We start from the raw sequence: 114087 nt of genomic DNA on the forward strand, positions 1-114087 counted from the left end.
TCGATACACGCGAGTTCCAGCGGCTGGACATCGATTTTCACGGCATGCTCGCCGAGGGCTGCGCCAACCGCTTCATCGCCGACGCGCTGGCCGATCACCTCAGGCTGCGCCGGCTACCGGGCATCTATACCGGCGTCAACGTCTTCCGCTTGCGGCAATCGCTGCGCGAACACCTTGTTATACTCGACCATCTTGAAAGCCTGCAGTATGAGGTGGCGGCCGATCTGCTTCGCATTCATCTGCGGCTCTCCCGCAACCAGCGACCGCAAGCGGCCAGTCGCGGGGCGCCCGCCCTGTTCGGCATGATCAGCCGGCCGGAATGACGAGGATTAATTGACGCGTAAAGCCAGCCCGACCATCGCGCTGTTCCCCGAAGCCAGTTTCGGCGCGGCGTTGAATTGCGTCGGCATCGCGCAGGCATTGCGTGCCAAGGGCGCCCGGCCCGTCTTCATTTGCCATGCCGGCTTCTCCGGCGTCTTTGCCGACTATGGTTTCCAGGAATACCAGCTGCCGACCGACGAGCCGCTGAGCGACAGCGAACGCCAGAGCTACTGGCAAGCCTTCGTGCGCAGGCACCTGCCGCATTTCAGGCTGAGCCCGATCGACCAGCTGGAAACCTATGTCGCGCCGACCTGGCAGGCGATCGTCGACACCGCGGTCAATGCCGAGGCGCCGCTGCGCCAATTGCTGGCGCGGCTGAAGCCGGATGCGGTGGTGCTCGACAATGTCATCATGTTCCCGGCGATCGCTGCCGCCGGCTGTCCATGGGTGCGCGTCGTCTCCTGCGCAGAGACCGAGCTGCCGGATGCTGAGGTGCCGCCCTATCTGTCGGGGCTTGGCGCGGATGACCCGCAGCGCGCGGCGTTCGAGGCCCGCTATCTCAGTGCCTCAGCACCGGCGCATGACCGCTTCAACCGCTTTCGGGCGGATGCCGGCCTGACGCCGCTGCCGAAGGGCCTGTTCCTCGAGACGTCGCCCGACCTCAATCTGTTGCTGACGCCATCGATCGTGCGCCGCGAGCGCGCCGAGCCGCTCGACCCGGACCGCTTCGTCTATCTAGAAGGCTGCGTGCGTTCGGAAGGGCCATTCGAGGTGCCGGTGTTTCCGCGCAATGGCGGGCCGCTTGTCTATGTCAGCTTCGGCAGCCTGGGCGCCATGGATGTGGGCCTGATCGAGCGCATGTTGGGGGTGTTCGACAGACTGCCGGCGCGCTTCATCGTCAATGTCGGCGGCCTGCGCGACGCCTATCGCGCGGTGCCGGACAATGTCTATCTCGACGCCTGGTTTCCACAGCCCTCGGTGGTGGCGAAATCGGACCTGTTCATCCATCACGGCGGCAACAACAGCTTTTGCGAAGCGCTGCGCTTCGGCGTGCCGTCACTGATCATGCCCTATTGCTGGGACGGACACGACAATGCGCGCCGCGCCGGAGAAACCGGCGTCGGTGACCATATCGGCCGCGACGCCTGGACCGAAGGAGTGTTGGAGAAAGCGATTCTCGGCCTGCTGGCCGACGATGCCATGCGCGCCCGCCTCAAGGACAATGCAGCCCAAATGGCGCTGAAACCTGGAACGGATGTGGCCGCCCAAGCCATACTCTCTTTGATACGGACATGAACGAAATGCCTGACAACAACACGAATGTCTCGCTCTCCAGCGGCAACGACGCCAAGGCCTGGCTGGCCCGGCACGGGATCAACGAAGTCGAGTGCCTGGTGCCCGACATGAACGGCGTCCTGCGCGGCAAGGCCTTGCCGACGGCCAAATTCCTCCAGGCGCTGGAAGATCGCGCGCTCTATCTGCCGAGCAGCGCTTTCCTGGTCAGCATCGACGGCCGCTACTCCGGCTCGATCGACGAGGGTTTTGCCTATTCGGACCCGGACATGCGCATGGTGCCCGATGTCTCGACGCTGTGCCTGGCGCCGGGTGCCGCTCCCGGCAAGGCCTATGTCTTCGCCGATGCCTTCCATATGGACGACCGGCCCTGGATGGCCTCGCCGCGCCATGTGCTGCGCGCCGTGCTCGACCTCTACGCCAGGCGCGGCTGGCGGGCGGTGGTGGCGCCGGAGCTCGAATTCTATCTGACCGCGCCCAATCCCGATCCGGACCAGCCGCTGACCGCTCCGATCGGCGCCAATGGCCGTGCCGAGGGTGTGCAGCATCCCTATGACATGGCCGCGCTCGAGGAGTTCGAGCCGGTGATCCGCCGCGTCTATGACTATGCGGCGGCGGCCGGCCTGCCGCTCGACACGCTGATCCATGAATCGGGTACGGCGCAGCTTGAGATCAACTTCCTGCATGGCGATGCGCTGCCGCTGGCCGACAAGGTGCTGCTGTTCAAGCGGCTGACGCGCCAGGCCGCGCAGCAAAGCGGAATGCACGCCACCTTCATGGCCAAGCCGATCGCCGCACAGGCCGGAAGTTCGATGCATCTGCACATGTCGGTCATCGACGAGGCCGGCAGGACCCTGTTTGCCGGCAGCGACGATGCCGACACCGCAATGTTCGGCCATTTCATCGGCGGCCTGCAGAAATATGTCCCGGAAATCATGCCGCTGTTTGCGCCCAACGTGAACTCGTTCCGCCGCATAAGGCCGAACCACAGCGCGCCGGCCAACATCGAATGGTCGCATGACAACCGTTCCTGCGGCCTGCGCGTGCCGGCCGGGGGCCGCGCGGCGCGGCGGGTGGAGAACCGGCTTCCGGGTGCGGATTCCAATCCTTACCTGGCGATCGCCGGCTCGCTGCTTGCCGGCTATCTTGGCGTCGAACAGAAACTGGCGCGCTCGGCCGAAGCGTCGGGCAATGCCTACAAGATCAAGAGCACGCTGCCGAAAACGATGGAGGAGGCGCTCGACCGTTTCGAGGCTTGCGGCCCGGTGCGAGAGTTGCTCGGCGAGGATTTCTTCCAGACCTATCTGCGCGTCAAGAGCGTGGAGCTCGATCTGTTCCAGGGCGTGGTGACGAGCTGGGAACGCGACCACCTTCTGCTGAAGGTGTGATCATGGCTTCCAGTTCAACGGGTTTCAATTCGGGCCTCGACATCGCCAAATCCTATTATGTCGCCACCGCCAAACCGGCGCCGGACCATCAGGCGCTTGTCGGCGATGTCGAAGCCGACCTGGTGGTCGTCGGTGGCGGCTGCACCGGCCTGTCAGCCGCCCTTCACGCCGCCGAGCGCGGCGTGAAAGTGGTGCTGCTCGAAGGCGGCAAGATCGGCTGGGGCGCGTCGGGCCGCAATGGCGGCCAGATGATCCCCGGCCTGCGCAAGGGCGCCAAGGGCCTGGTCAAACTCTACGGGCCGGAGCGGGCAAAGGTGCTGTTCGATCTTGCCTTCGAGGCACGCGGGCTGGTGCTCGATATTATTGAGCGCCACGCCATCGATTGCGATCTCAGGCTGACCGGCCATCTGGTCGGCGCGGTCAACGGCTCCGACCTCAGGGATCTCGAGGAAGAGGCCGAGTGTCTGGCCACGGTGATGAAATTTCCGCATGCCGAGATCCTGTCGGCGGCGGAAGCCCGCGCCAAGGTCGACACGTCATATCATGGCGCGATGTACGAGCCGCTCGGCGGCCACATGCACCCGCTCAATTACACGCTCGGCCTTGCCCGTGCGGCAGTTGCGGCCGGCGTCATCATCCATGAGAATTCGGTGGCGGTGAAACTGGAGCGCGAGCCTTCGATCCGGGTCTCGACGGCAAAGGGATCGGTTCGGGCCAGACATGTCGTGCTGGCGGGGGACGCGCTGTTCAATGGGCTGGAGCCGCGCGTCAACAGCCGCATCATGCCGGTCGGCAACTACATCGTCGCCACCGAGCCGCTGGAGGGCAAGCGCTATGTCATCCCGGCCAATGTCGCGGTGTCCGACACCCGCTTCGTCGTCAACTACTACCGCATGTCGGCGGATGGACGCCTGCTGTTCGGCGGCGGCGAGCGTTACACGCCGTCACCGCCGGCCGATATCGCCGGCTTCGTGCGGCCGCACATGGAAGCCACCTTTCCGCAGCTCAAGGGCTGCCGCATCGATCACGCCTGGGGTGGGCTGGTGTCGGTGACGACGTCGCGGCTGCCGCATGTCGGGCACTATGGCGAGGTCTATTTCGCGCATGGCTATTCCGGCAAGGGCGTCATCCTGTCGACGCTGTCCGGCAAACTGCTTGCCGAAGCGATCACCGGCGATGCCTCGCGGCTCGATCTGTTCTCGACGCTGACCCCGATGCCGTTCCCGGGCGGCACGGCGCTGCGCGGTCCGCTCTACGTGCTGGGCATGCTTTGGTACGCGATGAGGGATCGCATCAAGCATTGAGAGAATCGTCTTTGTCACCCATCGCTCAAGGAATGATGGACCTGATCTAGTAGACGCCAACTCCCGACGTTGGCGCTGCCCCTCACCTGCCTGCCGGCATCCTCTCCCCGTAAACGGGGCGAGGGACGCTGCCATCGCTGCTTTCGCCAATTGTCTGCGGTGCAGAAAAGATGCCAGCGTTGCGGCCAGCGTCTTTCGCCCCGTTTACGGGGAGAAATGCCCGGCAGGGCAATGAGGGGCGGCGCTGGCGGTTGAAGAGTTTTCGGGCGATTTGATTAGACGACGAAGAAATCCTCGATGCGCTGCTTTGCCTCCAGCAGCACCGGCAGGATTTCTCGCTCCATCTCCGCGACCGAAAATCGCGCCGACTGGGTCGAGACGTTGATGGCCGCGACGGTGCGCTCTGCCCGGTCGCGGATTGGCACGGCGATGGAGCGCAGGCCGAGCTCCAGCTCCTCATCGACGATAGCAAAGCCGTCGGCCTTCGCCTTGGCGATGGCGTTGGCTAACAAACGCCTGTCGGTGATCGTCTTCGGCGTCCGTCTCTCGATCGTCGCTTGGCCGAGGAATGCGTCCAACTCCTGGGGCGCCAGGCCGGCAAGCAGGATGCGTCCCATCGAGGTGCAGTAGGCCGGCAGCCTGGTGCCGACGTCGAGCGACACGCTGAGGATGCGGCGGCCGGGAATGCGGGCGACATAGACGACATCCTCACCCGACAGGATGGCCGCCGAGCAGGCCTCGTTCAGTTGTGCTGCCACAGAGCGCATGATGGGCGCGGCGAAGGCCCATAGCGAGGCGCCGCCGAGCCAGGTGCGGGCAACCGTCAGCAGGCGCGGCGACAGCGAGAACACGCGGCCGGCCTGTGTTGCATAGCCGGTGGCGGTGAGTGTCAGCAGGAAGCGGCGGGCGCCGGCGCGGGTGAGGCCCGCTTCCTCCGCCATTTCTGTCAGCGTCATGCCCGAGGGATGGCGGGCCAGGATCTCCATGACGGCGAGGCCGCGCTCGAGCGAGCCGACATGATCACGGGAAACAGCCGCTTCGTCCATCTTGTCTCCGCGGAACGGCATCGGCGTCAGGATTGACTCCTCGCCCTCGCTCAGCGTAGAAAGTATCGCATACAAAACATATGTTCGCAATACGAACTTTCTGAAAACCCGGAGCCGATGCGATGGTCAAGTTCCTGCCGCTCAAACAGGCCGTGGCCGAGAATTTGAAAGATGGCGACTCCGTCGCCTTCGAGGGCTTCACCCATCTGATCCCGACGGCGGCGGCGCATGAGGCGATCCGCCAGGGTTTTCGCGACCTGACCCTGATCCGCATGACGCCGGACCTGATCTACGACCAGATGATCGGCATGGGCATGGCAAAGAAAATCGTCTTCTCCTATGTCGGCAATCCCGGCGTCGGCCTGCTGCGGCGCGCCCGCGATGCCATCGAGAACGGCTTGCCGCGCTCACTTGAAATCGAGGAGCACAGCCATGCCGGCATGGCCAACGCCTATGAAGCGGGTGCTGCCGGCCTGCCCTGCGCGGTGTTTCGCGGCTATCGCGGTGCTGGCCTCGCGGCGGTCAACCCGAACATCAAGTCGGTGACCTGTCCGTTCACCGGCGAGGTGCTGGCCGCTGTCCCTTCGATCCGGCCTGACGTCACCTTCATCCATGCCCAGAAGGCCGACAGGAAAGGCAATGTGCTGGTCGAGGGCATCATCGGCATTCAGAAGGAAGCGGTGCTGGCGGCCAAACGCGCTGTGGTGACCGTCGAGGAAGTCGTCGACAATTTCGACGATCTGCACCCCAATCTGACCGTGCTGCCGCGCTGGACGATCGCGGCGATATCGGTCGTGCCCGGCGGCTCGCATCCGTCCTACGCGCACGGCTACTATGCGCGCGACAATGCGGCCTATCTCGAATGGGACGAGATCGCCGCCGACCGCGAGAAATTCCAGGCGTGGATGCAGGCCTACGTGATCGAGAAGAGCGCCGACGATTTCGCGGCCCGGGTCGAGCATTTGAGGAAAGCGGCATGAGCGACAATCCGGGATTCACCCCTAACGAGATGATGACCATCGCCGCCAGCCGCGCGCTGCGCAACGACGATGTCTGCTTCGTCGGCATCGGCGCGCCATCGGCCGCCTGCAATGTGGCGCGGCTGACGCATGCGCCTGACATCACCCTGATTTACGAGAGCGGCACGATCGGCACCGCGCCTGACGTGCTGCCGCTGTCGATCGGCGACGGCGAATTGTGCGAGACCGCTATCATCACCGTCGCGGTGCCTGAGATGTTCCGCTACTGGCTGCAGGGCGGCCGCATCTCGATCGGCTTCCTCGGTGCGGCGCAGCTCGACAAATTCGGCAACATCAACACCACGGTTATCGGCGACTATTTCCATCCCAAGACCCGGCTGCCGGGCGGCGGCGGCGCGCCGGAGATCGCGACGTCGTCGAAGGAGATCTACATCACCATGGCGCAGACCAAGCGCGGCATGGTCGAGAAGATCGACTTCTTCACCTCCTTCGGCCATGGCGAGGGTGGTGACCATCGAAAACGGCTTGGCATCGACACCGCCGGCCCGACGCTGCTGATCACCGATCTCGCCATCTGGAAGCCGGATCCGGTGAGCAAGGAATTCACGGTCGTGTCGCTGCATCCCGGCGTCACGCGCCAGCAGGTGAAGGACACCTGTGGCTGGGCGGTTAAGTTCGCGGAGGCGCTTGACGAAACACCGGCGCCAAGCGAACTCGAACTCAAGACATTGCGCGACCTGCAGGCCCGCACCAAGGCGGCGCATGAGGGAACCGGAAAAGCAAAGGCTGCGTAACATGGCCGAGGCCTATATCTGCGACTACATCCGCACACCGATCGGCCGCTTCGGCGGTTCGCTGTCTTCGGTACGATCAGACGATCTTGGCGCGATACCGCTGAGGGCGCTGGCCGAGCGTAATCCCGGCATCGACTGGCAGGCTGTCGACGACGTCGTCTATGGCTGTGCCAACCAGGCCGGCGAGGACAACCGCAACGTGGCGCGCATGGCGCTGCTGCTGGCAGGCTTGCCGAAAGAGATTCCCGGCTCGACGGTCAATCGCCTTTGCGGCTCCGGCATGGATGCGCTGACCATCGCAGCCAGAGCCATCAAGGCCGGCGAGGCGGAGCTGATGGTCGCGGGAGGCGTCGAATCGATGAGCCGGGCGCCCTTCGTCATGCCCAAGGCCGACACGGCGTTCTCGCGCAATGCCGAGATTTACGACACCACCATCGGCTGGCGCTTCGTCAACCCGCTGATGAAGAAGCAGTACGGTGTCGATTCGATGCCGGAGACCGGCGAGAACGTAGCGGAGGAGTTCGCCATCTCTCGCGCGGACCAGGACGCCTTTGCCGTGCGCAGCCAGGAGAAGGCGGTCGCGGCCCAAGCCAATGGAAGGCTGGCGAAGGAGATCACCTCAGTGACCATCCCGCAGCGCAAGGGCGATGCGATCATTGTCAGCAAGGATGAACACCCCCGCGCTGGCTCAACGGTCGAGGCGCTGGCCAAGCTGCCGACGCCGTTCCGCCAGGGCGGCACAGTCACGGCCGGCAATGCCTCCGGCGTCAATGACGGGGCGGCGGCGCTGATCGTCGCTTCCGAGGCGGCGGTGAAGACATATGGCCTGACCCCGATCGCCCGCATTCTCGGCGGGGCCGCCGTAGGTGTGGCGCCGCGCATCATGGGCATCGGCCCGGCGCCGGCGACGCAAAAACTCTGCGCGCGGCTTGGGCTGACCCCGCAACAGTTCGATGTCATCGAGCTCAACGAAGCCTTTGCCTCGCAAGGCATAGCCGTGCTGCGCCAGCTTGGCATTGCCGAGGATGCGGAACACGTCAACCCGAATGGCGGCGCCATCGCGCTTGGCCATCCCCTGGGCATGTCGGGTGCCCGCATCTCCGGCACGGCGGCGCTGGAGCTGCGCGAACGTGGCGGCCGTTATGCGCTTGCCACGATGTGCATCGGTGTAGGCCAGGGCATCGCGATCGCGCTGGAACGGGTTTGATCGGCGGCCCTTGCTTGGCCGGCTAAGATCAAGAATCCGGTGCGCGGTTCAAATTTGACCACGTGGACAAAAGTCTGGCGTCGTTCCATACTTCCCCGTCTGACATTTCTAGGAACAGCCGGCTCGACACGGCTGTCGAACAGAGGGGAATGCAATGGAAAACCGGAACAATAAATCGCAGATAAAACGCGAAGGGCTTTCGCGACGCAATGTGCTGGAGCTGGGCGCGCTTGGTTTGGCGGCTGCGATGCTGCCGGGCGCCGCCTTCGCGGCGGACAAGAAGCTGAAGGTGGCGGCGATCTTCGCCACGCCGATCGAGGAGCCATGGGACAACCAGATACATGTCGCCTTGCAGAGGGCCGAGAAGGAACTCGGCATCGAATACAAATGGTCCGAGAAGGTGCAGACCGCCGATTTCAGCCGCGTCATGCGCGAATATGCGCAAGGCGGTTATGAGCTGGTGCTGGGCGATGCCTTTGCCGCCGAGCGTGAATCGCGCCGCACAGCCAAGCAATTCCCGAAGACCGCCTGGCTGTTCGGCTCCGGCGCCGGCCCGGCGGAACCCAATTTCGGCGTCTTCGACAACTGGATCCACGAGCCGGCCTATCTCTCCGGATTGATCGCCGGCAAGATGTCGAAGTCGGGCACGATCGGCGCCGTCGCGGCGATGGGCATTCCGGAAGTCAACCGGCTGGTCAACGCCTTCTTCGCCGGCGCCAGGGAGGTCAATCCCAACATCAAGAAGAAGGTCGCCTTCATCGGTTCCTTCTTCGATCCGCCCAAGGCCAAGGAAGCGGCTGTCGCGCAGATCGACGCCGGTGTCGACGTCATCTATGCCGAGCGCTTCGGCGTCATCGAAGCGGCGGTGGACAAGAAGATACTTGCGATCTCCAACATGTCCGACCAGTCGAGCCTCGGCCCCGACACGGTCATCACCGGCCCGGTCTGGGACATGTATCCGACGGTCGAGCAGGCGATCAAACTGGTCAGGGCCGGCGTCTTCACCGCGCAGGACTATGGCGACTTCTCGCGCATGGCCAAGGGTGGCTCGCATCTGGCGCCCTACCACAAGTTCGACAAGACGCTGCCGGCTGATGTGAAGGAGCTGGTCGAAAAGAAGAAGGCCGAGATCCTCGAAGGCAATTTCCGGGTGGATGTGGACGAGAATACGCCGGTTTCGGATTGACGCTCTGGCTTTTGGGGGTTGGTGCTAAGCGCCCCCCTCTGTCCTGCCGGACATCTCCCCCTCAAGGGGGGAGATTGGCGACTTTGTCGGCGGCACTCCTGCTTCGGCATAGAAAATTGGCGAAAGCCGAAGTGACATCCGATCTCCCCCCTTGAGGGGGAGATGGCCGGCAGGCCAGAGGGGGGGCGGCGCATCCCTCTCAATCAAAGCTGAATCGTAAAGCCAATCCCGATCAGGAGCATCCTTGCCGACGCCCGCCCCCCTCATCGAAATGCGCGGCATCACCAAGAGCTTCGGCGCCGTCAAGGCGAACGAGGCTGTCGATCTCAGCGTCGCACCCGGCGAAATCCTCGGGTTGCTGGGTGAGAACGGCGCCGGCAAGACGACGCTGATGAATGTGCTGTTCGGCGCCTATGCGCCCGACGCCGGTGAAATCCTTATCCAGGGCAAGGCGGTGCGGATCACCAGTTCGGCCGATGCGCTGGCCGCCGGCATCGGCATGGTGCACCAGCACTTTCACCTCGCGCCGCGGCTGACTGTGCTGGAAAACCTTTTGATCGGCATCCCCGGCAAGACAGGACGGATCGACCGCGCCGGCGGGCTGGCGCGGCTGGCCGAGATCGGCCGCCAGCATGGGCTGATGCTTGACCCGAACCTGCCGGTCTCGGCGCTGTCGGTGGGCGAGCAGCAGCGGCTCGAAATCGTCAAGGCGCTGTTTCGTGGCGCCAGGCTGCTGATCCTCGACGAGCCGACGGCGGTGCTGGCGCCAAGCGAGGTCGACGGGCTGTTTTCGGCGTTGCGTTCTATGGCGGCGCAAGGTCTCGGCATCATCTTCATCTCGCACAAGCTCAACGAGGTGCGGGCGCTGACGCATCGCTGCACGGTGCTGCGGCATGGCCGCGTTGCCGGCCGCGTCGATGACCCCGCCAACACGACATCCTCGGAGATGGCAACACTGATGTGCGGCCATGAGATCGTGCCGCCGGCGCGGGGGCCATCGACGCCAGGTGCTGATGTGCTGACACTCGACGGCATTTCCACCTCGCATCATTCCGGCACGCCGCTGCGCGACATATCGCTTGCCGTTCGTGCCGGCGAAATCCTCGGCATTGCCGGAGTGTCGGGCAATGGCCAGCGGGCGCTGGCGGAGGTGATCTCCGGCGTGCGGGCGCCCGATGCCGGCCGGATGACGATTGCCGGCCAAAAGGTCTCGCGGTTTTCGCCGCGCGAGGTGCAGGCGCTCGGGCTCGGACGTATCCCGGAAGACCGCATGACCACAGGGCTGGTGACCAATCTGCCGCTCGCCGATTCGATGGTGCTGCCTCGCATCGGCACCGCGGCGTTCAGCAGCAAGGGCCTGCTCAAGCCGGATGCGATCCGCGCCTTTGCCGAGGCGCAGATCAAGGCCTACGATATCAGGTGCCCTGGGCCGATGACCCGGGCCGGCGCATTGTCCGGCGGCAATCTGCAGAAGGCATTGTTGGCACGCGAGCTTGCCTTCGATCCGAAGGTGCTTGTTGTCTCGCAGCCGACGCGCGGGCTTGACATCGGTGCCGCCCGCTTCATCCATGAAAAGTTCCTCGACATGCGGGCCAAGGGCTGCGGCATCATCGTCATTGGCGAGGATCTCGAAGAGCTGCTGGTGCTCTGCGACCGCATCGCGGTGATGTATGAAGGCCGCATCGTCGGCACGCTCGACAGCGCCGATGCGACGATCGCGCGGCTCGGCCTGATGATGACCGGGGCGGAGGGGAGAGCCTAGATGGACCTTCTGGCGGCGCTGACCCCCACCCCTAACCCCTCCCCACAAGGGGGAGGGGGATGCTGCCGCGCGCCGCTCACACAGCTTCCGAGCCCAGACTTCTGCTGTTTTGTCGTGGTCAACGCCTGCGAAAGTTCCCCTCCCCCTTGTGGGGAGGGGCTAGGGGTGGGGGTCCCTCTTCGTCAGAATTCTTGTTCGACAGACAGAACAGAGGGTGCCGCCTAATGTTCCGCCTGGAAGCCCGCACAAGCACACCTGCCTGGTTCAACCTCGCTCTGCCATTGCTGGCGATCGGCGGGACGCTCATCCTATGCAGCGGCCTCATCGCGCTGGCCGGCGCCGGCGTGCTCGAAGCTTATGGCGTGATGTTCACGGCGTCGCTGGGCGACAGCTATGCGATCACCGAAACGATGGTCCGTGCAACACCGATGATCTTCACCGGACTGGCGGTCGCGGTCGCCTTCCGGGCCAAATTCTGGAACATCGGCGCCGAGGGCCAATTGCTGGCCGGCGCGGTGGCCGGCTGCTTCGTCGGTGCCATTCCAATGCCGGGACCACTCGCCATGGTCTTGATGGCGGTCGCCGGTGCCGCGGCGGGAGCCGCAGTCGCGCTGGTGCCGGCGACGCTCAGAGTAAAATTCAAGGTCGACGATGTCGTCAGTTCGCTGCTGCTCAACTCGGTCATCTATTATGCGCTGATGGCGCTGATCGAAGGCCCGTGGAAGGACTCCTTCAGCGGCTATCCGATCTCGCCGCCGATCGAGGATTCGGCCAATTTCCCGGTGCTGCTCGAAGGCACAAGACTGCATCTCGGCGTCGTCGCGGCGCTGATCGCGGCGCCGCTGATCTGGTTCCTGATCGTGCGCACGACGCTCGGCTTCAGGATCAGGGTCACCGGCGAAAACCCGGAAGCCGCCAGATATGGCGGCATCCATGTCGAGCGGGTGCTGATCTCGACGGCGCTGCTGTCCGGCGCGCTGGCCGGGTTGGCCGGCGTCGGCGAGGTCGGCGGCGTGCATTTCCAGGTGATGAGCGACATCTCGCCGGGCTACGGCTATTCCGGCATCGTCGTTGCCATGCTGGCGCGGCTCAACCCGCTCGGCGTGGTGCCGGCGGCGATCTTCCTTGCCGCCGTGATGACCGGCGCCGAGGCGATGTCGCGGGCGACCGGCGTTCCGGCCTTCCTCAGTGACGTCATCCAGGGCACCGCATTGCTTGCCATGCTGGTGGCGCTGCTGTTCACCGCCTATCGCATCCGTCGCGTCGGAGTTGCCCGATGAGCGCGGTATTCGAACAGATATTCCAGGTCGGCTTCCTGGCCGCGATCATCCGCATTGCCACGCCGCTGGCTTTCGCGACGCTCGGCGAAATGTTCTCGGAGCGGGCTGGCGTGCTCAATCTCGGCATCGAAGGCATCATGCTGTTGTCGGCGATGACCGGCTTTACCGCCGCCAGCCTCAGCGGCAGCCTGTGGCTCGGCGTGCTGGCTGCGGTGCTGACCGGCATGCTGATGAGTGCGCTGCATGCGCTGTTCACCGTGGCGCTCGGCCTCAGCCAGCATGTCTGCGGCATCGGCGTGACGCTGTTCTCGTCGGGCCTCGCCTATTTCCTCTACCGGCTGATCTTCGGCCAGCAGTCGGTGCCGCCCAACATCAAGGGGTTTCAGACGCTGCCGATCCCGCTTCTGTCGGACATCCCGGTGCTCGGGACGGCGGTGTTCAACCAGTTCGCGCTGGTCTACATGGCGATCCTGGCCATTCCGCTCGCCGCCTTCGTGCTCTATCGCACGCCATGGGGTCTGTCGGTGCGCATGGTCGGCGAAAATCCGCGGGCCGCCGATTCGGCGGGGATCAGTGTCATCGCCACGCGCTTCCAGGCAGTCATCCTCGGCGGGGCGCTGATGGGGCTGGCCGGCGCCTTTCTGTCGATGGCGCAGTTCAACGCCTTTACCTTCGGCGTGGTGTCGGGTCGCGGCTGGGTGGCGATCGCGCTGGTCGTATTCGGCCGCTGGGATCCGTGGCGCTCGGCGGGCGCGGCGCTGCTGTTCGCCTTCGTCGATGCGCTGCAACTGCGCATGCAGGCCAGCGGGCTCGGGCACATTCCCTACGAGGCGTTCCTGATGCTGCCGTTCATCTTCACCATCGTCGCCATGGCTGTGATGTCGCGCAACGCGGTGGCACCGTCGGCGCTGCTCAAGCCGTTTCGTAGGGAAGAGCGGTAGCAAAGCTTGGGTTCCTCTCCCCCCACCTTCGTGGGGGCGGGAACCCGCATCCTGCCAAGTTCGCGCCTCCTTTGAGCGTTTCACATCGCCGTAAAACCATTGTCAACGAACAGATGCGTGCCGTTGACGAAGCTCGACTCGTCGCTGGCCAGGTAGAGCGCTGCCCTCGCCACCTCTTCCGGCTCGCCGATGCGGCCCTGCTGCGCGGCCAGTGCCGCGTCGGAGACGTCGACGCCGAGCCTGCCGAGGTCGGCGACCTCGCGCAGGCCGTGCGGTGTACGGATGAAGCCGGGGCAGACGGCGTTGCAGCGGATGTTGCGGTCGCGGAACTCGACGGCGATGGCGCGGGCGAACATGTGGCAGGCGCCCTTGGTGGTGTCGTAGAGCACTTCGTTGGGAGTCGCCGCCACCGCCGAGATCGACGAAGTACAGACGATCGAGCCGCCGCCGGCCGCAATCATGCCCGGCAAAACGGCGCGCGTCATCAGGAACATCGAGCGCACATTGACGGCATGCAGCCAATCCCATTCCTGCACCGTGGTCTCCAGGAAGGGCTTTATCACGATGGTGCCGGCGTGGTTGAACAGCACGGTGACCGGTCCGAGTTTTTCGATAGCACCCTTCACGGCCGCTTCGACCTGTGCCTCGTCGGAGACGTCGGCGACAAAATGCTCGGCGAGATGGCCGCGCGCCCTGATTGTCGCTGCGGTTGCGGCGGCCGCCTCGCCGTTGCGGTCGATGATCGCCACCTTGGCGCCTTCGGCGGCGAACAGCTCCGAAGTCGCTCCACCCATTCCCGTCGCGCCCCCCGAAATGATGGCGACCTTGCCGGCCAGTCTTGTGCCCATTTTTCTGCCCCTATGTGAGGTTTTCGCTTTGCGGGTTGGGCGATGCTACCGCGCCGGCGCCGGGCGGCCAATCCACGAGTTGCGTGCAGCGAAAGCAAGGCCATAGGTCCATTCGGACGCAGAAGCGAAAACGGACGCTCCATATGGATCGGCCGTTGGAGTGCTCCCTCTAAGCAAGTGCCTACCAACTTCCAGCACGACAGGAGAAAATTATTCCATCTTTGGCCAAAAAATAGCAATCGACAAAGTCTACAAATTTTATAGATTAACCGCCGAGACGGAGGTCGATATGTCCTATATCCAGAACGCCCAGACGGATCGCAGTGATCAGCGGTCGGCCAGTGCCCAGGCCTTTCGCCCGGCCTATGCCGGGGCTTTCGCCTATCTCGTCTTTGCCCTTGCGTTCGTGTTCACCGGGGCAGTCGTACTGGGCCTTATTCCCTGAGTCGTCAGATCGACCGGGCTTAGCTGCCCACCGCTTTCAGGCAATCGGAGTTGAATGAACCGAATCCTCGGCGTGCTTTCGCGCGCCCGACACCACGGAGGACATGGCAATGCCGATCGAGTTCACGCATATTCCCGGTAAGACCGCCGATGCCGCGGTTCCCTTTTTCTACGACTTTGCCGAGACCGCGACCAAGCTCGGGCTGATCGAGGATGGCGGCTTCCGCAAGATCGTCATCGACGATTCGGCCGGACTGCTGACCAACATGGATCTTGCGGCCCAGGTGCTCGATCGCACCTCGTCGCTGGAAGTCGTGCTCACCCATTGGGCGGGCGTGGTCGAACCGACCGTGGCGGCCCGCCAACTGGCGTCGATCGACAGGAAAAGCGGCGGGCGCCTGGCGCTGAGAATGATCAGCGAGCCGCTGAGCGACGCCGACGCCGAAACACGGCCGGTCGGGCACACCGTCATCTGGCAGCGCATCGACGAATATCTGGTGCTGCTGAAGCGGCTGTGGTCGAACGACCGGCCCTTCGACCACGAAGGAACGTTCTACAGCATCAAGGGCGGCTATGTGCCGCGCAAGGGACCGCACGGCGCCGACCTGGTCATCCGCATGGGCGGGCAGTCCGGAACGGCACTCAAAGTTGCCGGCCGGCATGCCGATGTCTTTGAATTGGCGCCCGGCTCGATCGACGAGATCCGGCAATTGATGGAGCGGGTGCGCCGCTCCGCCGCCGAACATGGCCGGGCCGGCAAGCTGCGCTTCGCGCTTCCGGTCGGGATTCACCAAGGTGCTTCCGCCTCCGGCCACAAGGCGGTCGATGTTGCCGGGCCGCCAGCCCAGGCCGCCCTGTCGCTGCTTGCGTATGCAGCCCTTGGGATCGATGAATTCATGATTGTCGGCGTCGACACGCCACGCGAGATCGCAACGCTCGGCCGGGAAACGATCGCTCTGCTGCGCAATTCGCTGGCGCGTCGCGAACACGAGGCATTCCAGCCTGGGGCATATGCGTCTCGTGCAGGATTGGAGACGCGGGCAACGGGCTGAAGTTCTTCAGCCTTTTGTTGCCTCGGGCCTGTCGCCAAGCCGCGACAGGCCTTCAATGACGGCGGCTGCATCCGCCAGCACTCCGAAGACGCCGTCTTCAACCGTCACCATGTGAAGGGCTGCTTCGTGCGCTTGTCTGTCGCCGCTGGCGCAGGCGTCCGAAATCGTCAGGCATTGGAAATTGCGGTCGCAGGCCTCACGCAGCGTGGTGTGGACGCAGACATCCGTGGTGCATCCGGAAAACAGCAGATGCGTGATGCCTTGCGCGCGCAGCACAAGTTCGAAATCCGTATAGGTGAAAGCACTGTTGCAGGTCTTGTCGACGATGATGTCCTGCGGGGCGACGTCGATCTCCGGAACGATCTGGAATCCTGGACCAGAGCGCAGCAGGATTTCGGTGCCTTCGAGCCCAGCGCGCTTGCGGCGCCATGTCTCGTAGGGCGTCATGTCGGCCATGTCAGCCCGGTAGCCCTGCCTGGTGTGGATGACCCTGACACCGGCCTTGCGGGCGGCTGATATCAGCCGGCTCACGGTCGGCAGGATCACCCTGAGCGGCGAGGGATCATATCCCTGCCTGGCGAAGTAGCCCGTCGTCGACAGGAAATCCTGCTGCAGGTCGATGACGATCAGCGCGGTGGTTTCGGCCATCAGCCTGCCGTCATAGGGAAAGTCGAAGGGCGTCGCCTTGATCATTTTTGGCTCCCGTTTTTCGATCGGCACTTGTTTGCTTGACGCAATTCCGAACGGAAAACCGTTTCACACTTTCCCTGGAATTGCTCCAGCGGTTTCGTATCAGCGCGACGACACCAGATGCTGGGCGTCATGCAGGCGCCGGTAGATGCCGCCGGCGCGGAGCAGTTCGCCGTGCGAACCCTGTTCGACGACGCCCGACTCCGAGACGACGACGATGCGGTCGGCGCCGCGGATCGTTGCCAGCCGGTGTGCGATGACCAGCGTGGTTCGGCCCTCGGCAAGTTCGGCCAACGACTTCTGGATTTCGCGCTCGGTCTCGGTGTCGAGCGCCGACGTCGCCTCGTCGAGGATAAGGATCGGCGGGTTCTTCAGGAACATGCGGGCGATCGCCAGCCGCTGCTTCTGGCCGCCGGACAATTTTACGCCGCGCTCGCCGATGATCGTGTCATAGCCGGCCGGCAGGCCCGATATCATGTCGTCGAGTTGCGCGCGCCGTGCGGCGTCGGTGATGGCCTCGTCGGAAGCGCCGAGGCGGCCATAGGCGATGTTTTCGCGGATCGAGCCCCCGAACAGGAACACATCCTGCTGGACGATGCCGATCTGGCCGCGCAGCGAAGCGAGCGTCATGTTCCTGATATCGATGCCGTCGATGCTGATCGCGCCGGCGCTGACCTCGTAGAAACGCGGCAGCAGCGAGCAGATGGTGGTCTTGCCGGCGCCGGACGGGCCGACGAAGGCGATGGTTTCGCCGGCGTGGATGGTGAGATCGATACCCCTGAGCACCGGCTTGCCGTCGCCATAGCCAAAGCTCACGCCGCGATATTCGATATCGCCCTTGAGGCCGCTTACGGTCACGGCACCTGGCCGGTCGGCGATGTCGGGTTCGGTGTCGAGCAATTCGGTGTAGCGGCGGAAGCCGGCAATACCCTTGGGATAGGTCTCGATCACCGAGTTGATCTTCTCGATCGGCCGTACGAAGACGCCGACCAGAAGCAGGAAGCCGACGAAGCCGCCATTGCTGAGGCCTCCCGTGATGACGAGATAGCTGCCGGCGATCATGACCACGAGCTGGATCAACCTGATGCCCATATAGTTCAGGGAATTGCTGGCCGACATGATGCGGTAGGCGTCGAGCTTGGTCTGGCGGTAGCGCTGGTTGTCATGCGCGAACAGCGTGCGCTCATGCTCCTCATTGGCAAAGGCCTGGACGACGCGCATGCCGCCGACATTCTCCTCGATGCGGACGTTGAAATCGCCAACACGCCGGTAGAGCGCCTGCCAGTTGCGCTCCATGCGGTCGCCGTAGCGCATCGTCACCCAGGCGATCAGAGGCACGATCACCGCCGTGATCAGCGCCAGATGCATGTTGACCGTGAACATCAGCACGAAGGCGCCAGCGAAGGTCATGATGGCGATGAACAGGTCCTCGGGGCCGTGATGGGCGATCTCGCCGATCTCCTCGAGGTCCTTGGTGACACGGCCGACGAGATGGCCGGTCTTGTGGTTGTCGTAGAAGCGGAACGAGAGTTTCTGCAGATGATCGAAGCTCTTGCGCCGCATCTCGGTCTCGATGTTGATGCCGAGCATGTGGCCCCAATAGGTGACGACCGCCATCAGCACCGTGTTGAGCAGATAGATCACCAGCAGCCCGGCAGACGCGATGATGATCAAGGTCCAGTCCTGCTGCGGCAGCAGCTGGTCGACGAAGGTGCGGACCGCCATGGGAAAGCCGAGTTCAAGCAGGCCGGCCAGCACCGCGCAGGAGAAGTCGAGCGCGAACAGCCCCTTCCAGGGCGCGTAGTAGGAGAGGAAACGTCTGATCATCGAGGTGAACCGCAAGCTGTCTTGACGGGCGCGGTGAGCGCGCCGGCCGTCATCGGTGGGCGCTGCTTACAATCGGCAGCGCAAGGGCGGCAATATGCCAGGACGGACTTCATTGCCTGCCTTTCCACATCAGCGCCATGAAATAGGGGCCGCCGACGAAGGCGGCGATGAGGCCGGCCGGCACTTGCCAGGGAAAGATCAGCGTCCGCCCTGCCCAGTCGGCGGCAACGAGGATCAGCCCGCCTGTCATGGCCGAGGCCAGAAGCTGCGGCACGGCGCGGCGGAAGCCGAGCATGCGTGCGAGGTGCGGCGCCATCAGGCCGACGAAGCTCAGCGGGCCGATGACCAATGTCGCGGTTGCGGTGGCCAATGCGGTGAGCGCAAGCAATGTGGCGCGAACGCGTCCCAGTCGCAGGCCAAGGCCACGCGCGGCGGTTTCGCCGAGCGGCAGTATATCGAGCCAGCGCGCGGTCAGCGGCGCCAGCGCGAGGACGGTGACCGCGACCGTTGCGGCGGTGAAGGCATCCGTTGGCGTTGCGCGATAGGTCGATCCCGACAGCCAGGCGAGCAGGAAGTCCATGCGCGGATCGCCGCTGGCCAGAAGCAGCGCGGCGAAGGCGGACGCGACCGTCGCAACGGCGACGCCGGCAAGCAGCAGCCGTTCCGGCGACAGGGCATTGCGTCGCCCGACCAGCACGACGATCGTCAGCGCCAGCAAGGCGCCCGCCAAGGCCGCGCCGAGCATTGTTGAGCGGTCGAAGCTGTCGCTGAGCAGCAGCAGCGCCAGCACGCCGAAAGAGGCGCCGCCGGAAATGCCCAGGACCTCGGGTGCGGCCATCGGGTTGCCGGTCATGCGCTGCATCAGCGTGCCGGCGACGGCGAGCAGGACGCCCGCCGACAGGGCGACGACGACGCGAGGCGCGCGCAGGGCAAGCAGCTCGGTCAAATCCGCGGATGCGATCCAGTGCCAACCGCCTGCGCCACGGCCAAAGCCGATGGCGAGGACAACCGCGAGGATGAGCGCCAGCAGGCCCGCGATCAACGGCAGGCCGTTTGTCGGCAGGCGTATCGACGACACCATGTCGGCCTGCCTTTCGGGGGTGGTTCGCATTCGCGGCAACAGGAACAGCAGCAGCGGCGCGCCGAGCAAAGCGGTCGCGGTGCCGGCGGGGATTTCGCCGGTGAACGGCAGATGCTGCACCAGGCGGTCGGTGAGCCAGAGCAGGGCACCGCCGACCAGCGGCGACCAGACCAGACGGCGGCCAAGCGTGCGCGCTCCGGCCAGCCGCGCCAGCGCCGGGGCGGCGAGTGCCACGAAACCGATGACGCCGACCTCGGCGACGACCAGCGCGCTGAGCGGGACGGCGACTGTCATGCCGGCAAGGCGGATGACGGCCGGCCGGGTGCCGAGCGATGCCGCGCCGTCGTCGCTGAGGTCGAGCAGGCGTAGCGGTCGCCAGAGCAGGAGCGCGGCGCAGATGCCGGCCAGCAGCCATGGCGCCAGAACAAGGACCGCCGCGTCGCCATTCTGCACCAGCGAGCCGCTCTGCCAGATGAACAGCTCCTCGGTGTATTCGCGGTTGAGCGCCATCAGCAGCGCGCCGGCCGAGCCGAAAGTGAGGCTGACGACGAGGCCGGCGATGATGATCGACACTGGCGAAAAGCTGCGCCCGCGCGCCAGTGCGAAAACGGCTGATGTGGCGAGCGCGCCGCCAGCCAGCGCCACGCCTTCGCGGCCGCCTTCCAGCAGCCATGGTGCGTAGAGGGTGGCGGCCGCCAAAGCGAGGCTCGCTCCGGCATTGGTGCCGATCGTGGTCGGCTCGGCCAGCGGGTTGCGCAGCACATGCTGCATGATGACACCGGCGAGACCAAGTGCCGCGCCGGCCAGCATGCTGACGGCGACACGCGGGAGGAAGGCATAGCGATACAGCAACTGCGCTGGATCGGATGTGTCGGGAGCGGTGAGCGCCTGCCACCACAGGTGCGTCGGGAAAAGGTTGATGAGATCGAAGATGGTCAGCATCAGTGCCAGGCCCGCGGGCACGGCCACCAGCAGGATGAGCGCGCCGATGCCGTCGCGCTGTCGCGGCAGGGACATTGCCTGAGCGATCATGCCGCTGCCACGAATTCGGCGAAACGCGCGGCAGCAGTGAGACCGCCGAACGGCCAGACTGGCGGAATGGTCCGCACCTGGCCGTTCCGGACGCAGGGCAGATTGGCCCAGAGCGAGCTGCGGGCAATCCTGATCCTGACGTGCGGCGGGATCGGATCGAGCGAGATCAGTTGCGCCCCGCCGACGGCGACCAGTTCCTCGATGCCGACCGTCGAAAAACCCCATTCATTGGTGGCGCCGGTCCAGGCGTTGACGAGGCCGAGCCGGTCGAGGACATCCTGCAGCAGGCTGCCGGCGCCGTAGACGCGGACATGGCGATCGTCGAACATGCTGACGACGCAGACCGGTTTTTGCACCGCCCGCTCCAGCCTGGCACGCGCTTGGGCGATCGAGGCTTCGGTGCGCCCGACAAGGTTTTCTGCTTCCGTCCTGCGGCCGAGCATGTCGCCAAGCTGCAGCGTCACCTGTTGCGCCTGCGCGTAAGGTGGAGCCTTGCCGCTGTAGAACGGCACGTTGAAGGTCGGCGCCAATCTGGTGAAGCTGTTCTCGTCCAAGCCATAGCCATAGGCGCCGACGATCAGGTCGGGCCGCAGTTCCCGAAGCAGTTCGAGATTGGGCTCGCTGCGCGATCCCAGGTCGATGGTGGCCTGCGGCAGCGCCGGGCCCTGCACCCAGTCGCCATAACCCCTGGTGTCGCCGACGGCGAGCGGCGACAGGCCGAGCGAGACCACCAGTTCGGCCGATGTCCATTCCAGGCAGACGACGCGGGCAGGTGCCGCGCGTGCCATGCCGCCCGGCAAAGCGAGGCCGGTCGCGGCGAGGCCGGCAAGATACTGGCGCCGTGTCAGCGCCGCCATTTTGGGCCGGCCCGCCACATTGCTTCTACCATGTGTATTTCACCGAACCGTTGATCCTGCGGCCTTCGCCGTAGAAGCAGCCGAAGCCCGAGGAGAAACAGGAGGCGACATAGCGTTTGTCGAACAGATTACTGGCATTGAGGCTGAGCGTGGCGTTCTGCCAGGCGTAATGCACCGCCGCGTCGGCGAGCACGACCGACGGAACCTTGAAGCTGTTGGCGTCGTCGCCATAGGTCGAGCCGACATAGCGGACGCCGGCACCCAGGCCGAGACCTTCGAGCTTGCCGCTCATGAAGGTGTAATTGGCCCAAAGCGATGCGGAATGGGCCGGCACGCCGAAGGGCATGTTGCCCTCGTTGCTGACCCAGACGCCGTTGACGTCTTCGACAGCGGTCGCCTTGGTGATCCTGGTGTCGAGGTAGGTGTAGGCCGCTCTCAGATCGAGGCCCGCATCCAGGCTCGCCACGGCTTCCAGTTCCACGCCGCGCGAACGGATCTCACCGGTCTGGAACAGATCGTTGGGTGAGCCCTCATTACCGGAACGCACGACATTCTGCCGGGTCAGGTCGAAAACCGATGCCGTAATGAAGGAGTTCCAGCCGGTCGGCTGGTATTTCAGCCCGATCTCGTACTGCCTGCCGGTCTCGGGCACGAACAGATTGCCGTCGCTGTCGGCGCCGGCCACGGGCTGGAACGATTCGGAGTAGCTGACATAGGGCGCAAGCCCGTTGTCGGCGAGATAGACGAGCCCCGCCCGGCTGGTGAAGGCGTTGTCCTTCTGCTCGGGAATGTAGCCGCCGGCCAGATTGTCGTAGACCTTGGCGTCCGACCAATCCTGGCGGCCGCCAAGGGTCAGCCGCCAGTTGCCGAGCTTTACCTGGTCCTGCGCATAGAGACCGACCTGCTGCTGGGTGGTGTCGGTATCGGTGTAGGGCGTCAGATCGGTGATCGGGTACCCGTAAATCGGATCGAAGACGTTGAAACCGTCCTCGACGGTCCCTTCCGAGGCATAGTCGCGGTAAGTATAGCGTTTGTAGTCGAGGCCGACGAGCAGCGTGTGGGCGAGCGGCCCGGTGTCGAAATCGGCTTGTGCCTGGTTGTCGATGGTGACGCCGCTGAGTTTGGTGCCGCCGGCATCTGCATAACGGTAGTAGTCGCCGCTTGAAGGTTCCAGGCCGTCCGAGTCCGTCAGCCCGCCACCAAAGACGCCCTCCTCGGTGTGGGTGAGGTGGACGTAGCGGGCATGCTGCCGAACCTGCCAGGTTTCGTTGAAACGGTGGTCGAATTCGTAGCCGATCGAAGCCTGGTCGTTGTTGTAGGAGTCGAAGCCGGGTTCGCCGACGAACATGCTGTTCGGCAGGTACTTGCCGTCCTTGCCCGGTATGACCGTGCCGTAGGCAGGCAGATACTGCATCGCCCAGCCCGAGCGATCGCGCTGATAGTTGGCGAGGATGGTCAGGCTGGTGTCGGCATCGGGCTGCCAGGTGATCGCCGGCGCGATGAAGATGCGGTCGTCCTTGACGAAATCGGTCTGCGTGTCGCCCATGTGAGCGGCACCGGTGAGACGAAACAGCAGCGACTTGTCGGCGTTCACCGCGCCGCTGAAATCGAACTTGCCTTCATACCGGTTGAAGCTGCCACCACCGAATTCGACCTCGCGCAGGTTTTCCTCGGTTGGCCGCTTGCTGACATAGTTGATGATGCCGCCGGGGCTTGCCTGGCCATAAAGTACCGACGCCGGTCCGCGCAGCACCTCGTAGCGTTCCGCGCCATAGGAATCGAGTGCGGTGAACAGGGTGAAATTGCTCTCCTTGAGCTGCAGCCCGTCCCTGTAGAAGACGCCGCTGGCGTTCGAAATGCCGCGCAACTGCAGGCCGAGGCCGCGATTGTCGGTGCCGTAGAGATTGCCGGTGGCGCCGGGTGTGTAGCGCAACGCGCTGTTCAGGCTGTCGACGGCCTGCGCTTCCATCTGGTCCCTGGTGATGACCGATATCGATTGCGGCGTCTCGATCAGCGGCGTGTCGGTCTTGGTGCCGGTGGAGCCCTTTGTGGCAACGTAGCCCTTGACCGGCCCGAAAGCGCTTTCGACACGTTCCTGGACTTTGATCGGGTCTAGGGTGGTGGTGACCGTCTCCTGGGCCAGTGCATGGCCGCAGCCAAGCAGGGCCGGCAGCGACACCGTTGCGATCAGCAGGCGCTTGCGCGCTATCCGGTTCCGCCAAATCGGTCCATGTCCTGAAATCATCTGGTGCGCCCCTGTTTCCAAATTTCGTGCCGATATTGCCGGTCGCGCCGATTTGTTGATCGTTGCAGTCATCTTCAATGTTGACTAGTAAGGTCATGTTTCATAGTCAACCGGGCACGACCCGTCGAAATGCCGGAATCTGGAAATGCGGGCGGCCGCACTGGAGAAAAGCCATGAGCATGGCTGGAATTGATGCCCAGACTGCCTTCCATATCGACGCGGTGCGCTTTGCCGTCGGCGAGCGGACGCTGCTCGGTCCGGTCTCGCTCGAATTGGAGCGCTCGCGCGTCTATGGGCTGATCGGCCACAATGGTTCGGGCAAGTCGACGCTTATCAAGCTCATGGCGCGCCAGCAGCCGGCGAGTTCAGGCGCCATCACTTTCGCCAGACGTCCGTTGCCGCAATGGGGCGCCCGCGAATTTGCCCGCGCGCTTGCCTATCTGCCGCAGACGACGCCTGCGGCGACCGGCCTGACCGTGCGCGAACTGGCGACGCTCGGGCGCTATCCCTGGCATGGCGCGCTTGGCCGTTTCCGCGCCGAGGACAGGCAGCATGTCGAGGAGGCGCTGGCCCTGACCGATATGGAGGGTTTTGCCGACCGGCTGGTGGACGAATTGTCGGGCGGCGAGCGCCAACGCGCCTGGCTCGCCATGCTGGTGGCGCAGAACGCCGGCGTCATGCTGCTCGACGAGCCGATTTCGGCACTCGACATCGCCCATCAGGTCGAGGTGCTCGGGCTGGTCAAGGAGCTCAGCCGCAAACGCGACCTATGTGTCGTCGTCGTGCTGCACGATCCCAACATGGCGGCGCGCTACTGCGACGAACTGATCGCGCTCAAGGACGGCAAGCTGCTGACGCGCGGCACGCCAGGCGAAATCATGCGCAGCGATGTGCTGAAAGGCATTTTCGGTGTGGAGATGGGCGTGTTCGCGCACCCCGTCACCGGCCAGCCTGTCGGCTATGTGCAGTGACAATATCTGATGCGGCGGCGGGAAATAGAAGGCGGCAGGCCGCTGTGAGAACAAGGAAGAAGCTGTTGTCGAGAACTGGTTTGTTGGCGGCGTTGGTCGCATCCGTCATCCTGTCGGCCGGCGATCGCAGCGGCACAGGCCCCTCCAAAAGCGAAGGCGCACAGACCGGGGTCAAAAGCAGCGGGATCAGCNGGGCGCTCCGCCGGCCACGATGGCGCCTTCGCAGCCAGGCACCCAGCCGAACACGGCCGCGCCGTCCGAGGCCGGACCTTCGACGGCGATGGAGTTGACCTTGCCGCATGATCTGTCGCCATGGGGCATGTTCATGGCGGCCGACATTGTCGTCAAGGCGGTGATGATCGGGCTGGCCTTTGCCTCCCTCGTCACCTGGACGATATGGTTGGCCAAGTCGCTGGAGCTTTTCGGCGGCAAGCTGCGCATTCGTCGCGCCGTGCGGGCGATCGGCGAGGCCGCCACGCTGAAGCAGGCCAGCCGTACCCTTGACCGCAGCGGCGGTCCCGGCGCGCTGCTGGTGCGGGCGGCCGAGGAGGAGACCGCACTCTCGGCCGGCGCGCTCGATCATGTCTCGGGCGACGGCCTCAAGGAACGGGTCACGTCGCGCCTGTCGCGCATCGAGGCGGCGGCGGCGCGGCGCATGTCGCGCGGCACCGGCGTGCTGGCGACGATCGGCTCGACCGCGCCCTTCGTCGGCCTGTTCGGCACTGTCTGGGGCATCATGAACGCCTTCATCGGCATCTCGCAGGCGCAGACCACCAATCTCGCTGTGGTCGCGCCGGGCATCGCCGAAGCGCTGCTGGCCACCGCGATGGGCCTGGTCGCGGCCATACCGGCCGTCGTCATCTACAACGTCTTTGCCCGCTCGATAGCCGGCTATCGGCAGATCCTCGCCGATGCTGCCGCCGGGGTCGAACGGCTGGTCAGCCGCGACCTCGACTTCCGCACCGTCGCGCCGGCAACGCCACTGGCGGCGGAGTAGCGCCATGGGAAGCAGAATCCGACAGACCATTGATGACGATCTCGAGGAAAGCCACGAGATCAACGTCACCCCGTTCATCGATGTCATCCTGGTGCTGTTGATCATCTTCATGGTCGCGGCACCGCTGGCCACGGTGGATGTCAATGTCGACCTGCCTGGTTCGACCGCAACGCCCGCGCCGAGGCCCGAGACACCGCTGTTCCTGACGCTGAAGGACGATCTGACGCTGGCGATCGGCAATGACAGCGTGCCGCGCCCGGCTTTCGCCACGACGCTGGACGCCAAGACCAAGGGCGACAAGCAGACACGCATCTTCCTGCGCGCCGACAAGGCGGTCGCCTATGGCGACCTGATGGAGGCGATGAATCTATTGCGCGGTGCCGGCTATCTGAAGATCGCGCTGGTCGGCCTGGAGACGGCTCCCGCGTCCAATGCCCCGGCGCCCGCAGCCACTGGTGCGGCGGCGCCATGACGCAAGCGGTCGCCGTGCCCTCGGTCCAGCTGTCGCGCTTCGGTTGGCGCGACCTTGGCTTGTGGGCCGGTGCTGCCGCGCTGGTCCTTGGAGCCCATGTCGCGGTCGCCTATGCAGTGCAGAACCTCACAATGGTCACCGAAGCGGATGGCGGTCCACCCCCCGCGCAGATGATCGAGATGGCACCGATGGTGGTGATGCCGGCCGTGGAAGAGCAGGTCGCCGCGCTGGACGCGGTGACGCCAGATCAGACCGAACCGACACCGACGACCGAGCCGACACCTGAAGAACCGGTCGAAAAGGCGGAGCCGGTTGTCGAGCCGCCGGAAGCGGTCGCGCCAGACGAGGCCGAACCCACCCCGACCGAACCTACCCAGGCCGAAACGGCCGAACAGGTCGATCAGCCGCCGCCGGATGAGGTCATCCCGGATGTGGTCGAGGCTGTCACGCCAGACGTCGTCATTCCCTTGCCGCAGCCGAAACCGGTCGAAATTGTCAAAGACAAGAAACCGGTCGAGGCCAAGGCGAAGAAGCCTGTCGAGAAGCCCAAGCCGCGGCTTAAGAAGGAGAAGGCGGCTCCGCCGAAGACGGCAACCTTCGCCAGCGCCGACGCACGGCCCGCGGCCAAGACCGCCGCGCCGAAGGCGGCGGAATCGACGTCTCGCTCCGGCGACTCCAGCAAATGGGACTCCCGTCTGGGCGCCTGGATCAAGCGGCACACACGCTATCCCAGCTCTGCCAAGGCCCGACGCGTGGAGGGCAGGCCATATGTCGCATTCACGGTCGACTCGTCCGGCCGGGTCCTGTCTGCCAGGCTCTCTCGTTCCTCGGGGGATGCGGATCTGGACCGTGCGGCGCTCGCCGTGCTGCAAGGCGCCACGGTGCCGAAACCGCCACCGGAACTCGGCTCGCGTCTGAGCCGTACAGCGCCGTTCGTGTTCAGCCTGCGCAACTAGAGCAGTTCACCGTTTCACGGAAACGGCTAACTGCTCTAATTCTTTCGTTTGACGCAATTCCAAGGGAAAACGCTCTGCGTTTTCCCGGGAAAACCGTTTCACACTTTTCCTGGAATTGCTCTAGGACCGAATTTGTTCGGGCCGGCCTGTCAATAGGCCAGTGACAGACTCAGGGCCTCGACCTGTTCGAGATAGAAACGGCATTTCGTGCGCAAGGGCCCGAGGCCCGGGTCATCGGCGCCGTTGATCTCGATGGTCTGCATCATGAAGTCGAAATGGGCGTGGAAAGCGTCCACTGTACCCCAGAGACTGTCGGCCTGGCAGCTGTCGGCAATCGCCGTCGAGACGAGTTGGCGGGCCTCGACCCGCGCCGCGTCAGGCGATGGCGGCCGCCTGGCGACCAAGACGTCGAGCCGGCTGAAAACGCTTTCCCTGGCATCGACGCTTCTGATGTTGGCTATCATGTTCATGTGCAGGTCCCCTGGGCATTCCAGACGCGCAATAGGTTCCGGTCTGAAATTGAAAAACTGGTGATCAGAGCATTTTCAGCGGCCGCGTCGCGTTTTGGCGGGCGACATGCATCAAGCTTGAGCGACCGGATGCCGGTCCTGCGGGCAGGATGCAATCAGGGCCGGGATTGCGGTTGCATCGGAGGGGTGGCCCCTGATGATGTTGGCGACCTCGGCATCGGCCTGCTCGAACCAGTAGACCATGTCGGCGCGGCGCAGGTCCGTCGCGGCCTTCTTCAGCAACGGCAGCAGGCTTTGCAACGCGCACAGCGTCTCCCAGCGGTTTGGCCGGGAGGTCGAGCCGGCCACCGCGCATGCGGCTGACGATTGCATGTCGCTACGCTCTCCGTGGCTGGGCGGCCCGAGTGTCCTTTGCCTGCGCCTTGGGGTGCAGCGGGTTGCCGCTGAGCTGCGCATGCCTGGCCGGCCGTGCGCCGCGAAGAACGTCGAAGGCCTCTGCATAGGCCATGCCCAGCAGATAGGAGATCATCGGAAAACGGCTTGCTTCGGCCATCTGCACGAGCTCATTGGTCATCGACGAAATATATTGAAGGCTATCGATTTCCGACTGGCGTAAGGATTGATTTGGCACGTGCTGCTCCTGTCTCCGGTTATACCCTGGGGAACGCGTTACTGGCTGTGATGCACATAGTTGGTCGACTAATTGATGGACTGGCCCGCCGTGGACGGATCTCTTTCCGGCGTCGAGAGGGTCAAGGCATAGATCGGTGCGTCGGTGAAACTGTCGAGACCAAGCAGCCGCTTGATGGCGGAATGGCTGAGCGCGGCTGTCGGACATGCCGACAGGCCATGATTGGTCGCTGCCAGCATGATGTTCTGGCCGATATGGCCGGCCTCGATCAGCACGACACGATAGGCGTTGGCGTCCTCATATTTCCACATCGTGCGATCGAGCTTGGCGCAAAGCAGGACAAGGCACGGCATGGCGTCGGCCCACTCCTGTCCGCCGACCAGTTCGGAGATTTTCGGCAGATGGTTTGCGGAAATCCTGCCAAGGTCGTGATCCGCGGCGGAATAGTGATAGACACCGGGTTCGAGGCCATCGACGCCGAGCGCGACCACATAGGCCTCATAGGGATTTCGCGCGCCGCCTGAAGGGGTCATGCCGAGCGGCAGGGTGCCAACGCAATTGGCGGTCTCGCCGATGATGCCGAGCCCTGCGAACAGGCAATCGGAAAGCTGTTTGGCCGTGATGGTGGGCTGAGCCGCCGTGCGGTTGGTGCGGCGCCGCGCCATCAAGCTGAGAAGTTCATTGTCTTCCAGTGCATTCGGCAGCTGGATGGCGCCTGCGGAATTCTTGAGCATGAGGTTCGGCTGCGGCGTATGGCCGGCGCGTTCTATCTGCCGCTCTTCCGCTTGCTCGATGGTCATGTATTCGCTGTCCTGGACGCAGAAATGCATCAGCGCCGTCGGAAGCCCCCAACTCCATTGTCCTGAAAACTGTTCCTCCTGCTCGGCGAGAGGCGATCCGGCTGTGACCAGCGCGGAGAAATCGAGCAACTGGGGAACGACAGCCTTCAACTCGGACTTCGACCATCCATGGGCGCGGGCAATGTCCGCCGTCGATGCCCATTTGTCCCACGATGCGAGAAGGCCGACCATCTCGGGGCTGCATTCAAACACGCTTCTGGTCAGGAAGTTGCATGCCGTGACCTTGTTCGGTCCGGGGTAGAAAACAAGCGTTTTCGAAGAGCGCATTTTCATGAAGCTGGTTGCCATCTGCGGAGCCGAGGCGCCGACAAGCAAGACGCTCGTCGGCGCAGAACGGCTTCAGCGTTTGTTGTAGTGCATGCCCTGCGAAAAGAAGACGGTCTGCGTGCCGGCGGCAATCGTCAGCTTCGGAGCATTGGTCACTTTCTTGGCCATTTTCATCCCTTTCCTGACCCCATTTGGGATCCGTTGAAAGACCCCCGGAACGGGATCCGCGTGAAGAAAGGTAAGGTCGGAAGAGTTAATGGTTTGTTAAAATTATAGTAAAACAACGAGCCTAAGACGAACCCGTGGATTATCTTTCCTGGCATTAAAGTGTAAAATATCGATTTTATTCACATACAGAGTAGACAATCGTTGGCATACGCTTAATCGGCATACGCTTATTCTTATTTGGCGTAAGACACGGCGATCCGAGGGGTTAGCCCAACCCGTCCCGGGTGAGGCTGACAACCAGTTGATCGACGCCCGGATCGTCGAGATTGATGACATGCGCCATGCTGATGGCATCCCTTGGGTGGATGTTGGCAATGTCGCGCCGCATGATGACGGACACGAATGCCGGGCCGGCCTCCGTCAGAAGCATGGCCTTGCCCATCAGCACCGGTTCGGAGATGGGAGCCCATTGCACGGAGATCAGCGACGGCTCCCCGGTCTGGCGGCGATTGATGCCGCTGAAATAGATCCAGTTCAGCCGCGAGATCGCCACGCCATAGTGATTGCCGCGCGCTCGTGCCCAGGTCGATCCCCGGCGCTCCGACCATCCGGTGACCCTTCGGAAGGTGACCAGTTCGGCTTCGCGCCGCACGAAGGTCACCGAGCGTATCAGGAGGTCGAGGCGGCCCGGGATCGAGAAATAGGTGAAATAGGTGCCGCCCGCGATCGAAGGACTGGGAGGGCGGATCATCTGGTTGAACAGGCTCTCGGAAACCGGCGGCAGGCCACGCATCGCCAGCTCGGGTGCGCCGGGATCCTGGTACAGTTCGGCTTCGTCGATCCGAAAGTAATCGCATATCAGCTTGGCGGTAGCTTTGTTGGGAACGGTCTGCCCTTGCAGATAGCGTTCGAACTGCGTGCGATTGATGCGCAGCTCACGGCATACCGCACTTACGGAGGCATGGTCCTTGCACAGCCGTCTAAGGTTTGCAGCGAGATTGTCGCGAATTGACACGTCTTTGCTTCCGCAGGCGGATTTTTCATTTCGACTCGAAATCGATATAGCGTCTCCGGTCGCCCCCGCCGAAACGCCCTGGTCACAACGCACAGAAAAAACTGATTTGGTAACGTCAATTTAGTGGGGTGGTTTCCAAAAAAAACGGAAACAATCAGCGAGCTCTTCCGCCATAAGTCCAATTGACAAAAGTTTTGCCGGATATTGCGAAATAGGCGATGTAGCGCGGCCTTTTAAGGCGCGCCGGCACAGCAAATGCCAACCGCGGGGGCAAGCCGGGACGAGCGTCGCGGACTGCATCTGGCGCGGAGATGGGCATCTGGCGCGGAGCGTGGAGAATTATTCCGCTGGTGGAGCTGAGGAGGATCGAACTCCTGACCTCGTCATTGCGAACGACGCGCTCTCCCAGCTGAGCTACAGCCCCGTCCAGCGGATGGGCGCATTTATCGGGCGCCGCGGTTTCCTGTCAAGGCGGAGGTTTGCCGAAATCCAGTGCCGTCAAGCGTCGATCTGGCGCCGGCGGAAAGCGGCCCTTGCCGGTTTTGTGTATTCGCGCCTTCGTTGGGGTGTCGGCGACATGCCCTACAGTCCGACCGGGCCGGTATTGGCGCCCCACAGAAAGGCGGCCCTTGCCGGTTTCGCGTGCAATGGCTACATGTCGGCAACAATTGGAGACCGGCATGCTCGCCCTCATTCAAACAATCGTCATGGCGCTTGACCTCTACTGGTGGATCATCATCGCCTCGGCGATCTTTTCCTGGCTCTACGCCTTCAACGTCGTCAATTCGAAGAACCAGTTCGTCGGTTCCATCGGCAACATGCTCTACCGGCTGACCGAGCCGGCGTTGCGGCCTATCCGCCGCTTCATGCCGGACCTTGGCGGCATCGACATCTCGCCGATCATCCTGCTTCTGATCCTGTTCTTCCTGCGGCAGTTTCTGCTCACCACGGTGGCGCCTCTGATCCTGTGAGCAGGATGACCTTATGAGCACGCCGTTTCGCCTGCGCGAAAACGGCGCCGAGCTGTTTGTCCGGCTGACGCCAAAGGCTGCGCTGGACAGGCTCGAAGGCTTCGAGGCCACGGCGGACGGGCGAAGCCATCTGAAAGCGCGCGTCCGCGCCGTGCCGGAAAACGGCGCCGCCAATCATGCGCTCGAAAAGCTGCTGGCCAAGGCTCTGGGCGTGCCCGGGTCCGCTGTCTCGGTTGTCGCCGGCGGCACCGCGCGGCTGAAGACCGTGCGCATTGAAGGCGATCCGGCGAAATTGGCGAAAAGCATCGAGGCGCTCGGCCATCAATCCTGATGTCCTTGGCCGCAGGGGTTCAATCGCCCAATGGCAAACGCGGATCGTCGACTTTCAACGTGTTCACGCTCTGCTTGATGCGGCGCAGATTCTCCAAAACCCTCGGTCCGCGCGTCTCGGCGACCGAGGTGACGATCATGTCGACGATCGACAGCAGCGCATAGCGCGACGATGTCGGCTTATAGATATTGCCGTCCTCGAGCGACTGGAAATGGATGACCGTGTCGGCGACCTTGGCGAGTGCGGAGTCCGGCGGGGTGATGGCGATCGTGGTGGCGCCATATTGCTGGGCGACCTGCACCGCATCGATGACCGATCTGGCATAGCCGGAGACGGAGAAGGCGATCAGCGTGGTGTCGGGGGTGGCAACGGCGGCGTACATGCGTTGCAACTGTCCGTCGATCTGCGCCAGCACCGACACGCCAAGCCTGAACAGCCGGTTCTGCATTTCGGTCGCCATCATGGACGAAATGCCACCGGAGCCGATGCACAGCACATTACCGGAAACAGCGATGCGTGCGGCGACGGCGACCAGCGTCGTCATGTCGAGGTTCTCGCTGGCGCGCTGGATGGCCGATATCGCCGCTTCGGTGATGGCGGAAGCGATGCGCTGTTCGCGGGCATCGCGGCTCAACGGCTCCGGCGACAGATACTGGCCGCCGATGGCGATGGCTTGCGCCAGATAGAATTTGAAGTCGCGCAGGCCCTCGCAGCCGAGGTTGCGGCAGAACCGCGTCACCGTCGGCTCGCTGACACCGACGCGCAAGGCAATTTCCGAAATCGCCGCTTTGGAAACGAAATCGAGGTCTGCCAGCACGAAGCCGGCCAGCTTGCGATCCGACTTGGTCCCGTCCTGCGACATCAGCTGCAGGCGCGTGATGATGTCGGCCGGCGTCTTCATGCTGCTATTCTCATAGAGGCAGGCCCGTTGCCTTGTCGAACAGATGGATGTTGCCGGGGTCGACCGAGACCGGCAGCAGGTCTCCCGGCCTGACCGGCACCCTGTCGCGGAACACGGCGCGTACCGTATCAGCACCGATAGCGCCATAGACATGTGTTTCGGAGCCGGTGGGCTCGACGACATCCACTCTGATCGCCATCGCGTCGACAGCCTCGCCGACGATAAAATGCTCGGGCCGGATGCCAGCCTCCACCGCGCTGTCCGCCGGCACCTGTTTGCCGGCAAGCGCAAGCCGCCCGCCACCGGCCGATTCGAACCAGGTTTTCTCAAGCGTCGTCTTGAGCGAACCGGACACAAAGCTCATCGACGGCGAGCCGAGGAAGGAGGCGACGAACTTGTTGGCAGGCCTGTCATAGAGTTCCAGCGGCGCCCCGACCTGCTGGATTCTGCCGCGGTCCATCACGACGATGCGGTCGGCCATCGTCATGGCCTCGATCTGGTCGTGGGTGACGTAGACGATCGTCGATTTCAGCCGCTGGTGCAGCGCCTTGATCTCGACGCGCATCTGCACGCGCAATTGCGCGTCGAGGTTGGACAGCGGCTCGTCGAACAGGAACACCGACGGCTCGCGCACGATGGCGCGGCCCATGGCGACGCGCTGGCGCTGGCCGCCCGACAGCTGGCGGGGATAGCGGTCGAGATAGGAGAAGAGATTGAGGACGCCGGACGCTTTCTTGACCTTCTCATCGATCACCGTGCGCGTCTCGCCGCGGATCTTCGGGCCAAAGCCGATATTGTCGGCAGCCTTCAGATGCGGAAACAGCGCGTAGGACTGGAACACCATGGCGATGTTGCGCTGCTGCGGCGGCAGCGCATTGGCGCGCACGCCGCCGATCAACAGGTCGCCGGAGGTGATCGTCTCCAGGCCGGCCAGCATGCGCAGCAAGGTCGACTTGCCGCAGCCGGACGGGCCGACGAGGACGACGAACTCGCCGCTCTTGATATCGAGGCTGATGTTCTCGAGGATCTTGTGCTGGCCGAAGGATTTCGACAGATCGCGAAACTCGACATCGGTCATTGTCACGCTCCCAGGATGTCGTCGATGAAGGGCAGGCAGCCGGCGGTCAGTCCCGCGTCCACGGGCATCACCACGCCTGTTATTCCCGATGCGCGATCGGACGCAAGGAAGGCGACGGCTTCCGCCACTTCCGCGGCGTTGACGATGCGGCCGAGCGGATAGAGCCGCTGCAATTTGCCGAGGATTTCGGGATCCTTGGCAAGGCGGTGGTCCCAGGCGGCGGTGCGGATCGATCCGGGGCAGACGACATTGGCGCGCAGGCCGCTGCGGCCGAGCTCGACGGCGATCGCCTTGGCATAGGCGTTGATGCCGGCCTTGGCGGCGGCATAGGCCGGATTGCCGAAATGCGCGATGGCGTTGACCGAGGAGATGAAGACGACGCTGCCCGAGCCGCGGCCAGCCATCGCCTTGACCAGCGGGTCGGCGAAATTCATCACGCCAGTCAGGTTGAGATCGAGTTCCTGCTCTATTCTGTCGGGATCGAGCGCCGAAATCGTCTCGGCACGCGTCCAGCCGGCATTGTTGATGAGAATGTCGGGCACACCATCCCGGTCGAGGATCGCGCCGATCGCCGTCGCTATTGATGCCTTGTCGAGAAGATCGAAGACATGGCGGGAGGCAAGGTGCGGACTGTTCAGCGCCTCGCTTGACTGATCGCAACCGACGACCCTGGCGCCTCTTTGCGCCATCAGCGCCACGATGGCCGTGCCGAGACCGCCGCCGGCCCCCGTCACCACGACGGTCTTGCCCTCGAACTCGGCCCTGCTTTCGAACTCGGCCCTGCCTTCGAACTCGGCCCTGCCCTCGAACTCGGATTGCGAAACCACCGTGCGTCATCCTCCGGGAGTTCTGACAAATCGCATAAGGCCTAGGCCTGTAAATGTAATTAAGCAACACAATTATCCGCTTGCACGCCTTCAAATCATCGATAATGTAGGAAAGTCACATAAATCTTCTGCTCCGGCACGGAGAGGCGCGCAGGCGCAACACCAATGGGAGAGATCAAATGAGCCTTGCAAAATGGACTGTCGGCCTGATGGCCGGAATGAGCATGCTGGCAATTGCGGCGCAGGCGGATGCGGGCGAGGTGCGGGTCACCGTGGCCGAGTACAGCGCCAAGACTGCTCCCTATTTCGCCGACGTCAAGAAGGAATTCGAGGCGGCGAACCCCGGCATCACCGTCAAGTTCGAAGTGGTGCCGTGGGATGTGCTGCTGCAGAAGCTGACCACCGACATCACCGCCGGCACCAATGCCGATCTGTCGATCATCGGCACGCGCTGGCTGATCGACTTCGTCCAGCAGGATGTCGCCGAGCCGCTCGACGGCTACATCAAGCCCGACTTCAAGGACCGCTTCATCGACACCTTCCTGTCGCCCTCGATCATGGACGGCAAGACCTACGGCCTGCCGATCGCGGCCTCGGCGCGCGCCATGTACTACAACAAGGAGCTGTTCGAGAAAGCCGGCATCGCCAAGCCACCGGCAACCTGGACCGAGCTGCAGGAAGATGCGCGCAAGATCAAGGCCCTGGGGTCGGGCACGTTCGGCTTCGGCCTGCAGGGCAAGGAGATCGAGACCGACGTCTATTACTATTATGCGATGTGGTCGCAGGGCACCGAGATCCTCAACAAGGACGGCACTTCGGGCCTGAGCACGCCAGGTGCGCTTGAGGCCGCCAAGCTCTACAAGTCGATGATCGACGAAGGCCTGACCGAACCCGGCGTCACCTCCAACAACCGCGAAGACGTGCAGAACCTGTTCAAGCAGGGCAAGGTCGGCATGATGATCACCGCACCCTTCCTGTCCAACCAGATCAAGGACGAGGCGCCGAACCTGAAATACGGCGTGGCAGCCATCCCCGCCGGCCCGACCGGCGCGCGCGGCACCTATGGCGTGACCGATTCCATCATCATGTTCAAGAACTCCAAGAACAAGGACGAAGCCTGGAAGCTGCTCGATTTCCTGTTCACCACGGAGCAGCGCGCCAAGTTCACGCAAGGCGAAGGCTTCCTGCCGGTGAACAAGGAAGAGGCCAAGATGGACTACTACGTCAACAATGCCGATCTGGCGGCGTTCACCGCGCTGCTGCCCGACGCCCGCTTCGCGCCGGTCATCCCGGGCTGGGAAGAAGTCGCCCAGATCACGTCGGACGCCATGCAGAAGATCTATCTCGGCGGCGACCCTGAGGCGGGCTTGAAGGACGCGGCCGCCAAGGCCAACACCGTGCTGAAGAAATAGAGGCCGTGCTGAAGAAATAGGGCGTATCTCCCTGCGCCCGTGGCGCGCCCCAGACTCAGGCGGGGCGCGCCACACCTAGGTTCCCGGCCCGGTGCGGCGGATCCGAAATTCGCATAAGCAGAACCTTCTGATCCAGCACGCCGAGGTTGCAGGCCAGCAGATGCAAAATCGTTTCTTGCCCTATCTCCTGACCTTGCCCAGCCTGTTTCTGGCGGCGGTGGTCATCTTCTGGCCGGTCTGGGACCTGATCCAGATCTCGACGCATGAGGTCAGCCGCTTCGGCCAGCTTCGCGACTTCAACGACTTCGCCAATTTCGCGGCACTCGCTGCCGATCCCGATTTCACGGCCGCGCTCTGGCGCACCGGCCAATGGACGGTGATGGTGGTCGGCGGTGCGCTTCTCTTGTCGATCCCGGTGGCGATGATCCTCAACACCGATTTCTATGGCCGCGGCATCGCCCGCGTCATCATCATGCTGCCCTGGGCGGTATCGCTGACCATGACCGCGGTGGTCTGGCGCTGGGCGCTGAGCGGCGAAAGCGGCATGCTCAATTCGGCGCTGATCGGCCTCGGGCTCATCGATCACAACATCCAATGGCTGGCGAGCGCCGAGACCGCTTTCCCGATGCAGGTGCTGATCGGTATCCTGGTGACGGTGCCGTTCACGACGACGATCTTTCTCGGCGGGCTGTCGTCGATTCCGGACGATCTCTACGAGGCGGCGGCGCTCGAAGGGGCGACGCCGCTGCAGCAGTTCCGCGAAATCACCTTTCCGCTCCTGAAACCGTTCATCAACATCGCCATCGTGCTCAACACCATCTACGTCTTCAATTCCTTCCCGATCATCTGGGTGATGACGCAGGGCGGCCCGGCCAACTCGACCGATATCCTGGTCACCCATCTCTACAAGCTGGCCTTCCGCATCGGCAAGCTGGGCGAAGCATCGGCGGTGTCGCTGGTGATGTTCGCCATATTGCTGGTCTTCACCATGATCTATGTGCGGCTGGCGATGCGGGAGCAACGCACATGACGAGCAAGCTGAAACGCTCCATCATCGCCTGGCTGCTGCTGGCGCCGCTGATCGTGGTGACGCTCTTTCCCTTCGCGGTGATGTTCCTGACCGCGGTCAAGCCGAGGCAGGAAGTGCTGTCGCCGACCTGGTGGCCGAGCGAATTCCGCTGGTCGAATTTTTCCGATATGTGGGTGGCGACCGGCTTCGGCCAGGCGTTGCTCAATTCGCTCTACGTGTCTGTGATCGCCACGGTCGGCGCCATCCTGATCTCGGTTCCGGCGGCCTATGCGATGTCGCGCTTCCGCTTTGCCGGCTACGGCGCCTTGCGCCAGTTCCTGCTGATTTCGCAGATGATCTCGCCGATCGTGCTGGTGCTTGGCCTGTTCCGGCTGATGGCGGCCTGGGGCCTGGTCGAGAGCACGACGGCGCTCGGCTTCATCTACATGGCCTTCAACGTCGCCTTCACGGTGTGGATGCTGCAGAGCTATTTCGACACCATTCCGCGCGATCTCGAGGAAGCCGCCTGGATGGAGGGCGCCGGCCGCTGGCTGACCTTGCGCAAGGTGTTCCTGCCGCTCTGCCTGCCGGCGATCGCGGTGACCGCGATCTTCACCTTCATCAACGCCTGGAACGAATTCGTCGTGGCGCTCACCATGCTGCGCAGCCAGGAAAGCTACACGCTGCCGATCCAGGTGTTTTCGCTGGTCGCCGGCCGCTACACCATCGAATGGCACCACGTCATGGCCGCGACGTTGCTGGCGACCTTGCCGGTGGCCATCCTGTTCATCTGGCTGCAGCGCTACCTCGTTCGCGGGCTGGCGCTCGGGGCGGTCAAATAACGCCTATTCACGGACGGAGCTTTCATGCGCATTTTCACCGCCTCGCTGGCGACGGAAACCAACACCTTCTCGCCGGTGCCGACCGATAGGGCCTCGTTCGAGATGGCCTTCTATGCCGGACCCGGCAAACATCCGGACACGCCGACGCTGTGCTCCTCGCCGATGGTGGCGCTACGCCGGCGGGCAGCGGCCGAAGGCCTCGATGTCATCGAGGGCACCGCAACCTGGGCGGAGCCGGGCGGCCTGGTGCAGCGGCAGACCTATGAGGCTCTGCGCGACGAGATCCTTGGCCAGCTCGAGGCGGCGCTGCCGGTCGATGCGGTCATCCTCGGCCTGCATGGCGCCATGGTGGCGCAAGGCTATGACGACTGCGAAGGCGACTTGCTCGAACGGATTCGCGCAATGGTCGGGCCGCAGGTGGTGATCGCCGTGGAACTCGATCCGCACAGCCATCTGACACCGAAGCGCGTGGCGGCCTCCGACATCCTCGCCTACTTCCTCGAATTTCCGCACACCGATTTCTACGAGCGCGGCGAACACGTCGTCGAGCTTGGCCTGGCAGCGGCACGCGGTGAGATCAAGCCGGTCATCTCGACCTTCGATTGCCGCATGATCCAGGTGCTGCCGACCAGCCGCGAGCCGATGCGGTCCTTCGTCGACCGCATCAAGGCGCTGCACGGCAAGGACGGCGTGCTGTCGGTCTCCGTCATCCATGGCTTCATGGCGGCCGACGTGGCCGAGATGGGCACACGCATCCTGGTCGTCACCGACGATGACAAGGCCAAGGGTGACGCGCTGGCGGAACGGCTGGGGCGGGAACTCTATGCGCTGCGGGAAAAGACGGCGATGACGATGCTGGGCGCCACCGACGGCATCGACCGGGCGCTGGCCGTGCGCGGCAAGAATCCGGGCAAGCCGGTGGTCATCGCCGATATCTGGGACAATCCCGGCGGCGGCGTTCCCGGCGACGGCACCTTCGTGCTGCGCCAGATGCTGGCGCGTGGCCTGGACAGGTTCGCCGTGGCGACGATCTGGGACCCGATCGCGGTCACCTTCTGCCTGGCGGCGGGCGAAGGCGCGGTCATCGATCTGCGCTTCGGCGGCAAGGCCGGGCCGCAGGCCGGCGAGCCGATCGATGCGCGCGTGCGCGTGCTGAAGGCGGTTGCGGAGGGTTGGCAGAGTTTTGGGCCAAGCCGGGTGACGCTCGGGCCGGCGGCGCTGGTCCGCCTCGAAGGCACCGAGGTCGACATCATTCTCAACACCAACCGCACACAGACCTTCGAGCCGGATATCTTTTCCAACATCGGCGTCGATCCGATGACCAAGGACATGCTGCTGATCAAGTCGACCAACCATTTCTACGCCGGCTTCGAGCCGATCGCCGCCGAGATCATCTATGTCTCGGCGCCGAGCTCGTATCCCAGCAATCCGGCGGTGACGAATTATACCAAGCTGACGCGGCCGGTGTGGCCAAGGGTGACGGATCCTTGGAAGGATGCTGGCAATCTCCCCCCTTGAGGGGGAGATGTCGCTGAAGGCGACAGAGGGGGTCGCCTGACATAATGCGCCAACCTTCTTCTGCCGCAGCAGGCCGAGCCCGGTCGAACCGACCCCCTCTGGCCGCTTCGCGGCCATTTCCCCTCGAGGGGGAGATTATCCGGTGCTACACCAATCCCCGCTTCACCATCATCGCTTCGGGCGACGGCATCTTGCCGCGGAAGGCGGTGTAGAGTTCTTCCGGATCCTTCGAACCGCCGGCGGCGTAGATGTTCTTGCGCAGCCGTTCGGCGAGCGACGGGTTGAAGGGGTCTCCGGTTTCCTCAAAGGCAGCGAAGGCATCGGCGTCGAGCACTTCCGACCACATGTAGGAATAATAGCCGGCCGAATAGCCGTCGCCGGAGAAGACGTGGCCGAAATGCGGGGTGCGGTGACGCATGGCTATGGTGTCCGGCATGTGCAGCTCTGCAAGCGTTTCGGTTTCGAAACGAAGTGGTACTTCAGGCGCATCCGGCCGTGCGTGATAAGCCATGTCCATCAGCGCGGATGCGGTGAACTCTACTGTTGCAAAGCCAGCGCCAAAAGTCCGCGCGGCCAGCATCTTGTCGAGCAGCGCCTTGGGCATCGGCTTGCCGGTCTTGACGTGCAGCGCGTGTCTTTCCAGCACCGCCGGCACGGTCAGCCAGTGCTCGTAGAGCTGCGAGGGCAATTCGACGAAATCGCGGCTGACCGAGGTGCCGGCTACCGACGGCCAGGTGACGTCGGTCAGCATGCCGTGCAGCGCGTGGCCGAACTCGTGGAACAGCGTCTTCGCCTCGTCGACCGACAGCAGCGCGGGCTCGCCGGCCGGCGGCTTGGCGAAGTTCATGATGTTGTAGATCACCGGGCTCGCACCGTGGCCGAGCCTGTAGCCGGACTGCAGCGCGCTCATCCAGGCGCCGGAGCGCTTCGAGGGCCGGGCGAAATAATCGGCGAGGAACAGGCCGCGCTCGCTGCCGTCGGCATTTTTCACCACGAAGACGCGGGCGTCGGGGTGCCAGGCAGCGATGCCCTTCTTCTCCTCGAAGGTGATGCCGAACAGCCGTGTCGCCACATCGAAGCAAGCGTCGATGATGCGGTCGAGCTGCAAATAGGGCTTCAGTTCCGCCTCGTCGAAGGCGAATTTTTCCGCGCGCAGTTTCTCCTGGTAGAAACGCCAGTCCCAGGCAGCAAATTTTTCGTTGCTGCCGGCCTCCGTCGCCAGCCGTTGCAATTCGATCTGGTCGCTTGCTGCCTTCTCCAGCGCCTTTTCCCACACCGGATCGAGCAGCGCGTGCACGGCCTTCGGCGTCTTGGCCATGGTGTCATCGAGCTTCAGCGCGGCGAAGGAGGCGTAGCCGAGCAGCTTTGCCTTCTCGGCGCGCAGGCGCAGCATGTCGCGCACCACGTTCGTGTTGTCGGTGGCGCCGCCATTCTGGCCGCGCATGGTGAAAGCGCGGAAGGCGATCTCGCGCAGATCGCGGCGCTCGGAGAAGGTCGAGAACGGCTCGTAGATCGAGCGCGACAGGGTGACGGCGTAGCGGCCCTTCTGGCCGCGTATCTCGGCGGCTTCGGCCATCGAGCTTTTCACGAAGTCCGGCAGGCCGGCAAGGTCGGCCTCATCGAGGAACAGTGCCCAGTCGCTCTCGTCGGCCAGCACATTCTGGCCGAAGCTGGTACCGAGCGAGGACAATTCCTCGCTGATCTTGGCCAGCCGCTTCTTGCCGTCGGCATCGAGTTTGGCGCCGGAGCGGACAAAACCCTTCCAGGTCTTTTCCAGGACCCGCAGGGTCTCTGCGTCGAGCTTCAGGCTCTCGCGGCGCTGGTAGAGATCGTCGATGCGGGCAAACAGCCGCTCATTCATCGAAATCGCCGAGAAATGCCTGGACATTTTCGGCGAGATGTCGCGCTCCAGCGCTTGGATCGTCTCGTTGGTGTAGGCGCCGGCGCGGCACCAGAAGATCGACGAGACGCGATCGAGCGCTTCGCCGCCGAGTTCCAGCGCGGCAAGCGTGTTCTCGATGGTCGGCGCATCCTTGTTGCCGGCGATCGCCTCGATCTCGGCCTCGTGCGCCTTCAGCGCCGCGTCGAAGACCGGGGAAAAGTCGCCATCGCCAATGCGCGTGAAATCGGGCAGGCCGAGCGGCCCTTGCCACGCGGTCAGCGGATGGGCGGCGAGGTCGACGGCTTTCGTGGAAGGCATGGACAGTCTTTCGATCGTTGACGGGGAGAGGTTTGGTCGTCCCCGATGTAGGGCGAGGCCTCGCAAGGCGCAACGGCTCGGCCCTCAAGATGGCGTCAGAAGCCGTCGCACGTCTCGGCGATTGCCGCTTGCGAACTGGCGGTGATGCGGTCGTCGGTCACCGCGAAAGTCTCATGCATGAGCTTGTCATTGTTGGGAAAGTCGTAGCAGGCGACCACGGTGGTGACCCCGCCTTCGCTCTTTTCGATCCGATGCCGGATCGCTGCGCCCGCAACCGCACCTTTCCATTCGTCCATCGAGGCGATGAATTCCTGCTTGCTTTGCACGATGCCGAGGTCGTCCAGCTTGATGCGGACATCATCGGCGAGCAGGTCGGACAGTTCGGTGCGGTCGGCGACCAGCAGCGCCGAATACCAGCGGCTGATGAGGGCACGATCATCGGCGCGGGCGGCAATAATCGCTATCAGCAGCGCGGCCGCCGTCAAAGCGGCCGACCTGATGTTTACCACCTTGCGCGCCGCTGTGTTCATCCCAGCTCCGGCCGTTCGAAATCGCCGGTTTCCTTGTTCATCGTCCAGAGTTCGCCGGTCGAGATATCGAACCAGGCCCCATGCAGCGACAGTCGCCCCTTGCCCTCGAGAATCGAGACGCAGGGAAAGGTTCTGAGGTTGGCGATGGAATAGCGGATCGAGATGCGCTCCAGCGCGGTCTGGCGCTCCGACGCGGTCATGAAGGTGCTGGAGGAGACGGTTTCGGCCGCCGGCGCGATCAGGCTCATCCACTTGCCGATGAAGTCGCCCGGCGAAAGCGGCGCGGAATTGGTGTCGAGCGCTGCACGGATGCCGCCACAGCGGCCATGGCCCATGACGACGATGTTCTTGACCTTGAGGCTCTGCACGGCGAATTCAAGCGCCGCCGAGGTCGAATGGAACTCGCCATCGGGAGCATAGGGCGGCACCAGATTGCCGACATTGCGCAGCACGAAGAGTTCGCCGGGCCCGGCGTCGAAGATCGCCTCGGGCGCCGAACGCGAATCGCAGCACGCGACGATCATCGTCTCCGGCGCCTGGCCTTCCCGAGCGAGATCGCGATAGCGCCCGCTCTCCGTGAGATAGCGGCCATTCATGAAATTGCGGTAGCCGGCGAGAAGATGTTCAGGGAGATGGGACATGGGCGGCGTCTGGAGCCTTTCCGGGTTGGATGCGGCAGCTCGTTGCGGTCTAGAGAGGCTCTAGCGGCAAAAGCCGGTCGCGAGCAATGCAGAATTATGAGGGCTGGCTAGAAATGCCATGCATCGAGCGCAACCTTGGCCAACAGCGTTACGCCCAGATGGCGACAGGAATGCCAAAGCTGTCGCGGCCCGGCGGGTCGGGCAGCGGCCGTGCCTCACCGCTGGCGATGCGACCGGCGATCAGCGTCATCGCGGCCGCGTCGAGGAAATCGTCGGCGGTGGCGCCGCGCGGTGGCGGCTGGTCGAGAAAGGCCGTGTCATAGCCATGCCGGCAAAGCAGAGCCTTGCGTTCCGCCATGCCGGCCGGATTGATGCTGCCCTTGATCTTCTTCGGCAGTTGCATGGCCTGATCGCCGTTCAAGCGGCAGAAAGCGACTTCCGGATGCGATTCGAACACACGGCCGCGCAGATCGGGTCGCGCGATCAGCAGGGCGTCGATCTCGCGGATCTTGGCAAAAATGCCGAAGGCCTGGATCGAGACGCCGCGCGGCGGGTCGGAGGTGGTCAGGGCCACCTCGCTTGCCCTGATGTGCGCGGCATACCAGGCTTCGATGGTGGTGAAATCATTGGTCTCCGCATAGAGCGCGGCGCGGGAGGGGATCGAGAAGACGCTGGATTGGCGTGCCCCGAGCAGTGGCCGCACCAGCGCTTCGGGGCCGCGCCCGCCCTTGCCCGACAAGTCGGGCAGGCCGATCGGCATGTCGACAGCGATGACAGCGTCTTCGGGAAGGGATGCGAGCAGGGCAGTGAAGGTTGCAAAGACACCGACCGACGGTGCCATGCCAAAAGCGCGCCGGACGGCGATCCAGCCGGCCTTGCAGCCGTCGACGCCGACAAGCACGGTCTCAGTCGACGTCACGCCCGGCGGCCCCGCCCCGGATGCGTGAGGTGGCGAAGCTGGACCATCGCCATCGGATGCGACAGGCTCTGCGCATCGGTTTCGAGCTGCAGTTCGTCGCCGCCGCGCTTGGCGGTGCGCGCCAGGATCTCGTAGACCGCCGCCGTCGTCGATTGCAGCGCCTTGACCGGCGGCTGGCCGGACAGGATACGTGCCAGATAGACGGCCGCCGTCAGATCGCCCAGGCCATTCGGCGGCTTGTCGATCAGGCGATGTTCGGCGAGCAGCGCCTGGCTGCTATCGAGCAGCAGATTGCCGGTGCCGCCCGTCATCATCGACGGCGCAGAGGTGACCAGCATGGTCGATGGTCCGGCGTGGAGCGCTGCCGCGATCGCAGATTTCAGGTCGGGCAACGCGGCGCCGGCCATCCATTCCAGTTCGTAGCGGTTGGGGGTGGCTATGTCGGCGATCGGCATCAGCCGGTCGCGCATGGCGATGGCTGTCGGCTCGGGCACGTAGAGGCCGCCCGAATCACCCATCACCGGATCGCAGATATAGACGGCGCCGGGTGTCCTTGCCTTCACCGCGGCGACCAGCGAGGCGACGGCCTCGGCCTGGCCGGCCTCGCCGAGATAGCCGGACAACACGGCGCCGACTTCACCCAGCCATGGCGCCCGCTCGAGATCGGCCATCAGCGCCTTGAACTGGTCGAGCGGCGGTACGATCCGTGTTGCCCGTCCATGGCCGGGATGCCAGGGCAGGATGACGGTCGGCACCGCCCAGACCGGGAACCCCAGGGTCTCCAGCGCAAACACGGCTGCACGGTTGCCGACCGAGCCGCGCGCGACATGGCTGGAAATGACGATGACCGCACGCGGCGCGTCGGTTTGTTCGGCGCTCATTGTCGTTTGATTCCTAACTGCCCCGGATGACGTAAAGCACGAGCCAGACCATCAGGCCCAGCGCCAGCAGCAGGCCCAGCGTGCGGCCAAAGCGGGTGCCCCAGACTTCGATCGGATCGGCGCGATCGGCATCGGCCGCGGTGACGTGATCGCGCATGCCTTTCGCGGCCCGCCCCGCAAACGAGTCGCCCGCCGGATTCGTCTCGTGCGCGATGCGATCGAGGATACGGCGCGATTCCTTCTCGCTGTCCTGGCGCTCCGCCATGATGATGTCCCGTTTTGCGGACCTTATCGCGTTCGTACGGCCAATCACAGACCCTTGCAGCGGCATTGGGCATGGCAGGCGAGGGGCTGCCGGCCCGGGCGGTTTTCTTGCGCGCTGATTGTGGTAATGCTTCGCGTGCAACTTCTACCGAGGGACCCCATCATGTTTGCCCAGCGCCTTGCCTCGCCGTCCATTTTCCGCACGCTGCCCGCCTTCCTGATGATGGCGATCGTGCTGCCGCTGCTTGCCGGCTGCGGCTACAACACCATCCCCACAGCGGAAGAAAACGCCAGGGCGGCATGGAGCGAGGTGCTGAACCAGTATCAGCGCCGCGCCGACCTCATCCCCAATCTGGTCGAGACGGTGAAGGGTTATGCCTCGCACGAAAAGGATACGCTCGACGCGGTGGTCGAGGCACGCGCCAAGGCAACGCAGATCACGGTAACACCGGAAACGCTGAAGGATCCCGAAGCCCTCAAGAAGTTTCAGGATGCCCAGGCGGGGCTGACCAGCGCGCTGTCGCGGCTGATCGCGGTCTCGGAGGCCTATCCCGACCTCAAGGCCAATCAGAATTTCCTGGCGCTGCAAGCCCAGCTCGAAGGCACCGAGAACCGCATCGCGGTGTCGCGGCGCGACTACATCCAGGCGGTCAGGGACTACAATCTGACGCTGAGGACCTTCCCCTCGGTGCTGTGGGCGACCTTCTGGTTCCGCGGCAATGAGCCCTTTGCCAATTTCACTGTCGCCGAAGACAAGATGCAGCCGCCGAAGGTCGATTTCGGCACGAAGCAGGGCGGGTGAACGTCGACTGTCATCGGAATAAATCCCGCGAAATGACGGGCTGCTGGCGTGCAAACACCCCCCTCTGTCCTACCGGAACCGGCCCTTCGCTGCCGCTTCGGGCGTTCGTCGTTCGGAAAGCCAAGCAATTGGCTTCCCGTCCGCTACGCGGATCAGTCCTCACCCCCCTCAAGGGGGGAGATTGGCAGCTTCGGCGCTGACGCCGATCTTGCGACGTTGAAAATTGGAGAAAGCGGAGATGGCGGCCAATCTTCCCACTTGAGGGGGAGATGCCCGGCAGGGCAGAGGGGGGGGGCCCGGAATGCAAGCCTAGGGTTCCTTTTCGCTCTTCTAAGCCTCCTCTTCCTCCCCTTCACCGCCCTCGCCGCCGATCTCCCCGCGCTCACCGGCCGTGTCGTCGACAATGCCGGCATCATCGATGCCGCGACCAAGGCGGCGCTGACACGGAAGCTTGCCGATTTCGAGACAAAAGGCTCCGACCAGATCGTCGTGGCGACGATCCCGAGCCTTGAGGGCGAGGAGATCGAGCCTTACGCCAACCGCCTGTTCCGCTTCTGGAAACTTGGGCAGGCGAAGGAAAACAACGGCGTGCTGCTGCTGGTTGCGCCGAACGACCGCAAGATGCGCATCGAGGTCGGTTATGGGCTGGAAGGTACGCTGACCGACCTGCACACCAAGCTGATCATTGAAAACGACATGGTGCCGGCGTTCCGCGCCGGCGATTTCTCCGGCGGCATCAGCAAAGCCGTCGACGACATGGTCATGGTGCTGGAAGGCAATCCGGAGGAGCTGGAGGCGCGCGGCGAGCGCAACCAGCAGGCGCCCTTCGAGTCCGACGACCTGTTCTTCACCGTGTTCATCGGCATATGGATAACCATTATGGTCGGCAGTCTTGCTGTCTCCATCTTGCCGCCGATCTTCGGCCAGAAGCTTGGTCCCGGCCGTTACCGCTGGCTCGGCATGACCTTCGAGCCAAGCCGGCGATCCTCCCGTAGTGGCTGGTCGTCGGGAAGTTCCAGCGGCGGCTGGTCTTCGGGGTCAAGCAGCGGTGGAGGCTTTTCCGGCGGCGGCGGTTCGTCCGGCGGCGGCGGCTCGTCGGGAAGCTGGTGATGGCATGACGATACCCAGCATCAGCCTGTCGAAACGCGACCGCCTCGCCTCGGCTGTCCTGATTGCCGCGGTCGTGCTGTTCTCCTGCGTCATGGCCTACGCGGCCGACCTGCCGGCGCTGACCGGCCGTGTCGTCGACAATGCCGGCATCATCGATGCCGCGACCAAGGCGGCGCTGACGCGGAAGCTCGCCGACTTCGAGACAAAAGGTTCCGACCAGATCGTCGTCGCGACGATCCCCAGCCTCGATGGCGAGGAGATCGAGCCCTACGCCAACCGCCTGTTCCGCTTCTGGAAACTTGGCCAGGCGGGCGAGAACAATGGCGTGCTCCTGCTGGTTGCCCCGAACGACCGCAAGATGCGCATCGAGGTCGGTTATGGGCTCGAAGGTACGCTGACCGACCTGCATACCAAGCTGATCATCGAAAATGACATGGTGCCGGCCTTCCGCGCCGGCGACTTCTCCGGCGGCATCAGTAAAGCCGTCGATGACATGGTCATGGTGCTGGAAGGTAATCCGGAGGAGCTGGAAGCGCGAGGCAAGCGCAATCCCGCCGATGACGGCACGTCCATCGATCCGATCGTTGCCGTGTTCCTGATCCTGTGGGCGACGATGTTTTTCGGCGGGTTGGCGATGGCGTTCCTGCCGCCGATGTTCGGCACGAAGCTGTCGCCGGGCGTGTACAGATGGCTGGGCATGACATTTCGTTACGGCCGTGGGCCGAGCGGCTACTCGGGCAGCAGTGGCTGGACAACGGGTTCGTCTTCGGGCGGCTGGTCGTCGGGGAGCTCCGGTGGTGGCTGGTCTTCGGGATCGAGCGGCGGTGGCGGGTTTTCCGGTGGCGGCGGCTCATCGGGTGGTGGCGGTTCTTCAGGAAGCTGGTGAGACATATCATGGCAACACGACCAATCAGCCCGCAGGATCATGAGCGCATCGCAACCGCGATCCGCGCCGCCGAGGAGAAAACCGACGGCGAGATCTACTGCGTCGTGGCGCATGCCAGCGACGGCTATTTCTTCCCGGCCGCCTTCATGGCGACCGTGTGCATGCTGATCGTCAGCCTGGCGGTCGGCTACGGTCTGGAGGCCTGGTGGCTGTCGATCCGGCTGCCGCATTTCGTCCTCGCCCAGCTCCTGGCGCTTGCCTGCGTGCTGGCCTTGTTGTGGGCGCTGCCCGGCCTGCGCATCCATCTGGTGCCGAGGCGGCTGCGCTACCAGGCGGCGCACGCCAACGCGATCAAGCAGTTCCTTGCCCGCAACGTCCACCGCACCACGGCGCGCACCGGCGTGCTGGTCTTCGTCTCGATCGCTGAACGCTATGCCGAAGTGGTTGCCGATTCGGGCATCGACGCCAAGGTCGGCCAGCATGTCTGGGACGGTGTCGTGCGCGACCTTACCGCGCATGCCGGCGACGACCGGCTTGCCGACGGCTTCGTCAAGGCGATCGAGCAGGTGGGTGCGGTGTTGGCCGAGCATTTCCCGGTCACAGTGGGCGACAGCAACGAACTTGACGACCATCTCGTCGAAATCTGAAAGCCCGCCCGCAAACGCTACTCAGCCGGACGCCTGACGTGGTTTTCTGCGCTTCCGGCCTTCGCCGGCCGAAGCACTCACACATGAGCGGCCTTGGCAGGCCGGCTTCGGCCGGCGTTCACGTACAAAAGTGCGCTCCGCTCCGGTTCTCGAAAGCCACGCCATCCGCCTCGGCTGAGCGCGTTTTCAAGCAGGCTTTGCCCGATGTCATCAGTGTCATGATCGCCTGTGAGAAAGCAGCCGGCGGGCCGCCGGGACTCTTGCAATCGGGCGATGCGGGTTTATGGTTAACAAATCATGAATACGCTGACGATCGACATCCGGAAAGCCGACCCGCGCGATGCCAGTGCCATCGCCGAGGTGCATCTGGAGGCCTGGCGCGGCGCCTATTCCGGCATCATTCCGCACCGCACCCTGACATCGATGATCAACCGTCGAGGTGCCGACTGGTGGGCAAATGCGATTCGCCGCGCCGCCACTGTTCTGGTGGTCGAGATCGGCGGAAAGATCGCCGGCTATGCGACGATCGGCAAGAACCGCGCCCGTGAACTCAGGCAGCAGGGCGAAATCTACGAATTGTACCTGCGGCCGGAATATCAGGGCATCGGGCTCGGCAGCCGCCTGTTTTCGGCAGCCAAGGCGCGGTTGGCCGATCACGGGCTGAAAGGCATGGTCGTGTGGGCGCTGGAAGACAACCAGAACGCACTCGCCTTCTATGCCGGCGCCGGCGGCCGCGATGTAGCCGAGGGCGTCGAGATCTTCGAGCAGAAGGCGCTCAAGAAGGTCGCTTTCGTCTGGGAATGACAGCCCGGCCCTTCGGCCATTGCGTCTCCCGATTTCAGCCAGCACCATTCGCCGCATTGCACCATGACGCGCCGCCCGCTATCGATCGTCCATCGAGAGAGGGATTTAAGCCATGCGCATTGAAGCCATAGCCAGCGGAAAGAACCCGCCTGAGGACGTCAACGTCATCATCGAGGTGCCGATCGGCGGCGAGCCGATCAAGTATGAGATGGACAAGGAAGCCGGCACGCTGTTCGTCGACCGCTTCCTGCACACCTCGATGCGCTACCCCGGCAATTACGGCTTCGTGCCGCACACGCTGTCGGGCGACGGCGATCCGATCGACGTGCTGGTCTGCAACACGCGCGCCCTGGTGCCGGGCTGCGTCATCAACGTCAGGCCGATCGGCGTGCTGATCATGGAAGACAATGCCGGCCAGGACGAGAAGATCATTGCCGTGCCGTCGCCGAAACTGACGCTGCGCTACGAGAACGTCACCGAATACACCCAGCTGCCCGACATCACGCGCCAGCAGGTGCAGCACTTCTTCGAGCACTACAAGGATCTCGAGCCCGGCAAATGGGTCAAGATCGAAGGCTGGCACGATTCCAAATATGCCAAGAAGATGATCGTCGACGCGATCGAGCGGGCCAAGGCGAGCAAGTAGCCCAACTTCGTCATACCAGGGCGGAGCAGCCGCAAAGCGGCGTCGCGGAGACCCTGGTATCCATGCCGTGACGCCAGGCGACGTGTGCGGCGGAACGGAATTCTGCACCGCCGCGGCGGTGTTGATGTCGCGGCATGGATCCTCGGGTCTGCGCTGCGTCGCTACGCTCCTTGCTCCGCCCGTGGATGACGAAGCTACGGGTGCGATGCCCAATCTCCGCCGTGCTCAGTTATCCACTCGGCCGAAAGCCGGCACATTGCCGATGACGGTGCGCCTGTCCTTGCCGCAGGCGAAGGTGCGTGCCTTGTCGTCGGCAAGCTTGCGCGCCTGATCGTTGGCGGTGGGATTGCCGGTGGCCAGCACCAGGCCGACGGTGCAGCCGTCGCGGGCGCCCATCTGGCCGACCTTGGCGACGAGCAGCACCTCGGTCGGCTTTTTCTCGTCCTCGGGATTGCTGATCGAGCGGCGATGGATGGCTGCATAGGGCACAGCCTTGTCGCCGGTGGTTTCGATGCGCCATTCGATCTTGGCTCCGGACGAATTGAAACCGGAAAAGCTCTCCCAGACCGTCGTCATGTCGCCGCCGGGGGGAAAGCCGTAGAACAGCGATTCACGGGCATCGTCATAGGCTATCAGTACGGGATAGCCGCGATAGCCCGAACAGGCGAGTTCGGCCCAGTCGCCGTCGCCTTCCTCGGCCTGCGCGTAGGTCACGCAATCCTTTTTCGAATCCAGATCGGTGTAGGCGCTGGAAATGCCGTCGGCTTGCGCAGCCTGACCCAGACCGACCAGAACAAGCGGGATCAGAATGGCACGCATGGCGGTCAATCTCCGTTGCAAGCTGCCGCAGCGTAGCGCCAAACGTTATTTCTTCAAGCTCGCTTCAATCAGCAGGTCCGCGTTGCGGGCGACCGCTTGCGCCGGGCCGCCGAGCCCGAACAGCTGGCCACTGATATAGGCGCCTTCGATCAGCAGCAGCAGGCCGTCGCCGAGCGTGTCAGGGTCTTGCGCGCCCATCGCAACCGCCATGGCGCGCAGGCGGCGGCGCAATTCCTGCTTGTTGGCCTCGCTGACCACACGGGCCGGATGGCTGTGGTCGGGATATTCGACCGCCGCGTTGGTCATGCCGCAGCCGCGATAGTCCGCCACTTGCGTGCGCTTGCCGATGCGGGTCAGGAAAGCCTTGATCTGTGCGCGCGGGTCGCCGGGATGAGCCGCAACCGCGTCGTCGAAACGCTCCCAATATTCAAGATCGTACTGCCTGAGATAGGAGGCGGCCAGTTCATCCTTGGACGGAAAGCTGCGATAGAGGCTGGGCTTGGTGACACCGGCGCGTTTGACGATCTCGTCGACGCCGATCGCTCTGATGCCGCGCCGGTAGAACAGGTCATAGGCCACATCGAGGATCTTTTTGGCGGCTTTCGGCGGCGCCGATGCATGATCGTCGCTGATGGTCAGATCAATATTTTTGTCCGTTGGCATCGTGTGGCTCGATTGACAATGTTACCGATCGGTACGTATACATGCTCCCAACCTGCAACGTACCGGTCAGTAACATGATAGCTCAATCCCGCCCATTTGGCCAGCGCTACGCTTTCGTCGTGGTTGGCGTCATCTTCCTTAGCCTGCTGGTCGCGGCCGGCCTGCGGTCCGCGCCCGCCGTCATGATGCTGCCGCTGGAGAACAGTTTCGGCTGGCGGCGCGACATCATCTCGCTGGCCGCCGGTGTCGGCATCCTGCTTTACGGCCTGACAGGGCCATTTGCCGCAGCCCTGATGGAGCGCATCGGGCTTCGCCGCACGCTGCTGGCCTCGCTGGTGGTGATGTCGGGCTCGACCGCGCTCAGCCTGCTGATGACCAAGCCGTGGCATCTGTTCATCACCTGGGGCGTGTTCTCGGGCATTGGTTCCGGTGCTGTCGCCAGCGTGCTCGGCGCGACCATCGTCAACCGGTGGTTCAAGACCAATCGCGGGCTTGTCATGGGATTGATGTCGGCCTCCAGCGCCTCGGGCATGCTGGTGTTCCTGCCGCTGATCGCCGCGCTGGCCCAGTCGGGCGGCTGGCAGCCGGTTGTCATTGCGGTCGCGATCGCGACCGCTGCCCTGATACCGCTGGTCTGGCTGCTGGTGCCGGAGCGGCCGGCATCGATCGGCATGGTGCGCTACGGCGCCGAGGCTGACGACGTGCCGCCCACTCCGCCTGCGTCACAGGGCAATTTTCTGGCGCATACGTTCTCGACGCTGCGCCGTGCCGCCGGCACGCGGGTGTTCTGGTATCTGTTCGCCACCTTCTTCGTCTGCGGCTTCACCACCAACGGGCTGGTCGGCACGCATCTTATCGCGTTCTGTGGCGACATGGGCATCGGCGAAGTGCAGGCCGCCGGCCTGCTGTCGATGATGGGCATTTTCGACCTGATCGGCACGACGTTGTCGGGCTGGCTCACCGATCGCTTCGATCCGCGCAAGCTGCTCGGCCTCTATTATGGCATTCGTGGCCTGTCGCTGATCTATCTGCCCTATTCTGGCTTCTCGGCGACCAGCCTGATCATCTTCGCTGTGCTCTACGGCCTCGACTGGATCGCCACCGTGCCGCCGACGCTGCGGCTCGCCAACGAGGCGTTCGGCGATCGCAGCGGGCCGATCGTGTTCGGCTGGATCGTCGCCGGGCACCAGATCGGTGCGGCCGCTGCCGCCGCCTTTGGCGGCACCATGCGCGAGCTGCAGGGCAATTACGAACTGGCGTTCCTGATCGCCGGCATGACGGCAATCGCCGCCGCCTGTATCTCGCTGCTGATCAACACCAGCAAGCCGGCGTTCGATCCGGAGCCGCAAGCGGCTTAGGCGCGACGCTAATCTCCCCCTCGAGGGGGAGATGGCCGCGAAGCGGCCAGAGGGGGTCGGTCCGACTGGGCTCGGCCTCTTGCGATAGAAGGAGGTTAGCGCTCCACGCGCGGCGACCCCCTCTGTCGCCTCTGGCGACATCTCCCCCTCGAGGGGGAGATTACCCTGTTCATTGTTATCAAAACTTCATCATCCCGAGATGCGCCTGAAACATTGACGCTGGATTTTGGTGGCACCGTTCAAGCCATCCAGGAGACAGCCGTGAACAAGCTTTCGATGACCCGCCGCGCTTTTGTCACTTCCGCCGGCGCCGTTGGCCTGGCCGGCGTTTCGGGTCTGGCGCTGCCCTACTACTCGCGCGCCAATCAGCGGCCTTCCTTCACCCATGGCGTCCAGTCGGGAGATGTCGACGCCACCAGCGGCGTGGTGTGGACGCGCACCGACCGACCGTCGCGCGTCATGTTCGAGGTGTCGTCGACGGAGAATTTCGCCAGTGCGACCCGCCTGGCGCCGCTCGATACGTCGCCGGCCAGCGATTACACGGTCAAGCGGCTGCTCACCGACCTCGCTTCCGATCAGGATATCTTCTACCGCATGACATCGGCCGATCTCGCCGACATCAACGCCGTTTCGGAGCCGATCACCGGCCGTTTCAGGACGGCGCCAGCCTCGAAGCGCGACATCCGCTTTGCCTGGTCGGGCGACACCGCCGGCCAGGGCTGGGGCATCGACGAGACCGGCATGAAGACCTACGCCACGATCGGCAAGCACACGCCTGACTTCTTCCTGCATTCGGGCGATACCATCTATGCCGACGGCGCCATGAAGGACGAGGTCGACCTGCCCGGCGGCGGCAAGTGGAAGAACGTCGTGCTGATCGACGGCAAGCGCAAGGTCGCCGAGACGCTGGACGAGTACCGGGACCAGTGGAAATACAACATGATGGACAGGAACGTGCTCGGCCTGAGCGCCATCTGCCCGACCTTCTACCAGTGGGACGACCATGAAGTGCTGAACAACTGGTCGGATTCGAAGGACCTCAGCGCCGACAACCGCTACACGGAAAAATCCATCCACGTGCTGGCGGCCCGCGCGGCGCGGGCTTTCCACGAGATGACGACGATCCGCTACGAACCGTCCGAGCCCGGCCGCGTCTATCGCAAGATCGCTTATGGGCCGCTGCTCGACGTGTTCTTCCTCGACATGCGCTCCTATCGCGGCCCCAATGGTCCCGACATGCAGGATGAGATGACGCCGCAGTCGCGCATGCTCGGCGAGCAGCAGACGAAATGGCTGAAGCGCGAACTGGCGAATTCGAAGGCGACCTGGAAAATCATCGCCGCCGACATGCCGCTCGGCCTCGTCGTCTGGGACGACGGCACCAAGAAGGTTGGCGCCGAAGCGGTCAGCAATGGCGACAATGGCTTGCCAAAAGGGCGCGAGCTCGAGATCGCCGACCTGCTGCGCTTCATAAAGAATGCCGGCATCAGCAACACCGTCTGGCTGACCGCAGATGTGCATTACACGGCCGCGCATTATTACAACCCGGACAAGGCGCAGTTCCAGGAGTTCAATCCGTTCTGGGAATTCGTCTCGGGTCCGATCCATGCCGGCACGTTCGGTCCCAACGATTTCGACATGACGTTCGGTCCGGAGCTGAAATTCATCAAGGCGCCGACCGCCGAACAGGGACAGAACCTGCCGCCCTCGGCCGGGCTGCAATTCTTCGGGCTCGTCGATATTTCAGGCGCCAGCGAGCAGATGACGGTGCGGCTGATGGATCGCGACGACAACGAACTCTACAAGGTGACGCTCGACCCGGTGCGGTCGGCGTAAGCGAGCTTCTCAACCCTCCCCCTTGTGGGGAAGGTCGGCGGCGGCTTCGCAAAGCGAAGCTGGCGAGACGGGGCGGGGGGTGAAGCGCTGACTAGTCCGGGTAGCAGACCATGGGGATATTCGGCCAGACGGCGCTGTCGCAGTTGGCGGCGTCCTGGCGCTGCTTGAAGGAGGCGCTGACCGGGCCGGTCACCATCGGGTCGACGCCGTCTGGTGCGTCGGCGAAAATCTGCTCGGCCGACTGTGCCTCTGACGGCAAGGCAGGCCGTGATTCCTTCATCGTCGCGGCTGACTGTGCGGCGTTGGCCGCCAGCAGGACGGCGAAGGCTACAGACGCGATGAGCGGCCAGAATCGGTTGAGTTTATCGGTCATGACGTTTGAACTGCCCGGGCCCCAAAGGGTTCCCGCCTTGGTTAACAAAATCATCTCACACGCAGATGCTTAAGATTTGATGAGTATTTGGTGACGCTCCTCCTCTTTCGCAACTGCGAAAAACCCTGTATGAGCCGCGCAACCGAAAGAGGCAGCGCCTTTTGGCCTGCTGCCTGCAACGCTTCCGAGACCAGAACATGAAAATCCGTAATATCGCGATCATCGCGCACGTCGACCATGGAAAGACCACCCTGGTCGACCAGCTTTTGAAGCAGTCCGGCTCCTTCCGAGACAATCAGCGCGTCGCCGAGCGCGCCATGGATTCCAACGACCTCGAAAAGGAACGCGGCATCACCATCCTGGCCAAGGCGACTTCGGTCGACTGGAAGGATACCCGCATCAACATCGTCGACACCCCCGGCCACGCCGATTTCGGTGGCGAGGTCGAACGCATCCTGTCGATGGTGGACTCAGCCATCGTGCTGGTCGACGCAGCCGAAGGGCCGATGCCGCAAACCAAGTTCGTCGTCGGCAAGGCGCTCAAGGTCGGCCTGAAGCCGATCGTCGTCATCAACAAGATCGACCGTCCGGACGCCCGTCACGTCGAGGTGGTCAACGAGGTGTTCGACCTTTTCGCGGCGCTCGACGCCACCGACGAGCAGCTCGACTTCCCGATTCTGTACGGTTCAGGCCGCGATGGCTGGGTTTCGGAAAATCCGGAAGGACCCAAGGACCAGCAGCTGGGACCGCTGTTCGACCTCGTCATCAAGCATGTGCCGGAGCCGACCGTTCATCCCGGCCCGTTCCGCATGATCGGCACCATCCTGGAAGCCAATCCGTTCCTCGGCCGCATCATCACCGGCCGTATCGAGAGCGGCACGCTGAAGGCCAACCAGCCGGTCAAGGTGCTGCACCATGACGGCACCCAGATCGAAACCGGCCGTATTTCGAAGATCCTGGCCTTCCGCGGCCTTGAGCGCCAGCCGATCGAAGAAGCGCAGGCGGGCGACATCGTCGCCATTGCCGGCCTGTCGAAGGGCACCGTCGCCGACACGTTCTGCGACCCGAGCGTGAGCGAACCGCTGCATGCGCAGCCGATCGATCCGCCGACCGTGACCATGTCGTTCCTGGTCAACGACAGTCCGCTGGCCGGCACCGAAGGCGACAAGGTGACCAGCCGCGTCATCCGCGACCGCCTGCTGCGCGAAGCCGAAGGCAATGTCGCGCTGAAGATCGAGGAATCGCCCGACAAGGATTCGTTCTTCGTCTCCGGCCGCGGCGAATTGCAGCTGGCCGTGCTGATCGAGACGATGCGCCGCGAAGGCTTTGAAATCGCCGTGTCGCGTCCGCGCGTCGTCATGCAGAAGGGCGAGAACGGCGAATTGCTGGAGCCGGTCGAAGAAGTCGTCATCGACGTCGACGAGGAGCATGCCGGCGTCGTCGTGCAGAAGATGTCCGAGCGCAAGGCCGAGATGGTCGAACTGCGCCCGTCCGGCGGCAATCGCCAGCGCATCGTCTTCCACGCGCCGACCCGTGGCCTGATCGGCTACCAGTCGGAGCTTTTGACCGACACGCGCGGCACCGCCGTGATGAACCGGCTCTTCCACGCCTATGAGCCCTACAAGGGTGAGCTGCCGGGCCGCACCAATGGCGTGCTGATTTCCAACGAACAGGGCGAATCGGTCGCCTACGCCATGTGGAACCTGGAAGATCGCGGCCCGATGGTCATCGATCCGGGCGTCAAGGTGTATCAGGGCATGATCATCGGCATCCATAGCCGCGACAATGATCTTGAAGTGAACGTGCTCAAGGGCAAGAAGCTGACCAACATCCGTGCCGCCGGCAAGGACGAGGCGGTCAAGCTGACGCCGCCGATCCGCATGACGCTGGAACGCGCCCTGGCCTGGATCCAGGACGATGAACTGGTCGAAGTGACGCCGAAGACCATTCGGCTGCGCAAGCTCTATCTCGATCCGAACGAGCGCAAGCGGTTCGAGAAGTCGTCCAAGGTGGTCGGCGCGGCGTAAGCTCCCTATTTTCCGACAATCGAGAGGGGCGGAGCAACCAGTGTTCCGCCCCTTTTTCGTTCATCCACCGGCAGCCGAGATGATGGCCTGTCGATCGGCCTCGCCGGCCAGATCGATGCGGATCGCGATTCCCGCGCGGGTAGGCTTGCGCAGGGCCTTTGCGCCATCCGGGTCAACGATGAGCAGCCGCCTCTTTTCCAGCGCCTGAAGCCGTGATCGCGAGATGCCGAGTTCGCCGGCGAGCAGCCGGTCGAGTCGCAGCGATGTCGGCATTTCCAGTCCAAGCTGGATCTCCAACACGGTCGCGGCTTCCCCGGTGTCGCCGAGCCTGCGCTTGTGAATGCTGACATCGGAGAACTCCTCGACGCGCCCGATCCGGTTGCGCAACGCGATTACATCGAAGGCATGACGGTGAGCGAGTGCAGGATCGTTGCGTTCGAGCGCCGCCAGCAGCGTCGGGTCGATGTCGCGGCGGTTGCAGCGCTCGAAAATGCCGAAATTCCAGGAGTTGTCGCAGTCGATGCAGCGATAGATCAGCCACACGTCGATGCGTTTGCCATTGGCGTTGACGCGGAATTTCCCGCTGCTGCAATAGGCCTTCACAGTGCCGCAACGATTGCAGCTGATGAGCGGCCGAGGTGGGGTTTGGGGTGCGATCGTCCAATGGATACGCTGAAGTCCAGACATGCCGATAAGCCCTTCCCGTCGGGAAGTTCATCAGGCCGGCGATGTCGAGATGCCCATGCGGGCGCGGCGTGTTGGTCGCTTGCTATGATCGGAAATCGGATGTCACGGGCGGCAGCGCGCAACAACGGTTCAGCAGTGCCAAACCGGTCTCGAACCGCCGCCCAGAAGAACACATGAAAATGAAAACAGACCACCGCGAATGCGATGTCATGCTGTGTGTCGGGGGAGTTGACGAGACCGGCGGTTACGTAGGCAAAGTGACGCTCAAAATTGTTTCGCGGCGGCCTTTCTAGCCGCGAGATGCTGGACCGACAAGGGTCTTTTGTCGGTGCTACCGCAGCCGAGCCACTTGCGCTAATATCCGAAATCGAAGGTTTTCAACCAGAGACCCCGGTTATGCACCCCACCTCGCTCCTGATCTTCGCCGCCGCTTTGTTCGTTGCCGCCGGTTCGCCCGGCCCCTCGATCGCGGCGCTCGTTGCGCGCGTTATCTCGAAAGGGTTTCGCGACGTGTTCCCGTTCCTGCTCGCCATGTGGATCGGCGAGGGCATCTGGCTGTCGCTGGCGGTGTTCGGCCTGGCTGTCGTGGCGCAGACCTTCCATTTCGCCTTCGTCGTGGTGAAATGGGTCGGCGTCGCCTATCTCGCTTACCTCGCCTGGAAAATGTGGACCGCGCCTGTCGATGCAGAAGAGGGCGAGATGCCGCGCGAGGATTCTCCGGCAAAGCTGTTCTTCGCCGGCATGGCGGTGACGCTTGGCAATCCCAAGATCATGATGTTCTACCTGGCGCTGCTGCCGACCATCATCGACCTCGCTTCGGTCAGCATCGTCGGCTGGGTCGAGCTGACGGCGACCATGGCCGTGGTGCTGGTCGCCATCGATCTCGCCTGGGTGCTCGCCGCATCACAGGCGCGCAAGCTTTTGAAGAGCAAGCGCGCCATGAAGATCGCCAACCGCGTCAGCGCGACGACCATGGCCGGCGCGGCGGCGGCGATCGCTGCTCGCTGATCTTCCCCTCGCCCCGTTTACGGGGAGAGGGTGGCCCGAAGGGTCGGGTGAGGGGCAGCGCAAAGTTGGCCCTCCATTCACGGATGTTGGTGCCGCCCCTCGCCTGCCTGCCGGCATCTTCTCCCCGTAAAAAGGGGAGAAGAAAGCAAATTCACCGTGCCATGGCGTGGTATTCGTCGTTCGGGCGCATGTCGATTGCCGCGGCCACGCGGTTCGACATGTTGAAGAAGGCAGCGGTCGAGGCGATGTCCCAGATGTCGCGATCGGTGAAGCCGGCCTGACGCAGCGCGGCCCGGTCTGCCTCGACGATCTTGGCCGGCTCTTGCGTCAGCTTGACGGCGAATTCGAGCATTGCCACCTGCCTGGGCGAAAGATCGGCGGCGCGAAAATTCATCACCATCATTTCGCCGAGCGGCGGGTCGCCGGAGAGCTGGCGCACCGCCGCGCCGTGCGCGGTCAGGCAATAGTAGCAATGATTGATCGAGGAGACGGCGACCGCGATCATCTCGCGTTCCAGCTTCGACAGGCCGGACTCACCCAGCATCAAATCGTTGTACATGTCGGTGAAGGCGCGCAGCTTTCTGTCGTCGAAGGCATAGGCCCTGAGCACGTTCGGGACGAGGCCGAGCTTCTCCTCGCATTTGGCGAAATAGGTTTTTGTCGCCTCGCTCAGCTCTCCCTGGCCAAGATCAAGCGCGCTGATTTTGCCGGTCATGGGTCATTTCTCCTCGTTGCGCGGCATCTTGTCGCCAAATTCCAATAATTCTTGGCAAGCCGTCAAACCTTTGTCGCCAAACAGCGGTCATCTGCTACCATAATCGTAAAAGCATTCGACGGGAGGGACGTGCGTCATGGCCAGCGTGAAATCCGCGAGCAAGCCGAAGAAAAAAGCCACGGCAGCGATTAAAGCGGAGGAAAGGCCGGCCAGGCTTGCAGACTATCTGCTCGCCCGCGCGCCAGCTGAAGACATTGCTCCCTACGATGTGGCCGACCTGGAGCGGGCTGCCGATCTCGCCGGCCAGGCAGTCGCCACTCACAGGAAAGGCGAGTGCGTCGTCGCCGTCGATGCCGATTCGGGCGTTGTGCGAGACGGCCGCCCGATGACGGTTGTCACAGTCGTCAACGACAACATGCCGTTCCTGTTCGATTCCATCCTCGGCGAGATCACCGAGACATCGGGCGAACCGACCCTGGTCACCCATCCGGTTATCGTGGTGCGCCACGGCAAGGGCGGCGTGGAAGAAATCCTCGGCGACGGCAATTTCGCCAAGGACGATGGCAGCCACGACCGGCTTAGCGTCATCCATGTCCACATCCCGCGGCTGACATCCGAGCAGGCGAGCGGATTGAGCGAGCGGCTGCGCAAGATCCTTGGCCAGGTTCATGCCGCCGTTCACGACTGGAGGCCGATGCTGGCCCGCCTCGATCAGGCGATCTCGGAATTCCGCTATACGGCCGTGCCGCTCGACAAGAAGAGCGTTGCCGAGGCCCTCGCCTTCCTGGAGTGGCTGCGCGACGACAATTTCACCTTCCTTGGCATGCGCGAGTTCAAATACACCGGCGGCGAGGAAAGCGGTACGCTGGAGCGCGCTGAAAAGCCCGGCCTCGGCATCCTGTCCGACCCCGACGTGCTGGTGCTCAGGCGCGGCACCGAAGCGGTGACGACGACGCCGGAGATCCGCGCCTTCCTGCATGGGCCGGAGCCGCTGATCGTCACCAAGGCCAATGCCAAGTCTTCCGTGCACCGCCGCATCTATCTCGACTATATCGGCGTCAAGACCTACACCGCCAAGGGCACGCTCGCGGGCGAATTGCGCATCGTCGGTCTGTTCACCTCGACCGCCTACACGCGCTCGGTGATGAAGATCCCGTATCTCAGGTCCAAGGCCGAAACCATCATCGCCAAGTCCGGCTTCGACCGGCACGATCACTCCGGCAAGGCGCTGATCAACGTGCTGGAAAGCTATCCGCGCGACGAATTGTTCCAGGTGCCGGTGCCGGTCCTGAGGAAGCACGCCGCTGCCATTCTGGGCCTGGTCGAGCGGCCACGCGTGCGGGCGCTGGTGCGCGCCGACCAGTTCGACCGTTTCGTCTCGATCCTCGTCTTCGTGCCGCGCGACCGTTACGACAGCGTCGTGCGCGAGAAGATCGGCTCGTATCTGAAGACCGTATTCGAAGGCCGGCTGTCGGCCTACTACCCGGCCTTTCCCGAGGGCGGGCTGGCGCGCGTGCACTTCATCATCGGCCGCTCCGGCGGCAAGACGCCGAAGGTCGAGCAAGCGACGATAGAGGCGGCGATCCGCGACATCGTGCGTACCTGGGAGGACGCCCTTTCCGATGCGGCCGAGGCCAGTGGCGGCGACCAGGCTTTGAAGGCGATTGCCGCGCGGCTGCCGGAAAGCTACCGCGATTCGTTCAGCGCGGCGGTGGCGCTGGCCGATGCCAGGCGCATTGCCAAGATCAGCGCCGGCAATCCGATCGCCATCGATTATTATCGTCATGCCGAGCAGAAACCGCATCAGGCGGCGCTGAAAATCTATCACCATGGCAGCCCGGTGGCGCTGTCGCGGCGGGTGCCGGTGCTGGAAAACATTGGCTTCCGCGTCATCAGCGAGCGCACCTTCGAGGTCGGCGACGAACAATCCGGCCTGGTCTTCATCCATGACATGGAGTTGGAGAACAGCTACGGCAAGCCGATCGACCTGACTGATGGCGGCGCGCTGTTCGAGGACGCCTTCCTCTCTGTCTGGCGAGGCGATGTCGACAATGACGGCTATAACGGCCTTGCCCAGACCGCCGGCTTGTGGTCAGGCGAGATCACGATCCTGCGCGCCTATGGCCGCTATCTGCAGCAGGTCGGCATCCCGCAAAGCCAGGATTTCATCGCCGCCGCGCTCAATCGCTATCCCGACATAGCGCGGGGCCTGCATGCGCTGTTCATCGCCCGGCTTGGCCCGACAGCCGAGACCGAAGGCGTGGTGGCCGCAAAGCACCTCAAGGCCAAGATCAAGGACGCGCTGGAGGATGTGCCGAACATCGATGACGACACCATCATCCGGCGCTATCTCAATCTGATCGAAGCCTCGCTGCGCACCAATCATTTCGTTGCCGATACGAAAGAGAAAGGCCAGTCGCTGGCGATCAAACTCGATTCGCACGCGGTCGAGGGCTTGCCGGCGCCGCGGCCGTGGCGAGAGATCTTCGTCTACGGTTCCGAGGTCGAAGGCCTGCATCTGCGCTTCGGTCCGGTGGCGCGCGGCGGCCTGCGCTGGTCCGACCGCGCCCAGGACTACCGCACCGAGGTGCTCGGCCTGGTCAAGGCACAGCAGGTCAAGAATGCCGTCATCGTGCCGGTTGGCGCCAAGGGCGGCTTCTATCCGAAGAAGCTGCCGATGAGCGCCGGTCGCGACGCGATCTTCGAGGCCGGCACCTCGGCCTACAAGAATTTCGTCTCCAGCCTGCTGTCGATCACCGACAATATCGGTCTCGACGGTGTCATCCCCCCGGCCGGCGTCATCAGACGCGACCCGGACGATCCGTATTTCGTCGTTGCCGCCGACAAGGGCACGGCGACCTTCTCCGACACCGCCAACGCGATCTCGGAGAAGCACGGCTTCTGGCTCGACGACGCCTTCGCCAGCGGCGGCTCGGCCGGCTATGACCACAAAAAGATGGGCATCACCGCCAAGGGCGCCTGGGAAGCGGTCAAGCGGCATTTCCGCGAGATCAACCGCGATATCCAGACCTCGTCCTTCACGGTCGTCGGGGTTGGCGACATGTCGGGCGACGTGTTCGGCAACGGGATGCTTTTGTCGCCGAAAACCCGGCTGATCGCCGCCTTCGACCATCGCGACATCTTCATCGACCCCGATCCCGACATGGCAGCCTCGATGGCCGAGCGCGAGCGCATGTTCGCGCTGCCGCGTTCGAGCTGGCAGGACTACGACAAGACGAAACTGTCGGAAGGCGGCATCATCGTCTCGCGCAACCAGAAATCGATCACCTTGCCGGCGGCGGCGGCGGCGGCGATCGGCCTGGCCAAGACCACCGCCACGCCGGTCGAGATCATGACCGCCATCCTCAAGGCCCCTGTCGATCTCCTGTGGTTCGGCGGCATCGGCACCTATTTGCGGGCATCGACCGAAACCAACGCCGAAGTCGGCGATCGCGCCAACGATGCCATTCGCATCACCGCGCTCGATGTCCGGGCGAAAGTGATCGGCGAGGGCGCCAATCTCGGAGTCACGCAGCGGGCGCGCATCGAGTTCGGCCTGAATGGCGGCCGCTGCAATTCCGACGCCATCGACAATTCGGGCGGCGTCAACTGTTCCGACGTCGAGGTCAACATCAAGATCGCGCTGGCATCCGCCATGCGCAAGGGGTCGTTGACGCGCCCGGCACGCAACAAGCTGCTGGCCGAGATGACCGACGAGGTCGGCTCGCTGGTGCTGTCCAACAACTACCAGCAGACGCTGGCGCTTTCGATCGCACGCAAGCGCGGCCTCGCCGACATCGCGCATCAGAGCCGTTTCATGACGGCGCTGGAGGCGCGCGGCCTGCTCGACCGCACTGTGGAGACGCTGCCGTCGCCGGCAGCGCTCGCCGAGCGCGAAGCGCGCGGCGAACCGCTGACGAGAGCCGAACTTGGCGTGCTGCTCGCCTATGCCAAGATCGTGCTGTTTTCCGACATCGTCGCCAGCGACGTGCCTGATGACGCGCATTTCGACCGCGACCTGATGGGCTATTTTCCCGACCGGATGGCGAAGAAATACGCCACAGAGATCCATGGCCACAGGCTGCGCCGCGAGATCATCACGCGCGTCGTCGCCAACGACCTGGTCAATCGCGGCGGCCCGTCCTTCGTCAACCGGCTGCAGGAAGCCACGGGGCGCACCGCCGCCGACGTGGTGCGGACCTTCGCCTTGGTGCGCGACGGTTTTGCCTTGCCGGCGCTCTATCGCGAGATCGACGCGCTCGACAACCAGATCGACGGCCAGGTGCAGCTCGATCTCTATCAGATGGTCAGCCGGCTGATCTACGTGACCAGCGGCTGGTACCTCAAGAACGATGCCGGCACGGCACCCCTCGGCCAGCGCATCGCCGAGCTGCAGGAAGCACGCAAGGCGCTGGAACCGAAGCTCGTTGCGCTGCTGCCGGCTTTCTCGCGCGAGCGCATCGAGGAGAAGCGGCACGGGCTGTTCAAGAGCGGCGCGCCGGAAGGGCTGGCCGGGCAACTGGCGCTGAGCGAGGTGGCGGAACTCATCCCCGACATCGCGCTGACGGCGCGCACCGCCGGCGCCGATATCGTCGCCGCGGCCAAGGCGTTCTTCGCCGTCAGCGATGCCTTCCGCATCCCGCGTGTCGAGGACGCCGCACGCTCGATCACGCCTTCGGACTACTATGATCAGCTGGCACTGTCGCGTGCCACCGACACGATCGGCGCGGCACGGCGCGGCATCGCGGTGGCGGCACTCACCGGCCACGCCGGGACGGCGGACCCGGTGGCGGCCTGGCTGGACGCCGGCGGCGAGCGGGTGGCGCGCATCCGCGAGCGGCTGCAGGCGCTGACCGAGGGCGGCGACATCACCGTGTCGCGGCTGTCGGTGGCGTCGGGGTTGATGAGCGATCTGACGGGGATGTGAACCGCCGACGATCACCACACGCATTACCGGATGCGTGTGGCTCTTTTCGAATGCCATCCGCTTCGAAACCGGCGTTCAAAAAGCTCACCAGGAATGTTTGAGCGTGCCGACGATCTTCAGCCGGTCGCCGTAAAATTCGGTTCCGTAATAGCTGGTTGTTAAATACTTCCGGTCGAACAGGTTCGTTGCGTTCAGGGCCAACGTCACGTCCTTGGTCATCTTGTAGCTGATCGCCGCATCCACCAGTGCGTAGCCGCCAATCGAAGTCGTGTTCGCGTCATCCCCGTAGGTTTGTCCGATATAGCGCACGCCTCCGCCGATGGTCAGGTCGCCACGCCGTCCCTCCTCGGGTAGCGTATAATCAACCCAGGCCGAAGCCAGGTGGCGAGGGACGCGTTGCGGCCGATTGCCGGCATTTCCGCCAATACCGTCTTCCAGGATCTCGGCATCCCAGTAGGAATAGGCAAGCGTCAGGTTCAGGTTTTCCGCAATGGCGGCCTTGCCCTCGAGTTCGATGCCGCGGACGCCAACCTTGCCGATCTGCTGCTGGACAACAGGCGTGACATAGGTCGGAACATTGGTTTGGGTAAGGTCGAAGACCGCGGCCGTGAACAGGCCGTCGAAGCCGTCGGGCTTGTACTTGATACCTGCCTCATACTGCCTGCCCTCTTGAGGCTTCAGCGAACCCGAGACCGCATATCCGTTGCCGCTTGGCGCCACGAGCGGCTGGAAGCTTTCCGAATAGTTGGCGTAGACCGCGAGGTTCGGAGTGAATTTGTAGGTCAGGCCGGCACGCTTGGTGAAGGCGGATGCCGTGTCGTCGTCCTGCGTTCCCGAGTCGAGATAGTCCGCCGTCGTATGCACGCGGTCCCAGCGCCCACCCAGGGTGACGATCCAGCGGTCGTCAAACGTCAATTGCTCCTGGGCATAGACACCGACTGCCTGTTGCTTGACCCGCCAGTTCACGTAGGGGCCGAGATTGATGCAGGACAGACCGCAATAGGCCGGATTGTCGATGCCGATGGGACCGGCGGTGCCGAAGAGAATGTTTTCACGGGTGTTGTCGTTGGCGTAGTCGACGCCGACAAGCGTCTTGCTGTCGATCCCGCCCCAGCCCGTATCGTATTGCAACTGATTGTCGAAGGCATAGCGGTTGGACAGGCCATCGACGGAAAATGCCGTGCGGTCCGCCGTGGGGTCAAGCGACGCGCCGTAGACCTCGGCGTAGTCGAGGCTCAAATGCGTGTAGCGGGCATTGGAGCGCAAGGTGAGGTTCTCGTTGAACTCGTGCTCGAACTGGTAGCCGATATCGACCTGCTCCGTGTTGAAGCGGTTGAAATCCGGCTCGCCCAGGAATGTGCCGATGTCGATATTGCCGCCAGCCGGGGTGCCGCGTGCGCCTGTGCCATCTCGCTTGTAATAGTCAGTCAGGATGGTGAGCGACGTTCCTTCCTCGGGCTTGATGGTCAACGCGGGCGCGATGTAAAGCCGATCGTCGTTGGAATAATCCCATCCTTGATCGCCATCCTTGGCCAGCCCTGTGAGCCGATAGGTCCACACGCCATCGGGGTCGATTGGCCCGCCAAAATCAACGCCAACCTCCTTGGTACCGTCGCCATAGGACGTGTAAATCTCCCCCTGCTTCTGGTCCAGCGGCCGCTTGGTGATGGCATTGACCAGTCCGCCAGGACCGTTGAGACCAAAAAGCGTCGATGTCGATCCCTTCAGGACCTCCACGCGCTGAAGTCCGTAAGGTTCGAGACGGCTGGCCGTGAACCAGGCGGGGATGCGCGCCGTGAGACCATCGCGATAGGTACCGAGCGATGTCTGGTCGAAACCGCGGATGCGAATATAGTCGTATCGGTCATCGTTGCCGAACTCGTCGGTGAGGACGCTGGATGTATAGGCCACGGCCTGCTGCAGGCTTTCGACATGGCGCGCCTCCAGTTCCTTCTGGGTTACCACTGAAACCGAGGCGGGAACGTCGACGATCGGCGTATCGGTCTTGGTGGCGGTCGCCGTATCCTTGGCGACGATCGTTTGATCGGGCCCGACAACGCGGTCCGACTTGCCGGTGACGACGATGGTTTCCAGTTGAGTTGCATCGTCCGGCGAAACCTCCTGGGCCCGGCCGGCCCCCACCGCTCCAAAAGATGCCGCTATCAAGGCACTGCTCGCAAACAATCGCCTTGCCTGAGTGCGCGACAATGCCTGTCGACCAATCGTCATCTCTTATTCCCTGTCAGACCATATCGAGCCGTTCGACCGGCGACTTTCCGGCCCTGCGCGAGCGCAATTAGTCAAACCGGACAAAAAGAGTCAACTTAATAATCAAGAAATTCGCGCCGGCGGCAATCGCTGCGAAGCAGGGGGTGGAGGACGGTGCCGGACCTTCGGTCCGACTTCCCTCGCGAGAAAAAATAAGGGCTTGGCCCGCGCCGCGGAGGAAAGCCAATTGCTGGGTTTTCGAACAACGAACGCCCGGCAGGGGCAAGGGACGGCACCAAGCTTCGTTCATTGCATGAGCGCATGAAACATGCAGACATGGCGCCCGACACGGAACCGGTGCCGGGGGATCATCATGACGGTAGAAACAGTGCAGCGTGCGTCCGGGCGCGGCATCTGGGGATGGATGTTGTTCGACTGGGCGGCGCAGCCGTTCTTCACCGTCGTCACCACCTTCATCTTCGGGCCTTATTTCGTGTCGCGGATGGCGAGCGATCCGGAAACCGGGCAGGCGGCCTGGGGCTACGGCATTGCCGCGGCCGGCCTTGTCATTGCAGTGCTGTCGCCGATCCTCGGCTCGATCGCCGACCAGACCGGACCGCGCAAGCCGTGGATCGCATTCTTTGCCGCGGTCAAGATCACCTGCCTTTGCATGCTTTGGTTCGCGGCCCCCGGTTCGAACCTTTTCCTGGTCGTGCTGTTCTTTTCGCTGGCGTCGGTGGCGGCGGAGTTTTCGACCGTGTTCAACGATTCGATGATGCCGCGCCTGGTGCCGAAGAGCGAGATCGGCCGGGTTTCCAACATGGCCTGGGGCCTTGGTTATCTCGGCGGCATGATCGTGCTGGTCTTCGTCGTCGCCTGCCTGGCCGGTTCGCCTGAGACCGGCAAGACGATCATCGGCATCGACCCGCTGTTCGGACTCGACCCGAAGCTCGGCGAGGATGCGCGCGCAACCGGTCCTTTGTCAGCCGGCTGGTACTTCCTGTTCATCCTGCCGATGTTCTTTTTCACCCCCGACGCCATCAAGGGCCTGCCGATCGGTCCGGCTGTGCGAGAGGGGTTGGCGGAGCTGAAAGTGACATTGGGCGAGGTGCGCAAGCGCAGCGGCATCTTCCGCTTCCTCGTCGCCCGCATGATCTATCAGGACGGCGTCAACGCGCTGCTGGCGTTGGGTGGCACTTTCGCAGCTGCGATGTTCCACTGGTCGATCACCGAAATCGGTATTTTCGGCATCATTCTCAATGTCGTTGCCATCTTCGGCTGCCTGGTTGCAGCCCGTCTCGACACGGCGCTTGGCTCAAAAACCATCGTCATGATCTCGCTGGTCCTGCTCAGCATCGCCACGATCGGCATCGTCTCGACCGGGCCGGGCTACACGTTGTTCGGCCTCTGGATGATGCCTGGGCCGGACAGCGGCGGCCTGTTCGGCACGGCAGCGGAAAAAGCCTACATCTTCTTCGGCCTGTTGATCGGCGTGGCTTTCGGGCCGGTGCAGGCGTCGTCGCGATCCTACATGGCGCGCAGCGTCACGGCGGCAGAATCCGGCCGCTATTTCGGCATTTATGCACTGGCCGGGCGGGCGACCAGTTTCCTGGCGCCGTTCATGGTCGCGTCCGTCACCCTGGCCAGCGGCTCGGCGCGGCTCGGCATGGCGGTGATCGTGCTGTTCCTGGGCATCGGCATGGCGATCCTGGTCAAGACGCCCTATCCGGCGGACCGGCCGGCGGGATAGGAGCGCCTCTTTCCTTCCCCCCTTGTGGGAGAAGGTGGCCTCGCGAAGCGAGGTCGGATGAGGGGTGTTCCAGGGAACACCAACGTCTCACTTCGCTGGAACACCCCTCAACCGTCTCGGCGCTACGCGCCGATCCACCTTCTCCCGCAAGGGGAGAAGGAAGAAGTGCGTCAATGGCGGAAATGCCTGATCCCCGTAAACACCATGGCGATGCCGTGCTCGTCGGCAGCGGCGATCACGTCCTTGTCGTTCATCGAACCGCCCGGCTGGATGACGGCGGTGGCGCCGGCGGCGATTGCCGACAGCAAGCCATCGGCGAAGGGGAAGAAGGCGTCGGAGGCGACGACCGAGCCCTTGGTCAGCGGTTCGGCAAGGCCGGCGGCCTCGGCGGCGTCGAGTGCCTTGCGGGCGGCGATGCGTGAGGAATCGACCCGGCTCATCTGGCCGGCGCCGATGCCGACGGTGGCGCCGTCCCTGACATAGACGATGGCGTTGGACTTGACGTGCTTGGCGATGCGGAAGGCGAATTTCAGGTCGGCCATTTCGGCCGGCGTCGGCGCCCGCTTGGTCACCACTTTCAGTTCGAGGTCGTCGACGACGGCGTTGTCCCGGCCCTGGATGAGCAGGCCGCCGGCGACGGATTTGACCGTCGTACCCGGCGTGCGCGGGTCCGGCAGCCCACCGGTGACCAGCAGGCGCAAATTCTTTTTCGCCGCCACGATGGCCGCTGCCTCGTCGGTGGCGCCGGGCGCGATGATCACCTCGGTGAAGGTTTTTACGATCTCTTCCGCCGCCTCGGCGTCGAGGGTGCGGTTGACGGCGATGATGCCGCCGAAGGCCGAGACCGGGTCGCAGGCCAGCGCCTTGGCGTAGGCGGCTTTCAGCGAGTCGCCTTCGGCAACGCCGCACGGATTGGCGTGCTTGATGATGGCGACGGCGGCGGAAAGGTCGGGGTCGAACTCGCCGACCAGTTCGAAGGCGGCGTCGGTGTCGTTGATGTTGTTGTAGGATAGCTGCTTGCCCTGCAGCTGGCGCGCCGTGGCGACGCCCGGGCGCTTGTCGCCGTTGACGTAGAAGCCGGCGCTCTGATGCGGGTTCTCGCCATAGCGCATCACCTCGACCAACCTGCCGCCAAAGGCGCGCCATGTCGGATGTTCGATCTCGAGCGCCTCGGCGAACCAGCCGGAGATCGCCGCGTCATAGCTGGCGGTGCGGGCAAAGGCCTTGGCCGCCAGCTTCTTGCGGAAATCCAGCGAAAGCGAGCCGATGTTCATCTCCAGCGCATTCAGCACCGAGGCGTAATCGCCGGGGTCGGTGACGATGGCGACATAGGCGTGGTTCTTGGCCGAGGCGCGGATCATCGCCGGCCCGCCAATGTCGATGTTTTCGACGATCGACGCGTAGTCGGCGCCGGAGCGGCGGACCTCCTCGAACGGATAGAGATTGGAGACGACGAGATCGATCGGCTCGATGCCGTATTTGCGCATTGCCGCGGAATGCTCCGGATCGTCGCGCACGCCAAGCAGCGCGCCATGCACCCCAGGATGCAAGGTCTTGACGCGGCCGTCCATGATCTCGGGGAAACCGGTGAGCTCGGAGACGTCGCGCACCGGAAGGCCCGCGTCAGCGATCGCCTTTGCCGTGCCGCCGGTCGAGACCAGCTCTACGCCTGCGGCTGCCAGCGCTTTGGCGAAATCGATGAGGCCGGTCTTGTCGAAAACGGAGAGCAGGGCGCGACGCACGGGAACAAGGTCTGGTGCGGGAATGTTCTTGGCGGCGACGGCCATGGGCTGGCAGCCTTTCACGACTGGTGTGATGGATGCCCGCGCCCGTAGCACATGCCGTCCGGAAATCAAACCGGCGGTCAGGTGGGGCAAGGCAATGAATCCGTATTAAAACGAAAAACCCGCCTGTGTGGCGGGTCACTGGCGCAAATCAGCACCATGGGCGAATTTGTACCATAGCTGAGGTCACCGAGTCAAGAAAAAATTCCTATCGCTGCCGACGAAAGCTGCCGATGCTGCCGAACTGGTTGTCCTCAGGCCTTCTGTTAACCTGCGTTGGAAGCCCTGCCAGGAGGATCAGTTGTTTTCCGGATGACCGGCGATGCTGGTGCGCGTCAGCTGCCAGTGGACTTCGGCGATTTCCGAGGCTTTGAAGGCAAGCACGATCTGGCGGCTGCGGCGCGGGCCGCCAAGACCGGCGAAATAGATCGATTCATCGACTTCCGGCACCACTTCGGCTGCTGTGAACACCCAGGTATCGGCCTGATCGGCGGCCAGCACCAGGCGGTCATGCTCGTCCTGCAAAAGGTTGATGTCGGGGTGGACATGGAAGCGGACGGTGACGAAGTCGCGGCCATTGTTGCGGATCGCGGTATTGCCGGGCCGCTGGAAGCGGTCGCGGCCGGCCAGCACGTTGCCGTTCGACGACAGCTTCAGCTCGCGCTCATGCAGGAAGCCGAAGCGCGGGACATAGCCGTCATGACGGGCGATGAAGCCCTGAATGCCCTTCTGGTCGGTGCGCTTGCACTGCACGTGCTGCGGGCCGCCGATCAGCGGGGAACCGAGCAGGTCGTTGACACGCAGCGAATGGCTGAAGCGCGCCGACGAGGTGTCGTTGATGGTGGCGGTCGAGTGCGCGGCGGTGGCGCGCGCCAGCGGCCGGAATTCAGCCGCGCCATAGGTGTCGATACCGGCATTGACGATGTAGTGCTGGCGGCCGGACGATAGTTCGAAGGCAAGGCAGCTGGCGTGTGCGGCGTTGGACACATCGACCGGCGGCGGCGGGCCGGTGTCGGCGATGACTGTGGTGCCGCCCATCGACAGGCGCTCATAGCCGGAATGCGGCGCATGCAGCAGCGGCGCGCCGGCGGTGTCGTCGTGGCGCAGAATGGTGGCGATGCGGTCGTGGATGGTGGCGCCCATGCCGTTGAAGCGGGCGAGGCTGCCATCCTGATGGCGAAAGAAGCGCAGCGCCGGCAGCATGCGGTCGATGGCGCCGATCAGCGCCTGCGGCGGCGTTTCCGCCTGGTTGGCATAGGTCTGGCGCAGCGGCAGAAGGTCGGCGAGGATTTCCAGGACGACCATTGGATTGCGCGAAATGTGCCCGCCATCGGCGAGGATCTGGCGGTCGAGTTCCTCGGCAAGATTGCGGGTCGCGCCACGCAGGGCCGATGCCGGCGCCGGCAGGGACAAGGCAGCGAAGGCGAGCGCGATGCGAGCCCGCAGCCTGTCCTTGCCGTCGGGCATTTCGCGCGCCATCGACCTGAGGTAGCGGATCTGGATGGCTACCGATTTCAGGAAGGCGCGGTAGAAAGGGAACTCGGCGCCCTGCAATACGACCGAGGAGTGCTGCAACCAGGCGATGATGCGCTTGGCCGTCGTGCCGGGCTCCCAGGCGATGCCGGAAATATGGCTGCCATGCATGGTGATCCAATCGGAGACCAGGGCGCGGGCATTGGCGGCGGCAAGCTCGGTGCCGGCGGCGCGCATATGGCGCAGCCAGCGAAAGCCGTGCAGCGTCTTCTGCCAGCCGTGATTGGGCACGCTGATCTGGAAAGGCGACTTGCCGCCGGTCTCGACGAGATGCCCCGACAGGGGATAGCGGCCGTAATAGATCTCGAGCGCGATCTGCGGGTCGGCGAGGCGCAGGTCCGGCGGTGCGATCAGCACACGTTCCGGCGTGCGGCCGGAATAGCGCCAGCGATAGACAGGCCCGGCGCGCAGGCGCCGGCGCGTTTTGCGCCAGAACTCCTTCGCGACAAGCGTCCACAGACGCGTCGTGCTGCTGGCAGCAAGTGCCAAAACCCCTCCTGATCGTCCTCTACCCCGGCGCCGAGTCTACATGATTGCACGATTCGTGCGAAGGCGAATTCCACGACCCCACGCCGGTTCACCTGGCTTTGCCCCCGATCCTACCCCTAAAAGTCAGTAAATCCGGGCAATTCAATCGCTAGCCGGCTCGCCGCATGCGAGCGGCGAAGAAACCGTCGAGGCCCGAGCGTTCCGGCGCGCCGAGCTCCAGGTCGGCGGGCGTGGTGCGCAGCGTGCCTTGCGGCGTCAGGAACGGATCGATGCCGGCGATCTCGCCTTGCCGCAGCGGATCGTTGGCGACTTCAGGCGTGCCGGCCAGAAAGGCGTGATAGAGATCCTCGCCTTCGAGCGGATCGAGCGAACAGTTGGAAAAGACGATCCTGCCGCCGGGCTTCACCAGCGTGACGGCGCGGGCGAGCAGCCTGCGTTGCAGGTCGGCCAGTTTTTCGACATCGGCCGAAGTCTTGGTCCATGGCACGTCGGGATGCCGCCGCACCGTGCCGGTCGATGAGCAGGGCGCGTCGAGGAGCACGGCGTCGAACAAGTCCTTCGGCTCGTATTTGAGCAGGTCGGCCTGAACGATTTCGGCGGATAGGCCGAGACGGTCGAGATTCTGCGTCAGCCGCACGAGCCGGTTCTTCGAGGTGTCGACGGCGGTGACCTTCGCGCCGGCAACGATCAGCTGCGCGGTCTTGCCGCCGGGCGCGGCGCAGAGATCGGCAACCCGCAATCCCGTGACATCGCCGAACAGCCGGGCGGGCAGGCTGGCCGCGGCGTCCTGGACCCACCAGGCGCCCTCGGCAAAGCCAGGCAATTCAGTGACAGGACCGACAAGATTCTCGACCCGCACCGTGCCGGTCGGCAGGACGATGCCGCCGAGTTTTTCGGCCCAGAGACCGGGATCGGCCTTGACCGAGAAGTCGACCGGCGCCTCAACGCGATGCGCTTCGAGGATCTGTCCGGCCTTCTCGTTGCCGTAGGTGGTCTTCAGCCGATCGGAAAACCATTTGGGCGCTTCGTCGGTGGCGGCAAGGGCGGCAGGCAATTCTGTTTCCTTGGCACGTGCCAGTGTGCGCAGCACACCATTGACGAGGCCGGAGAAGCGCACCGTGCGCGGATCGGACTTGGCATGGGTCACCGCAATGTCGACGGCGGCGCTGTCGGGAATATCGAGGAACAGGATCTGTGCCGCCGCCACATGCAATATGTGCGACAAAGCGGTGGCATTGGGTGGCAGCGGCTTTTCCAGGCGCCGCGCCAGCAGCCCCGATATGGTCATGCGGTAGCGCAGCGCGGTGACCAGGATGGCGCGGACAAGGCCGCGATCGCGCAAATCGAGCGCCTTGTATTGCGGGTGGCCGTTTTCGTGATCGGTCAGCCCATCAAGCGGGGTCCTGGCGTCGATGACGGCGGCAAGCAGGCGCGCCGCCGCCTTGCGTGCGGCGAGGCCGGCAACGAAGTCGCCGCCGTCCCTGTGTTCCTGATCGCCTGAAACCGTGCGTCGAGGTCCTCTGTCCGCCACGCTCACGACCACCGGCCCTTGGGCCCGGTCGGATTGCGACCCCATGGGTTGGATTTGGGCTTGGCGGGCTCCGCCGGCTGCTCGGGCTGCGCTGCCTCGCCCCACGGGCCGGATGGCCGCGGTTGATCTGCCTGCCGTGGCGTCGACGCCTGGCGCGGGGCGGCCTGGGTTTCGCCTTGCATCTGCTGCGCCATCGCCTGCAAGGCTGCGATGCGGTTCTCAGTGGCGGGGTGGGTGGAGAACAGGCTGTCCATGCGCTCGCCGTGAAGGGGATTGATGATGAAGAGATGCGCGGTCGCGGGATTGCGCTCGGCATCGGGGTTGCGGATGCGTTCGGCGCCGCGGGCGATCTTGTCAAGCGCCGATGCCAGCCAGAGCGGGTGTCCACAGATTTCAGCGCCACGCCGGTCGGCCTCGTATTCGCGGGTCCGGCTGACCGCCATCTGCACGACCATCGCTGCAAAGGGCGCTACGATCATCGCCGCCAGCACGCCGACAAAGCCGAACGGATTGTTGTCGCGATTGCCACTGAAAAAGAAGGCGAAATTGCCGAGCATCGAGATGGCACCGGCAAAGGTGGCGACGATCGTCATGGTGAGCGTGTCGCGGTGCTGCACATGGGCGAGCTCGTGCGCTATGACGGCTGCGACCTCCTCGGGCGTCAGCGCCTGCAACAGGCCGGTGGAGGCAGCAACCGCCGCGTTCTGCGGGTTGCGGCCGGTGGCAAAGGCGTTCGGCTGCGGGTTGTCGATCAGATAGGTCTTCGGCATCGGCAGGCCGGCCTGTTTGGCCATTGCCTGGACGATGGCGTAATATTCGGGCGCGTTCCTTTCGTCGACCTCGACGGCACGGTTCATCGACAGCACCATCTTGTCGGCATTCCAGTAGCTGAACAGATTGGTGCCGGCCGCGAACAGGAAGGCGATCATCATGCCGCCGGTTCCGCCGATCAAAAAGCCGACGCCCATGAACAGCGCCGTCATCGCGGCAAGAAGCATGGCGGTGCGGATGGTGTTCATCGTCTGCTCCTGTCGAAATGGCACCGAAAAGGGGTCGATCGTCGTGCGTTCATGGCTATATGATGGGAAACGCCAGTTCCTGTTTCAATTGACTGGGCTCAATCTGCCGAGATTATCGCATGACCGACGAAATCAGTAAAACAGGCGCCGCTTCTGTCGAAGCGGCATCGCAGAGAGAGCTAACGCCGGCCGCACGCCGTGCGTTGGCCGAGGCCGCAGCGCGGCGGGAAGACTACCGCGAAAAGGAGGCCGCGCTGCCGAAGGAGATCGGCGGCCGCGGCGGCAAGGAGCCAGGGCGCTACGGCGACTGGGAGGTAAAGGGCCTCACCAGCGATTTCTAGATGCCGCCTAGGCGGCGTTGCGCTGCGGCTCGAGCGCGATCCAGCCACGCTCGTCGACGGTGATGCCGACCATGTCGTAGCCTGCGATCGCGGCATGTTGCGTTGGCAAGGGGTGCTTGTGCGTGGCGCTGATGACCATGACCGCCGCGCCCGCCGCTTCGGCTGCCGCGATGCCAGCTGGAGCATCCTCGAAGACGAGGCAATCGCGCGCGTCGAAGCCGAGCCGTTCCGCGCCAAGCCGGAAGCAATCGGGCGCCGGCTTGCCGCGGGAGACATCTTCCGCCGCGACGATGATGGCCGGGACGGGGATGCCGGCGGCCTTCATGCGCAACAGCGCCAGCTCACGTGGGGCGGAGGTTACGATCGCCCAGCGTTCGGGCGGCAGCGAATCGAGAAATGCCACGGCGCCTGAGATCTGGATAATGCCATCGAGATCGGCCGCCTCGGCCTTCAGCAGCAGATCAGCCTCGTATGCCGGGTCGACGCCCGGCAGTGCCAGGCCGGTGATGGTCTCGATCGCGCGCACGCCATGGATCGTCGGCAGGAAGGCGGCGACGTCGAGCCCCTGGCGGAGAGCCCAATTGCTCCACACCCGTTCCGCCGAGGCGATGGAATTGATGAGCGTGCCGTCCATGTCGAAGAGGAAGGCCGCGAATTTTCTGCCTGAATACATGATTTTCCTTGAGTCCGGGGAGGCGCTTGGTCGGGTGGCCGAACCTAACGTCTCGACTGCGGCAGGGGAAGACACGGGGGCGTGCTTTTCGATCGGCCCAGGGAACCACGATATCCTCCGGGCGTTTGGGAAGGACTGCTTCTCACAACAACGATCGAAGGGGGACCAACGGTGCTGATCCGGCTCGGCTACGAAATCGCCATCGAATGCGTAGCCGCCACGCCGGTGATTTCAGTGCTCGAGATCCATCGGGACAGGCAGGGCGACATCAAGCGGCAGACGCGGGTGCTGACCTCGCCCGCGGTGCCGACAAGACTGTACCACGATCTGCATGGCAATGCCTGCCGGCGCTTCACAGCGCCCGCCGGTGGTTTTCGCATCCTGTACGACGCGGTCGTAGAGGACAGCGGCGAGACGGACGAGGTAAACACCCTGGCCAGGGAAGTGCCGGTGGCGGATCTGCCCGACGAAGTTCTCGGTTATCTCCTGGGCAGCCGCTATTGCGAGACGGATCATCTGAGCAGCCTGGCCTGGCAGCTCTTCGGTGACATCCCGTCCGGCTGGGCGCGCGTGCAGGCGATCGTCGACTATGTCCACAACCGGCTGTCGTTCGGCTATGGCTATGCGCGCTCGACCCGCACCGCGGCGCAGGCGCATGAGGAGCGCGTCGGGGTCTGCCGTGACTTCGCCCATCTGGCGATCGCGCTTTGCCGCTGCATGAATATTCCGGCACGCTACGTGAACGGCTATCTCGGCGATATCGGCGTGCCAGCCGATCCGGCGCCGATGGACTTCTCGGCGTGGCTGGAAGTGTTCCTCGACGGCAAATGGTACACGTTCGATCCTCGCCACAACACGCCCAGAATCGGCCGTATCGTCATCGCCCGCGGCCGCGACGCCACCGACGTGCCGCTGCTGCACAGTTTCGGCCCCCACCGGCTCAGCCTGTTCAAGGTGTGGACCTATGAACAGGAAGGCAATCTGTTCAACCCGCCCTACCACGGCATCGACAGGACCGTCAGCGCACAGATGCTGGCGTAATCGCGACGCCTACCGATGCGACAGGGTGGCAGCGAGGTTCTTTCCAGGCGCAACTTTCGGGACACATGGTCCGCTTCGGCACAGTGAGCTTGTGCCGCAACAGGACGCCGTCGATGGCGTCGCGATGCCTTGGGCCAGATCATGGTAAGCGGCCGGTAAACGCGAGCGCCACGGCGCGTTCCCGTTTACCAACCGTTCACCTTTGCGGGTTCCAAAACTCAACAAAAACAACGACTTGCTGTTGGAAGGCGAGCTCTCCGCCAGGCCAAGGCGACATCCGGCGGGAATCCTGCATTGCCCTTTCCGCGGCGACGAGGCCGAGGCGAGTGGAGGCTGTAGGATGCGGAATTACGGGGGTCTTGTTCACGCGGTCGGCGGCTTCGCCAGGGATCGCGGTGGAAATTTCGCGGTCCTGTTCGGCCTTAGCGCCTCGGTCTTGGCGCTGGCAGCGGGCTTCTCGGTCAACGTATCGCAGCTCTACAATGCCAGATCGAGCCTCCAAGGCGTGGTCGACGCCGCGGTCACGTCGACGGCACGCGACCTGACGACCGGCGTCATCAAGGAAGCCGATGCCGACAATTCGGTGCAGGCCTTTCTCGACGCCAACAGCCAAGCAGGCATTCTGCAGGCCGACCAGATCGTGCTCGACAGGCTGATCGTCAACAGGACTGCCAAGACGGTTCAGGCCGACGCCCATATCGATGTCGCGCTGTACTTTCCGATTTTTGGCACGGGCGACATGAAACGCGTCACCGCTTCCACAACGGCGCTCTATTCGGACAAGACCGTCGAAGTGGCAATGATGCTGGACATAACGGGATCGATGGCCAAGCGCGGCAAGGTCGACAAGATCGGCGATCTGAAAGCTGCTGCAAAAAATGCTGTTCTGACGATGCTGCAGAAGCAGGATCCGCAGAACCCCCGCATCCGCGTAGCGATTGTGCCTTACGCGTCTGGCGTCAACGCCGGCAAGCTGGCGGAAAACCTCTATGCCGAGAAGCAAGGCAGCTCTGAGCTGCCACCCGTCGCCGGCAGTCCGCTTCTCGTCGCCAAGACGGGCAAAAATCTGCTGCCGTCCTTCAGCGACTACATCTCCATTGTCGGCGCGGCGATGCCACGCCCGGACAATTGCGCCACCGAGCGCAAGGACAAGAACGGCAACGCGGATATGAGCGCCGACGGCCCAGACACTGTTCGCACCGACAGGAACGGCAAGAAATACTATGCCCTGGTCAACCGGGACGATCATCTCGGCGGAGATATGAACAGGTGCCCTGATGCGGAAGTGATCCCGCTGACCGCCGACTCCGATGCATTGCTTGAATCGATCGAGGACTTCCAGGCCGATGGCTACACGGCCGGCGCGATCGCCATTCAGTGGACCTATTATATGCTGTCGCCGCAATGGCGCACTGCAATCAGGAACGCCGGTCTCGGCAAAGGCGCCTCGGATGCCGATCCGAAGAAGATCGCCAAGGTCGCGATCCTGATGACCGATGGCCAGTTCAATACCGCCTTCGCCGGGGCTGGGGACAGGTACAACAGCCAGGGCAACCTTGCGCGCGGCAACGCCGAAACGCTGTGCGAAAACATGAAAAATGATGGCATCGAGATTTTCACCATTGGCTTCGATCTGGACGACAACGACATGTCGGCAACCGAGCGGGACCAGGCAAAGGCGGTGCTGAAGGACTGTTCGTCGAAGGATACCTCCGCCGCCAAGAGGCATTTCTTCGACGTGTCCACCGGAGCCGAATTGGACGATGCCTTTCAGGAGATCATTCGCAACACCGAAAAGGTCGCATTGACCCAGTAGTCCGCAAACGGAAAAGGCCGCCGCTTCTTTCGAAGCCGGCGGCCTTCCGTGTTTCCGTCCGTGGCGCGGCCCATGGCGGCGACCTATCGGGTCACCTGCCGCGCATTTCGCGCCTTAACGGGAAGACTGCTTCCCGAAAGTGCAATCCGCTGAGGCCACGTTCTGGAAAACGAAATCACTCGACATCGGATCACCTCCTTTCGATTTGTTGAACACATACTCATGATGGGGTGCATTGCAGCAAAAGACAAGGTGCGGGTCTGAAATTAGCCTACGGGCGGGCCTGGTGCGAGCCGGCTTGCGGTTGCCAGGCAGGCCGGGCAAACTTCCGCTCCGGGGGTCGGCATTCGGAGGAATCGCATGGAGGCAGCCGAAAAGGCCGCTCGCATCGTTCGAACGGTGATCGAAACATTGAAACCGGGATTTGCCGTCAGGCTATGGACCGGAGAGCGGATCGGCCCCGCCACGGGTCCGGTGCTCACCATCAACGACCAGGACATCGTCTGGCAGATCGTGAAGCGACCGTCCCTGTCGACGCTGATCGAGATGTGGATTTCCAAAACGATCGACATCGAAGACGGGACGATTTTCGACTTCTACGCCCTGCCATCGCAAGGCAAGCTCAGAACCAAGCTCAAATCGCTGCCGAAAATGGCGATCCTGCGCGACCTGCCTTCCGTGCTTTTGGCGCGCAAGCAGATGACGGCGCGGACCGATCTGTCGGGGCGCAATCCTTATGTCAGCGGTTCGAGCCAGGAGGCGATCCAGCATCACTACGACATTTCGAACGCCTTCTACCGGCTCTTCCTCGACGAGCGCATGGTCTACAGCTGCGGCTACTTCAAGGATTTCGCCAATGGCATCGATCAAGCACAGATCGACAAGCTCGACCATATCTGTCGCAAGCTCCGGCTGAAGCCTGGCGAACGACTGCTCGACATCGGCTGTGGCTGGGGAGCGATGCTCATCCATGCCGCGAAGAACTATGGTGTTATCGGCCACGGTGTCTCGCTGTCGCAGGCGCAGACCGATCTTGCCCGCGAACGCATCCGCGCCGAAGGGCTGGAGGACCGCATCACCATCGAGATCAAATCCTATGCCGAACTCACCGGCTCGTTCGACAAGATCTCGTCGATCGGCATGTTCGAACATCTCGGGCTCGCCAACCACGCCACCTATTTCAAGACCATTCATCGCCTGCTGAAGCCGGGCGGCATCTATCTGCACCACGCCATCACCCGGCGCAGCAAGGGCGAATTGAAGAAGACGCTGCGCAAGGGGCCGGAGTACAAGGCGCTGCTCAAATACATCTTCCCCGGCGGCGAACTCGACACGATCGGCATGACAACAGGTAATCTCGAGGCGCATGGTTTTCTCGTCTACGATGTCGAGAACCTGCGCGAGCACTATGCCCGCACCTGCAGACTGTGGGCGGAGCGGCTGCACGAAAGGTTCGACGAGGCAATCGCCGAGGTGGGCGAAGCCAAGGCACGGCTATGGCTGCTTTACCTGACGGGCTGTTCGATCACCTTCGAACGCGCCTCGGCGCAGATTTTCCAGACCGTCGTGACCAAGCGCGCGCGTGGTCCAAGCGGCCTGCCGCCGACGCGGGCGGATCTGTATCGATAGCTTACAGGAAGCGCATCGCGTCGCCGGTTTCGACGCGCGCCGGCCGGTCGACCGTGCAATAGACGCCGAGATTGTGGGCGTTATGGCGGACCAGGTTGCGCAGGATCGCCGGATCATGGTCGAAGCCATCCTGGGCGATGATGGTGAAACCGCAGCGGCGGCAGGGTTCGGAGATGGTCAACTCCAAGTCGCCGATCGCCAGCTTGCGGCCGATCCATTCCGTTTCGGGAAACGAGCCTTCGATGGCCGCCATGTCGACGACGATGTTGGGGCGGAAGCGGCGTGGGTCGGTGGCGCCCTCTGGATGCAACGCCTTCAGGCGTGCCAGCGAGGCGGTGGTCAACAGATGGATGGGCGCCTTGCGGTAGCGCTCCGCGGTCAGCGGGCCGGAATAGCCAGGCGCGGCATTCTCGCGGCGAAACGGCCGGATTGAGGCCTCGAAGCCGAGATAGGCCGACACTGCGCGGTCGCTCTCGATACTTGGCGCAGCCAGCCAGTTGCCCTCGGGAACGGCAATCTCGAGTTCCAGGGCAGGCGACAGCCGGGTGCGGATGCGCGGCACCTTGTGCCATTTCGGGTCGCGGTCCGGTCGGGCGATCTCATTGTCGGACTTGTCGACAAGGCCGAACATACGGTCGCCCTCGATGCTCTCGATATCGACCGAGATTGTTTCGCGACGCTCGCCGGCAAGCGAACTCGCCGGATAGCGCCAAAGCTCACTGACAATGCCAAGCGCTGCCTGCATCAGCTCTTCTTGTTTTGCCGGTTGGCGACCAAATCATCGACGACGGCCGGATCGGCGAGCGTCGAGGTATCGCCGAGCGCTGAAAAATCGTCCTCGGCAATCTTACGCAGGATGCGGCGCATGATCTTGCCGGAACGCGTCTTCGGAAGGCCGGGCGCGAACTGGAGCTTGTCGGGCGAAGCGATGGCGCCGATCTCCTTGCGGACATGGGCGACCAGCTCCTTGCGCAGCTCCTCGCTCGGCTGCTCGCCGGCCATCAGCGTGACGTAGCAGTAGATGCCCTGTCCCTTGATGTCGTGCGGATAGCCGACGACGGCGGCTTCCGAAACCTTGTCGTGGCTGACCAGTGCGGATTCGACCTCGGCCGTGCCCATGCGATGGCCGGAGACGTTGATGACGTCGTCGACGCGGCCGGTGATCCAGTAATAGCCGTCGGCGTCACGGCGGCAGCCGTCACCGGTGAAATACTTGCCCTTATAGGTCGAAAAATAGGTCTGCACGAAGCGGTCGTGGTCGCCATAGACGGTGCGCATCTGGCCCGGCCAGGAATCGGTGATGCACAGATTGCCGTCGGCCGCCCCTTCCAGAACCTTGCCCTCGCCGTCGACCAGCTGCGGCTTGACCCCGAAGAAGGGCCGCGTCGCCGATCCCGCCTTGAGGTCGGTGGCGCCGGGCAGCGGCGTGATCAGGATGCCGCCGGTCTCGGTCTGCCACCAGGTGTCGACGATCGGCACCTTGCCGTTGCCGACGATGTTGAAATACCACTCCCAGGCTTCCGGATTGATCGGTTCGCCGACCGAACCCAGTACGCGCAGCGACTTGCGCGATGTCTTGGCGACATGCGCGTCGCCGGCGCCCATCAGCGCGCGCAGCGCCGTCGGCGCGGTGTAGAAGATGTTGACCTTGTGCTTGTCGATGACTTCCCAGAAGCGCGACTGCGACGGATAATTCGGCACGCCTTCGAACATCAGCGTGGTGGCGCCGTTGGCGAGCGGGCCGTAGACGATGTAGCTGTGGCCGGTGACCCAGCCGACATCGGCGGTGCACCAGTAGATGTCGCCGTCATGGTAATCGAAGACATATTGGTGGGTCATCGAGACGTAGACGAGATAGCCGGCGGTGGTGTGCAGCACGCCCTTCGGCTTGCCGGTCGAACCCGACGTGTAGAGAATGAACAGCGGGTCCTCGGCCTTCATCTTCTCGGGCTTGCATTCGGCTTTCACCGTCGCGACCTCGTCGTGGTACCAGACGTCGCGGCCTGAAACCCAGCCGGTCTTGCCGCCGGTGCGGCGCACGACCACCACCTTTTCGACTTTCGTCCCGGCTTTCGCGGCGATCTCGATCGCCTTGTCGGTGTTTTCCTTCAAAGGGATCGGCTTGCCGCCGCGCAGGCCTTCATCGGCCGTGATGACGAAGGTCGACTTGCAGTCGTCGATGCGGCCGGCCAGCGCATCCGGCGAGAAACCGCCGAAGACGATCGAATGGACGGCGCCGATACGCGTGCAGGCCAGCATCGCATAGGCGGCTTCCGGGATCATCGGCATGTAGATGGTGACGCGGTCGCCTTTCTTGACGCCGTGTTTCTTCATCACATTGGCGAGCCGGCAGACATGCTCGTAGAGCTCGTTATAGGTGACCTTCTTGTCATCGTAGGGATTGTCGCCTTCCCAGATGATGGCGGTCTGGTTGCCGCGCTTCTTCAGGTGCCGGTCGATGCAGTTGTAGGAAACGTTGGTCAGTCCGTCCTCGAACCATTTGATCGAGACCTTGCCGTCGAAGGAGGTGTTCTTGACCTTGCTGAAGGGCTTGAACCAGTCGATGCGCTTGCCGTGCTTGCCCCAGAATTTGTCCGGGTTCTTGACGCTGTCGGCATACCATTTCAGGTAGGTGTCATTGTCGATCAGCGCGTTTTTCGTCCACGCCGGCTGGACGCGATGGACATGAACCTCGGACATTCCTGACTTTCCTCCCGAACCAATCGCCGGCTTGAAATGCCGGCGGGATCGCAGCGACAGGGCCGCGAATTCGGCGGCATTATTACCAGTTCCGCCGTTACGGCAACATTAGACGTTGGATTCGCGCGGCGGGATGCCGCAGGTGGCTTTCCCGAGGCTGTCAGCACTCGGCCAAGTGCGCTGCTAACTGCATGTTTTCGCATGCTAAAGCCGGTTCAGATGAAGAAAAAATCAATAGACGATTAATCAGCGGCGCGCACAATCAGCCGTGGGAGGACAGGCGAATCAACCTGGGGACCGTAATGCGCGACCATGCCGAAATGGACCTGATGCTCAAAGGCTATGGCTTGACCACGGCCAAGATTCTTTATCACTTTCCCGATCACCCGCATCTGCTGCAGAGCTTCATCTGGCAGGACTACGATCTGGCGCCGAAGTTTCCGGTGCTGATCAAGTTCATCGAATTCTGGAAGGCCAAGCTGGACGGGCCGCTGCATTCGATCAGCTACACCCACCAGAAGCTGATCGCGCCGAATGAATGGCGCAAGGTGGATGGTGAGTTCGTGCTGCACTGAGAACAAGTAGCCAGTGATTGGCGGAAACGCCCATCGCTTCGTCATCCTAGGGTCTCCGCCACGGAGCTGCGCTCCTGCTTCGCCCTAGGATGACGAACCTGTGAGACGGCGGCCAACTGCAAGCGTTTCCGCCAAGTCAGCCGCTCACACAGCCGGCGGGTTGAGCCGGGCAAAGCCTTCCTGCCGCCGATACGGGAAGTACGGGTAGGGCGCGGTGACTTCGCTTGCGGCGTCGAGTTTCCCGATCTGCTCCGGCGTCAAGGTCCAGCCGACGGCGCCGAGGTTCTGGCGCAACTGCTCCTCGTTGCGGGCGCCGATGATGACCGACGACACGGTCGGGCGCTGCAGGAGCCAGTTGATTGCGATCTGCGGCACGGTCTTGCCGGTTTCCTGCGCCACCGCATCGAGCGCATCCATCACCCGATAGAGATGCTCGTCCTCCACCGGCGGTCCGAAGCTTGCCGTGTCGTGCAGCCGGCTCTTTTCCGGCAAGGGCTGGCCACGGCGGATCTTGCCGGTCAGGCGGCCCCAGCCAAGCGGGCTCCACACGAGCGCGCCAACGCCCTGGTCGAGGCCGAGCGGCATCAGCTCCCATTCATAGTCGCGGCCGACCAGCGAATAGTAGACCTGATGCGCGACATAGCGCGGATAGCCTTGACTGTCGGCTTGCGCCAACGACTTCATCACTTGCCAGCCGGAGAAATTGGAGACGCCGACATAGCGCAGCTTGCCGGCGCGCACGAGTTCGTCCAGCGTCGACAAGACCTCCTCGATCGGCGTCCCGGCATCGAAAGCGTGCAGCTGCAACAGGTCGATATAGTCAGTGCCGAGGCGCTTCAGCGCGGCGTCCACCGACTTGATCAACCGCGACCGGGAAGAGCCATAGTCAGCGGGGCCGTCGCCCATAGGCAGCGCGGTCTTGGTCGATATCAGGACGGCATCGCGGCGGCCTTTTATCGCTTCGCCAAGCACCTCTTCCGAGGCGCCGTTCGAATAGACGTCGGCAGTATCGAACAGATTGACGCCGGCCTCCAGGCAAATGTCGATCAGCCGCCGCGCTTCCCTGGCATCGCTGTTGCCCCAGGCGCCGAACAGCGGGCCGGAACCGCCAAAGGTTCCCGCGCCGAATGAGAGTGCGGGCACTTTCAGGCCCGATGCACCGAGACGTCGATAGTCCATCTTTTTACTCCTGTGGAATGAAGGGTGTCGAAAGCGGGTTTGCAGAGGACGGTCATGACCGGATGGGGGCAGGCTCGCCGAGCGTGGCGGTGCGATCGAGACGCAGCGCCAGGCCCGCCACGCCGAGCGCGGTGAGCGGCAGCAGCGCGGCGACCCAGGTCAGGGAGCCCAGGCCAAGACCATTGGCAATCACCGCGCCACCAAGCCAGGCGCCTGCGGCGTTGCCGAGATTGAAAGCGGCGATGTTGAAGGACGAGGCGAGGCTCTGGCCGGCACCTTGCGCCTTGTCCAGCACCCACATCTGCAGCGGCGCCACGGTGGCAAAGGCCGCGGCACCGAGCAGGCCGACATAGATCACGGCCATCACCTGGCTGTGGATGGCGAAGGTCATGGTGGCAAGCACCAGGGCCAGTACCACGAGACTGCCCAGCACGGCCGGCACCAGCCAGCGGTCGGCGACCTTGCCGCCAAGCAAATTGCCGGCAATGAGGCCGCCACCGAAGACGAGCAGGATCGGCGATACGGCCGCTTCCTTGAAGCCGCTGATCTCGGTCAGCAACGGAGCGATATAAGTGAAGACGGCGAAGACACCGGCATAGCCGAGCACGGTGGTGGCGAGACCGAGCAGGACGGGGGTGCGGCGCAAAACGGCGAGATCGGCGCGCAGGTCGCTCTTTTCGGGCGCCGTCCGGCTGCGTGGCACCAGAGCCAGGATGACGGCGAAGGCCGCCACACCGACCACTGTCACCGCCCAGAAGGTCGCCCGCCAGCCGAAGGCCTGGCCGAGCCAGGTGCCGAAGGGCACGCCGAGGATGTTGGCGATGGTCAGGCCGGTGAACATCAGCGCGATCGCCGAGGCTTGTCTGTTGGGTGCGACCAGCCCGGTGGCGACGACAGAGCCGACGCCGAAGAAGGTGCCGTGGGCAAAGGCGGTGATGATGCGGGCGCCCATCAGCGTCCAGTAGTCCGGCGCCAGCGCACAGGCGAGATTGCCGAGCGTGAAGATCGCCATCAGCGCCAGAAGCACGGTCTTGCGTGGCCAGTTGCCGGTGGCGATAGTCAGCAGGGGCGCGCCGATGACGACGCCGAGCGCATAGCCCGAAATGAGCTGGCCGGCGGCCGTGATCGAAACGCCGAGATCCTTGCTGACGTCAAGCAGCAGACCCATGATGACGAATTCGGTGACGCCGATGCCGAAGGCACCGGCGGCAAGCGCATAGAGAGCAAGAGGCATGGCGGTTTCCACTTCGATGACGACGAGCGCCGTCCCGCGCCCCGAGCCCTGAGATCGTGCTTCCCGGCATTGTGAACCAGACTTGCCTCGGGCACATTTTCTGTGAAATAGATTCATAAATGGCCAGGCCCGACATCAATCGCTCCGGCGAGATCGAAGTGTTCGTGCGCGTCGTCGAGGAAGGCAGTTTTTCCTCTGCCGCACGCGCGTTGCGCATGACGCCTTCGGCGGTGAGCAAGCTGATCGCGCGGCTGGAGGCCCGGCTTGGCGCGCGGCTGGTCAGCCGCTCGACGCGAAAGCTGCAACTGACGCCGGAAGGTACCGCGTTCTACGAGAGCGGCCTGCGCATCCTCGCCGACATGGCGGCGGCCGAGCAGGAGGCAGCGGCGGGTGCTTCACCGCGCGGGCGCTTGCGCGTCAACAGCTACGTGCCCTTCGGAGTACACCGGCTGATCCCGCTTCTGCCACGCTTCCTCGAACGCTACCCCGAGATTTCAGTCGATCTGGTGCTGACCGACAGCGTCATCGACCTGATGGCGGAACGCGCCGATGTCGCTATCCGTGCCGGGCCGCTGAGTGAGTCACGGCTGGTGGCGCGCAAGCTCGGGCAAAGCCCTGTGGTGGTCGTTGCAGCACCTTCCTACCTCGAGACGCAGGGCATGCCGCTGACGCCAGCCGATCTCGACAGGCATAACCGCATGGGCTTCGGGTTCGTCAGGCATCTCGATGGCTGGCCGTTCCTCGACGCGGACGGCCGCGCCATCATGGTTCCCATCACCGGCAACACGCTGGTCAGCGATGGCGAGGCGATGCGGCTGATGGCGCTGGCCGGCGCGGGCATCGCCCGGCTGGCTCGCTGGCATGTGGCGGAAGACATCGCGGCCGGCCGGCTGGTGCCGCTGCTGGAGGCATTCAATCCCGGCGACGAGGAGCCCACCCACGCCGTCTATGTCGGCCAGGGCCGGCATCTGCCGGCGCGGGTGCGTGCCTTTCTCGATTTTCTGGGAGAGAGCGTCCGGCTGAGCTGACATCCCGGGAGCCACGGCTCCCGGGATGTCAGCGTGGGCTGTATTTATGCTTTCGGCATGAACGGCGCGGGGCGGCGGCCCGCTGCCTGGCGCTCCAGCATCCAGCCGGGATATTCGGATGGCAGGGCGCTGACCTCGTCGAGACGAAGCAGATCGTCGCTGTCGAGCTTCACTTCAGTCGCGGCAAGGTTCTGCTCCAGCTGCTCCATGCGGCTGGCGCCGATGATGACGCTCATCACGAAGGGCTTGGCCAGGACATAGCCGAGCGCCACCGTGGCGACGCTGACATCATGCTTTTTGGCGATTTCGCGCATGACGGCAACGGCCGCCCAGGCACGGTCCTCATTGACCGGCGGGAAGTTGAAGGACGCGCGGCGGCCTTCGCCATTGCCGGGCGCGCCGGGGCCGTATTTGCCGGAGAGCAGGCCACCGGCCATCGGCGACCACACCATCAGGCCGAGCTTCTCTTCGTTGAGCAGCGGCACGATCTCGCGCTCGAGGTCGCGGCCGGCGATCGAATAATAGGACTGGACGGTCTCGAAACGGGCAAAGCCCTTGCGCTCGGCGATACCGAGCGCCTTGGCGATGCGCCATGCCGCCCAGTTGGAGACGCCGACATAGCGAACCTTGCCGCTGGCAACGAGATCGTCGAGCGCCCGCAGCGTTTCGTCGATCGGCGTCACGGTGTCGGTGCCGTGCAGCTGGTAAAGATCGATATGGTCGAGCTGCAGCCGCTCCAAGCTGGCATCGACCGAGTCCATGATGTGGCCGCGTGACGAGCCGCGCTGGTTGGGGCCTTCGCCCATGGCGCCATGCGCCTTGGTGGCGATGACCACGTTCTGCCTGTTCACACCGAGATCCCTGAGCGACTGGCCGAGCAGCCGTTCGGATTCGCCAAAGGAGTAGACGTCGGCCGTATCGAAGAAATTGACGCCGGCGGCGAGCGAATGGGCAACGATCTCGTTGACCCCCTTCTGGTCGAGGCTGGCGATCAGGCCCCATTGGGCATTCTGACCGGCGGCGCCGAAGGTCATGGTGCCGAGGCACAGTTCGGAGACGAACATCCCCGTATTTCCAAGCTGGTTGTAGCGCATGATGGCGGCTCCAGAGAGTTTGTGATGACGCAAAGCAAATAGGAACGGTACGTTTCGTTTCCAATTGCTGGCTCAACGAGCCCGCCGAGTTGGCCTATAACCCCTCACCGCATCTAATGCCGCCATCAGAAAAGCGCCCGCTGCATTCACCGAACGAGGTTCGCATGAGTATGCGGATTATAAGTCTATAACTCGGATCTTCGTCTTCGGGCGGCGATTGACCTCCTCGACGAAGTCGTCATCCCACACGGGACCTGAGAGAAGATATTCCGCAAGCGAAGGTGTTGCGCCGACCAGTCGGTCGTAGTCCTCGGGGGAGAGTACGACAGCAGTTGGCTTTCCGCGCACCGTGATGGTTTGTGGCCCTTGTTCCCGCGCCTGCCGTACGAGTTTCGACAGATTGTTCTTCGCGTCCTTAAGATGCCAGTTCAAGGGCACTACTCGCTAGATGGCTTCGCTAGTCATATACCAGATGCCGTTGAAGCATGGCAGGGTTTCCGCTCGAACAGATGTGTTCGCCAGTTCCGGACATGGGTTGGAAGCTATTGGCAGCGAGAATCTATAGCCTCTTTCGGCGGCAGATCGCAAACCATCGGGGATTGGCCTAAACATCTCTCTCGTCGTCATCCACGGGCGGAGCAAGGAGCGCAGCGACGCAGCGCAGACCCGAGGATCCATGCCGCGACATCTGCCGAAGAATGCAGCGGAACAGAATTCTGCACCGCTGCATTTTCCTTGTCGTCACGGCATGGATCCTAGGGTCTGCGCTCCGCTTCGCGTCGCTCCGCCCTAGGATGACGAAGGTGTGGTGGCCTGCAGCCAATCGAATATGTTGGAATTTAGCGACTAGAGACCGGTCTGTGCATCGGAACTATCGGCTGCCGAAGATCGCCGAACCGACGCGGACGCTGGTGGCGCCGAAGGCGATCGCGGTCTCATAATCGCCGGACATGCCCATCGACAGTCTGGCGACGCCGACCTCTTGCCCAAGCTTTTCCAGCAGGGCGAAGTGGGGGCCGGGGTTCTCGTCGGCCGGCGGGATGCACATCAGGCCCTCGATGGCGAGGCCATGCACCTCGCGGCAGCGGGTGACGAACGCCACTGCCTCGCGTGGCTCGATGCCTGCCTTCTGCGGCTCGGAGCCGGTGTTGACCTGGACATAGAGCTTTGGCGCACGGCCCTGTTTGGCGATCTCCTTGGCGAGTTCGACGGCGATCTTCTCGCGATCGACCGTCTCGATGACGTCGAACAGCGCTACCGCTTCCCTAGCCTTGTTGGATTGCAGCGGGCCGATCAGATGCAGTTCGATGTCGGGAAATGCGTCCTTCAGGTCAGGCCATTTGGCTTGCGCCTCCTGCACCCGGTTTTCGCCGAAGACGCGCTGGCCGGCCTCGATGACCGGGCCGATGTCGGCAGCGTCAAAGGTCTTTGAGACTGCGACCAGCGTCACGGCGCCGGTTTCGCGGCCGGCCTCGCGCTCGGCGGCGTCGATCTTCGCCTTGACCGCGAAAAACTGCTGAACGGCATCGCCCATATACAAATCCTGCTGTTTTGACCGGCGTTTTTGTCAGACGCGATACCCATATGGTTGACGGGTTTGCCAAACCATGGTGAACACCCGGACCACATTCCCTGAACTGCCGAGCCGTCGCCCGCAGTTCGCGCATGCTTTTAAGTGAAAAACGCCCCATGGCAACCGAACGATACAATCCGCGCGCGTCAGAGCCCAAATGGCAGAAGGCCTGGGACGCCAAGAAGCTGTTCGAAGCGCACAATGACGATCCGCGCCCGAAATACTACGTGCTGGAGATGTTCCCCTATCCGTCGGGGCGCATCCATATCGGTCATACCCGCAATTACACGATGGGCGACGTGGTGGCGCGCTACAAGCGGGCCAAGGGTTTCAACGTGCTGCACCCGATGGGCTGGGACGCCTTCGGCATGCCGGCCGAAAACGCGGCGATGCAGAACAAGGTCCATCCCAAGGAATGGACCTACCAGAACATCGCCACCATGCGCGAGCAGCTCAAGGTTATGGGGCTGTCGCTGGACTGGGCGCGCGAATTCGCCACCTGTGACGTCGACTATTACCACCGCCAGCAGATGCTGTTCCTCGATTTTGTCGAGAAGGGGCTGGTGACGCGCAAATCCTCCAAGGTCAACTGGGATCCGGAGGACATGACGGTGCTCGCCAACGAGCAGGTCATCGACGGGCGCGGCTGGCGCTCGGGCGCGCTGGTCGAACAGCGCGAACTGACGCAGTGGTTCTTCAAGATCACCGATTTCGCGCAGGATCTGCTGGATTCGCTCGACGGCCTCGACGAATGGCCGGAAAAAGTGAAGCTGATGCAGCAGAACTGGATCGGCCGCTCGGAAGGCCTGCTGATCCGTTGGCCTCTGGCCGACGCCTCTGATGGCGAGCATGAGCTGGAAGTCTATACGACAAGGCCCGACACCATCTTCGGCGCTTCCTTCATGGCTGTCGCCGCCGATCATCCGTTGGCCAAGAAGGCCGCTGCGCACAATCCGGCGCTGGCGAAGTTCATCGACGATATAGGCCATATGGGCACCTCGGTGGCGGCGCTGGAGACAGCTGAGAAGAAGGGTTTCGACACCGGCCTCCGCGTCGTCCATCCGTTTGACGACAACTGGACGCTGCCGGTCTATGTCGCCAATTTCGTGCTGATGGAATACGGCACCGGCGCCATTTTCGGCTGTCCGTCCGGCGACCAGCGCGACCTCGACTTCGCCAACAAATACGGCCTGCCGGTGATTCCGGTGGTGATGCCGGAAGGCGAGAATCCGGCGACGTTCCAGATCATCGACGAAGCCTATGTCGATAACGGCGTGATGATCAATTCGCGCTTTCTCGACGGCATGAAGCCGGATCAGGCTTTCGACGAAGTCGCCAAACTGCTGGAGCAGAAGACCATCGGCAACCGGCCGATGGCCGAGCGCAAGGTGAATTTCCGCCTGCGCGACTGGGGCATTTCGCGCCAGCGCTACTGGGGCTGCCCGATCCCGATGATCCATTGCGAGGCTTGCGGCGTGGTGCCGGTGCCGAAGGTGGACCTGCCGGTGAAGCTGCCCGACGATGTCGATTTCGATCGCCCGGGCAATCCGCTCGACCGGCATCCGACATGGCGCCATGTGAAATGTCCGCAATGCGGCAGGGATGCGCGGCGCGAAACCGACACGATGGACACGTTCGTCGATTCGTCGTGGTACTTTGCCCGCTTCACCGCGCCGTGGGCGCATGAACCGACCGATCCCAAGGCGGCCAACGAATGGCTGCCGGTCGACCAGTATATTGGCGGGATCGAGCACGCGATCCTGCATCTGCTCTATTCGCGCTTCTTCACCCGCGCCATGCGCGAGGCCGGCCATGTCGATCTGGCCGAGCCGTTCAAGGGCCTGTTCACGCAAGGCATGGTGGTGCACGAAACCTATCGCGTCGGCTCGGCATCGAATGGCCGCTGGCTGGCGCCCACCGAAGTTCGGCTGGAGGACGTCGACGGCAAGCGCAGCGCCATCGACATCGCCACCGGCGAGGCCGTCACCATCGGCCCGCTGGAAAAGATGTCGAAATCGAAAAAGAACACGGTTAGCCCGGAAGACATCACCGATGGCTACGGCGCCGATACGGCGCGCTGGTTCATGCTGTCCGATTCTCCTCCCGAGCGCGATGTCGAGTGGACCGACGATGGCGCCGCCGGTGCGCATCGTTTCATCCAGCGCATCTGGCGCCTGGTGTCGACGGCCGCCGAAACACTGGCCGGCATCAAGCCCGTGGCGGCCAGCAGCGGCGAGGCCGCATTGGTTTCCAAGGCCGCGCACAAGATCCTGAAGGCGGTCGGAGAGGATATCGAGAAGCTCGCTTTCAACCGCGCCATCGCCCGCATCTACGAACTGGCCAACGCGCTGACCACGCCGCTCAACGAGGTGGCCGAAGGCAAGGCCGATGCAGCGCTGAAAGGCGCCTGTCGGCAGGCGGTGGAGATTCTCGTGCATCTGATCGCGCCGATCATGCCGCATCTGGCCGAGGAGTGCTGGGCGACGCTTGGCGGCACCGATCTCGTTGCCGAACGGCCCTGGCCGGTCTTCGATCCGGCGCTGGTCGTCGACATCGAAGTCACCTATCCGGTACAGGTCAACGGCAAGAAGCGGGGGGATTTGACAATTGCCCGCGACGCGGACCAAGGTGCGGTCGAAAAAGCGGTATTGGCTCTCGACTTCGTGCAGAAAGCACTTGAAGGTAAGGCTCCGCGCAAGGTGATCATCGTGCCGCAGAGGATCGTCAATGTCGTTGCCTGATCGGGAAAAGACAGAGTTGAACCATTTGCTGCGCCGCATTGCGCTTGCCGGCCTGATAGGTTCGCTCGCGCTTGTCTCGGCCTGCACGGTGCGGCCGCTCTATTCGAGCGCGCCACTGTCGGGTTCGCAGGCCAGTGCCAGTGCGGAACTGGCGTTGATCGGCATCAAGCCGGTCAATACGCGTTACGGCCAACAGGTGCGCAACAATCTGATTTTCGGGTTTGGACGAGGCTCCGGCGAGCCGGCCTCGCCGGTCTATTCGCTCAATCTCGGCGTGACCGAAGCGGTCGAGTCCGCGGCACTCGTGCAGGTCGGAACGGATGAAGACGAACCGACCGCCGGTTCCGTGACGCTGACCGGCAGCTATACGCTGGCCGATGCGAAGACCGGCGTGGTGATCGCATCCGGCAAGCGTTCGATCACCTCGTCCTTCGACAGGCCGCGTCAGGAATTCGCCGCATACCGGGCGCAGATCGACGCCGAGAATCGCGCTGCGCGAGAGTTGGCGGAAGCGCTGCAGCTGTCCATTGCCCAGGACCTTGTCCGGCACGGCAAGACCGGCTAGCGCACCTCATCGCTTCACGGAAACGGTCCGGCGCCCCAGGCATGATGGGGTGATCGCGGGATCATGACCAGATTCTCGAACAGAGCCAGATTCCGAACAGGGATTGTCCGAAGATACCCATCGAGCTGCTGCGGCACGGCGAGTAGATCGCGCCACCGGCGTGGAAGCGGCGAGACGACGATCGTGCCGTGTCGCTCGCAGATTACCACGAAGATTTTGGTGCCCAGGATGGTCGGCGATCCATCCGGGAAGCAACTGTTAACCACTCGCTCCCTATTGCTCGGCAGACATTTCAGAGTGAGTCTTGAGAATGGAAGCCAAGCGTTTTTCCCGGGTCAATTTATCGACGGCCGCATCGCCTGATGATCCCGAGGGGAAGCGCTCCGAGAGCATCGGCGACAGGGGTGGTCAGCGAGGTTCTTCTGCGGCAGGCGACCTTGATCGTCCGGCTCGCAAGGAGCCGGGCGGCCGGCAGCCCGCCACACGCCAGGCCGGTTATTCAGTGCCGGTGGTCGATCTCGGTGGCAACAAGCGGCCCTATATGGAGCCGCGGGGTGGCTCGGACGACACGCTTTCGAAAATCGGCGATATCGAGAGCCCTGCCTGGCAGGAATATTTCTTCCTTGCACCCAACGTGCGTTTTACACGCACGCCGGACTATGAGGCCAGGAAGCATCGTCCGCAGCACGAGCGTGTTGTCGAACACGCCGCGACGCGCCCAGCAGAGCAAGCCGTTGCGCAATCCATGATCAAAGGGGCGTCCTCCGCGCCTTCGCTCCTGGCATTGCCGGCTTCGGTGAAAAGCCCTGCTTCCCAGCCGCTGGCCGGCCACGCCACGCAAGGGCCACTGCCGCCGGCTGCTGCTTTTGTTGCCGCGGGGCGCGCCAGGGAGAAGGTGCCAGCCGTTGCGCCGATGCCGCCGAGGACGGTCGCTATGGCACGGGCATCCGCGCGCGCGTCCGTTGCTCCGGGCGCCAAAACGACCACTTCCGAAAGGTTGCGCTGGCCATATCTTTCGGATCATGCCTTCTTCGAGGCCATGGCACCCTATCTGGTCGACGTTTCGTCGCCGGCCCGGCAGACCAGTCCAGCGTCGCCTGCGCCGCTCGCCGTGGCGCCAGTCACCACTACGCCGATCGATATTCGCCCAGGGACCGATGCCACCGCATTGTTTCGTGTCATCGACTGCCTTCCGGGCCAAGCCTTGAAGCCGTTGCCGGATGCTTGTCCGGCCAATTCGAACCAGGCCGTGGCCCAACCCGGCGTGCCGGCGAGCGATGCGCCGTCGCCGGTCCAGCCTGTCGCAATCCCAGCCGCCAAAAGCGACGCCGTTTCCGCGTCGGCCGCGCCAATTGTGAACGTCCCTGCCAGGGCCGTTGCCGCCCGCTCTGCGCGCTTGCCTGGGGCTGGAAAGGTCGTGCTGTCAACCGCGGGCGATCCCTATGAGCTTCCCTCGGAAGAGCTGTTGCAGCAGCCTCCGGAGGGACAAGGCTTCTACATGTCGCAGGAGCGGCTCGAGCAGAACGCCGATCTGCTGGAAAGCGTGCTCGAGGACTTCGGCGTGCGTGGCGAAATCATTCATGTTCGCCCAGGCCCGGTGGTCACGCTTTATGAGTTCGAGCCGGCGCCGGGCGTCAAATCCTCGCGTGTCATCGGGCTTGCCGATGACATCGCCCGCTCCATGTCTGCGATTTCGGCGCGCGTCGCCGTCGTGCCTGGCCGCAACGTCATCGGCATCGAGCTTCCCAACGAGACCCGCGAAACCGTCTATTTCCGCGAGCTGATCGAATCGGAAGGCTTCCGCAAGACCAGCTGTAAGCTGGCGCTTTGTCTCGGCAAGACGATCGGCGGTGAGCCTGTTATCGCCGAGCTGGCGAAAATGCCGCATCTGCTGGTGGCCGGAACCACCGGCTCCGGCAAGTCGGTTGCCATCAACACCATGATCCTGTCGCTGCTCTACCGGCTGAAGCCGGAAGAATGCCGGCTGATCATGGTCGATCCCAAGATGCTCGAACTCTCCGTCTATGACGGCATCCCGCATCTTCTGACGCCCGTCGTCACGGACCCCAAAAAAGCCGTCACGGCGTTAAAATGGGCCGTGCGCGAAATGGAGGACCGTTATCGCAAGATGGCGCGGCTCGGTGTGCGCAACATCGATGGCTACAATGAGCGCGCCGCCACTGCCCGCGACAAGGGCGAGACGGTTGTCATGACCGTGCAGACCGGCTTCGAAAAAGGCACCGGCGAGCCGCTTTTCGAACAGCAGGAAATCGACCTTGCGCCGATGCCCTACATCGTCGTCATCGTCGATGAGATGGCTGACCTGATGATGGTTGCCGGCAAGGAGATCGAAGGCGCCATCCAGCGTCTGGCGCAGATGGCGCGCGCGGCCGGCATTCATCTGATCATGGCGACGCAGCGCCCCTCGGTCGATGTCATCACCGGCACGATCAAGGCCAATTTTCCGACCCGGATTTCCTTCCAGGTGACATCCAAGATCGACAGCCGCACCATCCTGGGCGAACAGGGGGCCGAACAGCTGCTTGGCCAGGGCGACATGCTGCACATGATGGGTGGCGGGCGCATTTCGCGCGTGCACGGGCCCTTTGTTTCCGACGCGGAGGTCGAGCATGTCGTGGCGCATCTGAAGGCGCAGGGCCGCCCAGAATATCTGGAAACCGTGACAGCCGACGAGGATGAGGAAGAAATCGAAGACGACCAGGCGGTCTTCGACAAGGGATCCGTTGCAGCCGAAGACAGCGATGCCATCTACGACGAGGCGGTCAAGGTGGTGGTGCGCGACAAGAAGTGTTCGACGTCCTACATCCAGCGGCGCCTGGGCATCGGCTACAACCGCGCCGCATCCCTGGTCGAGCGCATGGAAAAGGAAGGATTGGTCGGCGCACCCAACCATGTCGGCAAACGCGAAATCATCATGGGACGGCGCCAGCAGGCGACCGCGCCTGACGATGACAGTGCGGACTGAGCGGCGGACCCTTGGCGCCTGAAGCACATTAAAAAAGGCCGGTCACCCGGCCTTTTTCAGTTGAAAGTGGTGCGGCTTCAGCCGATCTTCTGGCCGGTCTTTGCCCAGTCGGCGAGGAACTGTTCCAGGCCCTTGTCGGTCAGCGGGTGCTTGACCAGCGCCTTCAGGGTCGCCGGGGGGGCGGTCACGACATCGGCGCCGATGAGGGCCGCCTGCTTGACGTGGTTCACGGTGCGCACCGAAGCGACGAGGATCTCAGTCTGGAAATCGTAATTGTCGTAGATCTGCCTGATCTCCTGGATCAGCTCCATGCCGTCGATGCCGATGTCGTCGACGCGGCCGACGAAGGGCGAGATGAACGAGGCACCGGCCTTGGCCGCCAGCAGCGCCTGGTTGGCCGAAAAGCACAGCGTGACGTTGACCAGGCGGTTCATCTCGGTGCGGATCGTCTTGCAGGCCTTGAGACCGTCCAGCGTCAGCGGCACCTTGATGCAGACATTGTCGGCGATCTTGGCCAGAACCTTGGCCTGCTGCATCATCTCGGAATATTCAGTGGCGGTGACTTCAGCCGAGACCGGACCCTTGACGATGTCGCAAATCTCTTTGGTGACGTCGGCGATCTTGCCGCCGGATTTGAGGATCAGCGACGGATTGGTGGTGACGCCGTCGAGCAGCCCCAGATCGTTCAGCTCACGGATATCCTTGACGTCGGCTGTGTCGACAAAAAATTTCATGGCGGGTCTCCTGAAGATTTTCATGTGCATGTCATGCACATTCGGGGTCGGCCTTTGATCTAGACCAAAGTCAGGGCAAGGTCACGCCTCATGATCGAAGATTCGCCCTTTGTCGCAGCCGCACCGGTGCTGGTGCCGATGCCCGCCGAACGCCCCTACACCTATGCCGTGCCGGCCGGCATGCGCGTGGTGCCGGGCTCGATCGTGCGCGTGCCGCTCGGGCCGCGGCAGGTCGCCGGCATCGTCTGGGACGGCGCGGTCGAGAAGGTCGACGCGAAAAAGCTGCGCCCCATCGAACAGGTCTTCGACTGCCCGCCGATCGACCGAGCGATGCGCCGTTTCGTCGACTGGGTGGCGCAGTACACGCTGTCGCCTCCGGGCATGGTGGCGCGCATGCTGCTCAGGGCGCCGGAGGCTTTCGACCCCGAACCGTGGATCGAAGGGCTGCAGCGCACGCTTCTCGCACCCGACCGGATGACGGGGGCCAGGCAGCGTGTGCTGGAGACGGCCGAAGGCGGCCTTGCCTGGACGCGCTCCGGCCTCGCTCACGCCGCCGGCGTGTCGTCGACAGTGATTGACGGCCTGAGGGCGCAAGGCGTGTTCGAGACCGTGATGATCCCGCCGCGCCCGGTGGTGGCCGCGCCCGATCCCGGCTACGCCATTCCGGAACTGATGCCGGACCAGAGCGCCGCGGCGCAGATGCTGCGCGCCAATGTCGCAGCCGGCGTGTTCAACGTCGCGCTGCTCGACGGCGTCACCGGATCGGGTAAGACCGAGGTCTATTTCGAGGCGGTGGCGGCTGCGCTCGACCAGGGCAGGCAGGTGCTGATCCTGCTGCCGGAAATCGCGCTGACGCATGCCTTTCTCGAGCGCTTCCAGCAGCGCTTCGGCGCCAAGCCGGGCGAATGGCATTCCGACCTGCCGCCGCGGATGCGCGAGCGGGTTTGGCGGCAAGTGGCGGAGGGCGGTGTGCGGGTCGTCGCCGGCGCGCGCTCGGCGCTGTTCCTGCCGTTCAAGGAGCTCGGCCTGATCGTCGTCGACGAGGAGCACGACCCTGCCTACAAGCAGGAGGACCGCGTCTTCTACAATGCGCGTGATATGGCCGTGGTGCGCGGCCATATCGGCAGCTTTCCGGTGGTGCTGGCGTCGGCGACGCCGTCGGTCGAAAGCCGGGTCAATGCCAGCCAAGGTAAATATAACAGAGCGGTGCTTTCCGCTCGCTTCGCCGAGGCGGCGCTTCCGCACCTGAAGGCGGTCGACATGCGGCGCGCGCCGCCGGCGCGTGGCGGTTTCCTGTCGCCGGTGCTGCTCGACCAGATGCGCCAGACGCTGGAGAGGCAGGAGCAGTCGCTGCTGTTCCTCAATCGGCGCGGCTATGCGCCGCTGACGCTGTGCCGGGTTTGTGGCCACCGCTTCGGCTGCCCGGTCTGCTCGGCCTGGCTGGTCGAGCACCGGTTTCGCGGCCAACTGGTCTGCCATCATTGCGGGCACAATGAGCGCCGCCCCGAGGCCTGCCCGGAATGCGGCACGCTGGATCATCTGGTCGCCTGCGGACCGGGCGTCGAGCGGATCGCCGAAGAGGTCGTTACGCATTTTCCCGACGCGCGCACCATCGTTTTGTCGTCGGACCTGATGGGCGGCGTGCGGCGGCTGCGGCTGGAGCTGGAGGCGATCGCCGATGGCCAGGCCGACATCGTCATCGGCACGCAGCTCGTCGCCAAGGGCCACAATTTTCCCAACATGACTTTGGTCGGCGTCGTCGATGCCGATCTCGGACTTGCCAATGGCGATCCGCGCGCCGCAGAGCGCACGTTCCAGCTGCTCAGCCAGGTCACCGGGCGAGCCGGCCGCACCGGCAAGAAGAGCCTTGGCCTGCTGCAGACTTTTCAGCCCGAGCATCCGGTGATGCGGGCAATCGTCTCCGGCGACGCCGAGGCTTTTTACGAGCGCGAGATTGCCGAGCGCGAACGGGCTGCCCTGCCGCCTTTCGGCCGGCTCGCCGGCGTCATCGTCAGCGCGGTGACACGGGCAGAAGCCGAGGGCCATGCACGCGGCCTGCGCCGCGCCGCGCCCGAGGCGACCGATCTGTTCGTGCTGGGGCCGGCGGAGGCGCCGCTGTCCCTGCTCGGCGGCCGCCACCGCTTCCGCCTGCTGATCCAGGGCGAACGGCGCGCCGACATGCAAGGTTTTATTCGCGCGATGCTTGCCGACGGGCCGAAGCAGCGCGGCTCGGTCAGGGTGCAGGTCGACATCGACCCGCAGAGCTTTTTGTAAGGTCGCGCTTTCAGCGATAGGTTGCCCGCAAGCCAGCGAGATGTGGAAACTCATATGAAAACCCTCGGCCTTCTCGGCGGCATGAGCTGGGAATCGACCGCCATCTACTATCGCCTGCTCAACGAGATCGTGCGCGAGCGGCTGGGCGGCTTGCATTCGGCGAAACTGCTTCTGTGGTCGTTCGACTTTGCCGAAATCGCCGAGCGGCAGCATCATGGCGACTGGGACGGCGCCGGTGTGCTCCTCGTAGAAGCGGCGCGCAAGCTCGAGGCCGGAGGCGCGGAAGGTCTGCTTTTGTGCACCAACACCATGCACAAACTGGCCGACCAAGTGCAGGCGTCGGTGTCGATCCCGCTGATCCACATCGCCGACGCCACCGCGGTGGCGGTCAAGCGCGCCGGCATGCAACGCCCGGCGCTGCTAGCGACGCGCTTTACGATGGAACAGGATTTCTACAAGGGCCGGCTCACCGAGATATATGGCTTGAGCCCCGTCGTACCCGATGCCGCCGGCCGCGACATGGTTCATCGCGTCATCTACGAGGAACTGTGCCAGGGCATCGTCACGGAGGTCTCGAAGGCGGCCTATATCGCCGAGACCGAACGCCTGCGCCGCGAAGAGGCGGCCGACAGCGTCATCATGGGCTGCACCGAGATCACCATGCTCATCGGCCAGCAGGATTTCGACATCCCGGTCTTCGACACGACGCGCATTCATGCCGAGGCGGCTGTGGAATTCGCGCTGATGCGCCTATCCTAAAGTGCCTGAAGCCATCTGGCGCGGCGGTTTTCCTCCGTTAGAATGCCTGGAATTTCAAAACAGGCATTTCGAGGGGACAAAATGGATTTTGCGCTTCCGTGGCCGACGAGCCAGGGCGAATGGCTGGCCTGGTCGAGCGCCGTCTTCACCGTGCTGCTCGGTCTTTTGTTTTTTCTGGCACCTGGTATCGCCTTCCGTGCCCTGCGCCTGCAGGTCAAGCCAGAGAAGGTTGCTGCGATCGCCGAGGGGCGCGGCAGGATGTCGGGCTTTTATCTGGGTGTCGGCTTGTGCTGTATCCTGCTGGCGCAGCCGCTGATCTACATGGCGCTTGGCTTCTCCTGGCTGTTCACAGCCTTCGGTCGGCTGCTGTCGATGATGTCTGATGGCGCCAACACGCCTTTCAATTGGGTTTCCATTGTGCTGGAATTGGTGCTGGCGGCGTTGCCGCTCGCCTTTGCCTTCGGCTTTCTGCCTTGAATCGTTGGGTATTCCGCGATGGAAGACGGGCGACTTTCGCCGGATGCGACAATAGTGCCTGAAAACCATGCGGAACGACGCATTGCGGTCTTAAAATGCCTGTGCTAGACGGCAATCGACTTTCGGCCGGGGATAGCGGAAGCCGCGCCTCCGTGCTCGAAAAAATGCAGTAAGGTCAAAGATTTAGCCAGAGTTTTTGCTCGCGCCAACAATCTACGGCCTGTCAGACAAGAGAAAAGACGGTCCGTGGCTCAATCGTCATCGCCAATCTCAGGTGTCGCAGAACGCTATGCGGGTTCGCTGTTCGAACTCGCCCTGCAGGCAAATTCCGTGGCCAAGGTCGAAGCCGACCTCAACAGCTTCGAAGCCATGCTCGCGGGCAGCGCTGATCTCACCCGGCTGATCAACAGCCCGGTGTTCTCCAGCGAGGACCAGGCGAAGGCCATCGCGGCGATCGCCGACAAGGCCGGGATCGCCGGCCTCACCGGAAATTTCCTGCGCGTCGTCGCCCGCAACCGCCGGCTGTTCGCCATTCCCGGCATGATCAGGGCGTTCCGCCAGATATCAGCCGAACATCGTGGCGAGACCGCTGCTGAAGTGACGTCGGCGCACGAGCTGACGGCTGCCCAGCAGACCGAACTCAAGGCGGCGCTGAAGAGCGTTGCCGGCAAGGACGTGGCTATCTCCGTCACCGTCGATCCGTCGCTGCTCGGCGGGCTGGTGGTCAAGATGGGCTCGCGCCAGATCGATACGTCGCTCAAAACCAAACTCAATTCGCTCAAGCTTGCACTGAAAGAGGTCGGCTGATGGACATCCGCGCCGCGGAAATTTCCGCAATTCTGAAAGACCAGATCAAGAATTTCGGCAAGGAGGCCGAGGTCTCCGAAGTCGGACAGGTGCTGTCCGTCGGTGACGGTATCGCCCGTGTCTACGGCCTCGACAATGTCCAGGCCGGCGAGATGGTCGAGTTCCCCGGCGGCATCCGCGGCATGGCGCTCAACCTCGAAGCCGACAATGTCGGCGTCGTCATCTTCGGCGCCGACCGCGACATCAAGGAAGGCGACATCGTCAAGCGCACCGGCGCCATCGTCGACGTCCCCGTCGGCCCCGGCCTGCTCGGCCGCGTCGTCGATGCGCTCGGCAATCCGATCGACGGCAAGGGTCCGATCAAGGCAGTCGAGCGCAAGCGCGTCGACGTCAAGGCGCCCGGCATCATTCCGCGCAAGTCGGTGAACGAGCCGATGTCGACCGGCCTCAAGGCCATCGATGCGCTGATCCCGGTCGGCCGCGGCCAGCGCGAGCTGGTCATCGGCGATCGCCAGACCGGCAAGACCGCCATTATCCTCGACACGATGCTCAACCAGAAATCGGTGCACGACAACGGCCCCGAGAAGGAAAAGCTCTACTGCGTCTACGTCGCCGTCGGCCAGAAGCGCTCGACCGTCGCGCAGTTCGTCAAGGTGCTGGAAGAGCGCGGCGCGCTCGAATATTCGATCATCGTCGCCGCCACCGCTTCCGATCCAGCACCGATGCAGTTCCTGGCGCCGTTCGCCGGCGCCACCATGGGCGAATATTTCCGCGACAATGGCATGCACGCGCTGATCAGCTATGACGATCTGTCGAAGCAGGCCGTCGCCTACCGCCAGATGTCGCTGCTGCTGCGTCGCCCGCCGGGCCGCGAAGCCTATCCGGGCGACGTCTTCTACCTGCACTCGCGCCTGCTCGAGCGCGCTGCCAAGCTCAACGACGATCTGGGCGGTGGGTCGCTGACCGCCCTGCCGATCATCGAGACGCAGGCCAACGACGTGTCGGCCTATATCCCGACCAACGTGATCTCGATCACCGACGGCCAGATCTTCCTCGAGACCAACCTGTTCTTCCAGGGTATTCGTCCTGCGGTGAACGTCGGTCTGTCGGTCAGCCGCGTCGGTTCGGCCGCGCAGATCAAGGCGATGAAGCAGGTTGCCGGCTCGATCAAGGGCGAGCTCGCGCAGTACCGCGAAATGGCGGCCTTCGCGCAGTTCGGCTCGGATCTCGACGCCGCCACGCAGCGCCTGCTCAACCGCGGATCGCGCCTCACCGAACTCCTGAAGCAGCCGCAGTTCTCGCCGCTGAAGACGGAAGAGCAGGTCGCGGTGATCTTCGCCGGCGTCAACGGCTATCTCGACAAGCTGCCGGTCAACCAGGTCGGCAAGTTCGAGCATGGCCTGCTCAGCCACATGCGTTCGGCCGGCAAGGACGTCCTCGATGCCATCCGCAAGGAAAAGGCGCTGTCGGACGATCTGCGCGCCAAGCTGAAGGCCGAGATCGACGCTTTCGCCAAGACCTTCGCCTGAGCGAATTGCCAGTCGGGATGAGACAAGACGGGATCAGGTTTGAAGCATGCCTTCATTAAAAGACCTTCGTAACCGTATCGCCTCGGTCAAGGCGACGCAGAAGATCACCAAGGCGATGCAGATGGTCGCCGCGGCGAAGCTGCGCCGTGCGCAAGAGGCCGCGGAAGCGGCGCGCCCCTATTCGGAGCGCATGGGTTCCGTGCTGGCCAACATCACCCAGGCAATCGGCGGCGGCGGCGATGCCCCGGCGCTGATGACCGGCACCGGCAAGGACGACGTGCACCTGCTCGTCGTCTGCACCGCCGAGCGCGGCCTGTGCGGCGGCTTCAATTCACAGATCGCCCGCCTTGCCCGCGACCATATTCGCAAGCTTTTGGCGGACGGCAAGCAGGTCAAGATCATCTGCGTCGGCAAGAAGGGTTTCGACATCCTGCGCCGCGACTATGCATCGATGATCATCGACCGCGTCGATCTGCGCGAGGTCAAGACACTCGGCTTCGTCAATGCCGATGCGATCGCCAAGAAGGTCATCCACCTCTTCAACGAAGGTGGCTTCGACATCTGCACGCTGTTCTATTCGCAGTTCAAGTCGGTGATCAGCCAGATCCCGACCGCGCAGCAGATCATTCCGGCCGGCGTTGCTTCGGCTCCGGCCGAGGCGATCGATGGCGGCAACGCTGTCTACGAATATGAGCCGGAGCCGGGCGAAATCCTCTCCGACCTCATTCCGCGCAACATCTCCGTGCAGGTTTTCCGGGCGCTGCTCGAAAATGTGGCCGGCGAAATGGGCGCCAAGATGAGCGCCATGGACAATGCGACGCGCAACGCCGGCGACATGATCAACAAGCTGTCGATCACCTACAACCGCCAGCGGCAGGCGCAGATCACCAAGGAACTGATCGAAATCATTTCGGGCGCCGAGGCGCTCTAGGCGTGGTTCGCGGGTCATCGACCCGCGACTGGACCGCGTGAGAAACAAAGGACGAAAAAGGGTAAAGACGATGGCGAAAGCAGCGACCCCCAAGACGGCAGCCCCCAAGGCCGCTGCCGCGAAGACCGCAGCCCCCGCGAAGGCGGCAAAGGCTCCAGCAGCAGCCGCGAAGGCGGCCCCGGCCAAGGCGGCAGCACCGGTGAAGGCCGCTGCTGCCAAGACATCGGCAGTGGCCAGCAAGGCAACCGGCGTTGCCGGCAAGGTTCGCCAGGTCATCGGCGCCGTTGTCGACGTGCAGTTCGGCGATCACCTGCCGGCGATCCTGAACGCGCTCGAGACGACCAATGTCGGCAACCGCCTGGTGCTCGAAGTTGCCCAGCATCTGGGTGAAAACACCGTGCGCTGCATCGCCATGGACTCGACCGAAGGTCTGGTTCGCGGCCAGGAAGTGCGTGACACCGGCGCGCCGATCACCGTGCCGGTCGGCCCGGGCATGCTCGGCCGCATCATCAACGTCATCGGCGAGCCGGTCGACGAAGAAGGCCCGGTCGACGCGACCGAAATGCGCTCCATCCACCAGCCGGCTCCGACCTATGTCGAGCAGTCGACGGAAGCGCAGATCCTGATCACCGGCATCAAGGTGCTCGACCTCTTGGCTCCCTACGCCAAGGGCGGCAAGATCGGCCTGTTCGGCGGCGCCGGCGTCGGCAAGACCGTGCTGATCCAGGAACTGATCAACAACATCGCCAAGGCGCATGGCGGCTATTCGGTGTTCGCCGGCGTCGGCGAGCGCACCCGAGAAGGCAACGATCTGTATCACGAGTTCATCGAATCCGGCGTCAACAAGAAGGGCGGCGGCGAAGGCTCCAAGGCCGCACTCGTCTATGGCCAGATGAACGAACCGCCGGGCGCGCGCGCCCGCGTCGGCCTGACCGGCCTGACGGTTGCGGAATATTTCCGCGACCAGGGCCAGGACGTGCTGTTCTTCGTCGACAACATCTTCCGCTTCACGCAGGCTGGCTCGGAAGTGTCGGCTCTGCTCGGCCGCATCCCGTCGGCCGTCGGCTATCAGCCGACGCTCGCCACCGACATGGGCGCGCTGCAGGAACGCATCACCACCACCACCAAGGGCTCGATCACGTCCGTGCAGGCCATCTACGTGCCCGCCGACGACTTGACCGATCCGGCGCCGGCGACCTCGTTCGCCCACCTTGACGCGACGACGACGCTCAACCGCGCCATCGCCGAAAAGGGCATCTATCCGGCCGTCGATCCGCTGGATTCGACCTCGCGCATGCTCGACCCGCTGGTCGTCGGCGACGAGCACTATGGCGTCGCGCGCCAGGTGCAGTCGATCCTCCAGCGCTACAAGTCGCTGCAGGACATCATCGCCATCCTGGGCATGGACGAGCTCTCGGAAGAGGACAAGCAGACCGTGGCCCGCGCCCGCAAGATCGAGCGCTTCCTGTCGCAGCCATTCTTCGTCGCCGAAGTGTTCACCGGCGCGCCGGGCAAGCTGGTCGATCTCGCCGACACCATCAAGGGCTTCAAGGGCCTTTGCAACGGCGACTACGATCACCTGCCGGAAGCCGCCTTCTACATGGTCGGCGGCATCGAGGAAGCAGTCGAGAAGGCACAGCGCCTCGCGGCTGAAGCGGCGTAATATATGCAAAGGAAGTTCTGTTGCTCGACCTTGCAAGAGGTGATGACAGAGCTTCCCTCGCCGTCGTTCTTCGAGACCGACGATGGGGTGCTGATGGTGACGGTCGGGACTGTCGAAACAGAGGACGGTCCTGGGTATTTTGATCAAGCGGTCATGTTCTGTCCATTCTGCGGGACCGAGTTGCAGACTGACGAAATTATCGCCGGCAAGGTGAAGCAAAATGGCTGAAGCTTTCAAGTTCGAACTGGTCTCGCCGGAACGCCTGCTGGTTTCTGAGCAGGTCGAATCCGTCGTCATTCCAGGCGCCGAAGGCGAGATGACCGTCATGGCGCATCACGCCCCGGTCATGACCACGATCAAGCCGGGTGTCGTCACGGTGAAGACCCCGGCGGGCGGTGAAGAACGCTATGTGGTGTTCGGCGGCTTCGCCGACATCGTTCCGGCCGGCTGCACGCTGCTGGCGGAATCGGCGGTCGCGGTGAAGGATGTCGACCGCGCCGATCTCGCGCGCCGCATCCAGGAAGCCAAAGAAGACGCCACTGATGCCAAGGACGACGAGGCTCGCAGCAAGGCGGAGCAGTTCCTTAGCCAACTCACCACGCTGGAAGGCGCCATCCTGCCGGCTTGAAATTCGGTTTCGATGAAAGAGTAAAAAGCGGGGCCTTGCCTCGCTTTTTTGTTTGTTGGACAGTCGCGCTGCCTTGGGATGGGGGTGGGCCGGTGACGGAAGAAACAGCGCAACGAGAAACAGCCTCACGCTCCTGGTGGTCGACGGCCCTGGTGTCGGCCTTCGGCGGTCCATTCGGCGGATTTCTGTGGATCGGCAGCGGCAAGCCGGCGGTTGCCAGCCTGGTGGTGATCAGCGCCATCGTTTTCGCACTCGCCTACAGCGGATTTCCGGTGCTGCCGGGAACCGATCTTGCCTGGCTGGCCAATTTTTCAGGTATCGGTTCGATGATCCTGGGGGCAGCGCTCGTTGTGCCCTTCGCCCATCGGTTCAAGCCGGTGAGATGGTATGCGCACGGGTTTTGGGTGCTGGTGCTTGTCTTTCTGACTACCTATCCGGCTGCATTTGCGATCCGTTCGTTCCTGTTCCAGCCGTTTTCGATACCATCCAGCAGTATGGTGCCGACATTGCAAGGCGGCGACTATCTCTTCGTCTCCAAATTCGCATATGGCTACAGCCGCTACAGCGTGCCGTTCAATCTGTTGCCGATAGAAGGCCGCATGTTCGGCGCGGAGCCCAAGCGAGGGGATGTGGTGGTGTTCAAATTCCCGCCCGACCCCAGCGTGGATTACATCCAGCGGATCGTCGGTCTTCCCGGGGACAAAATCCAGATGGTCAATGGCGTGCTGCACATCAACGATGTGGCCGTCGGCCTCAAGGATGCAGGCACTTTCTCCTACGAGGAACGCGAGCAACCTGCCAGGCTTGAACGGGAGACCCTGCCGGGTGGTGTCACCCATTTCGTTCTCGACCTGACGGACAGTTCCATCGGCGACAACACGCGGGAATTTGAGGTGCCCGAAGGCCACTATTTCATGCTGGGCGACAATCGCGACAATGCCTCCGACAGCCGATTCATGGTCGGCTTCGTTCCCTACGAAAACCTCGTCGGCAAGGCCGTGCGATTGTTCTGGAATTCAAAAGGCACGGAGTATTCTTCCCGGCAAACGCTGGACGGTTCGGTCGGCAAATAAGCCTGAATCGAGTTGGTTCGGACCCGCACCAAGTCTGGTTGATGACTACTTCATATCTATGCCGAGCGCGGCGAAGGCCAAGGTCGGACCGTCGCGTCGCAGGTGGACGAGATGCACAGCCACAAGTTCGATCAACGTCTGGCGTTCGGTGTGATCCCCAGCGAAGCCGGCCAGGTCGAACACCGCGGTCACGGTTTCGTTGGCCGGCAGTTGCTCACTCAAAAGTTCCGTCAACGCCGCGTCGAGCGGATCGGTGAAATGGCCCTCCGGCAAGGTTTTCCCTCGCGCGGCGCAGGCGGCGATCCAGGCAGCCACCACCAGGGTCAGATGGACCAGTTCGGTACCGGCTTCCAGGCATTCGATGGCGGAAGCGATGATGCGCTGCGGCAGTTTCTGGCTGCCGTCATTGGCGATCTGCGCCGTGCGATGGGCAAGTGCAGTGTTGGAAAAACGCTCCGCGAGCTCCGCAATATAGGCGCTCGTGTCCAATCCGGCATCCTCGGGCAGGGTCGGGATGGCTTCGGCCCACAAGGCATCGACGAATTGGCGGATCGCCGGGTCGGCGAAGGCGCGGTCGACGGTGGCATGACCGCTGAGCAGGCCAAGATAGGCGATGGCCGAATGCGAGCCGTTGAGCAGCCTGAGCTTCATGTCCTCGAACGGGCCGACGTCGCGAACCATGGTGACGCCGAATTGTTCCCACGCGGGCCGGCCAGTCGGGAACTTATCTTCGACCACCCACTGACAAAACGGCTCGGTCATCACGGGCCAGGCATCCTCGACGCCGAGTTCTTCAGCGATCCGCGCCCGATCGGCGTCGGTGGTTGCAGGCACGATGCGATCGACCATGCTGGAGGGAAACGCGACCTGGTGTGCGATGTGGTCGGCAATTCCGACATCACTCGATTGGGCGAGCCCGGCATCTCGCAACTGGGCGAATTCGACCAACAGCCGGTGCAGCGTGGCGCCGTTGGCCGGCAAATTGTCGCAACACAGGACAGTGAAGGGCGGCGTGCCGGCGGCGCGTCGCAGGGCAAGCGCCTCGGTCAGGAAACCATGCGCTGTCTTCGGCATCCGGGGATTGGCCAGATCATGGACGATATCGGGATGGGCGGCGTCCAATCCGCCGCCTGCCGCCCTCAGATAGGCTTTTTCGGTGATCGTCAGCGTGACGATGCGGGTGCGCGGATCGGTCAGCGTGGCCAGCACAGCGCTGGGGTCTTCGGGCGCCACCAGCATCGCGCCGATCGAGCCGATGACCTGAAGCTTTTCGGTTCCACTGCTTCTGATCGCCAGCGTGTAGAGCCCGTCCTGCGGCGTGAGAGCGTCGCGCGTGTCGGTGCTGCGCAGCGAAACGCCTGTTATGCCCCAATCCGCCTCGCCTGCCGCCAGGCAATCGTCGACATAGGCTGCCTGATGGGCGCGGTGGAAGGCGCCGACACCAAGGTGCACAATGCCCGGGACGACGCGGCTGCGATCATACGCAGGTGTCGCGATCGAGGCAGGCAGTGCGCGCACGGTCTTCGTGGAAAGGCGTTCGGTCGTCGTGGTGCGACTGGTCTGGTCGGATGACATGAGTGGCCTCGGCAGGGATCGGCAAAGCGGCGTAACATTCGATTTCCTGCCACACAATGGGTCGAAAAGTCATCATACAACAATCGCATTTTTGTATGTTGACATTATTTCTTGCCGCCCCTACCGATAGTGGCCTTGGGAGGATGACCGTGGCACTGACCCATGCGGATTTGCTGTTTCCCGCCGAGGCGCATTCGCGCTCGGTTGCCCGTGATCTCTATGCCGGGATCAAGGACCTGCCCCTTGTCAGCCCGCATGGCCACACCGATCCGCGCTGGTATGCGCTGAACGAGCCGTTCCCGGACCCGGCGCAACTGCTCATCGTCCCCGATCACTACATCTTCCGCATGATGTTCAGCCAAGGCGTCCGCCTTGAGGATCTCGGCGTGGCGACGCTCGACGGCGCGCCGGTCGAGACCGACGGCAGGGCGATCTGGCGGCTTTTTGCCGAGCACTATCATCTGTTTCGCGGCACGCCGACCCGGCTATGGTTCGATCATGTGCTCGCCGATCTGTTCGGCATCGACGAACCGCTGACCGCGGCGACTGCCGACCGCCACTACGACACCATCGCGACGCTGCTGCAGTGGGAGAATTTTCGCCCGCGCGCGCTGTTCGAGCGTTTCAACATCGAGGTCATCGCGACCACGGAAGGCGCGCTCGACGATCTCAAATGGCACCAGATGATCCGCGACAGCGGCTGGCAGGGCCGTGTGGTCACCGCTTATCGGCCGGATGCTGTCGTCGATCCCGATTTCGAAGGGTTTTCAACCAATCTCGACCGGCTCGGTGAGATCACCGGCTGCGACACCGGCAATTGGGCCGGCTATCTCGATGCGCATCGCCAGCGGCGTGCCTTCTTCAAAGGCTTCGGCGCGACTTCGTCGGATCATGGCCATCCGACGGCCGAGACCGCCAATCTTTCGGTTGCGGCGGCGCAAGAGCTGTTCAATCGAATCCGCCGTGGTTCCGACGACGAGCGCGAGCGAAAACTGTTCCGCGCCCAGATGCTGACCGAGATGGCCAAGATGAGCCTCGACGATGGACTGGTCCTGCAGATCCATCCCGGCTCCTGGCGCAATCATTCGCCCGCGATCTTCCAGAAATTCGGCCGCGACAAGGGTTTCGATATCCCGACCAGGACCGACTATGTGACGGCGCTGAAGCCGCTGCTCGACTGCGTCGGGCTGGAGCGCGACCTCACCGTCATCCTGTTCACGCTCGACGAGACCAGTTATGCGCGCGAGCTGGCGCCGCTGGCCGGTGTCTACCCGGCGCTGAAGCTCGGGCCGGCATGGTGGTTCCACGACAGCTCGGAAGGCATGCGGCGCTTCCGCGAGATGACCACCGAGACGGCCGGCTTCTACAACACCGTCGGTTTCAACGACGACACCCGTGCCTTTCCGTCGATCCCGGCGCGTCACGATGTGGCGCGGCGAGTCGACTGCGCGTTCCTGGCGCGTCTCGTCGCCGAGCATCGGCTGCGCGAGGACGAGGCGTATGAGCTGGCGCGGGAACTGACCTATACGCTGGCGAAAAAGGCGTATCGGCTCTGAAGGGGCAACTCGCCCGCAATGCAAAGGGAGGAAACCATGTTGCATTTTTCAAGACTGACGGGAGCTGCGCTACTCGCCGCCGCACTGATGGCCGGAACGGCAAGCGCCCAGACGGTTCTGCGCTCGTCCGACACCCACCCGGACGGCTATCCGACGGTCGAGGCAGTCAAATATTTCGGCGAGCTTGTAAAGGAGCGTACGGCCGGCCGCTATGCGGTCGAGCTCTATCATTCCGCGCAGCTCGGCGAAGAAAAGGACACGATCGAGCAGGTTCGCACCGGCGTGATCGACCTCAACCGCATCTCGATGGCGCCGTTCAACGGGCTCATTCCCGAAACCACGGTGCCCTCGCTGCCCTACATCTTCCGCTCGGAAGACCATATGCACAAGGTCATGGACGGGGCGGTCGGCGACCAGATCGCGGCGGCGTTCGAACAGGTCGGGCTGGTGCTGCTCGCCTTTTATGACAGTGGCGCGCGCTCCTTCTACAATTCGAAGAAGCCGATCAACTCATTAGCCGATCTGTCCGGCATGAAGTTCCGCGTCATCCAGTCCGACATCTTCGTCGACATGGTGGCGGCACTCGGCGCCAACGCGACGCCGATGCCGTATGGCGAGGTGTATTCGGCGATCGAGACCGGGGTCATCGACGGCGCGGAAAACAATTTTCCGAGCTACGACACCGCCAAGCATGCGGAAGTCGCCAAGTTCTATTCGCTCGACGAGCACACTATGGTGCCGGAAGCCTTCGTCATGGCGAAGTTGAGCTGGGACAAGCTGACGCCGGAGGATCAGGCGATCTTCAAGGCGGCCGCCAAGGAGAGCGTCGCCAGGCAGCGCGAGCTGTGGACCGCCAAGGTCAAGGAATCGCGCGCCAAGGTCGAGGCGGCCGGTTCGCAGATCACGACGCCGGACAAGCAGCCCTTCATCGACGCCATGGGTCCGGTCTACGAGAAGCACGTCAAGGACGACAAGCTGAAGGCCATGGTCGAAGCCATCAAGGCCGTGCAGTGATCAAGCGGCGGCGCGGGCATTCCACGCCGCCATCCTCTTGCGGAGAGAACCGGTGACCTCCAGCCCAGAACACAGACCGCCCCTGTCCGGCGTCGCGCGCATGATGTCGCGCGTCAGCACAGCGGCGCTATGGGTCGCAGGCATCGGGCTGGTGCTGATGACCGCCTTCGTCGCCTGGCAGGTGTTCGGTCGTTATGTCCTGAACCGCTCGCCAAGCTGGACCGAGCAGGGCTCGGTGATGCTGATGAGCTGGTTCATTTTCCTCGGCGCTGCCGTCGGGGTGCGCGAGAACTATCACCTCGGCTTCGACGTCCTGCTCTACGTGCTGCCCAAAGGCGGCAAGCGTTGGCTGCGGATGATCTCGGACCTCGTCGCGCTCGCCTTCGGCATCGGTATGATCTGGTATGGCAGCCAACTGGTTGCATTGACCTGGGGCGCTACCTTGCCGTCGCTCGGCATATCCGGGGGCTGGGACTACGTCCCGCTGGTCGCGGGAGGCGTGCTCGTCGTGCTCTTCACGCTGGAGCGCATCGTGCTTCGTCTCTCCGGTGCGCCGATCGACGATGTGCTCGATGAACTGCCGCCGGCGGAAGTTGCAACCGAACTCGACACGGCGAACGTGAAGGTCTGACGGCATGGAACTCTGGATCCTCTTCGGCGTCTTCACCCTTCTGATGCTTATCGGCACGCCGATCGCTTTCTGCCTCGGCGTCGCAAGCTTTGCCACCGTCCTTTACATGGGCCTGCCGCCGCTCATCGTGTTCCAGCGCCTGAATTCCGGCATGAGCGTCTTTTCGCTGCTGGCCATTCCGTTCTTCATCTATGCCGGCGACTTGATGGTGCGCGGCGGCATCGCCAGCAAGATCGTTGCCTTCGCCGGCTCGCTCGTTGGCCATTTGCGCGGCGGCCTCGGGCAGGTCAACATTGCGACCGCTACACTGTTCGGCGGCATTTCCGGCTCCGCGGTGGCCGAGGCAGCGGCGGTCGGCGGCTTGATGATCCCGCAGATGAAAGCGCGTGGATATGGAGCGGATTACGCCGTCAACGTCACGTCGATGGCGGCGCTGATCGCGCTGCTCCTGCCGCCGTCGCACAACATGATCATCTACTCGATCTCGGCAGGTGGAAAGATCTCCATCGCCGACCTGTTCACGGCCGGCATCATTCCGGGCCTGCTGTTGGCCCTGTCGCTGATGATCACCGCCTATTTCGTGGCGCGCTCCCGCGGCTATCCGACCGAGCCGTTTCCGGGCTTCACCGCCGTCGCGCATCTCTTCGCTGTCGCGGTGCCCGGCCTGCTGCTGATCGCGATCATCTTCGGTGGCGTACGATCGGGCGTTTTCACGGCAACCGAGAGTTCCTGTGTCGCGGTCATCTATGCGTTGCTCGTCACTGTCTTCGTTTACCGGCAGATGACTTGGGAAGGTTTCGTTCATGCCACCCATGGTGCCGTGCGCACCACGGCCATGGTGCTGCTCATCATCGGCATGGCGGCGGCGTTCTCGTGGTTGATGGCCTTCCTGAAAGTGCCGGCAGCGCTCATAGCCTCCATGAACGCGATCTCGGACGATCCGCTGGTCGTGCTTCTCCTGCTCAACGTCTTGATGCTGTTCCTCGGCACCTTCATGGACATGGGGCCGACGATCATCATCTGTACGCCGATCTTCCTGCCCGTGGCGCAAGCCTACGGCGTCGACCCGGTGCATTTTGGCGTTATCATGATCCTCAACTTCGGCATCGGGCTGAACACGCCGCCGGTGGGCGCTGTGCAGTTCGTGGCGTGCGCAGTGGGCAAGATATCCGTCTGGGAAGCGATGCGCTCGATCTGGCCGTTCTATGGGGCCGGGCTCGTGGTACTGGGGCTCGTCACTTACATTCCGGCCATTTCGCTCTGGCTACCGAGCGTCTTCAAATAGGGGCGACATGGCATCGGACACCGCAACCGACCTCAGGGTCGAGAGAAAACCCAAACTGTCGGAAATCGTGGTCGCAACGATCCGCAAGCAGTTGCAGGCGGGTGAGATCCTGCCTGGCCATAAATTGCCGACCGAAGGCCAACTGACCGAAACCTTCGGCGTCAGCCGCACCGTCATCCGCGAGGCGCTGGCCAAGCTTGCCGCCGATGGGCTGGTCGAGCCGCGCCAAGGTGCCGGTGTCTTCGTCACCGAGCACATCTCGACGATGTTCGGCGCGCTGGCCGCCGATATGGGAGCCAAGGATTCGATCGCGCTCAACGTGCTCGAGGTGCGCCTCGCGATCGAGATCGAATCGGCCGGGATCGCCGCCATCCGTCGCAACGCCGCGCAGGAGGCGGCGATCCAGGAAGCCTTCTTCGAATTCGAGCGGCTGCTGCTTGCCAGCGAGCCGACCGGTCCGGCCGACCTCGCCTTCCATCGCGCCATCGCCAGCGCCACCAGCAACCCGTTCTATGTCGAGATGCTCGACGTGCTCGGCCGGCGCGCCATCCCGTGCGACGTGACTTCGCCCTGGTCCACCGAACTGGCGCAATCCGATAGCTACCAGCGCGGACTGCAGCGCGAGCACCTGGTGATCCTCAACGCCATCACCTCAGGCGATGCCGAGGCCGCGCGAGAGGCGATGCGCGCGCACCTCACCGCCAGCCAGCAGCGTTACCGCGAACGCCTGCATGCACGTCAGGCTTTTTATTCCAGTTCGGTCAAGGCCGCCGCCGGCGAATGACCCATCTCAAGTCAGGATTGAAATGAACCAGAGCCACACCGACTATACATCCCGCTTTGCCATCGACCCGGTCGCCGCCGCGGCGATGGGAACCGATGAGCTGCGCCACAACTTTCACATTGACGGCCTATTCCAGCCCGGCCGCATCAGCCTGACCTACACACATTACGACCGCATGATCGTCGGCGGCGCCGTGCCGACTGGCGCACCGCTTCAACTGGAAGCGATCAAGCCGACCGGCACCAAGAACTTTCTCGACCGTCGCGAGCTGATCGCCGTCAACATCGGTGGTGCGGGTGTCATCAACGCCGGCGGCCAGCCCTTCGAATTGCAGGCGCGCGACATGCTCTATCTCGGCATGGGCACCGCTGATGTGTCGTTCGCCTCTGCTGACATAGCCGCGCCGGCAAAATTCTATCTGCTCAGCGCGCCGGCGCATCAGGCCTGGCCCAGCCGGCTGATCCGCATCGGCGACGCCAAGCGCCTCGATCTCGGCAGCAAGGATGCCTGCAACGAGCGTTCGATCTTCCAGTTCATCCATGCCGAGGGCGTGAAAACCTGCCAGCTGGTGGTCGGCATGACTCAGCTGGCGCCGGGCTCGGTGTGGAACACCATGCCGTGCCATGTGCATGACCGGCGCATGGAGGCCTATCTCTATTTCGACCTGGCCGAGACGGCACGCGTCTTCCACTTCATGGGCGAGCCGGACGAGACGCGCCATATCGTCATGGGCAATGAGGAGGCGGTGCTGTCGCCGGGATGGTCGATCCACTCCGGCGCCGGCACTTCCAATTATGCTTTCATCTGGGCGATGGCTGGCGACAATGTCGACTATACCGATGTCGACCCGGTGGCGTTGGG

At 63.6% G+C, this 114087-nt stretch carries 101 protein-coding genes and 1 tRNA gene (2 of these 102 running past the window's edge); 60 read left to right on the top strand and 42 right to left on the bottom strand.

Features of this window, described 5'->3' with window-relative positions; all coding sequences use genetic code 11:
• The 4 genes in view from EJ079_RS08525 to EJ079_RS08540 are tightly spaced (at most 10 nt apart) and all read left to right on the top strand, a layout consistent with a single transcriptional unit that may run on beyond the window.
• On the top strand, positions 1-323 hold the 3' end of the coding sequence (locus tag EJ079_RS08525) for a GntR family transcriptional regulator (protein ID WP_245481832.1). 670 nt of this gene lie to the left of the window's left edge; 323 of the gene's 993 nt are visible here — the last part of the coding sequence; the start codon falls outside the window, past its left edge; it ends in the stop codon at positions 321-323.
• 10 nt (positions 324-333) lie between these two features.
• Positions 334-1617 carry a glycosyltransferase gene (locus EJ079_RS08530; protein WP_127808755.1) on the top strand — a complete coding sequence of 428 codons (1284 nt, stop codon included), beginning with the start codon at positions 334-336 and terminating at the stop codon, positions 1615-1617.
• Between the two features lie 5 nt (positions 1618-1622).
• A complete protein-coding gene (locus EJ079_RS08535; protein WP_127811299.1) occupies positions 1623-3002 on the top strand; it encodes a glutamine synthetase family protein in 1380 nt (459 codons plus the stop codon).
• 2 nt (positions 3003-3004) lie between these two features.
• Positions 3005-4306 (top strand): FAD-binding oxidoreductase, encoded by a 1302-nt coding sequence (locus EJ079_RS08540; protein WP_127808756.1) that lies wholly within the window; start codon positions 3005-3007, stop codon positions 4304-4306.
• A gap of 275 nt (positions 4307-4581) precedes the next feature.
• On the opposite strand, the gene EJ079_RS08545 is transcribed toward EJ079_RS08540, so the two are convergent.
• Entirely contained in the window at positions 4582-5352 is a 771-nt protein-coding gene (locus EJ079_RS08545) for an IclR family transcriptional regulator C-terminal domain-containing protein (protein ID WP_127398932.1), read from the bottom strand.
• A gap of 122 nt (positions 5353-5474) precedes the next feature.
• On the opposite strand from EJ079_RS08545, the gene EJ079_RS08550 reads away from it, so the two are divergent.
• The 7 genes from EJ079_RS08550 to EJ079_RS08585 all read left to right on the top strand — a co-directional run bounded on the left by EJ079_RS08550 (position 5475) and on the right by EJ079_RS08585 (position 13502).
• The gene (locus EJ079_RS08550) at positions 5475-6332 is read left to right on the top strand and encodes a CoA transferase subunit A (protein ID WP_127808757.1); all 858 of its coding nucleotides are present in this window, start codon (positions 5475-5477) and stop codon (positions 6330-6332) included.
• On the top strand, positions 6329-7126 hold the full coding sequence (locus EJ079_RS08555; protein WP_127808758.1) for a CoA-transferase subunit beta: 798 nt from the start codon (positions 6329-6331) through the stop codon (positions 7124-7126). Before EJ079_RS08550 ends, EJ079_RS08555 begins: the two co-directional genes overlap by 4 nt.
• 1 nt (position 7127) lies before the next feature.
• Positions 7128-8333 carry a 3-oxoadipyl-CoA thiolase gene (gene pcaF / locus EJ079_RS08560; protein WP_127808759.1) on the top strand — a complete coding sequence of 402 codons (1206 nt, stop codon included), beginning with the start codon at positions 7128-7130 and terminating at the stop codon, positions 8331-8333.
• Positions 8334-8487: 154 nt separating this feature from the next.
• Complete coding sequence (locus EJ079_RS08565; RefSeq protein WP_127808760.1) at positions 8488-9519, top strand: BMP family protein; 1032 nt, start codon at positions 8488-8490, stop codon at positions 9517-9519.
• Between the two features lie 271 nt (positions 9520-9790).
• On the top strand, positions 9791-11281 hold the full coding sequence (locus tag EJ079_RS08575) for an ABC transporter ATP-binding protein (protein ID WP_127811301.1): 1491 nt from the start codon (positions 9791-9793) through the stop codon (positions 11279-11281).
• A 224-nt stretch (positions 11282-11505) separates the two neighbouring features.
• On the top strand, positions 11506-12561 hold the full coding sequence (locus EJ079_RS08580) for an ABC transporter permease (protein ID WP_127808761.1): 1056 nt from the start codon (positions 11506-11508) through the stop codon (positions 12559-12561).
• The gene (locus EJ079_RS08585) at positions 12558-13502 is read left to right on the top strand and encodes an ABC transporter permease (RefSeq protein WP_127808762.1); all 945 of its coding nucleotides are present in this window, start codon (positions 12558-12560) and stop codon (positions 13500-13502) included. The genes EJ079_RS08580 and EJ079_RS08585 overlap by 4 nt, the downstream gene beginning before the upstream one ends.
• 80 nt (positions 13503-13582) lie before the next feature.
• Here EJ079_RS08585 and EJ079_RS08590 read toward each other — a convergent pair whose 3' ends face one another.
• On the bottom strand, positions 13583-14350 hold the full coding sequence (locus EJ079_RS08590) for an SDR family oxidoreductase (protein ID WP_127808763.1): 768 nt from the start codon (positions 14348-14350) through the stop codon (positions 13583-13585).
• Between the two features lie 289 nt (positions 14351-14639).
• On the opposite strand from EJ079_RS08590, the gene EJ079_RS08595 reads away from it, so the two are divergent.
• Positions 14640-14795 carry a hypothetical protein gene (locus tag EJ079_RS08595; protein ID WP_127808764.1) on the top strand — a complete coding sequence of 52 codons (156 nt, stop codon included), beginning with the start codon at positions 14640-14642 and terminating at the stop codon, positions 14793-14795.
• Positions 14796-14904: 109 nt separating this feature from the next.
• Complete coding sequence (locus tag EJ079_RS08600) at positions 14905-15846, top strand: LLM class flavin-dependent oxidoreductase (protein WP_127808765.1); 942 nt, start codon at positions 14905-14907, stop codon at positions 15844-15846.
• Between the two features lie 6 nt (positions 15847-15852).
• On the opposite strand, the gene EJ079_RS08605 is transcribed toward EJ079_RS08600, so the two are convergent.
• The 5 genes from EJ079_RS08605 to EJ079_RS08625 form a co-directional block, all read right to left on the bottom strand.
• Entirely contained in the window at positions 15853-16539 is a 687-nt protein-coding gene (locus tag EJ079_RS08605) for an isochorismatase family cysteine hydrolase (RefSeq protein ID WP_127808766.1), read from the bottom strand.
• A 99-nt stretch (positions 16540-16638) separates the two neighbouring features.
• Positions 16639-18363: an ABC transporter ATP-binding protein gene (locus EJ079_RS08610; RefSeq protein ID WP_127808767.1), complete on the bottom strand. Its 1725-nt coding sequence runs from the start codon at positions 18361-18363 to the stop codon at positions 16639-16641.
• A 109-nt stretch (positions 18364-18472) separates the two neighbouring features.
• Complete coding sequence (gene fhuB / locus EJ079_RS08615; protein WP_127808768.1) at positions 18473-20476, bottom strand: Fe(3+)-hydroxamate ABC transporter permease FhuB; 2004 nt, start codon at positions 20474-20476, stop codon at positions 18473-18475.
• The gene (locus EJ079_RS08620) at positions 20473-21333 is read right to left on the bottom strand and encodes an ABC transporter substrate-binding protein (protein WP_127808769.1); all 861 of its coding nucleotides are present in this window, start codon (positions 21331-21333) and stop codon (positions 20473-20475) included. Before EJ079_RS08620 ends, fhuB begins: the two co-directional genes overlap by 4 nt.
• A 25-nt stretch (positions 21334-21358) precedes the next feature.
• Positions 21359-23578: a TonB-dependent siderophore receptor gene (locus EJ079_RS08625; protein WP_127808770.1), complete on the bottom strand. Its 2220-nt coding sequence runs from the start codon at positions 23576-23578 to the stop codon at positions 21359-21361.
• A 179-nt stretch (positions 23579-23757) separates the two neighbouring features.
• Here EJ079_RS08625 and EJ079_RS08630 point away from each other — a divergent pair, with 179 nt between their 5' ends.
• The 4 genes from EJ079_RS08630 to EJ079_RS08645 all read left to right on the top strand — a co-directional run bounded on the left by EJ079_RS08630 (position 23758) and on the right by EJ079_RS08645 (position 26974).
• Positions 23758-24549, top strand: coding sequence for an ATP-binding cassette domain-containing protein (locus tag EJ079_RS08630; RefSeq protein ID WP_164762277.1), 792 nt, complete (start codon positions 23758-23760; stop codon positions 24547-24549).
• Positions 24550-24829: 280 nt separating this feature from the next.
• Entirely contained in the window at positions 24830-25546 is a 717-nt protein-coding gene (gene exbB / locus EJ079_RS08635; protein ID WP_127811302.1) for a tonB-system energizer ExbB, read from the top strand.
• 4 nt (positions 25547-25550) lie between these two features.
• Entirely contained in the window at positions 25551-26018 is a 468-nt protein-coding gene (gene exbD / locus EJ079_RS08640) for a TonB system transport protein ExbD (RefSeq protein ID WP_127808771.1), read from the top strand.
• Positions 26015-26974 (top strand): energy transducer TonB, encoded by a 960-nt coding sequence (locus EJ079_RS08645; RefSeq protein WP_127808772.1) that lies wholly within the window; start codon positions 26015-26017, stop codon positions 26972-26974. Before exbD ends, EJ079_RS08645 begins: the two co-directional genes overlap by 4 nt.
• Positions 26975-27123: 149 nt before the next feature.
• Here EJ079_RS08645 and EJ079_RS08650 read toward each other — a convergent pair whose 3' ends face one another.
• The 6 genes from EJ079_RS08650 to EJ079_RS08680 form a co-directional block, all read right to left on the bottom strand.
• Positions 27124-27444, bottom strand: a complete 321-nt coding sequence (locus EJ079_RS08650; protein WP_127808773.1) for a hypothetical protein — start codon at positions 27442-27444, stop codon at positions 27124-27126.
• Positions 27445-27555: 111 nt separating this feature from the next.
• A complete protein-coding gene (locus tag EJ079_RS08655; RefSeq protein ID WP_127329798.1) occupies positions 27556-27816 on the bottom strand; it encodes a hypothetical protein in 261 nt (86 codons plus the stop codon).
• Between the two features lie 4 nt (positions 27817-27820).
• Complete coding sequence (locus EJ079_RS08660) at positions 27821-28075, bottom strand: hypothetical protein (RefSeq protein WP_127268063.1); 255 nt, start codon at positions 28073-28075, stop codon at positions 27821-27823.
• Between the two features lie 68 nt (positions 28076-28143).
• Positions 28144-29208, bottom strand: a complete 1065-nt coding sequence (locus EJ079_RS08665; RefSeq protein ID WP_127268064.1) for a SagB/ThcOx family dehydrogenase — start codon at positions 29206-29208, stop codon at positions 28144-28146.
• A gap of 427 nt (positions 29209-29635) precedes the next feature.
• Positions 29636-30385 carry a helix-turn-helix transcriptional regulator gene (locus EJ079_RS08675; protein ID WP_127808774.1) on the bottom strand — a complete coding sequence of 250 codons (750 nt, stop codon included), beginning with the start codon at positions 30383-30385 and terminating at the stop codon, positions 29636-29638.
• 348 nt (positions 30386-30733) lie between these two features.
• Positions 30734-30809, bottom strand: a tRNA-Ala gene (locus EJ079_RS08680).
• Between the two features lie 256 nt (positions 30810-31065).
• Here EJ079_RS08680 and EJ079_RS08685 point away from each other — a divergent pair.
• Together EJ079_RS08685 and EJ079_RS08690 are read left to right on the top strand one after the other, a co-directional pair.
• Positions 31066-31356: a YggT family protein gene (locus EJ079_RS08685; protein ID WP_023811703.1), complete on the top strand. Its 291-nt coding sequence runs from the start codon at positions 31066-31068 to the stop codon at positions 31354-31356.
• A 13-nt stretch (positions 31357-31369) separates the two neighbouring features.
• Positions 31370-31687: a DUF167 family protein gene (locus EJ079_RS08690; RefSeq protein ID WP_127268066.1), complete on the top strand. Its 318-nt coding sequence runs from the start codon at positions 31370-31372 to the stop codon at positions 31685-31687.
• Between the two features lie 19 nt (positions 31688-31706).
• Here EJ079_RS08690 and EJ079_RS08695 read toward each other — a convergent pair whose 3' ends face one another.
• The 3 genes from EJ079_RS08695 to EJ079_RS08705 are packed head-to-tail and all read right to left on the bottom strand — an operon-like array spanning position 31707 to position 34403.
• The gene (locus EJ079_RS08695; RefSeq protein WP_127268067.1) at positions 31707-32588 is read right to left on the bottom strand and encodes a MurR/RpiR family transcriptional regulator; all 882 of its coding nucleotides are present in this window, start codon (positions 32586-32588) and stop codon (positions 31707-31709) included.
• Between the two features lie 10 nt (positions 32589-32598).
• On the bottom strand, positions 32599-33666 hold the full coding sequence (ugpC, locus tag EJ079_RS08700) for a sn-glycerol-3-phosphate ABC transporter ATP-binding protein UgpC (RefSeq protein ID WP_127268068.1): 1068 nt from the start codon (positions 33664-33666) through the stop codon (positions 32599-32601).
• Positions 33667-33668: 2 nt separating this feature from the next.
• The gene (locus EJ079_RS08705) at positions 33669-34403 is read right to left on the bottom strand and encodes an SDR family oxidoreductase (RefSeq protein ID WP_127811303.1); all 735 of its coding nucleotides are present in this window, start codon (positions 34401-34403) and stop codon (positions 33669-33671) included.
• A 269-nt stretch (positions 34404-34672) separates the two neighbouring features.
• Between EJ079_RS08705 and EJ079_RS08710 the strand changes: the two genes are divergently transcribed.
• The 4 genes from EJ079_RS08710 (at position 34673) to EJ079_RS08725 (ending at position 39274) form a co-directional block, all read left to right on the top strand.
• Entirely contained in the window at positions 34673-35905 is a 1233-nt protein-coding gene (locus EJ079_RS08710) for a sugar ABC transporter substrate-binding protein (protein ID WP_127397148.1), read from the top strand.
• A 160-nt stretch (positions 35906-36065) separates the two neighbouring features.
• Entirely contained in the window at positions 36066-36935 is an 870-nt protein-coding gene (locus EJ079_RS08715) for a sugar ABC transporter permease (RefSeq protein ID WP_023811708.1), read from the top strand.
• Positions 36932-37756, top strand: a complete 825-nt coding sequence (locus tag EJ079_RS08720; RefSeq protein WP_013528984.1) for a carbohydrate ABC transporter permease — start codon at positions 36932-36934, stop codon at positions 37754-37756. The genes EJ079_RS08715 and EJ079_RS08720 overlap by 4 nt, the downstream gene beginning before the upstream one ends.
• 24 nt (positions 37757-37780) lie before the next feature.
• A complete protein-coding gene (locus EJ079_RS08725; protein WP_127808775.1) occupies positions 37781-39274 on the top strand; it encodes a M81 family metallopeptidase in 1494 nt (497 codons plus the stop codon).
• A 145-nt stretch (positions 39275-39419) separates the two neighbouring features.
• Here the strand turns inward: EJ079_RS08725 and EJ079_RS08730 are convergent, their stop codons facing one another.
• The 6 genes from EJ079_RS08730 to EJ079_RS08755 form a co-directional block, all read right to left on the bottom strand.
• The gene (locus tag EJ079_RS08730) at positions 39420-41474 is read right to left on the bottom strand and encodes a M3 family metallopeptidase (RefSeq protein WP_127396982.1); all 2055 of its coding nucleotides are present in this window, start codon (positions 41472-41474) and stop codon (positions 39420-39422) included.
• A gap of 95 nt (positions 41475-41569) precedes the next feature.
• On the bottom strand, positions 41570-42004 hold the full coding sequence (locus EJ079_RS08735) for a nuclear transport factor 2 family protein (protein WP_127269640.1): 435 nt from the start codon (positions 42002-42004) through the stop codon (positions 41570-41572).
• Positions 42001-42645 carry a carbonic anhydrase gene (locus EJ079_RS08740; protein ID WP_023811712.1) on the bottom strand — a complete coding sequence of 215 codons (645 nt, stop codon included), beginning with the start codon at positions 42643-42645 and terminating at the stop codon, positions 42001-42003. Before EJ079_RS08740 ends, EJ079_RS08735 begins: the two co-directional genes overlap by 4 nt.
• Positions 42646-42793: 148 nt before the next feature.
• Positions 42794-43564, bottom strand: a complete 771-nt coding sequence (locus EJ079_RS08745) for a DUF429 domain-containing protein (RefSeq protein ID WP_127808776.1) — start codon at positions 43562-43564, stop codon at positions 42794-42796.
• Positions 43561-44445, bottom strand: a complete 885-nt coding sequence (gene pdxY / locus EJ079_RS08750) for a pyridoxal kinase PdxY (protein WP_127269643.1) — start codon at positions 44443-44445, stop codon at positions 43561-43563. Before pdxY ends, EJ079_RS08745 begins: the two co-directional genes overlap by 4 nt.
• Positions 44446-44458: 13 nt before the next feature.
• Positions 44459-44710 (bottom strand): hypothetical protein, encoded by a 252-nt coding sequence (locus tag EJ079_RS08755; protein WP_127808777.1) that lies wholly within the window; start codon positions 44708-44710, stop codon positions 44459-44461.
• Between the two features lie 162 nt (positions 44711-44872).
• Between EJ079_RS08755 and EJ079_RS08760 the strand changes: the two genes are divergently transcribed.
• The 6 genes from EJ079_RS08760 (at position 44873) to ppa (ending at position 49604) form a co-directional block, all read left to right on the top strand.
• A complete protein-coding gene (locus tag EJ079_RS08760; RefSeq protein WP_127269647.1) occupies positions 44873-45511 on the top strand; it encodes a LemA family protein in 639 nt (212 codons plus the stop codon).
• A gap of 258 nt (positions 45512-45769) precedes the next feature.
• The gene (locus EJ079_RS08765) at positions 45770-46621 is read left to right on the top strand and encodes a YgcG family protein (RefSeq protein WP_127808778.1); all 852 of its coding nucleotides are present in this window, start codon (positions 45770-45772) and stop codon (positions 46619-46621) included.
• Positions 46622-46625: 4 nt separating this feature from the next.
• The gene (locus EJ079_RS08770) at positions 46626-47507 is read left to right on the top strand and encodes a YgcG family protein (RefSeq protein WP_127808779.1); all 882 of its coding nucleotides are present in this window, start codon (positions 46626-46628) and stop codon (positions 47505-47507) included.
• Between the two features lie 8 nt (positions 47508-47515).
• On the top strand, positions 47516-48154 hold the full coding sequence (locus EJ079_RS08775) for a TPM domain-containing protein (RefSeq protein ID WP_127808780.1): 639 nt from the start codon (positions 47516-47518) through the stop codon (positions 48152-48154).
• 297 nt (positions 48155-48451) lie between these two features.
• Positions 48452-48958: a GNAT family N-acetyltransferase gene (locus EJ079_RS08780; protein ID WP_013528996.1), complete on the top strand. Its 507-nt coding sequence runs from the start codon at positions 48452-48454 to the stop codon at positions 48956-48958.
• A gap of 112 nt (positions 48959-49070) precedes the next feature.
• Positions 49071-49604 (top strand): inorganic diphosphatase, encoded by a 534-nt coding sequence (gene ppa, locus EJ079_RS08785; protein ID WP_013528997.1) that lies wholly within the window; start codon positions 49071-49073, stop codon positions 49602-49604.
• Between the two features lie 225 nt (positions 49605-49829).
• On the opposite strand, the gene EJ079_RS08790 is transcribed toward ppa, so the two are convergent.
• Positions 49830-50423: a hypothetical protein gene (locus EJ079_RS08790; RefSeq protein WP_127808781.1), complete on the bottom strand. Its 594-nt coding sequence runs from the start codon at positions 50421-50423 to the stop codon at positions 49830-49832.
• Positions 50424-50468: 45 nt separating this feature from the next.
• Complete coding sequence (locus tag EJ079_RS08795) at positions 50469-51086, bottom strand: TetR/AcrR family transcriptional regulator (RefSeq protein WP_127808782.1); 618 nt, start codon at positions 51084-51086, stop codon at positions 50469-50471.
• A 74-nt stretch (positions 51087-51160) separates the two neighbouring features.
• Here EJ079_RS08795 and EJ079_RS08800 point away from each other — a divergent pair, with 74 nt between their 5' ends.
• The gene (locus tag EJ079_RS08800; RefSeq protein ID WP_164873750.1) at positions 51161-52444 is read left to right on the top strand and encodes an MFS transporter; all 1284 of its coding nucleotides are present in this window, start codon (positions 51161-51163) and stop codon (positions 52442-52444) included.
• A 261-nt stretch (positions 52445-52705) separates the two neighbouring features.
• Positions 52706-54280, top strand: coding sequence for an alkaline phosphatase (locus EJ079_RS08805; protein ID WP_127808784.1), 1575 nt, complete (start codon positions 52706-52708; stop codon positions 54278-54280).
• 91 nt (positions 54281-54371) lie between these two features.
• Here EJ079_RS08805 and EJ079_RS08810 read toward each other — a convergent pair whose 3' ends face one another.
• Positions 54372-54653 carry a hypothetical protein gene (locus EJ079_RS08810; protein ID WP_245481835.1) on the bottom strand — a complete coding sequence of 94 codons (282 nt, stop codon included), beginning with the start codon at positions 54651-54653 and terminating at the stop codon, positions 54372-54374.
• A 197-nt stretch (positions 54654-54850) separates the two neighbouring features.
• Between EJ079_RS08810 and typA the strand changes: the two genes are divergently transcribed.
• Positions 54851-56680 (top strand): translational GTPase TypA, encoded by a 1830-nt coding sequence (gene typA, locus EJ079_RS08815; RefSeq protein WP_023811726.1) that lies wholly within the window; start codon positions 54851-54853, stop codon positions 56678-56680.
• Positions 56681-56740: 60 nt separating this feature from the next.
• Here typA and EJ079_RS08820 read toward each other — a convergent pair whose 3' ends face one another.
• Positions 56741-57367, bottom strand: a complete 627-nt coding sequence (locus EJ079_RS08820; RefSeq protein ID WP_127808785.1) for a DUF1062 domain-containing protein — start codon at positions 57365-57367, stop codon at positions 56741-56743.
• Positions 57368-57763: 396 nt separating this feature from the next.
• Between EJ079_RS08820 and EJ079_RS08825 the strand changes: the two genes are divergently transcribed.
• Positions 57764-58375 (top strand): LysE family translocator, encoded by a 612-nt coding sequence (locus EJ079_RS08825; protein WP_127397761.1) that lies wholly within the window; start codon positions 57764-57766, stop codon positions 58373-58375.
• 151 nt (positions 58376-58526) lie between these two features.
• On the opposite strand, the gene EJ079_RS08830 is transcribed toward EJ079_RS08825, so the two are convergent.
• Positions 58527-59090 (bottom strand): peroxidase-related enzyme, encoded by a 564-nt coding sequence (locus tag EJ079_RS08830; protein ID WP_127808786.1) that lies wholly within the window; start codon positions 59088-59090, stop codon positions 58527-58529.
• Positions 59091-59226: 136 nt separating this feature from the next.
• On the opposite strand from EJ079_RS08830, the gene EJ079_RS08835 reads away from it, so the two are divergent.
• Entirely contained in the window at positions 59227-64017 is a 4791-nt protein-coding gene (locus EJ079_RS08835) for an NAD-glutamate dehydrogenase (RefSeq protein ID WP_127808787.1), read from the top strand.
• Between the two features lie 84 nt (positions 64018-64101).
• Here EJ079_RS08835 and EJ079_RS08840 read toward each other — a convergent pair whose 3' ends face one another.
• On the bottom strand, positions 64102-66246 hold the full coding sequence (locus EJ079_RS08840) for a TonB-dependent siderophore receptor (protein ID WP_127808788.1): 2145 nt from the start codon (positions 66244-66246) through the stop codon (positions 64102-64104).
• A 352-nt stretch (positions 66247-66598) separates the two neighbouring features.
• Between EJ079_RS08840 and EJ079_RS08845 the strand changes: the two genes are divergently transcribed.
• Positions 66599-67975: an MFS transporter gene (locus EJ079_RS08845; protein ID WP_127808789.1), complete on the top strand. Its 1377-nt coding sequence runs from the start codon at positions 66599-66601 to the stop codon at positions 67973-67975.
• 170 nt (positions 67976-68145) lie between these two features.
• Here the strand turns inward: EJ079_RS08845 and purH are convergent, their stop codons facing one another.
• The 4 genes from purH to htpX form a co-directional block, all read right to left on the bottom strand.
• Positions 68146-69762: a bifunctional phosphoribosylaminoimidazolecarboxamide formyltransferase/IMP cyclohydrolase gene (purH, locus tag EJ079_RS08850; RefSeq protein ID WP_127273763.1), complete on the bottom strand. Its 1617-nt coding sequence runs from the start codon at positions 69760-69762 to the stop codon at positions 68146-68148.
• 294 nt (positions 69763-70056) lie between these two features.
• Positions 70057-71781 carry a heparinase II/III family protein gene (locus EJ079_RS08855; protein WP_127808790.1) on the bottom strand — a complete coding sequence of 575 codons (1725 nt, stop codon included), beginning with the start codon at positions 71779-71781 and terminating at the stop codon, positions 70057-70059.
• A 148-nt stretch (positions 71782-71929) separates the two neighbouring features.
• Positions 71930-73357, bottom strand: a complete 1428-nt coding sequence (locus EJ079_RS08860; protein WP_127808791.1) for an RsmB/NOP family class I SAM-dependent RNA methyltransferase — start codon at positions 73355-73357, stop codon at positions 71930-71932.
• Positions 73315-74331, bottom strand: a complete 1017-nt coding sequence (gene htpX, locus EJ079_RS08865) for a zinc metalloprotease HtpX (RefSeq protein WP_127808792.1) — start codon at positions 74329-74331, stop codon at positions 73315-73317. The genes EJ079_RS08860 and htpX overlap by 43 nt, the downstream gene beginning before the upstream one ends.
• Before the next feature lie 119 nt (positions 74332-74450).
• On the opposite strand from htpX, the gene EJ079_RS08870 reads away from it, so the two are divergent.
• Positions 74451-74672 (top strand): DUF1674 domain-containing protein, encoded by a 222-nt coding sequence (locus EJ079_RS08870; protein ID WP_127808793.1) that lies wholly within the window; start codon positions 74451-74453, stop codon positions 74670-74672.
• A 7-nt stretch (positions 74673-74679) separates the two neighbouring features.
• On the opposite strand, the gene EJ079_RS08875 is transcribed toward EJ079_RS08870, so the two are convergent.
• A complete protein-coding gene (locus EJ079_RS08875) occupies positions 74680-75345 on the bottom strand; it encodes an HAD-IA family hydrolase (protein WP_127301864.1) in 666 nt (221 codons plus the stop codon).
• 171 nt (positions 75346-75516) lie between these two features.
• Here EJ079_RS08875 and EJ079_RS08880 point away from each other — a divergent pair, with 171 nt between their 5' ends.
• From EJ079_RS08880 to EJ079_RS08890, 3 genes are all read left to right on the top strand, one after another.
• Positions 75517-76386 carry a transglutaminase family protein gene (locus EJ079_RS08880; protein WP_127397486.1) on the top strand — a complete coding sequence of 290 codons (870 nt, stop codon included), beginning with the start codon at positions 75517-75519 and terminating at the stop codon, positions 76384-76386.
• Positions 76387-76726: 340 nt separating this feature from the next.
• Positions 76727-78202, top strand: a complete 1476-nt coding sequence (locus tag EJ079_RS08885) for a pilus assembly protein (RefSeq protein WP_127808794.1) — start codon at positions 76727-76729, stop codon at positions 78200-78202.
• 360 nt (positions 78203-78562) lie between these two features.
• Positions 78563-79831: a cyclopropane-fatty-acyl-phospholipid synthase family protein gene (locus EJ079_RS08890; protein ID WP_127397484.1), complete on the top strand. Its 1269-nt coding sequence runs from the start codon at positions 78563-78565 to the stop codon at positions 79829-79831.
• A gap of 1 nt (position 79832) precedes the next feature.
• On the opposite strand, the gene EJ079_RS08895 is transcribed toward EJ079_RS08890, so the two are convergent.
• Together EJ079_RS08895 and acs are read right to left on the bottom strand one after the other, a co-directional pair.
• Entirely contained in the window at positions 79833-80576 is a 744-nt protein-coding gene (locus tag EJ079_RS08895) for an MOSC domain-containing protein (RefSeq protein WP_127808795.1), read from the bottom strand.
• Positions 80576-82531, bottom strand: a complete 1956-nt coding sequence (gene acs, locus EJ079_RS08900; protein WP_127808796.1) for an acetate--CoA ligase — start codon at positions 82529-82531, stop codon at positions 80576-80578. Before acs ends, EJ079_RS08895 begins: the two co-directional genes overlap by 1 nt.
• Positions 82532-82833: 302 nt before the next feature.
• Between acs and EJ079_RS08905 the strand changes: the two genes are divergently transcribed.
• Positions 82834-83106, top strand: a complete 273-nt coding sequence (locus tag EJ079_RS08905) for an usg protein (RefSeq protein WP_013529022.1) — start codon at positions 82834-82836, stop codon at positions 83104-83106.
• Between the two features lie 144 nt (positions 83107-83250).
• On the opposite strand, the gene EJ079_RS08910 is transcribed toward EJ079_RS08905, so the two are convergent.
• Both EJ079_RS08910 and EJ079_RS08915 read right to left on the bottom strand, forming a co-directional pair.
• A complete protein-coding gene (locus EJ079_RS08910) occupies positions 83251-84285 on the bottom strand; it encodes an aldo/keto reductase (RefSeq protein ID WP_127808797.1) in 1035 nt (344 codons plus the stop codon).
• Positions 84286-84337: 52 nt separating this feature from the next.
• Positions 84338-85519: an MFS transporter gene (locus tag EJ079_RS08915; protein WP_127808798.1), complete on the bottom strand. Its 1182-nt coding sequence runs from the start codon at positions 85517-85519 to the stop codon at positions 84338-84340.
• Between the two features lie 119 nt (positions 85520-85638).
• On the opposite strand from EJ079_RS08915, the gene EJ079_RS08920 reads away from it, so the two are divergent.
• Positions 85639-86547, top strand: a complete 909-nt coding sequence (locus tag EJ079_RS08920; protein ID WP_127808799.1) for a LysR substrate-binding domain-containing protein — start codon at positions 85639-85641, stop codon at positions 86545-86547.
• Between the two features lie 44 nt (positions 86548-86591).
• Here the strand turns inward: EJ079_RS08920 and EJ079_RS08925 are convergent, their stop codons facing one another.
• The 3 genes from EJ079_RS08925 to EJ079_RS08935 all read right to left on the bottom strand — a co-directional run bounded on the left by EJ079_RS08925 (position 86592) and on the right by EJ079_RS08935 (position 89175).
• Complete coding sequence (locus tag EJ079_RS08925; RefSeq protein ID WP_127808800.1) at positions 86592-87641, bottom strand: aldo/keto reductase; 1050 nt, start codon at positions 87639-87641, stop codon at positions 86592-86594.
• Between the two features lie 177 nt (positions 87642-87818).
• A complete protein-coding gene (locus tag EJ079_RS08930; RefSeq protein WP_127380713.1) occupies positions 87819-88073 on the bottom strand; it encodes a type II toxin-antitoxin system Phd/YefM family antitoxin in 255 nt (84 codons plus the stop codon).
• A 439-nt stretch (positions 88074-88512) separates the two neighbouring features.
• The gene (locus EJ079_RS08935) at positions 88513-89175 is read right to left on the bottom strand and encodes a YggS family pyridoxal phosphate-dependent enzyme (protein ID WP_127808801.1); all 663 of its coding nucleotides are present in this window, start codon (positions 89173-89175) and stop codon (positions 88513-88515) included.
• A gap of 155 nt (positions 89176-89330) precedes the next feature.
• On the opposite strand from EJ079_RS08935, the gene leuS reads away from it, so the two are divergent.
• The 3 genes from leuS to EJ079_RS08950 all read left to right on the top strand — a co-directional run bounded on the left by leuS (position 89331) and on the right by EJ079_RS08950 (position 95506).
• Entirely contained in the window at positions 89331-91955 is a 2625-nt protein-coding gene (gene leuS / locus EJ079_RS08940) for a leucine--tRNA ligase (RefSeq protein WP_127808802.1), read from the top strand.
• Positions 91942-92520, top strand: a complete 579-nt coding sequence (gene lptE / locus EJ079_RS08945; protein WP_127808803.1) for an LPS assembly lipoprotein LptE — start codon at positions 91942-91944, stop codon at positions 92518-92520. Before leuS ends, lptE begins: the two co-directional genes overlap by 14 nt.
• Before the next feature lie 310 nt (positions 92521-92830).
• Positions 92831-95506: a DNA translocase FtsK gene (locus EJ079_RS08950; protein WP_127808804.1), complete on the top strand. Its 2676-nt coding sequence runs from the start codon at positions 92831-92833 to the stop codon at positions 95504-95506.
• Positions 95507-95583: 77 nt separating this feature from the next.
• Here EJ079_RS08950 and fsa read toward each other — a convergent pair whose 3' ends face one another.
• Entirely contained in the window at positions 95584-96240 is a 657-nt protein-coding gene (fsa, locus tag EJ079_RS08955; protein WP_127270489.1) for a fructose-6-phosphate aldolase, read from the bottom strand.
• A 90-nt stretch (positions 96241-96330) separates the two neighbouring features.
• Here fsa and EJ079_RS08960 point away from each other — a divergent pair, with 90 nt between their 5' ends.
• The 10 genes from EJ079_RS08960 (at position 96331) to lepB (ending at position 106381) form a co-directional block, all read left to right on the top strand.
• On the top strand, positions 96331-98514 hold the full coding sequence (locus tag EJ079_RS08960) for a primosomal protein N' (protein WP_127808805.1): 2184 nt from the start codon (positions 96331-96333) through the stop codon (positions 98512-98514).
• 54 nt (positions 98515-98568) lie between these two features.
• Positions 98569-99273 carry an aspartate/glutamate racemase family protein gene (locus EJ079_RS08965; protein WP_127808806.1) on the top strand — a complete coding sequence of 235 codons (705 nt, stop codon included), beginning with the start codon at positions 98569-98571 and terminating at the stop codon, positions 99271-99273.
• Between the two features lie 81 nt (positions 99274-99354).
• The gene (locus EJ079_RS08970; RefSeq protein WP_127808807.1) at positions 99355-99750 is read left to right on the top strand and encodes a DUF4345 family protein; all 396 of its coding nucleotides are present in this window, start codon (positions 99355-99357) and stop codon (positions 99748-99750) included.
• A 246-nt stretch (positions 99751-99996) separates the two neighbouring features.
• On the top strand, positions 99997-100557 hold the full coding sequence (locus EJ079_RS08975; protein WP_023762496.1) for a F0F1 ATP synthase subunit delta: 561 nt from the start codon (positions 99997-99999) through the stop codon (positions 100555-100557).
• Entirely contained in the window at positions 100557-102086 is a 1530-nt protein-coding gene (atpA, locus tag EJ079_RS08980; protein WP_023811756.1) for a F0F1 ATP synthase subunit alpha, read from the top strand. Before EJ079_RS08975 ends, atpA begins: the two co-directional genes overlap by 1 nt.
• Before the next feature lie 46 nt (positions 102087-102132).
• Entirely contained in the window at positions 102133-103017 is an 885-nt protein-coding gene (locus EJ079_RS08985; RefSeq protein ID WP_127261419.1) for a F0F1 ATP synthase subunit gamma, read from the top strand.
• A 70-nt stretch (positions 103018-103087) separates the two neighbouring features.
• Positions 103088-104680: a F0F1 ATP synthase subunit beta gene (gene atpD / locus EJ079_RS08990; protein WP_164873751.1), complete on the top strand. Its 1593-nt coding sequence runs from the start codon at positions 103088-103090 to the stop codon at positions 104678-104680.
• A gap of 3 nt (positions 104681-104683) precedes the next feature.
• Positions 104684-104908 (top strand): hypothetical protein, encoded by a 225-nt coding sequence (locus EJ079_RS08995; RefSeq protein ID WP_127808808.1) that lies wholly within the window; start codon positions 104684-104686, stop codon positions 104906-104908.
• Positions 104901-105308, top strand: coding sequence for a F0F1 ATP synthase subunit epsilon (locus tag EJ079_RS09000; RefSeq protein WP_127808809.1), 408 nt, complete (start codon positions 104901-104903; stop codon positions 105306-105308). The genes EJ079_RS08995 and EJ079_RS09000 overlap by 8 nt, the downstream gene beginning before the upstream one ends.
• A 326-nt stretch (positions 105309-105634) precedes the next feature.
• On the top strand, positions 105635-106381 hold the full coding sequence (lepB, locus tag EJ079_RS09005) for a signal peptidase I (RefSeq protein ID WP_127397902.1): 747 nt from the start codon (positions 105635-105637) through the stop codon (positions 106379-106381).
• 45 nt (positions 106382-106426) lie between these two features.
• Here lepB and EJ079_RS09010 read toward each other — a convergent pair whose 3' ends face one another.
• Positions 106427-107956 carry a mannitol dehydrogenase family protein gene (locus tag EJ079_RS09010; RefSeq protein ID WP_127808810.1) on the bottom strand — a complete coding sequence of 510 codons (1530 nt, stop codon included), beginning with the start codon at positions 107954-107956 and terminating at the stop codon, positions 106427-106429.
• Between the two features lie 143 nt (positions 107957-108099).
• Here EJ079_RS09010 and uxaC point away from each other — a divergent pair, with 143 nt between their 5' ends.
• The 6 genes from uxaC to kduI all read left to right on the top strand — a co-directional run.
• Positions 108100-109512 (top strand): glucuronate isomerase, encoded by a 1413-nt coding sequence (gene uxaC, locus EJ079_RS09015; RefSeq protein WP_164873752.1) that lies wholly within the window; start codon positions 108100-108102, stop codon positions 109510-109512.
• Between the two features lie 36 nt (positions 109513-109548).
• Entirely contained in the window at positions 109549-110526 is a 978-nt protein-coding gene (locus EJ079_RS09020) for a TRAP transporter substrate-binding protein (protein ID WP_127808812.1), read from the top strand.
• Positions 110527-110626: 100 nt separating this feature from the next.
• Positions 110627-111157 (top strand): TRAP transporter small permease, encoded by a 531-nt coding sequence (locus EJ079_RS09025; RefSeq protein WP_127269376.1) that lies wholly within the window; start codon positions 110627-110629, stop codon positions 111155-111157.
• Between the two features lie 4 nt (positions 111158-111161).
• Entirely contained in the window at positions 111162-112442 is a 1281-nt protein-coding gene (locus EJ079_RS09030) for a TRAP transporter large permease (RefSeq protein WP_127269374.1), read from the top strand.
• Between the two features lie 7 nt (positions 112443-112449).
• Positions 112450-113226 (top strand): FadR/GntR family transcriptional regulator, encoded by a 777-nt coding sequence (locus EJ079_RS09035; RefSeq protein WP_127808813.1) that lies wholly within the window; start codon positions 112450-112452, stop codon positions 113224-113226.
• A 22-nt stretch (positions 113227-113248) separates the two neighbouring features.
• On the top strand, positions 113249-114087 hold the 5' portion of the coding sequence (kduI, locus tag EJ079_RS09040) for a 5-dehydro-4-deoxy-D-glucuronate isomerase (RefSeq protein WP_127395856.1). The gene runs 13 nt beyond the window's last position; only the first 839 of its 852 coding nucleotides appear in the window; the start codon lies at positions 113249-113251; its stop codon lies beyond the right edge, outside the window.

Origin of the sequence: Mesorhizobium sp. M7A.F.Ce.TU.012.03.2.1 (genome assembly GCF_004006095.1) — a bacterium.
In the GTDB taxonomy this organism is placed as follows: Bacteria; Pseudomonadota; Alphaproteobacteria; order Rhizobiales; family Rhizobiaceae; genus Mesorhizobium.

What these genes read in the sequence shown, in the direction of transcription:
- EJ079_RS09035 (WP_127808813.1), top strand. Translation starts at nt 112,450, where the DNA reads ATGGCATCGGACACCGCAACCGACCTCAGGGTCGAGAGAAAACCCAAA.
- EJ079_RS08835 (WP_127808787.1), top strand. Translation starts at nt 59,227, where the DNA reads ATGGCCAGCGTGAAATCCGCGAGCAAGCCGAAGAAAAAAGCCACGGCA.
- EJ079_RS08925 (WP_127808800.1), bottom strand. Translation starts at nt 87,641, where the DNA reads ATGCGCTACAACCAGCTTGGAAATACGGGGATGTTCGTCTCCGAACTG.
- EJ079_RS08550 (WP_127808757.1), top strand. Translation starts at nt 5,475, where the DNA reads ATGGTCAAGTTCCTGCCGCTCAAACAGGCCGTGGCCGAGAATTTGAAA.
- EJ079_RS08600 (WP_127808765.1), top strand. Translation starts at nt 14,905, where the DNA reads ATGCCGATCGAGTTCACGCATATTCCCGGTAAGACCGCCGATGCCGCG.
- EJ079_RS08655 (WP_127329798.1), bottom strand. Translation starts at nt 27,816, where the DNA reads ATGCAATCGTCAGCCGCATGCGCGGTGGCCGGCTCGACCTCCCGGCCA.
- atpA (WP_023811756.1), top strand. Translation starts at nt 100,557, where the DNA reads ATGGACATCCGCGCCGCGGAAATTTCCGCAATTCTGAAAGACCAGATC.
- EJ079_RS08595 (WP_127808764.1), top strand. Translation starts at nt 14,640, where the DNA reads ATGTCCTATATCCAGAACGCCCAGACGGATCGCAGTGATCAGCGGTCG.
- ugpC (WP_127268068.1), bottom strand. Translation starts at nt 33,666, where the DNA reads ATGACCGATGTCGAGTTTCGCGATCTGTCGAAATCCTTCGGCCAGCAC.
- EJ079_RS08905 (WP_013529022.1), top strand. Translation starts at nt 82,834, where the DNA reads ATGCGCGACCATGCCGAAATGGACCTGATGCTCAAAGGCTATGGCTTG.
- EJ079_RS08620 (WP_127808769.1), bottom strand. Translation starts at nt 21,333, where the DNA reads ATGGCGGCGCTGACACGGCGCCAGTATCTTGCCGGCCTCGCCGCGACC.
- EJ079_RS08690 (WP_127268066.1), top strand. Translation starts at nt 31,370, where the DNA reads ATGAGCACGCCGTTTCGCCTGCGCGAAAACGGCGCCGAGCTGTTTGTC.
- EJ079_RS08770 (WP_127808779.1), top strand. Translation starts at nt 46,626, where the DNA reads ATGACGATACCCAGCATCAGCCTGTCGAAACGCGACCGCCTCGCCTCG.
- EJ079_RS08740 (WP_023811712.1), bottom strand. Translation starts at nt 42,645, where the DNA reads ATGTCCCATCTCCCTGAACATCTTCTCGCCGGCTACCGCAATTTCATG.
- EJ079_RS08995 (WP_127808808.1), top strand. Translation starts at nt 104,684, where the DNA reads ATGCAAAGGAAGTTCTGTTGCTCGACCTTGCAAGAGGTGATGACAGAG.
- EJ079_RS08715 (WP_023811708.1), top strand. Translation starts at nt 36,066, where the DNA reads ATGCAAAATCGTTTCTTGCCCTATCTCCTGACCTTGCCCAGCCTGTTT.
- EJ079_RS08695 (WP_127268067.1), bottom strand. Translation starts at nt 32,588, where the DNA reads ATGAAGACGCCGGCCGACATCATCACGCGCCTGCAGCTGATGTCGCAG.
- EJ079_RS08825 (WP_127397761.1), top strand. Translation starts at nt 57,764, where the DNA reads ATGCACCCCACCTCGCTCCTGATCTTCGCCGCCGCTTTGTTCGTTGCC.
- pcaF (WP_127808759.1), top strand. Translation starts at nt 7,128, where the DNA reads ATGGCCGAGGCCTATATCTGCGACTACATCCGCACACCGATCGGCCGC.
- EJ079_RS09025 (WP_127269376.1), top strand. Translation starts at nt 110,627, where the DNA reads ATGATGTCGCGCGTCAGCACAGCGGCGCTATGGGTCGCAGGCATCGGG.
- exbB (WP_127811302.1), top strand. Translation starts at nt 24,830, where the DNA reads ATGGAGTTGACCTTGCCGCATGATCTGTCGCCATGGGGCATGTTCATG.
- EJ079_RS08870 (WP_127808793.1), top strand. Translation starts at nt 74,451, where the DNA reads ATGACCGACGAAATCAGTAAAACAGGCGCCGCTTCTGTCGAAGCGGCA.
- EJ079_RS08610 (WP_127808767.1), bottom strand. Translation starts at nt 18,363, where the DNA reads ATGATCAGACGTTTCCTCTCCTACTACGCGCCCTGGAAGGGGCTGTTC.
- EJ079_RS08795 (WP_127808782.1), bottom strand. Translation starts at nt 51,086, where the DNA reads ATGCCAACGGACAAAAATATTGATCTGACCATCAGCGACGATCATGCA.
- EJ079_RS08920 (WP_127808799.1), top strand. Translation starts at nt 85,639, where the DNA reads ATGGCCAGGCCCGACATCAATCGCTCCGGCGAGATCGAAGTGTTCGTG.
- EJ079_RS08685 (WP_023811703.1), top strand. Translation starts at nt 31,066, where the DNA reads ATGCTCGCCCTCATTCAAACAATCGTCATGGCGCTTGACCTCTACTGG.
- htpX (WP_127808792.1), bottom strand. Translation starts at nt 74,331, where the DNA reads ATGAACACCATCCGCACCGCCATGCTTCTTGCCGCGATGACGGCGCTG.
- EJ079_RS08665 (WP_127268064.1), bottom strand. Translation starts at nt 29,208, where the DNA reads ATGAAAATGCGCTCTTCGAAAACGCTTGTTTTCTACCCCGGACCGAAC.
- EJ079_RS08810 (WP_245481835.1), bottom strand. Translation starts at nt 54,653, where the DNA reads ATGACCGATAAACTCAACCGATTCTGGCCGCTCATCGCGTCTGTAGCC.
- EJ079_RS08540 (WP_127808756.1), top strand. Translation starts at nt 3,005, where the DNA reads ATGGCTTCCAGTTCAACGGGTTTCAATTCGGGCCTCGACATCGCCAAA.
- EJ079_RS09000 (WP_127808809.1), top strand. Translation starts at nt 104,901, where the DNA reads ATGGCTGAAGCTTTCAAGTTCGAACTGGTCTCGCCGGAACGCCTGCTG.
- EJ079_RS08535 (WP_127811299.1), top strand. Translation starts at nt 1,623, where the DNA reads ATGCCTGACAACAACACGAATGTCTCGCTCTCCAGCGGCAACGACGCC.
- EJ079_RS08910 (WP_127808797.1), bottom strand. Translation starts at nt 84,285, where the DNA reads ATGGACTATCGACGTCTCGGTGCATCGGGCCTGAAAGTGCCCGCACTC.
- EJ079_RS08580 (WP_127808761.1), top strand. Translation starts at nt 11,506, where the DNA reads ATGTTCCGCCTGGAAGCCCGCACAAGCACACCTGCCTGGTTCAACCTC.
- EJ079_RS08845 (WP_127808789.1), top strand. Translation starts at nt 66,599, where the DNA reads ATGACGGTAGAAACAGTGCAGCGTGCGTCCGGGCGCGGCATCTGGGGA.
- EJ079_RS08575 (WP_127811301.1), top strand. Translation starts at nt 9,791, where the DNA reads ATGCGCGGCATCACCAAGAGCTTCGGCGCCGTCAAGGCGAACGAGGCT.
- EJ079_RS08755 (WP_127808777.1), bottom strand. Translation starts at nt 44,710, where the DNA reads ATGGCGGAGCGCCAGGACAGCGAGAAGGAATCGCGCCGTATCCTCGAT.
- EJ079_RS08545 (WP_127398932.1), bottom strand. Translation starts at nt 5,352, where the DNA reads ATGGACGAAGCGGCTGTTTCCCGTGATCATGTCGGCTCGCTCGAGCGC.
- pdxY (WP_127269643.1), bottom strand. Translation starts at nt 44,445, where the DNA reads ATGAGCGCCGAACAAACCGACGCGCCGCGTGCGGTCATCGTCATTTCC.
- EJ079_RS08885 (WP_127808794.1), top strand. Translation starts at nt 76,727, where the DNA reads ATGCGGAATTACGGGGGTCTTGTTCACGCGGTCGGCGGCTTCGCCAGG.
- fhuB (WP_127808768.1), bottom strand. Translation starts at nt 20,476, where the DNA reads ATGATCGCTCAGGCAATGTCCCTGCCGCGACAGCGCGACGGCATCGGC.
- EJ079_RS08935 (WP_127808801.1), bottom strand. Translation starts at nt 89,175, where the DNA reads ATGGGCGATGCCGTTCAGCAGTTTTTCGCGGTCAAGGCGAAGATCGAC.
- EJ079_RS09010 (WP_127808810.1), bottom strand. Translation starts at nt 107,956, where the DNA reads ATGTCATCCGACCAGACCAGTCGCACCACGACGACCGAACGCCTTTCC.
- EJ079_RS08820 (WP_127808785.1), bottom strand. Translation starts at nt 57,367, where the DNA reads ATGTCTGGACTTCAGCGTATCCATTGGACGATCGCACCCCAAACCCCA.
- atpD (WP_164873751.1), top strand. Translation starts at nt 103,088, where the DNA reads ATGGCGAAAGCAGCGACCCCCAAGACGGCAGCCCCCAAGGCCGCTGCC.
- EJ079_RS08555 (WP_127808758.1), top strand. Translation starts at nt 6,329, where the DNA reads ATGAGCGACAATCCGGGATTCACCCCTAACGAGATGATGACCATCGCC.
- exbD (WP_127808771.1), top strand. Translation starts at nt 25,551, where the DNA reads ATGGGAAGCAGAATCCGACAGACCATTGATGACGATCTCGAGGAAAGC.
- EJ079_RS08950 (WP_127808804.1), top strand. Translation starts at nt 92,831, where the DNA reads ATGGAAGCCAAGCGTTTTTCCCGGGTCAATTTATCGACGGCCGCATCG.
- EJ079_RS08800 (WP_164873750.1), top strand. Translation starts at nt 51,161, where the DNA reads ATGATAGCTCAATCCCGCCCATTTGGCCAGCGCTACGCTTTCGTCGTG.
- typA (WP_023811726.1), top strand. Translation starts at nt 54,851, where the DNA reads ATGAAAATCCGTAATATCGCGATCATCGCGCACGTCGACCATGGAAAG.
- EJ079_RS08565 (WP_127808760.1), top strand. Translation starts at nt 8,488, where the DNA reads ATGGAAAACCGGAACAATAAATCGCAGATAAAACGCGAAGGGCTTTCG.
- leuS (WP_127808802.1), top strand. Translation starts at nt 89,331, where the DNA reads ATGGCAACCGAACGATACAATCCGCGCGCGTCAGAGCCCAAATGGCAG.
- EJ079_RS08790 (WP_127808781.1), bottom strand. Translation starts at nt 50,423, where the DNA reads ATGCGTGCCATTCTGATCCCGCTTGTTCTGGTCGGTCTGGGTCAGGCT.
- EJ079_RS09020 (WP_127808812.1), top strand. Translation starts at nt 109,549, where the DNA reads ATGTTGCATTTTTCAAGACTGACGGGAGCTGCGCTACTCGCCGCCGCA.
- EJ079_RS08645 (WP_127808772.1), top strand. Translation starts at nt 26,015, where the DNA reads ATGACGCAAGCGGTCGCCGTGCCCTCGGTCCAGCTGTCGCGCTTCGGT.
- EJ079_RS08840 (WP_127808788.1), bottom strand. Translation starts at nt 66,246, where the DNA reads ATGACGATTGGTCGACAGGCATTGTCGCGCACTCAGGCAAGGCGATTG.
- EJ079_RS08860 (WP_127808791.1), bottom strand. Translation starts at nt 73,357, where the DNA reads ATGGGGTCGCAATCCGACCGGGCCCAAGGGCCGGTGGTCGTGAGCGTG.
- EJ079_RS08710 (WP_127397148.1), top strand. Translation starts at nt 34,673, where the DNA reads ATGAGCCTTGCAAAATGGACTGTCGGCCTGATGGCCGGAATGAGCATG.
- EJ079_RS08650 (WP_127808773.1), bottom strand. Translation starts at nt 27,444, where the DNA reads ATGAACATGATAGCCAACATCAGAAGCGTCGATGCCAGGGAAAGCGTT.
- EJ079_RS09030 (WP_127269374.1), top strand. Translation starts at nt 111,162, where the DNA reads ATGGAACTCTGGATCCTCTTCGGCGTCTTCACCCTTCTGATGCTTATC.
- EJ079_RS08895 (WP_127808795.1), bottom strand. Translation starts at nt 80,576, where the DNA reads ATGCAGGCAGCGCTTGGCATTGTCAGTGAGCTTTGGCGCTATCCGGCG.
- EJ079_RS08890 (WP_127397484.1), top strand. Translation starts at nt 78,563, where the DNA reads ATGGAGGCAGCCGAAAAGGCCGCTCGCATCGTTCGAACGGTGATCGAA.
- EJ079_RS08605 (WP_127808766.1), bottom strand. Translation starts at nt 16,539, where the DNA reads ATGATCAAGGCGACGCCCTTCGACTTTCCCTATGACGGCAGGCTGATG.
- purH (WP_127273763.1), bottom strand. Translation starts at nt 69,762, where the DNA reads ATGGCCGTCGCCGCCAAGAACATTCCCGCACCAGACCTTGTTCCCGTG.
- EJ079_RS08630 (WP_164762277.1), top strand. Translation starts at nt 23,758, where the DNA reads ATGGCTGGAATTGATGCCCAGACTGCCTTCCATATCGACGCGGTGCGC.
- fsa (WP_127270489.1), bottom strand. Translation starts at nt 96,240, where the DNA reads ATGAAATTTTTTGTCGACACAGCCGACGTCAAGGATATCCGTGAGCTG.
- EJ079_RS08725 (WP_127808775.1), top strand. Translation starts at nt 37,781, where the DNA reads ATGCGCATTTTCACCGCCTCGCTGGCGACGGAAACCAACACCTTCTCG.
- EJ079_RS08960 (WP_127808805.1), top strand. Translation starts at nt 96,331, where the DNA reads ATGATCGAAGATTCGCCCTTTGTCGCAGCCGCACCGGTGCTGGTGCCG.
- ppa (WP_013528997.1), top strand. Translation starts at nt 49,071, where the DNA reads ATGCGCATTGAAGCCATAGCCAGCGGAAAGAACCCGCCTGAGGACGTC.
- EJ079_RS08625 (WP_127808770.1), bottom strand. Translation starts at nt 23,578, where the DNA reads ATGATTTCAGGACATGGACCGATTTGGCGGAACCGGATAGCGCGCAAG.
- EJ079_RS08875 (WP_127301864.1), bottom strand. Translation starts at nt 75,345, where the DNA reads ATGTATTCAGGCAGAAAATTCGCGGCCTTCCTCTTCGACATGGACGGC.
- EJ079_RS08970 (WP_127808807.1), top strand. Translation starts at nt 99,355, where the DNA reads ATGGATTTTGCGCTTCCGTGGCCGACGAGCCAGGGCGAATGGCTGGCC.
- EJ079_RS08780 (WP_013528996.1), top strand. Translation starts at nt 48,452, where the DNA reads ATGAATACGCTGACGATCGACATCCGGAAAGCCGACCCGCGCGATGCC.
- EJ079_RS08720 (WP_013528984.1), top strand. Translation starts at nt 36,932, where the DNA reads ATGACGAGCAAGCTGAAACGCTCCATCATCGCCTGGCTGCTGCTGGCG.
- EJ079_RS08730 (WP_127396982.1), bottom strand. Translation starts at nt 41,474, where the DNA reads ATGCCTTCCACGAAAGCCGTCGACCTCGCCGCCCATCCGCTGACCGCG.
- uxaC (WP_164873752.1), top strand. Translation starts at nt 108,100, where the DNA reads ATGACCGTGGCACTGACCCATGCGGATTTGCTGTTTCCCGCCGAGGCG.
- lptE (WP_127808803.1), top strand. Translation starts at nt 91,942, where the DNA reads ATGTCGTTGCCTGATCGGGAAAAGACAGAGTTGAACCATTTGCTGCGC.
- EJ079_RS08590 (WP_127808763.1), bottom strand. Translation starts at nt 14,350, where the DNA reads ATGGGCACAAGACTGGCCGGCAAGGTCGCCATCATTTCGGGGGGCGCG.
- lepB (WP_127397902.1), top strand. Translation starts at nt 105,635, where the DNA reads ATGATCCTGGGGGCAGCGCTCGTTGTGCCCTTCGCCCATCGGTTCAAG.
- EJ079_RS08775 (WP_127808780.1), top strand. Translation starts at nt 47,516, where the DNA reads ATGGCAACACGACCAATCAGCCCGCAGGATCATGAGCGCATCGCAACC.
- EJ079_RS08965 (WP_127808806.1), top strand. Translation starts at nt 98,569, where the DNA reads ATGAAAACCCTCGGCCTTCTCGGCGGCATGAGCTGGGAATCGACCGCC.
- EJ079_RS08985 (WP_127261419.1), top strand. Translation starts at nt 102,133, where the DNA reads ATGCCTTCATTAAAAGACCTTCGTAACCGTATCGCCTCGGTCAAGGCG.
- EJ079_RS08830 (WP_127808786.1), bottom strand. Translation starts at nt 59,090, where the DNA reads ATGACCGGCAAAATCAGCGCGCTTGATCTTGGCCAGGGAGAGCTGAGC.
- EJ079_RS08760 (WP_127269647.1), top strand. Translation starts at nt 44,873, where the DNA reads ATGTTTGCCCAGCGCCTTGCCTCGCCGTCCATTTTCCGCACGCTGCCC.
- acs (WP_127808796.1), bottom strand. Translation starts at nt 82,531, where the DNA reads ATGTCCGAGGTTCATGTCCATCGCGTCCAGCCGGCGTGGACGAAAAAC.
- EJ079_RS08585 (WP_127808762.1), top strand. Translation starts at nt 12,558, where the DNA reads ATGAGCGCGGTATTCGAACAGATATTCCAGGTCGGCTTCCTGGCCGCG.
- EJ079_RS08735 (WP_127269640.1), bottom strand. Translation starts at nt 42,004, where the DNA reads ATGAACACAGCGGCGCGCAAGGTGGTAAACATCAGGTCGGCCGCTTTG.
- EJ079_RS08915 (WP_127808798.1), bottom strand. Translation starts at nt 85,519, where the DNA reads ATGCCTCTTGCTCTCTATGCGCTTGCCGCCGGTGCCTTCGGCATCGGC.